Origin of the sequence: Novosphingobium mathurense (genome assembly GCF_900168325.1) — a bacterium.
In the GTDB taxonomy this organism is placed as follows: Bacteria; Pseudomonadota; Alphaproteobacteria; order Sphingomonadales; family Sphingomonadaceae; genus Novosphingobium; species Novosphingobium mathurense.
On record NZ_FVZE01000001.1, the window covers coordinates 905,020 to 1,020,362 of the forward strand.

94 protein-coding genes, 1 tRNA gene and 1 pseudogene (2 of these 96 only partly in view) are annotated in these 115,343 nt (G+C 63.8%); 33 read left to right on the forward strand and 63 right to left on the reverse strand.

Features of this window, described 5'->3' with window-relative positions; genetic code table 11:
• Nucleotides 1–460: the 5' portion of an OmpA family protein gene (locus B5483_RS23420; RefSeq protein WP_245828812.1), read on the reverse strand. 248 nt of this gene lie to the left of the window's left edge; only the first 460 of its 708 coding nucleotides appear in the window; its start codon is at nucleotides 458–460; its stop codon lies beyond the left edge, outside the window.
• Between the two features lie 28 nt (nucleotides 461–488).
• Complete coding sequence (locus B5483_RS04355; RefSeq protein WP_139383901.1) at nucleotides 489–6,044, reverse strand: beta strand repeat-containing protein; 5,556 nt, start codon at nucleotides 6,042–6,044, stop codon at nucleotides 489–491.
• 475 nt (nucleotides 6,045–6,519) lie between these two features.
• Here B5483_RS04355 and B5483_RS04360 point away from each other — a divergent pair, with 475 nt between their 5' ends.
• Nucleotides 6,520–7,704, forward strand: coding sequence for a hypothetical protein (locus B5483_RS04360; protein ID WP_079729875.1), 1,185 nt, complete (start codon nucleotides 6,520–6,522; stop codon nucleotides 7,702–7,704).
• A 351-nt stretch (nucleotides 7,705–8,055) separates the two neighbouring features.
• Here the strand turns inward: B5483_RS04360 and B5483_RS04365 are convergent, their stop codons facing one another.
• From B5483_RS04365 to B5483_RS04405, 9 genes are all read right to left on the reverse strand, one after another.
• Entirely contained in the window at nucleotides 8,056–8,829 is a 774-nt protein-coding gene (locus tag B5483_RS04365; RefSeq protein WP_079729565.1) for a glycosyltransferase family 2 protein, read from the reverse strand.
• A complete protein-coding gene (locus B5483_RS04370; RefSeq protein WP_079729566.1) occupies nucleotides 8,826–10,028 on the reverse strand; it encodes a hypothetical protein in 1,203 nt (400 codons plus the stop codon). The genes B5483_RS04365 and B5483_RS04370 overlap by 4 nt, the downstream gene beginning before the upstream one ends.
• Before the next feature lie 389 nt (nucleotides 10,029–10,417).
• A complete protein-coding gene (locus B5483_RS04375; protein WP_176167964.1) occupies nucleotides 10,418–13,582 on the reverse strand; it encodes an efflux RND transporter permease subunit in 3,165 nt (1,054 codons plus the stop codon).
• 22 nt (nucleotides 13,583–13,604) lie between these two features.
• Nucleotides 13,605–14,864 carry an efflux RND transporter periplasmic adaptor subunit gene (locus B5483_RS04380; RefSeq protein WP_079729568.1) on the reverse strand — a complete coding sequence of 420 codons (1,260 nt, stop codon included), beginning with the start codon at nucleotides 14,862–14,864 and terminating at the stop codon, nucleotides 13,605–13,607.
• The gene (locus B5483_RS04385; protein WP_079729569.1) at nucleotides 14,864–16,144 is read right to left on the reverse strand and encodes a TolC family protein; all 1,281 of its coding nucleotides are present in this window, start codon (nucleotides 16,142–16,144) and stop codon (nucleotides 14,864–14,866) included. The genes B5483_RS04380 and B5483_RS04385 overlap by 1 nt, the downstream gene beginning before the upstream one ends.
• Before the next feature lie 55 nt (nucleotides 16,145–16,199).
• Nucleotides 16,200–16,616, reverse strand: a complete 417-nt coding sequence (locus tag B5483_RS04390) for a hypothetical protein (RefSeq protein WP_245828813.1) — start codon at nucleotides 16,614–16,616, stop codon at nucleotides 16,200–16,202.
• Between the two features lie 87 nt (nucleotides 16,617–16,703).
• Nucleotides 16,704–18,356, reverse strand: coding sequence for an FAD-binding protein (locus B5483_RS04395; RefSeq protein WP_245828814.1), 1,653 nt, complete (start codon nucleotides 18,354–18,356; stop codon nucleotides 16,704–16,706).
• A 179-nt stretch (nucleotides 18,357–18,535) separates the two neighbouring features.
• On the reverse strand, nucleotides 18,536–19,603 hold the full coding sequence (locus B5483_RS04400; RefSeq protein ID WP_139383902.1) for an ATP-binding protein: 1,068 nt from the start codon (nucleotides 19,601–19,603) through the stop codon (nucleotides 18,536–18,538).
• A complete protein-coding gene (locus B5483_RS04405; RefSeq protein ID WP_054946522.1) occupies nucleotides 19,600–20,277 on the reverse strand; it encodes a response regulator in 678 nt (225 codons plus the stop codon). The genes B5483_RS04400 and B5483_RS04405 overlap by 4 nt, the downstream gene beginning before the upstream one ends.
• 181 nt (nucleotides 20,278–20,458) lie before the next feature.
• Here B5483_RS04405 and B5483_RS04410 point away from each other — a divergent pair, with 181 nt between their 5' ends.
• The 4 genes from B5483_RS04410 to B5483_RS04425 all read left to right on the forward strand — a co-directional run bounded on the left by B5483_RS04410 (nucleotide 20,459) and on the right by B5483_RS04425 (nucleotide 27,478).
• A complete protein-coding gene (locus tag B5483_RS04410) occupies nucleotides 20,459–21,532 on the forward strand; it encodes an efflux RND transporter periplasmic adaptor subunit (protein ID WP_139383903.1) in 1,074 nt (357 codons plus the stop codon).
• Nucleotides 21,533–21,541: 9 nt separating this feature from the next.
• Nucleotides 21,542–24,652, forward strand: coding sequence for a multidrug efflux RND transporter permease subunit (locus B5483_RS04415; RefSeq protein WP_079729573.1), 3,111 nt, complete (start codon nucleotides 21,542–21,544; stop codon nucleotides 24,650–24,652).
• 2 nt (nucleotides 24,653–24,654) lie between these two features.
• The gene (locus B5483_RS04420) at nucleotides 24,655–26,091 is read left to right on the forward strand and encodes an efflux transporter outer membrane subunit (RefSeq protein WP_079729574.1); all 1,437 of its coding nucleotides are present in this window, start codon (nucleotides 24,655–24,657) and stop codon (nucleotides 26,089–26,091) included.
• Between the two features lie 118 nt (nucleotides 26,092–26,209).
• Nucleotides 26,210–27,478 carry an MFS transporter gene (locus B5483_RS04425; protein ID WP_217698189.1) on the forward strand — a complete coding sequence of 423 codons (1,269 nt, stop codon included), beginning with the start codon at nucleotides 26,210–26,212 and terminating at the stop codon, nucleotides 27,476–27,478.
• Nucleotides 27,479–27,541: 63 nt separating this feature from the next.
• Here B5483_RS04425 and B5483_RS04430 read toward each other — a convergent pair whose 3' ends face one another.
• From B5483_RS04430 to grxC, 14 genes are all read right to left on the reverse strand, one after another.
• Complete coding sequence (locus tag B5483_RS04430; RefSeq protein ID WP_079729576.1) at nucleotides 27,542–28,618, reverse strand: PLP-dependent cysteine synthase family protein; 1,077 nt, start codon at nucleotides 28,616–28,618, stop codon at nucleotides 27,542–27,544.
• A 48-nt stretch (nucleotides 28,619–28,666) separates the two neighbouring features.
• Nucleotides 28,667–30,718 carry a M3 family metallopeptidase gene (locus B5483_RS04435; RefSeq protein ID WP_079729577.1) on the reverse strand — a complete coding sequence of 684 codons (2,052 nt, stop codon included), beginning with the start codon at nucleotides 30,716–30,718 and terminating at the stop codon, nucleotides 28,667–28,669.
• A gap of 36 nt (nucleotides 30,719–30,754) precedes the next feature.
• On the reverse strand, nucleotides 30,755–31,645 hold the full coding sequence (locus B5483_RS04440) for a hypothetical protein (protein WP_079729578.1): 891 nt from the start codon (nucleotides 31,643–31,645) through the stop codon (nucleotides 30,755–30,757).
• A complete protein-coding gene (gene trxA, locus B5483_RS04445; protein WP_079729579.1) occupies nucleotides 31,645–31,968 on the reverse strand; it encodes a thioredoxin in 324 nt (107 codons plus the stop codon). The genes B5483_RS04440 and trxA overlap by 1 nt, the downstream gene beginning before the upstream one ends.
• Before the next feature lie 41 nt (nucleotides 31,969–32,009).
• Nucleotides 32,010–33,470: a TldD/PmbA family protein gene (locus B5483_RS04450; protein WP_079729580.1), complete on the reverse strand. Its 1,461-nt coding sequence runs from the start codon at nucleotides 33,468–33,470 to the stop codon at nucleotides 32,010–32,012.
• Nucleotides 33,467–34,816: a TldD/PmbA family protein gene (locus B5483_RS04455; RefSeq protein ID WP_079729581.1), complete on the reverse strand. Its 1,350-nt coding sequence runs from the start codon at nucleotides 34,814–34,816 to the stop codon at nucleotides 33,467–33,469. The genes B5483_RS04450 and B5483_RS04455 overlap by 4 nt, the downstream gene beginning before the upstream one ends.
• The gene (locus B5483_RS04460; protein ID WP_245828815.1) at nucleotides 34,813–36,609 is read right to left on the reverse strand and encodes an ABC transporter ATP-binding protein/permease; all 1,797 of its coding nucleotides are present in this window, start codon (nucleotides 36,607–36,609) and stop codon (nucleotides 34,813–34,815) included. Before B5483_RS04460 ends, B5483_RS04455 begins: the two co-directional genes overlap by 4 nt.
• Before the next feature lie 15 nt (nucleotides 36,610–36,624).
• Nucleotides 36,625–38,886 (reverse strand): TonB-dependent siderophore receptor, encoded by a 2,262-nt coding sequence (locus tag B5483_RS04465; RefSeq protein ID WP_176167946.1) that lies wholly within the window; start codon nucleotides 38,884–38,886, stop codon nucleotides 36,625–36,627.
• A 367-nt stretch (nucleotides 38,887–39,253) separates the two neighbouring features.
• A complete protein-coding gene (locus B5483_RS04470) occupies nucleotides 39,254–40,225 on the reverse strand; it encodes a LysR family transcriptional regulator (protein WP_054944425.1) in 972 nt (323 codons plus the stop codon).
• Nucleotides 40,226–40,337: 112 nt separating this feature from the next.
• Nucleotides 40,338–41,324 carry a DUF2891 domain-containing protein gene (locus B5483_RS04475; protein WP_217698190.1) on the reverse strand — a complete coding sequence of 329 codons (987 nt, stop codon included), beginning with the start codon at nucleotides 41,322–41,324 and terminating at the stop codon, nucleotides 40,338–40,340.
• 121 nt (nucleotides 41,325–41,445) lie between these two features.
• Nucleotides 41,446–41,522, reverse strand: a tRNA-Arg gene (locus B5483_RS04480).
• 51 nt (nucleotides 41,523–41,573) lie between these two features.
• The gene (locus B5483_RS04485) at nucleotides 41,574–42,071 is read right to left on the reverse strand and encodes a DUF1178 family protein (protein WP_079729877.1); all 498 of its coding nucleotides are present in this window, start codon (nucleotides 42,069–42,071) and stop codon (nucleotides 41,574–41,576) included.
• Between the two features lie 8 nt (nucleotides 42,072–42,079).
• The gene (locus tag B5483_RS04490) at nucleotides 42,080–42,895 is read right to left on the reverse strand and encodes a carbon-nitrogen hydrolase family protein (RefSeq protein ID WP_079729584.1); all 816 of its coding nucleotides are present in this window, start codon (nucleotides 42,893–42,895) and stop codon (nucleotides 42,080–42,082) included.
• An 18-nt stretch (nucleotides 42,896–42,913) separates the two neighbouring features.
• Complete coding sequence (gene grxC, locus B5483_RS04495; RefSeq protein ID WP_054948119.1) at nucleotides 42,914–43,177, reverse strand: glutaredoxin 3; 264 nt, start codon at nucleotides 43,175–43,177, stop codon at nucleotides 42,914–42,916.
• Between the two features lie 164 nt (nucleotides 43,178–43,341).
• On the opposite strand from grxC, the gene B5483_RS04500 reads away from it, so the two are divergent.
• The 3 genes from B5483_RS04500 to B5483_RS04510 all read left to right on the forward strand — a co-directional run bounded on the left by B5483_RS04500 (nucleotide 43,342) and on the right by B5483_RS04510 (nucleotide 46,368).
• Nucleotides 43,342–43,812 carry an Hsp20 family protein gene (locus B5483_RS04500; RefSeq protein WP_054948118.1) on the forward strand — a complete coding sequence of 157 codons (471 nt, stop codon included), beginning with the start codon at nucleotides 43,342–43,344 and terminating at the stop codon, nucleotides 43,810–43,812.
• A gap of 263 nt (nucleotides 43,813–44,075) precedes the next feature.
• A complete protein-coding gene (locus tag B5483_RS04505) occupies nucleotides 44,076–45,956 on the forward strand; it encodes a methyl-accepting chemotaxis protein (RefSeq protein ID WP_079729585.1) in 1,881 nt (626 codons plus the stop codon).
• Nucleotides 45,957–46,026: 70 nt separating this feature from the next.
• The gene (locus B5483_RS04510) at nucleotides 46,027–46,368 is read left to right on the forward strand and encodes an energy transducer TonB (RefSeq protein WP_054948116.1); all 342 of its coding nucleotides are present in this window, start codon (nucleotides 46,027–46,029) and stop codon (nucleotides 46,366–46,368) included.
• 100 nt (nucleotides 46,369–46,468) lie between these two features.
• Here the strand turns inward: B5483_RS04510 and B5483_RS04515 are convergent, their stop codons facing one another.
• The 3 genes from B5483_RS04515 to tpiA all read right to left on the reverse strand — a co-directional run bounded on the left by B5483_RS04515 (nucleotide 46,469) and on the right by tpiA (nucleotide 49,530).
• Nucleotides 46,469–48,097, reverse strand: coding sequence for a CTP synthase (locus tag B5483_RS04515; RefSeq protein ID WP_054948115.1), 1,629 nt, complete (start codon nucleotides 48,095–48,097; stop codon nucleotides 46,469–46,471).
• Nucleotides 48,098–48,227: 130 nt separating this feature from the next.
• Complete coding sequence (secG, locus tag B5483_RS04520) at nucleotides 48,228–48,632, reverse strand: preprotein translocase subunit SecG (RefSeq protein ID WP_054948114.1); 405 nt, start codon at nucleotides 48,630–48,632, stop codon at nucleotides 48,228–48,230.
• 139 nt (nucleotides 48,633–48,771) lie between these two features.
• A complete protein-coding gene (gene tpiA / locus B5483_RS04525; RefSeq protein WP_054948113.1) occupies nucleotides 48,772–49,530 on the reverse strand; it encodes a triose-phosphate isomerase in 759 nt (252 codons plus the stop codon).
• 267 nt (nucleotides 49,531–49,797) lie between these two features.
• Between tpiA and B5483_RS04530 the strand changes: the two genes are divergently transcribed.
• The 9 genes from B5483_RS04530 to lexA all read left to right on the forward strand — a co-directional run bounded on the left by B5483_RS04530 (nucleotide 49,798) and on the right by lexA (nucleotide 59,136).
• The gene (locus B5483_RS04530) at nucleotides 49,798–51,747 is read left to right on the forward strand and encodes a SurA N-terminal domain-containing protein (RefSeq protein ID WP_079729586.1); all 1,950 of its coding nucleotides are present in this window, start codon (nucleotides 49,798–49,800) and stop codon (nucleotides 51,745–51,747) included.
• A gap of 18 nt (nucleotides 51,748–51,765) precedes the next feature.
• On the forward strand, nucleotides 51,766–53,277 hold the full coding sequence (locus B5483_RS04535; protein WP_079729587.1) for an anthranilate synthase component I family protein: 1,512 nt from the start codon (nucleotides 51,766–51,768) through the stop codon (nucleotides 53,275–53,277).
• Nucleotides 53,274–54,059 (forward strand): phosphodiester glycosidase family protein, encoded by a 786-nt coding sequence (locus B5483_RS04540; RefSeq protein ID WP_054948110.1) that lies wholly within the window; start codon nucleotides 53,274–53,276, stop codon nucleotides 54,057–54,059. The genes B5483_RS04535 and B5483_RS04540 overlap by 4 nt, the downstream gene beginning before the upstream one ends.
• A complete protein-coding gene (locus B5483_RS04545; RefSeq protein ID WP_054948109.1) occupies nucleotides 54,056–54,640 on the forward strand; it encodes an anthranilate synthase component II in 585 nt (194 codons plus the stop codon). The genes B5483_RS04540 and B5483_RS04545 overlap by 4 nt, the downstream gene beginning before the upstream one ends.
• Nucleotides 54,637–55,626, forward strand: a complete 990-nt coding sequence (trpD, locus tag B5483_RS04550) for an anthranilate phosphoribosyltransferase (RefSeq protein WP_054948108.1) — start codon at nucleotides 54,637–54,639, stop codon at nucleotides 55,624–55,626. The genes B5483_RS04545 and trpD overlap by 4 nt, the downstream gene beginning before the upstream one ends.
• Nucleotides 55,627–55,674: 48 nt before the next feature.
• Nucleotides 55,675–56,463, forward strand: coding sequence for an indole-3-glycerol phosphate synthase TrpC (trpC, locus tag B5483_RS04555; protein ID WP_079729588.1), 789 nt, complete (start codon nucleotides 55,675–55,677; stop codon nucleotides 56,461–56,463).
• 187 nt (nucleotides 56,464–56,650) lie between these two features.
• Entirely contained in the window at nucleotides 56,651–57,133 is a 483-nt protein-coding gene (gene moaC, locus B5483_RS04560; protein WP_079729589.1) for a cyclic pyranopterin monophosphate synthase MoaC, read from the forward strand.
• The gene (locus B5483_RS04565; RefSeq protein ID WP_079729590.1) at nucleotides 57,133–58,356 is read left to right on the forward strand and encodes a molybdopterin molybdotransferase MoeA; all 1,224 of its coding nucleotides are present in this window, start codon (nucleotides 57,133–57,135) and stop codon (nucleotides 58,354–58,356) included. The genes moaC and B5483_RS04565 overlap by 1 nt, the downstream gene beginning before the upstream one ends.
• Nucleotides 58,357–58,440: 84 nt before the next feature.
• A complete protein-coding gene (gene lexA / locus B5483_RS04570; protein ID WP_054948104.1) occupies nucleotides 58,441–59,136 on the forward strand; it encodes a transcriptional repressor LexA in 696 nt (231 codons plus the stop codon).
• Between the two features lie 57 nt (nucleotides 59,137–59,193).
• On the opposite strand, the gene B5483_RS04575 is transcribed toward lexA, so the two are convergent.
• Nucleotides 59,194–61,383, reverse strand: coding sequence for a ComEC/Rec2 family competence protein (locus B5483_RS04575; RefSeq protein WP_079729878.1), 2,190 nt, complete (start codon nucleotides 61,381–61,383; stop codon nucleotides 59,194–59,196).
• Nucleotides 61,384–61,412: 29 nt separating this feature from the next.
• On the opposite strand from B5483_RS04575, the gene gltX reads away from it, so the two are divergent.
• The 3 genes from gltX to B5483_RS04590 all read left to right on the forward strand — a co-directional run bounded on the left by gltX (nucleotide 61,413) and on the right by B5483_RS04590 (nucleotide 64,549).
• A complete protein-coding gene (gene gltX, locus B5483_RS04580) occupies nucleotides 61,413–62,867 on the forward strand; it encodes a glutamate--tRNA ligase (RefSeq protein WP_079729591.1) in 1,455 nt (484 codons plus the stop codon).
• 13 nt (nucleotides 62,868–62,880) lie between these two features.
• On the forward strand, nucleotides 62,881–64,164 hold the full coding sequence (locus B5483_RS04585) for a citrate synthase (protein WP_054948102.1): 1,284 nt from the start codon (nucleotides 62,881–62,883) through the stop codon (nucleotides 64,162–64,164).
• Nucleotides 64,165–64,339: 175 nt separating this feature from the next.
• The gene (locus tag B5483_RS04590; RefSeq protein ID WP_054948101.1) at nucleotides 64,340–64,549 is read left to right on the forward strand and encodes a hypothetical protein; all 210 of its coding nucleotides are present in this window, start codon (nucleotides 64,340–64,342) and stop codon (nucleotides 64,547–64,549) included.
• Nucleotides 64,550–64,555: 6 nt separating this feature from the next.
• On the opposite strand, the gene B5483_RS04595 is transcribed toward B5483_RS04590, so the two are convergent.
• From B5483_RS04595 to B5483_RS04610, 4 genes are all read right to left on the reverse strand, one after another.
• Complete coding sequence (locus tag B5483_RS04595) at nucleotides 64,556–65,944, reverse strand: sensor histidine kinase (protein WP_079729592.1); 1,389 nt, start codon at nucleotides 65,942–65,944, stop codon at nucleotides 64,556–64,558.
• Nucleotides 65,944–66,906, reverse strand: coding sequence for a hypothetical protein (locus B5483_RS04600; RefSeq protein ID WP_079729593.1), 963 nt, complete (start codon nucleotides 66,904–66,906; stop codon nucleotides 65,944–65,946). The genes B5483_RS04595 and B5483_RS04600 overlap by 1 nt, the downstream gene beginning before the upstream one ends.
• Nucleotides 66,907–66,941: 35 nt before the next feature.
• A complete protein-coding gene (locus B5483_RS04605) occupies nucleotides 66,942–68,123 on the reverse strand; it encodes a hypothetical protein (protein WP_176167947.1) in 1,182 nt (393 codons plus the stop codon).
• An 89-nt stretch (nucleotides 68,124–68,212) separates the two neighbouring features.
• On the reverse strand, nucleotides 68,213–68,515 hold the full coding sequence (locus tag B5483_RS04610; protein WP_054948097.1) for a hypothetical protein: 303 nt from the start codon (nucleotides 68,513–68,515) through the stop codon (nucleotides 68,213–68,215).
• A 69-nt stretch (nucleotides 68,516–68,584) separates the two neighbouring features.
• Here B5483_RS04610 and B5483_RS04615 point away from each other — a divergent pair, with 69 nt between their 5' ends.
• Nucleotides 68,585–71,239: a coiled-coil domain-containing protein gene (locus B5483_RS04615; RefSeq protein ID WP_079729595.1), complete on the forward strand. Its 2,655-nt coding sequence runs from the start codon at nucleotides 68,585–68,587 to the stop codon at nucleotides 71,237–71,239.
• A gap of 60 nt (nucleotides 71,240–71,299) precedes the next feature.
• On the opposite strand, the gene B5483_RS04620 is transcribed toward B5483_RS04615, so the two are convergent.
• From B5483_RS04620 to ndhC, 20 genes and pseudogenes are all read right to left on the reverse strand, one after another.
• A complete protein-coding gene (locus B5483_RS04620; protein WP_054948095.1) occupies nucleotides 71,300–71,590 on the reverse strand; it encodes a DUF1467 family protein in 291 nt (96 codons plus the stop codon).
• A gap of 13 nt (nucleotides 71,591–71,603) precedes the next feature.
• Nucleotides 71,604–73,229 (reverse strand): ribonuclease J, encoded by a 1,626-nt coding sequence (locus tag B5483_RS04625; RefSeq protein WP_079729596.1) that lies wholly within the window; start codon nucleotides 73,227–73,229, stop codon nucleotides 71,604–71,606.
• The gene (locus B5483_RS04630) at nucleotides 73,226–74,005 is read right to left on the reverse strand and encodes a type III pantothenate kinase (protein ID WP_054948093.1); all 780 of its coding nucleotides are present in this window, start codon (nucleotides 74,003–74,005) and stop codon (nucleotides 73,226–73,228) included. Before B5483_RS04630 ends, B5483_RS04625 begins: the two co-directional genes overlap by 4 nt.
• Before the next feature lie 15 nt (nucleotides 74,006–74,020).
• Nucleotides 74,021–74,743 carry a biotin--[acetyl-CoA-carboxylase] ligase gene (locus tag B5483_RS04635; protein WP_079729597.1) on the reverse strand — a complete coding sequence of 241 codons (723 nt, stop codon included), beginning with the start codon at nucleotides 74,741–74,743 and terminating at the stop codon, nucleotides 74,021–74,023.
• Nucleotides 74,740–76,203, reverse strand: a complete 1,464-nt coding sequence (gene nuoN / locus B5483_RS04640) for an NADH-quinone oxidoreductase subunit NuoN (protein ID WP_079729598.1) — start codon at nucleotides 76,201–76,203, stop codon at nucleotides 74,740–74,742. Before nuoN ends, B5483_RS04635 begins: the two co-directional genes overlap by 4 nt.
• Nucleotides 76,203–77,738, reverse strand: a complete 1,536-nt coding sequence (locus B5483_RS04645) for an NADH-quinone oxidoreductase subunit M (RefSeq protein WP_079729879.1) — start codon at nucleotides 77,736–77,738, stop codon at nucleotides 76,203–76,205. The genes nuoN and B5483_RS04645 overlap by 1 nt, the downstream gene beginning before the upstream one ends.
• A 4-nt stretch (nucleotides 77,739–77,742) precedes the next feature.
• Complete coding sequence (gene nuoL, locus B5483_RS04650) at nucleotides 77,743–79,770, reverse strand: NADH-quinone oxidoreductase subunit L (protein WP_079729599.1); 2,028 nt, start codon at nucleotides 79,768–79,770, stop codon at nucleotides 77,743–77,745.
• A 4-nt stretch (nucleotides 79,771–79,774) separates the two neighbouring features.
• The gene (gene nuoK, locus B5483_RS04655; protein ID WP_007015108.1) at nucleotides 79,775–80,080 is read right to left on the reverse strand and encodes an NADH-quinone oxidoreductase subunit NuoK; all 306 of its coding nucleotides are present in this window, start codon (nucleotides 80,078–80,080) and stop codon (nucleotides 79,775–79,777) included.
• Nucleotides 80,077–80,694: an NADH-quinone oxidoreductase subunit J gene (locus B5483_RS04660; RefSeq protein WP_054948089.1), complete on the reverse strand. Its 618-nt coding sequence runs from the start codon at nucleotides 80,692–80,694 to the stop codon at nucleotides 80,077–80,079. Before B5483_RS04660 ends, nuoK begins: the two co-directional genes overlap by 4 nt.
• A gap of 15 nt (nucleotides 80,695–80,709) precedes the next feature.
• Nucleotides 80,710–81,195 carry an NADH-quinone oxidoreductase subunit NuoI gene (nuoI, locus tag B5483_RS04665; RefSeq protein WP_007015106.1) on the reverse strand — a complete coding sequence of 162 codons (486 nt, stop codon included), beginning with the start codon at nucleotides 81,193–81,195 and terminating at the stop codon, nucleotides 80,710–80,712.
• The gene (nuoH, locus tag B5483_RS04670) at nucleotides 81,192–82,238 is read right to left on the reverse strand and encodes an NADH-quinone oxidoreductase subunit NuoH (protein ID WP_054948088.1); all 1,047 of its coding nucleotides are present in this window, start codon (nucleotides 82,236–82,238) and stop codon (nucleotides 81,192–81,194) included. The genes nuoI and nuoH overlap by 4 nt, the downstream gene beginning before the upstream one ends.
• The gene (gene nuoG, locus B5483_RS04675) at nucleotides 82,235–84,253 is read right to left on the reverse strand and encodes an NADH-quinone oxidoreductase subunit NuoG (protein WP_079729600.1); all 2,019 of its coding nucleotides are present in this window, start codon (nucleotides 84,251–84,253) and stop codon (nucleotides 82,235–82,237) included. Before nuoG ends, nuoH begins: the two co-directional genes overlap by 4 nt.
• A complete protein-coding gene (gene nuoF / locus B5483_RS04680) occupies nucleotides 84,253–85,554 on the reverse strand; it encodes an NADH-quinone oxidoreductase subunit NuoF (protein ID WP_079729601.1) in 1,302 nt (433 codons plus the stop codon). Before nuoF ends, nuoG begins: the two co-directional genes overlap by 1 nt.
• A 38-nt stretch (nucleotides 85,555–85,592) precedes the next feature.
• Nucleotides 85,593–86,261, reverse strand: coding sequence for a complex I 24 kDa subunit family protein (locus tag B5483_RS04685; protein WP_054948085.1), 669 nt, complete (start codon nucleotides 86,259–86,261; stop codon nucleotides 85,593–85,595).
• Nucleotides 86,254–86,454 (reverse strand): hypothetical protein, encoded by a 201-nt coding sequence (locus tag B5483_RS04690; RefSeq protein ID WP_054948084.1) that lies wholly within the window; start codon nucleotides 86,452–86,454, stop codon nucleotides 86,254–86,256. The genes B5483_RS04685 and B5483_RS04690 overlap by 8 nt, the downstream gene beginning before the upstream one ends.
• Nucleotides 86,451–86,801, reverse strand: coding sequence for a nuclear transport factor 2 family protein (locus tag B5483_RS04695; RefSeq protein WP_054948083.1), 351 nt, complete (start codon nucleotides 86,799–86,801; stop codon nucleotides 86,451–86,453). Before B5483_RS04695 ends, B5483_RS04690 begins: the two co-directional genes overlap by 4 nt.
• Nucleotides 86,798–88,009 carry an NADH-quinone oxidoreductase subunit D gene (locus B5483_RS04700; protein WP_054948082.1) on the reverse strand — a complete coding sequence of 404 codons (1,212 nt, stop codon included), beginning with the start codon at nucleotides 88,007–88,009 and terminating at the stop codon, nucleotides 86,798–86,800. The genes B5483_RS04695 and B5483_RS04700 overlap by 4 nt, the downstream gene beginning before the upstream one ends.
• Nucleotides 88,010–88,023: 14 nt before the next feature.
• Nucleotides 88,024–88,635, reverse strand: a pseudogene (locus B5483_RS04705) (NADH-quinone oxidoreductase subunit C); the annotation flags it as partial.
• 8 nt (nucleotides 88,636–88,643) lie between these two features.
• Nucleotides 88,644–89,201, reverse strand: coding sequence for a NuoB/complex I 20 kDa subunit family protein (locus B5483_RS04710; RefSeq protein ID WP_054948080.1), 558 nt, complete (start codon nucleotides 89,199–89,201; stop codon nucleotides 88,644–88,646).
• Nucleotides 89,198–89,572, reverse strand: coding sequence for an NADH-quinone oxidoreductase subunit A (gene ndhC, locus B5483_RS04715; protein WP_007015095.1), 375 nt, complete (start codon nucleotides 89,570–89,572; stop codon nucleotides 89,198–89,200). Before ndhC ends, B5483_RS04710 begins: the two co-directional genes overlap by 4 nt.
• A gap of 594 nt (nucleotides 89,573–90,166) precedes the next feature.
• On the opposite strand from ndhC, the gene B5483_RS04720 reads away from it, so the two are divergent.
• The gene (locus tag B5483_RS04720; RefSeq protein ID WP_079729880.1) at nucleotides 90,167–91,360 is read left to right on the forward strand and encodes an acetyl-CoA C-acyltransferase; all 1,194 of its coding nucleotides are present in this window, start codon (nucleotides 90,167–90,169) and stop codon (nucleotides 91,358–91,360) included.
• A 72-nt stretch (nucleotides 91,361–91,432) separates the two neighbouring features.
• Here B5483_RS04720 and B5483_RS04725 read toward each other — a convergent pair whose 3' ends face one another.
• A complete protein-coding gene (locus B5483_RS04725) occupies nucleotides 91,433–91,906 on the reverse strand; it encodes an SH3 domain-containing protein (RefSeq protein WP_079729603.1) in 474 nt (157 codons plus the stop codon).
• Between the two features lie 81 nt (nucleotides 91,907–91,987).
• Between B5483_RS04725 and B5483_RS04730 the strand changes: the two genes are divergently transcribed.
• The 3 genes from B5483_RS04730 to B5483_RS04740 all read left to right on the forward strand — a co-directional run bounded on the left by B5483_RS04730 (nucleotide 91,988) and on the right by B5483_RS04740 (nucleotide 94,979).
• Nucleotides 91,988–93,007: a 2-hydroxyacid dehydrogenase gene (locus B5483_RS04730; RefSeq protein WP_079729604.1), complete on the forward strand. Its 1,020-nt coding sequence runs from the start codon at nucleotides 91,988–91,990 to the stop codon at nucleotides 93,005–93,007.
• 157 nt (nucleotides 93,008–93,164) lie between these two features.
• Nucleotides 93,165–94,469: an ammonium transporter gene (locus tag B5483_RS04735; protein ID WP_079729605.1), complete on the forward strand. Its 1,305-nt coding sequence runs from the start codon at nucleotides 93,165–93,167 to the stop codon at nucleotides 94,467–94,469.
• Between the two features lie 18 nt (nucleotides 94,470–94,487).
• Nucleotides 94,488–94,979 (forward strand): DUF805 domain-containing protein, encoded by a 492-nt coding sequence (locus B5483_RS04740; RefSeq protein WP_079729606.1) that lies wholly within the window; start codon nucleotides 94,488–94,490, stop codon nucleotides 94,977–94,979.
• Nucleotides 94,980–95,044: 65 nt separating this feature from the next.
• On the opposite strand, the gene B5483_RS04745 is transcribed toward B5483_RS04740, so the two are convergent.
• From B5483_RS04745 to B5483_RS04760, 4 genes are all read right to left on the reverse strand, one after another.
• On the reverse strand, nucleotides 95,045–96,451 hold the full coding sequence (locus B5483_RS04745) for an NAD(P)H-dependent flavin oxidoreductase (protein ID WP_054948075.1): 1,407 nt from the start codon (nucleotides 96,449–96,451) through the stop codon (nucleotides 95,045–95,047).
• A 31-nt stretch (nucleotides 96,452–96,482) separates the two neighbouring features.
• Nucleotides 96,483–97,226: a class I SAM-dependent methyltransferase gene (locus B5483_RS04750; protein WP_054948074.1), complete on the reverse strand. Its 744-nt coding sequence runs from the start codon at nucleotides 97,224–97,226 to the stop codon at nucleotides 96,483–96,485.
• Between the two features lie 61 nt (nucleotides 97,227–97,287).
• On the reverse strand, nucleotides 97,288–98,415 hold the full coding sequence (gene prfB / locus B5483_RS04755; protein WP_054948073.1) for a peptide chain release factor 2: 1,128 nt from the start codon (nucleotides 98,413–98,415) through the stop codon (nucleotides 97,288–97,290).
• Nucleotides 98,416–98,579: 164 nt separating this feature from the next.
• A complete protein-coding gene (locus B5483_RS04760) occupies nucleotides 98,580–99,128 on the reverse strand; it encodes a peroxiredoxin (RefSeq protein ID WP_079729607.1) in 549 nt (182 codons plus the stop codon).
• A 306-nt stretch (nucleotides 99,129–99,434) separates the two neighbouring features.
• On the opposite strand from B5483_RS04760, the gene B5483_RS04765 reads away from it, so the two are divergent.
• Entirely contained in the window at nucleotides 99,435–100,310 is an 876-nt protein-coding gene (locus B5483_RS04765) for an SDR family NAD(P)-dependent oxidoreductase (RefSeq protein ID WP_079729608.1), read from the forward strand.
• Between the two features lie 89 nt (nucleotides 100,311–100,399).
• Complete coding sequence (locus B5483_RS04770; RefSeq protein ID WP_054948070.1) at nucleotides 100,400–101,275, forward strand: HpcH/HpaI aldolase/citrate lyase family protein; 876 nt, start codon at nucleotides 100,400–100,402, stop codon at nucleotides 101,273–101,275.
• A gap of 12 nt (nucleotides 101,276–101,287) precedes the next feature.
• Here the strand turns inward: B5483_RS04770 and B5483_RS04775 are convergent, their stop codons facing one another.
• Complete coding sequence (locus tag B5483_RS04775; protein ID WP_079729609.1) at nucleotides 101,288–102,667, reverse strand: M28 family peptidase; 1,380 nt, start codon at nucleotides 102,665–102,667, stop codon at nucleotides 101,288–101,290.
• Between the two features lie 261 nt (nucleotides 102,668–102,928).
• On the opposite strand from B5483_RS04775, the gene ettA reads away from it, so the two are divergent.
• The 4 genes from ettA to B5483_RS04795 all read left to right on the forward strand — a co-directional run bounded on the left by ettA (nucleotide 102,929) and on the right by B5483_RS04795 (nucleotide 108,485).
• The gene (gene ettA, locus B5483_RS04780; RefSeq protein ID WP_054948068.1) at nucleotides 102,929–104,608 is read left to right on the forward strand and encodes an energy-dependent translational throttle protein EttA; all 1,680 of its coding nucleotides are present in this window, start codon (nucleotides 102,929–102,931) and stop codon (nucleotides 104,606–104,608) included.
• Nucleotides 104,609–104,860: 252 nt separating this feature from the next.
• Entirely contained in the window at nucleotides 104,861–105,799 is a 939-nt protein-coding gene (locus B5483_RS04785) for an RcnB family protein (protein WP_079729610.1), read from the forward strand.
• 155 nt (nucleotides 105,800–105,954) lie between these two features.
• The gene (locus B5483_RS04790; RefSeq protein WP_054948128.1) at nucleotides 105,955–106,620 is read left to right on the forward strand and encodes a 2OG-Fe(II) oxygenase; all 666 of its coding nucleotides are present in this window, start codon (nucleotides 105,955–105,957) and stop codon (nucleotides 106,618–106,620) included.
• Nucleotides 106,617–108,485 (forward strand): DUF885 domain-containing protein, encoded by a 1,869-nt coding sequence (locus B5483_RS04795; RefSeq protein ID WP_079729611.1) that lies wholly within the window; start codon nucleotides 106,617–106,619, stop codon nucleotides 108,483–108,485. The genes B5483_RS04790 and B5483_RS04795 overlap by 4 nt, the downstream gene beginning before the upstream one ends.
• 71 nt (nucleotides 108,486–108,556) lie before the next feature.
• Here the strand turns inward: B5483_RS04795 and B5483_RS04800 are convergent, their stop codons facing one another.
• Both B5483_RS04800 and B5483_RS04805 read right to left on the reverse strand, forming a co-directional pair.
• Nucleotides 108,557–109,090: a DUF1003 domain-containing protein gene (locus B5483_RS04800; protein ID WP_054948065.1), complete on the reverse strand. Its 534-nt coding sequence runs from the start codon at nucleotides 109,088–109,090 to the stop codon at nucleotides 108,557–108,559.
• Nucleotides 109,087–110,688, reverse strand: coding sequence for a lysine--tRNA ligase (locus B5483_RS04805; protein WP_054948127.1), 1,602 nt, complete (start codon nucleotides 110,686–110,688; stop codon nucleotides 109,087–109,089). The genes B5483_RS04800 and B5483_RS04805 overlap by 4 nt, the downstream gene beginning before the upstream one ends.
• Nucleotides 110,689–110,797: 109 nt before the next feature.
• On the opposite strand from B5483_RS04805, the gene B5483_RS04810 reads away from it, so the two are divergent.
• Nucleotides 110,798–111,685, forward strand: coding sequence for a mechanosensitive ion channel family protein (locus B5483_RS04810; RefSeq protein ID WP_054948064.1), 888 nt, complete (start codon nucleotides 110,798–110,800; stop codon nucleotides 111,683–111,685).
• A 117-nt stretch (nucleotides 111,686–111,802) separates the two neighbouring features.
• Here the strand turns inward: B5483_RS04810 and B5483_RS04815 are convergent, their stop codons facing one another.
• Together B5483_RS04815 and B5483_RS04820 are read right to left on the reverse strand one after the other, a co-directional pair.
• On the reverse strand, nucleotides 111,803–112,090 hold the full coding sequence (locus B5483_RS04815) for a DUF2218 domain-containing protein (protein ID WP_079729612.1): 288 nt from the start codon (nucleotides 112,088–112,090) through the stop codon (nucleotides 111,803–111,805).
• Nucleotides 112,087–112,803: a PadR family transcriptional regulator gene (locus B5483_RS04820; RefSeq protein WP_342743635.1), complete on the reverse strand. Its 717-nt coding sequence runs from the start codon at nucleotides 112,801–112,803 to the stop codon at nucleotides 112,087–112,089. The genes B5483_RS04815 and B5483_RS04820 overlap by 4 nt, the downstream gene beginning before the upstream one ends.
• Nucleotides 112,804–112,949: 146 nt before the next feature.
• Between B5483_RS04820 and B5483_RS04830 the strand changes: the two genes are divergently transcribed.
• On the forward strand, nucleotides 112,950–115,343 hold the 5' portion of the coding sequence (locus B5483_RS04830; protein WP_079729614.1) for an ATP-dependent DNA helicase. It continues 321 nt past the right edge of the window; 2,394 of the gene's 2,715 nt are visible here — the first part of the coding sequence; its start codon is at nucleotides 112,950–112,952; the stop codon falls past the right edge of the window.

Below are 115,343 nucleotides of genomic sequence, written 5' to 3' on the forward strand. Positions count from 1 at the left end.
CAGTGGAATCGAGGATCGTCGCCGCGTCTGGCGAGATCAGGCTGCTGTCCCAATCGAAGAACACGATGTAAGGACCGGGCAGACACGGAGCCGAGGCAACCGGCGGCGGAGCAACGGTCTCCTGCGACACCATCTGCGGCTGCGTCATGCGGCGATAGGCATCGTCGCACTTGCCGATGCTGACGGGGTCCTTGGTCCCGCTCTTCAGGAAGCCCAGGGCAATGCCGCATTGCGCCTTTGCCTGCGACGCCCACATGAATGCCGGCGTATCGGCCGCGACGACGTTCGCGTCCCCGGTCTGCGCCAGAGCAGCGTCGTAGCGCGTTCGGATCTCGTTCCTGAGCTCCCCTTTGCCAAGCGACATCAGGTCCGATTGCTGGTCCTGTGCCCATGCCGCCACCGGGACCAGACATCCAGCCAGCGCGAATGCCGTCAGAGGCCCCTTCCAATTGCCCGTCATTTTCATCCCCTCGATATCCCGGGTCGCGTCAGGCGACCGTCGTCGAATGTGCTTCCATGGCTGCGGCCATCGCAGCCATCTCAAATCCACCGGCCAGACCCGCAGCGTGCAGACCCTCAAGGCCGCCCCCGGCGAGCATGGTGCCAAGCGCGTGATCCAGAGCTTCAGCCCCCATCGCCTCGCCACCGGCGGGAGCGCCATGCGCGCCCAAGTGCCCGGCGAAGTGATCGATCAGCGAGTCCACAGCATGGTGCCCGGCGCTTTCAGCAATCGCTTCCTGCACGGCAGGTAGATCCACGGGGCCGTGTTCGCCCCCATGCCCGTTGCCCTGCCCGTTGCCCTGCCCGTTGCCTTGCCCATCCGAGCCTGCGGCCTGCTTGCCCTGTGCGGCCAGCAACAGCGCCTGCATCAAGCCGGAGTCGCCGCCGCCGAACAGGGTCGGTGCCGGGCTCGCCTGTGCATGCCCCTGCTCGCCCCCGCCAAGAGGCTGCGTCGCAACGTCCTGATGCTGGACCGCCTCGCCAAGACCGTGTCCCGCGCCCTGCTCTGCCGCATGCTGCGCCGGATGGCTTGCCGGTTCGCTGTCCTGGTGCACTTGCCGATCGTCATGCAGGAATGACACCGGCGGCGTCGCCGAGGCATGTTCCGGCACCGCAACCGTCACTTCGGGCAGATGCGTTTCGAAGGTCTGCATCGCCGCGGCAATAGCCTCGATCGCGATCGGGGATAGCGGCATCGCATGGGCTGCGCCCGACATCATGAAGCCTGCCGCAGCCGCCGTGATCGCCGCCATTTCCGCCGTGCGCGCCGTGGTCTGGCTGTCCACGCTCGCCGTGGCGAACGAGACGTCGGCCAGTGCGTAAGCTGCACCCTTCATGGTGTACTCACCGGTCGCATGAACGATGGCATCGCCGTTGGCTTCCAAAGATCCCGGACCCTCTGCGGTCAGGTCGATCGCGGTGATCCCCATCTGCGCGAGCGTCTTGAACTCGCCCGCATCGACGACACCGTTGCTGTTCGCATCCTGCCAGACGCCGAACTCGCCGTAGGCTGCATCGGTCGCGGTCAGCTTGCCGTCGCCATTGCTGTCATAAGCGAGTCGCAGGCCCTCAAGGTCGGTCTCCGCTCCCGCTGCATCGTCGGTGAAGACGATATCGAGGCCGTGACCGGTATCGTGTGCCAGCAGGCCGTCATCGGCGCCGACCCAGGCGGTCTGCACAAGACCGCTGCCATAGTCATGCGTGACACCGGCATCGAGCCCGAGGAATTCGACGCCGTCGCCATCGAGGTCGAGCGCCACCGGAGGCGTCGTCGTCACCGCCGTGATCGAGAGGTTCGACTGCGCCGAGACGTCGCCGTCGCCGTCCACCACTTCGACCGGAATGGTGAAGTTGACCGGGTCGTTCGTCAGCGTGCTCGCGCCGAAGTCGCCGATCTGGAAGGTGTCGCCACCGGCCCAGGTATATTCAACGCTGTTGAAACCGTCACCGGTGAAGACCGCGATCTGCGTGCCGGAGAGGCTGGCGCCCGAAGCACCCGCGACACCGCCGACATTGACCGAACCATCTGCCAGAAGCGTCACCGTGAAGGTATGGCCATTGACGATATAGTTTGTCGCCGTCGAGGTCGGGATGATGATCGGATTGCCGCTCGCATCTTCATAAGCGACACCCTGATATGCAATCGAGACACCCGTTATGGTGTCCTTCACGCCATCCCCGACAACGGTATTACCGTCGGGGTCATCGAATGCAGTGATGTTGACGGTCGATCCACTGCTCGACTTGAACAGGGCAACCGCGCCATTGACGGTATAGTGACCGTCGAACACGTGGTCGCGGTTCACCGCCGTATCATAGTCACCCTGACCGTCAGCCGGATCCCCGCGCAGATCGGTCACGAAATCGACACGGAAAGTCTCACCGGATCCAACTGAAGCACCTCCGCCGACACCACCGGTATTGGCCGTCGAGTTGATCGTGCCGTCATTGGTGTGATTGATCGACGGGGTCAGCAACAGGTCCTGACTGTGGTTGTCGATCGGCGCCCCTACCGTCTCACCCACGGGGATGAAGCCCGACCAGCTGTTGTTGCCGCCAACGAAATTGTACCCGCCCGCATTGAAGTCGATGTTCTGGATCGAGTCGATCGTCCCGTCCATGTCGACCGTGTACGTGGCGCTCGACGGGTCCAGCGTGACGGTAAAGATCTTGTCCGCACCGGCATAGGCTTCAAGGACCGTATCGCTGACCAGCGTGTAGGTGATCGTCACGAAGTTGTGGGTCAGCCCGCTGTCCGCTCCGTCCAGCGACGGCGCGAAGCGCACAGTGCCCGCTCCATCGGCCCCGTAGTTGTCTATCACCGACATGTCGGCGTCGAGGTCCGCGGGTGCCGAGACCGGCGCCGCGCCGTTGGTCACCTGGATCGCCTCGGGCACAACGGCATAGGGCGTATCGTCGACGACATCGATCGAGATCGTGCCCGTCGTCGTGTTCCCGTTGGCATCGCTGGCGGTGTACGTGAAGCTTTCCGCGCCGAGCGCCGTCGTCACGCCATCGTTGGCTGATGGCGTCGTCGTAACCGGCGAAGTCAACGTGTAGGTAAAGGCACCGGTGCTATTGTTTAGTACGAGCGTGCCGTAAGTGCCCACCACCGTCGTCAGGTTGCCGTTAACCGTACCGCCGGCGATCGAATAGCCACTCGCCCCTGTCACGGAGACGGCGCCGCTCGCAGTTTCGCCCGTATCCGAGGGCATCGAACCGGTAATCGAACCCGCCGCAACGTCCGCACCCGTCTGGGTGGTATCGAGCGCTTTTTCGTAAACCGTGACGCTCTCATCGTCGCCGACCAGCGAAACATCGGTAAGGCTGATCGTCAGCGTCGTGGTCGAGGTGTCGCCGTCGCCATCGGTGATGGTGTAGACGAAGCTGTCGGTCGCCCCCGCAGGCGGTACCGCATTGGCGCTCGACTGGTAGGTATAGCTGCCGTCCGCATTGAGGATCAGCGTGCCGTAGGTGCCCGCAATGCCGGCTCCGCCAAGGTTGCCGCTGACCGGCGAAGTCGTGTCGGTGCCGGTGGCCACGCCGGTGACCGCCCCGCCCGGGGCCGCGCCGTCGGCGCCAAGTACATCGACGAGGCCCGAAGTGGTGCCGGTGCCGGTGAGCACGTTGCCGTCGGTCGACGCGCCTTCGACGACGCTGTCGGTATCGGCACGGGCGGTGGGCACATCGTCGATGACATCGATGGTGATCGTGCTGGTGGTCGTGTTCCCGTTGGCGTCGGTCACCTGGTAGGTGAAGCTCTCGACGTTGTTCTCGGTGGTCACGCCATTGTCGAGCGTCGCCCCGTCGACCGGGGTCGCCAGCGTATAGCTCCAGGTGCCGTTGGGCGCGATCGAGATCGTCCCGTGGCTGCCGGTGGCCGAACCGACCAGCGCGTAAGTATAGCCGCCCGCGCCGCCCGAGGCGTTGTCGGTCAGCGTGCCCGAGACCGTCTCGGCCGTCGAGGACGGGTTCGAACCGATGCCCAGCGCCGCTTCGTCGACCGAAGCGTCCTCGTTGGTCGCGGCAAGCCCGCTGTCGGTGAGGCTGATCGTCAGCGTCGTGGTCGAGGTGTCGCCGTCGCCATCGGTGATGGTGTAGACGAAGCTGTCGGTCGCCCCCGCAGGCGGTACCGCATTGGCGCTCGACTGGTAGGTATAGCTGCCGTCCGCATTGAGGATCAGCGTGCCGTAGGTGCCCGCAATGCCGGCTCCGCCAAGGTTGCCGCTGACCGGCGAAGTCGTGTCGGTGCCGGTGGCCACGCCGGTTATAGTCGCGCCATCTGCACCGGGTACGTCGTTCGTCAGGACTCCGAGCGACGGGACCGTCAGGCTGCCGCCTTCGGTGACCGAACCGGTGTCGGCATGGGCCGTCGGCACATCGTCGACGATATTGATGTCGAGATTGTCGGTCGCGGAATCGCCGTCCGCATCGTTGACCGTGATTTCGAAGGAAACGGTCGTCCCGTCCGTGTTCGAAGTGTTGTCGTTGAGCGTGTAGGTGTAAGTGACGCTGCCGTCACCGGTGACCGGATCGTAGGTCAAGTCATTGACGGTCAGCGTGCCCGTCGCGTCGCTCGAAACAACCTGCGGGAAAGAGCCGGGATCCACGACAGTCCCGCCAATCGAGACGCTGGTCAGGCCATCGTCGGAATGGAACGTGATCGTTCCCGTCGTCGATTCCGGTCCGCTGATGAACTGCGAACCGGGGTCCTCGCCATCGCGCGTGTCGGTCGACGGGGGCAGCTGGTTCTCGTTGACCTGGGTTCCGTCACCAATCTCGGGCACCGAAATGATCATCGGCGGGCTGTCCGCGATACTGATGGTCAGCGTCGCAGTCGAAACATCGCCATCACCGTCCGTCACCTGGTAGGTAAAGACATCGGTAACGCCGCCGCCGGTCCCCGGAGTGCGCGCGTAGCTGTAGGAACCGTCGGCAAGGAGCGTGAGCGTGCCGTACTCGCCGGTCACTACCGATCCGGTGCCCGAAAACGTACCGGAAGTGCCCGCATGCACGCCGGTAACAGTGCCGCCATCGGCTCCGAGAGTGTCTGCCCCGGCCGTACCGCTGGTGGTGCCCTCGCCGCTCAGGACATTGCCGGTCTGCGCGGTGAAGTCGGCGGCCGGAACGCTATCCGTATCCGCACGCGCAATCGGAGCGTCGTCGACGATGTTGACTGTCAGCGTGGCCGTAGCCGCATCGCCATCGGGATCGGTGACCACGACCGTGAAGACGTCCGACGTGTTGTCGCCGCTGGTATTGTCGTAGAGTTCGTAGGTGTAGGCGATCCGGTCGCCATTGAGCGCGCCCAGCGTCAGGCGGCCATAGGCACCCTCGATCTGCTGGCCGGCTTCACCCGTGAGCACTTCACCGTTGATCGCGATGGAAGCGATGCCGTCTTCGGAAGTGACGAAGATCGTGCCGGTCGTGACGTCCGAACCGCTACCGAAAGCCGAACCCGGCGTTTCCTGGTTGCCGTTGAGACGATCGCCCGAAAGCCCGGATTCAGAGACTGTGTCGACAGCTGAATCGGACGCCGGACCGCCGTCCTGGATCAGGATGTCGGGAACCTTGTTCACCGGCTGGGGCAGGATTTCCTCCTGCTGGGGCTGCGGGAACGACAGTTCGGTATAGGGAAGCAGATCACCCAGGCCATAGGCGGCCTGGATCGGACCTGTAGGGTCGGCGAAATTGCCGCCCGAACTCTGTACTCCTCCGGCGGCAGGCTGCGGCTCGTTGCCGGTCAGCAGTGCCGCAAGGTTGAGAGGCGGCACCGCGACATCGCCGATGACGATCTGCGGGACGTAGACTGCGCCGTCGGGAATGACGAAGACCTGGCCGTCAGGAAGCGTGAGAATAAGGTCGCGCCCCTGCACCGACAGTTCATCGAGCGTGGCGCCTTCCGGCAGAACGACGAGGTTGTTGGCATCGGGAAGCAAGACTTGCGTATGACCCGCAGACGCGGCTGCCGAGACATTGCCACCTGCCAGGTTGGCATCCGCCGGAGACCTGTTGTCCGAACCGTGACCGTCCTGAAAATCCATAACCACTTCCCTGTCGCTTGCTGCCCGCGGCAAAGCGCCGCGATGCAGACGGGTTCGAAATGGTCAGCCGGCGGATTCCGGACGCAACGCGACTGTACACCGCTTGACCATTGCGCCCTTTTCAACCGGCGCCTGCCTCTCTCGGCGCTCAGTGAGAGCGACTCGGAGCAGACTTAACCGGCTGAAATCACAGCAACACGTGGCACCCTCAGAGACAAGCTCGTTAACTAACCTTAACGTGAGCCTGTCCCGGTGTTGCACACATTTCGGGGTAATCCTTTTCTCGACAGCGGCCGGATGAATTTTCTTACGTTATTGTTTTAACGCAGTTTTCCTGAAGCCATGGGAGGGCAATTCAACCCGAAAGCCTGAACGGACGACCATTCCGGATGATAAGGTTTGTCAACAGCCTGATTTACAGCGATAGTTGCGCGTTCGATATTTGGCGCTTGCGATCGAACGAACGGGGGCCGTCATGAACATCGCGATGGGAATGGACTTTGCAAAAAGCCATCTGGGCACTTCGGACACGCGCGTCCTTGCCCTCGCCCTGGCCACCGGCATGGCCGGCTTTACGGTCACCTATCCGGCAGTGACGGTATCCAACGGGACGGTCGGCGACTGGATGGGCAAGCTTGAAGTCAAACCCCTGCGCCTCACCTCACCGACTTTCGGCCAGGCCCCGACCATCACGACGACATTTCAGGATTCCGCCGAAGCCTTGACGCAGGCGGCAAAGGCCGGCGCAATTGGCCTCACCAGCGTGCTGGCGCCGACGAGCGCATCATACGCAGCGACAGGCGCGCGCAGTCAGCAGTCGGAAGCTCTCTCACCAGCCGTTGTCAGCCCCAACCCAGCCTCTCGACAACTCTCACCGACAAGACAGGCACCTCAGGTTCTGGCTGCGACAGGGACATCGATCCAGGCACGTCTGCCCGAACCCGGCTATGCCAAGCCGCAGGCTGAAAATGTCGAGCGCCACGGACCGCTCGATGCGGTGCGCATCGCGATGCCACCGTCTGCGGCACATCTTGTGGCCACCGCCCCCCTCCACCCCGACGCAACTCTGAAAGTCGTCGCCCCCCCAATCCCGCAAACCGCCGTGCCGGTCCCCACCCCGACAGAACAATCGCTCGCGTCCGGTGCGAAGCCGGATATCGGACCGGCTCCCAGCACGGGACCGCTCTCGGGCACTGACGGACTGGGGCTGTTCTCGCAATCAGAGGAAGTGCGCGACTTCGACCTTGCAAAGCTTACGCCGGCCCGTCGCCCTATCAGGAAATCCGGCATGGCGACGATCCAGGCACAAAGCACTGGCAGCGCTGAGCTCACCCGGTCTCGTCCGGAATACGCGACAAAGGTCGCGAAAGTGCCCGATCGCATCGTCGGCGATCATATCCTGCACGTCGCGAGCCTGAGCCTCGAAGGAATGCCTGCGGGGAGCCTGACGGTCCGGATCGGCATGACAGGGGACTTATCGGTAAAGCTCGCCGACCTGCTTGCACCGGTGAAGGACCAGATGGCGCCCGAAACCTTCGACAGGCTAGCCAGTTCCGCCGCCGCCGCCGACTACGTCAGCTTCGCCGACCTGCGCGCAGCGGGGTTCGACATCCATTATGACGCCGGAGGAGACCGGTTGATGGTGTCTGCACAGTTCTAGCGCCGCAACCTGGACTTCACTGGCCCCTCGCGAGACACGATCGCGAGGTCATTCCACGCCTTGCCAGATTGCCTGCAACAAGAGCGTCAATTCCTTCCATATTCTTGAAACAAGACAACGCACAATCACCCCCGTTGATTGACCGATGAGAATTCCGAGGAACGTTCGATCGCAAGAACGTCAAGACGAGGCCTGCCCCGCGATCTGCATGAGATCAGGCGGACTCCCCCTTTTTCCGCGATCGGATTGACCGCGGAGCTGAACTCCGAATTGCTGTGTGGTTAGTCCTCTAGGTTGCGCCCAAGTGGCGTGCCGAAAGTTTGGCGAGGACAACGTGGCAAGTGGCGGAAATCACCACGTCTTCTCCCGCAAGGCCGTGCCGTGACACTTACGGGACCTGAGACGTTCGGCGAGAAAACGGTAGAAGTACCAGTCCATGCCTGCTGACGGCATGTAGCGGTACAGAAGCCGCTCGAACCGCGTCCAACTGACCGATTCCCGCGAGGTTCTGCGTTCAGACGGGAAGCACACGTGATCGGGATGATAGACCGAGTGACCGAACCGACCGACCCGGTGGACGATTTCATGGTCTTCGAGAACATAGGGCCACAGGTCGGTATCGAAGCCGCCCGCTTCGCGAAGACAGTCGGTTCGGAAGGCCTGAGCATAACCACCGGCGTGGCACTTTGCGGCAAAACGACGGCTCTTGCGCATGACGAACTCGACCCGCTTGCGCGAGACAGGATCTGACAGGGGTCTGTAGATATCTATCGCCATGACCGCGGCTGCCGCCGGATCAGTAGCAAAGAGAGAGACGATCCGGTCTATATAGTCTGGCGGATAGAATGTATCGGCATCGCAAATTGCGACCAAGGGCGTCTCGACTCGCGCCAGACCGAATTGCATCGCATTGATCTTGCCGGGAATGCTGCACCTGACGATCTGCAAACGGTCGCCCAGAATCTCTCCGGCTTGAGCTGCTTCGGCAGCGCCTTCGTCGGTCGAACCATTGTCGACCAGCAGCAATCGAAACGCATGGTTGCCTTGCGCGGCAAGGCTTTGAACGGTCCGTCCGACCCATCCCTGTTCGTTGAAGAATGGGAGAATAACAGTGACATTGCTCATGCGTGCGAAACCGCCATTAACGTCGTCTCCCGCCACGCCCTCGCGTGATCATTGGCCAATCTGGATATGACCTCGGCAGCCCGCTCTGACGAGGGGACTTCATTCAGGTCGAAAGTTTCGGCGAACATCTCTTCCTGGATATTCCGATAGCGGGTTTCATGCAGTTCATCCGCGCGCGCCAGAGCTTCCGGCAACTGCGCCGGGCTATCGATAACCTCACCCGCGCACCAATGCCTGAAATCGGGTTTGCCGACCCAATCGTATCCATGACAGTTCAGGAAGATGCATGGACGTGGCTTGAGAAGAAATTCGTAGATCTGACTGCTGGCATCCCCGAGGTAGATATCCGCAGCCTGCGTATATGTCATGTCGGCCGAGCGGCGGCTTCCCAGATCAATCTTGATATTGTCCCCGCGCAGGAATTTCTGCGGAATATCGCCGGCGCGGTCGACCCGGAAGCGATCCACCGTCACGACGAACTTGCGCTGAAACAGCATCACGTGCGGGGCAAAAATCAGGCCGTGCCTAGGCGCATCGAGGAAATACTCAAGCACCTGGCGTCCATGGCGGTACCAAGATGACAAATGCGGTGATGGATGCGGATTGTACAGAACCGTCCGTTCAGCCTTCGGCAGGATGCGAAGCGGCTCGCTGCCTCGCACCAGGTCGAACTTGGGATACCCCACGATACTGACCGCTTCGGGCGACACGCCAGCCTCGGCGATCAACCGGTCGCGCACCTTCGGCCCTGAGCAGAGAACATGATCGAAGCCCGCGCTTGCCTTGTTGAAGCCAATAGCGCGATCGCCCGCACCGTGGCGGGTGTGGATGATCTTGAGATCGTGAAGTCCGTAGCGCTCCTTCAGGAGCAGCGACGTCTTCTCCGTTACGACGAGAAAATCGAGACTGCGAAAGAATTCAAGATTGTCACGATAAATCAGCAACTTTTCCATGGGAACGAGCTTGCTGAGCATCGAGTTCAGACGCTGCGTTGCCTGCGATGGCCGCAGTTCCACATGCTCTATGCGGGAACCGATCAGGTCACCGCCCAAACTCTTCACTTGCTCGGACAGGAGCGCATTACTGGTCGCAACTATGATTTCGCCGTCGAACCCGCCCTTTGCCAATGCCATTGCTATGGGGAGACTGTGTGCGACCTGATGAACTTGATCATGATTGAACAGGAACGCTACGCGCACTCAAGCAACTTTCGAATAGAGACCTGTAAAAACAGCCAAGGCTGCCAATCCAGGGGCGGAATTTCGGCGCCAAATAGTTTCCAGACCGATTCACTGACAAGTGACAAATCTGCAACTTTCGCATCATCGAACGGGCACGCGCCATCGGGCCAGATTGCCAGATCCAGCTTTCAGCACATGGCCTTGCACAGCCAAGGCCGATGATGCAGCACATGGACTGGCAAGGTTTTGTTTCATCTGAAAGTCACTTCACCGGATTCAACCTAGTCCAGATGCATCGAGTCTTCCGAGCACCACTGCGCATCTGTCGACAACAGCTCAAACGATCCTCCAAGGCGTGGGACGCGAAGCCTGCAATTGCGCACACACAGGCTTCGCGTCCCTGCAACTCACACCTGCACCGCCCCTGTCTCCTCTCGCACCGCTTCCGGTTCCGCCTCGCGTCGGTGGACAATCCGGTAGAGTGCGGGAAGCACCAGCAAGGTCAGCAGGGTCGAGGAAACGATGCCTCCGATCACCACTGTCGCCAGCGGGCGTTGGACTTCCGCTCCGGCTCCGACGTTGAGCGCCATCGGCACGAAGCCGAGACTGGCGACCAGTGCGGTCATCAGCACAGGGCGCAGGCGGGTGAGCGCGCCCTGGCGGATGGCCTCATCCAGCGGTTGGCCGGCCTCCCGCAGTTGACGGATGAAGCTCAGCATGACGACGCCGTTGAGCACGGCAACGCCCGATAGGGCGATGAAGCCGACACCGGCCGAGATCGACAGCGGCAATCCGCGAAGCAACAGCGCTGCCACGCCTCCGGTCAGGGCCAGCGGCACACCGGAGAAGACGATGCCGGCGTCCCTGGCGGACCGGAACAGGGCGAAGAGCAAGGCGAAGATCAGCAGCAGGGCCGCCGGTACGACAAGTCGCAGCCGCTCTGCCGCCGAGATGAGCTGCTCGAACGTGCCGCCATAGCTCACCCAGTAACCGGCCGGAACCTCGACTTCGGCATCGACCTTCTCGCGCAATTCATCGATGAACGAACCGAGATCGCGACCGCGCACGTTCGTGGTGACGACGACGCGGCGCTTGCCGTCCTCGCGGCTGACCTGATTGGGACCGATCACGACGTCGACCCGGGCCACGTCGCTGAGCGGCACGAAACCGCGTGGCTCGCCACCCTCGCCCGGCAGTGGGATCCTCAGGCGGCCGATCTCGTCGGCCTTGCCGCGGATGTCTTCGGGCAGGCGTACGATCAGCGGAAAACGCCGATCGCCCTCGAAGATCGCCCCGGCCTCGGCGCCGCCGATGGAGATGGCCACGACCTCCTGCACATCGCCGACATTGAGGCCGAGACGGGCCAGCGCCGCCCGGTCGGGGGTGACCTGCAGCACCGGCAGGCCGGTCACCTGCTCCACGCTGACGTCGCGCGCGCCGTCGATTCCCTCGACCACGCCCTCGATCGTCTTGCCGATCTCGTGAAGAGTGTCGAGATCGTCGCCGAAAACCTTGATCGCGACATCGGCGCGCACGCCGGACAGCAGTTCGTTGAAGCGCATCTGGATGGGCTGGGTGAACTCGTAATTGTTGCCCGGCACGCTCATCGCCGCCTCGCGCATCTCGCGCACCAGTTGCTCACGCGGCTTTCGTGGATCGGGCCAGTCGGACCGGTCCTTGAGCATCACGAAAGTATCAGCGACCGAAGGAGGCATGGGATCCGTCGCGATGTCGGCGGTGCCGATCTTGGCGACGATGCGATCCACTTCGGGGAACTGCTTCAACCGGGCCTCGAGCGCTGTCTGCATGTGCACGGCTTGCGTGAGACTGGTCCCCGGAATGCGCAGCGCATGCAGTGCGATGTCGCCCTCGTCGAGGTTTGGGATGAACTCGGTTCCCATCCGGGTTGCCGAAAGGCCCGCGATGGCGACCAGGACGACAGCCCCTGCGACGAAGGCCTTGCGCAAACGCAGGGCCGCATCGAGCGCGGGTTCGTAGATCCGGCGGGCCCGGATCATGAGACGGCTTTCCTTCTCCTCCACCTTGCCGGTAACGAACAGGGCCACCGCAGCCGGCACGAAAGTCAGCGAGAGGACGAGTGCGAAGCTCAGGGCCATGACGACGGTGATCGCCATGGGATGGAACATCTTCCCTTCCACACCGGTCAGCGCGAAAATCGGCACGTAGACGAGCGCGATGATCAACACGCCGAACAGCGATGGCCGGATGACCTCCGAAGTGGCCGAAGCCGCCAGTGCAAAGCGTTCGGCGCGGTCGAGCAGGCGGCCACGTTCGTGCTGCGCCTCACCGAAACGCCTCAGGCAGTTCTCGACGATGATGACGGCGCCATCGACGATCAGGCCGAAGTCTAGCGCCCCAAGGCTCATGAGGTTGCCCGAGACGCCTGCGCGCAACATGCCGGTGATGGTCATGAGCATGGTGACAGGGATCACCGCCGCAGTGATGAGCGCGGCGCGGATGTTACCGAGCAAGAGGAACAGGATGACGATGACGAGCAAGGCCCCCTCGACGAGGTTCTTCTCGACTGTCGCCACCGCTCGCTCGACGAGGTCGGTGCGGTCATAGATCGCCACCGCCCTGACGCCCGGCGGCAGCGCCTTTGCCGCTTCTTCAAGCCGCTGCGCCGCGGCCTGGGCGACGATCCGGCTGTTCTCGCCGGCCAGCATGTGGACGGTACCGAGCACAACCTCGCGGCCGTTTTCGGTCGCAGCGCCCGTGCGCAGTTGCTCCCCCATGACGACGTCGGCAACGTCGGCAATGCGGATCGGCACGCCGCCGCGATTGGTGACGATGATCGAACGCAGGTCGTCGAGGTTGGACGCCTGCCCCGGCACGCGCATGAGGTATTGCTCGCCGTAACGCTCGATATAGCCCGCGCCGACATTGGCATTGTTGCGTTCGAGCGCCCTCACGACATCGCCGAGAGCCAGGCCATAGGCCGAGAGCCGATCCGGCAGCGGGGTGACGTGGTATTGCCGCTCGAACCCGCCGATGCTGTTTACTTCCGTGACGCCGGGCGTGTTGCGAAGTTGCGGGCGGATCACCCAGTCCTGCAATGTGCGCAGGTCTTCGGACGTATAGCCGCTGCCGTCGGGCTTGCGCGCGCCTGGCTCGGCCTCCAACGTGTACATGAAGATCTCGCCAAGCCCCGTAGCGATCGGTCCCATTTCGGGCGCGACGCCTTCGGGCAACTGGTCGCGCGCGGTTTGCAGCCGCTCGTTCACCAACTGGCGGGCGAAATAGATGTCGGTTCCGTCCGCGAAGACCGCCGTCACCTGGCTCAGGCCGTAGCGGGATATCGAACGGGTATATTGCAGCCCGGGCAGTCCGGCGATCGCCGTCTCGACCGGAAAGGTGACGCGCTGTTCCGCTTCGAGCGGAGAAAAGCCTTTCGCCTCGCTGTTGATCTGGACCTGTACGTTGGTGATGTCGGGCGTCGCATCGATGGGCAGGTGCTGGAAGGCCCAGATGCCGATAGCACAGAACATCGCGACGAGGCTCAGGACCGTCCAGCGAAAGCGGATGGACGCGGCGATGATGCTCTCGAGCACCTGCTGCTTGTTGGCGGATGCCTCAGTGGTCATGGCTGGCCCCCGACTTCTCGACATCCGCCCGGATCAGGAAAGCCCCGTCGGTGACGTATTCCGTGCCCGGCTTGAGTCCGCCGAGAACCTCGGTCCATTCCGGAGTGCGTCGCCCGATCTGAAGCATCCGGACTTCGTAGGTATTGCCAACCTTGGCATAGACCACTTCGAAATCGCGGAAGCGCTGGATCGCCTTGGTCTCTACCGCCAGCGGCACCTCGGCAGAGGCGACGGTGAACGTCCCGTTCACGCCCATTCCCGGCCTGAACACGTTGGCCGCGGCGGGCGGCAGGTGAACATGCGCCAGAACTGTCTGGCTGGCGAGGTCCGCGGTCGGCAGGATCGCCTCGACCTCAGCCGTCATTTGTATGTCGCCCGAAAGGCTGCGCACGCTGACGGGCTGGCCGACGCGCACCCGCTCGGCATCGCGCGGGTAGACGAAGAACTCAGCATGGAGCTTCGTGGGATCGGCAATGACGAAAAGGGCGCGATCGCCGGTCACGTCGCCGACATTGGCGTTCTTCTCGACGATGATCCCGCCGATCGGCGCAGGGATCGCGTATGTCTGCAGCGAATGGCTCGATTCGACCCGCGCCAGCGTCTGGCCCTTGCGAACCGCCTGCCCCAGCTGGCCGCTCAGCCACATGATCTGCCCCGGCAATCGCGCGCGGACATCGGCCTGGCCTTCGGGCGTGATTTCCACCCGGCCGGACAACTCGACCAATTCGGCAATCTGCGCCGGGCCGGCCTTCTTGGTTTCCACTCCGCCCTGACGGGCTGCCTCAGCCGAAATTGTCGTACGCCCTTCATAGGAAGCGTAGGACCAGGCATGCGTGCGTCCGCCCTCCACAGCCCGCACCTTCACATCGAAGCTGTGCGGCTCACGGACCGCGCCCTTGCCGCGCAGATAATCTTCGCGCGGCGCGAAGGCGAAGCGATCGACCTCACCGCCAAGGCGGGTGAGTTCGACGGCGAGCTGCACCTCGCCGGGCGGCAGCGGTTCGTCGTCGCGATAGGCGTAAACGTGGAACTCGGGCTCCGTGCCATCTTCGTGGATCGTCACCTCGAGCGCGAAATCGCCATCGCGCAGCATCCGGCCACGATGGGGGCCGCGTTCGTATTCGTCTGCGCCGGCTGCGTGGGCTTCACCCTCGGCTTCGGCATGGTCGGAATGGGTGGCGTCGTTGCCACAAGCGGCAAGCAGGGACAGGGCGAGCAGCGAGCTCGCGCAGAAAAGCGACCGGATCATCAGCGGATCTCCGTGCTGGAAACGAGGGACGCGTGGCGACCGGTCAGTCGGTCGAGCCGCGCGCCTGCGAGATGGAACTGGCGCAGCAGGTCGACACGGCGGGACCGGCCGTCGATCAGGGCCTGCTGGGCCTGGTTGATTTCAAGGAAAGTGAAGGCCGTCCCCCCCCTCGCGAAACCGTCGCGCACCAGCGCGAGCGCCTTCTGCGCCGAGGGCAGGACTTCGCGTTCGATGCGGGCGATTTCACTCGCCAGCGCCGCGCGCTGCGCCACGAGGCGATCCACCTCGCGGCCGACCTGCAGGCGCGCGACCGCGATCTCGGCCTCGGCAGCCCGGCTCTCGGCAGCGGCGCGCGCGACATTGCCGCGATTGGCCGACCGGTTGCCCAGCGGGATCGAGCCTCCGACCATGAGGGCCACATTGTTGCCCTGCCCGAAGTGACGAATGCCGATCCGGGCCGTCGCATTGCCGGCATCGCCTGTTTCGGCCAGGCGAACCTGTGTATCGGCCGCCTGCCGCTCGGCCGACAACAGCGCCAGGTCGGGACTTTCATCAGCCGAAGGCGCGGTTTCCTGAACCGAGAAGAAGGGCTCTGTCTCGAGTGCGAAGTCCTCGCCTCCGTCCCACCAGCCGGACAGGTTTGCGCGAGAGAGGCGCGCCTGCCTGCGAGCCTGATCGAGCGCGATCCTCGCCTCGATAACCGCCGTCTTCGCGCGTTCGGCGGCGAACAGGGGATCGAGCGCGCGGGCCACCCGGCGGTCGACCTGTGCCCGTGTCTGCTCGGCAACCTGCAGGCGCTGCTGCGCTATGGCGATGCCCGCCTCGGCGGCCAGCGCATCGACCCAGGCGGCCTGCACTTGTGCCAGCATGTCGAGCATGCGCAGCGCGTTGCGTTCGCCGGCGACACCGAGTTCGGCGCGCGCGGAATTCAGGCGGGCCTCCCGCTTGCCACCGCGCTCCCAGGTACGCTCGTACCATGCGGTGGTCTGCTGCTGTTCGAGCGGACCGTAAGTGCCCGTACCGGCGAAATCCTCGACCTCGACGCCGACGGTATCGCGCGGACGCACCCCGGCTATCGCAACCGCGGCATCGGCCGCTTCGAGCCTTGCTGCGTTCACCTGCAAGGCGGGATTGGTCGTGGCGACCCGGGACAGCGCTTCGGACAGGGTAAGTCCCTGCGCAGAAGCGGCCTGGGCCGAAAGGACAAGCGGAATGACGGCGCACGGGGGCGCCAGACGTATCAGGCGCACGGCAAGGCGCGCGGAAGGGTACGAAAACATGACATGAAGCCTCGCGGACGGGCGTGGGACAACCCGCGCCCGATCGGCGCGGGATTCAGGCGTTCATGGCAAGAAGGCGGGGAGGCCGCTCGAGACCGGTAAGCTCCGATCCCGGCTTTGCGCAATCCGGACCGATCGCGTGCAGGTTGGCATCGACCGTGGCCATCCGGTGGGCATGGCTGGCGTCGGTCGGGATTGCCGAATTCGTATCGCCGGAATGGTGATGGTGCCCCTGCAGTGCCCCGCCCGCTTCGTCCTCGTCCTCCTGGTCGGGAAAATGATCGTCCAGATGATCGAGCTGTGCGGTCAGGCTGCTGAGCAGCACGCTTTCGTGCTCATCCGCCTGCCCCGGCGCGTGCTGCATCTCGACAACCATGTTCGACCACGCCATCGCGCTCGCAAACAGGAGTGCGAGCGAAAGGACGAACATCATGCAGATGCGGTCCACCTTGAGGTGACGCATAAAGGCCATCAGGGCGTATCGATAGCGAAACCCGACGGTGTGCTCAAGGGCGCGGCGCATTGAAGTCCCTCAAATCGGGGCGCAGTGCCTGCCGGCTCAGCGGTTCGGGATGTGCGTTCCCAGGTGTCGTCCGGCGATGTAGCCGAAGGTCATGCCCGGCCCGAGCGTGCCTCCCGCGCCGCCATAGGCTTCGCCAAGGACCGCCGCCATCGCGTTGCCCGCCGCGTAGAGGCCGGGGATCGGGTTGTCGTCCCAGTCCAGCACCTGGGCATCGGCATTGGTCCGCGGACCGCCGGCGGTTCCCAGCGCGCCCGCTTCCATCTTCACGGCGTAATAGGGAGCCCGATCGATCACGCCCAGGGTGCGATGGGGCGGATCGAAGGCGGCATCGCCCCACATGTAGAAATTGTCGTAGGTGTTGTCGCCGCGGTTGAAATCGTCGTCATGGCCCTTGCGCACCATGTCGTTGAAACGCGCCACCGTGGCGACTAGGCCTTCGGCATCGATCCCGGCCTCGTGCGCCAGTTCCTCAAGCGTATCGGCCTGGATCATGAAAGAAGGCACCGGACCGCCCGGCGGCGTGTTGAAGGTGTGGTACCTGTCGCGGTAGCGCTGGTCGATGATCAACCAGTACGGCAGGTTGGCGTAGCTGTGCGTCCCGGCATCGAAAGCGTGCAGCGTCTTGCCCAGCGCATTGTAGTTCGCCGCCTCATTCACGAAGCGCTTGCCCGCGCGGTTGACGAGGATCGCACCGGGCCGCGCGCGCTCGTCCGAACCCAGCAGGAAATTGGGCTTGGCATTGCGGTGCTGCGGCTTGAACTCCAGAACGCTCTGCATCCAGAAGGCGTGTTGCATGTTGCCCAGTTGCGCTCCGGCGTCGATGGCCATGAGCAGACCGTCGCCCTCGTTTTCCGGCACGCTGACCGGCCCGGTGAGCGGACCGCGCAGGAAAGTCTGGACCAGCTTCTCGTTCCATTCGAAGCCTCCGGTGGCAATCACCACGCCGCGCCGGGCCCGCACGCGATAGTCCTTGCCATCCCCATCTTCAGCAACGACGCCTATCACCCGGTCGCCGGCCTTGATCAGCCTGCGCGCCCGCTTTTCGAACTCCACCGGAATCCCGCGATCCAGCACGGCCTTGAACAACGAGCCGGCCAGGGCCTGGCCCAGTCCCCGATAATCCTTTGCCTCTCGCTCTGCGAGTGTCGCTTCATCGAGGGCGCCGGTTATCGCCTCCATCAGGCTGCCGCGGACCGGATAGGCCATCTTGGTAGGGTTCACCCGGCTCGCCCACTTGCCGAGCCTTTCGAATGCGAAAGCCTCATTGTCGAGCGACCGCCCTCCGTCCGGCTTCGCGCCCGGCATATAGGACTGATAATCGGGAAAGTCGGTAAAGGCATGGAACCGGACAGGCGTCCTGTCCGCGAAGTAGCGGATCATTTCCGGTCCCGTTTCCATGAACGCCATCAGGGTCTCTGGATCGAGTTGCCCCGGTGCGAGGGAATCGAGGTAGGCCACTACGTCCTCGTCGTTTTCCTCGATACCGGCTTCCAGCTGGTGATGGTTTCCCGGAATCCAGAGCATGCCTCCGGACATGGCAGTGGTACCGCCCACCATCCCGGTCTTCTCAAGGATCACCACGTCCTTCGCCCCGAAATCGAAAGCGGAAATTGCGGCCGTCATCGCCGCTCCGCCCGACCCGAGAACCACGACGTCCGCTTCCCGGTCCCACTCGAACTGATCCGTCACAATCCATCTCCCGATTTACCCGGTGCCGTGACCGTTTCCGGTCCCGACAAGGGCGAGCGCTCGTTTTGCAACGACGGTTGTAAATCAGGCCATGAAAGGGCAACCACTCCGAATTGTCATAGGTGGCTGGCGTTCGGTGAACGGGACAGGTCGGCAACCGTGATCGCCGCGCCGAAAGGCTACGCGACGTTTGCGGACTGCGACTTCGGCAGCGATATACGGAACATCGAGTGGGACGATGTCCGCAAGTACGTCGCATCGCCGCCGTGTGCCCGCGCAATACCCCGGACAACGGCCAGGCCAAGACCCGAACCTTCGGAGATGCGCTCACCACGCGCGAATTGCGTAAAGGCATCCTCCCGGAAGCCCTCCGCAAGGCCCGGCCCTTCGTCGGCAACGGTAATCACGGCTGTCTGATCGGAGAATTCGACAACGATCCGCAAGGTGCATGGATCGGCATGACGGCGAGCGTTGTCGACCAGCGCAATTATCGCTTGCCGGATGCGTGCTGGGTCCACCCGCACGATCGCAGGTTGCAGGACCAGTTCCAGGCCGAACCCTGCAGGCGTCAGCATCGAAGTGAGGATCGGGCGCATGTCGTTCACCTCGGCAGCGAGATCAACGTCCGAAAACATCAACTCAAGCCGCCCGCTATCGGCCAGACTTACGCTGCGCAGATCCTCCACCAACCGGGCCAGACCGTCGACCTGCTTCATGAGATCGTCGACAAGCTTTTCATCCAAGACGAAGACGCCGTCCTTCACGCCCTGAAGACGTCCTCGCAGGATGGTAAGCGGTGTCCGCAACTCATGCGCGATCTGGGCGTTCCAGACTTTCACGTCATCGGACATGCGCTGCAGACGGCTGGCCATGGCATTGAAGTCGGCGATCAGCAGTGCCGTTTCGCCATGCGCCTCGCCGACCGATTCCACCCGTGTGGTGAGATTGCCCTCCGCGATGCGACGTGCGGCTTCGCCCACGGCCCCAAGCGGGCGAACGATCCGCCGGGCAAGCCGGATGGCGATCGCCAACGCAAGCAGGACCCCCATCAAACAGGCCGCAAGCGTAATGCCGACATCGAGCCCGAAAGTGTCGCTGGCGCTCGGCGGCGGGGGCGCTACGATCCGCCAGCGCTCCAACACCGCATATACCACGTAGAAGGCCAACGTGATGACGGCGACCGCCGCCAGAGCGAGCGCCGCCATCGAAAGCGCCAACTGCCGGGCAAGGCTGATCCGGCCTCTCATCCGCGCGACCACAAGCGATAACCGACGCCGCGCACCCCTTCCGGCATTTCAGGCACGCCCGCCTGATCGAGCTTGCGACGAAGTTTGCTGACATGGCTGTCGACCGTGCGATCGAGCGCATCCGATCCGGGCATGCAGGCATCCAGCAACTCGCCGCGGCTGAACACCCGCGTCGGCGTTCGGGCCATGTGGGTCAGCAGGCGAAATTCTGTAAGCGTCAAGGCGACCTCGCCCCGTTCGGTCCTGACCAGGTGCGCGTTGGTGTCGATCTCGACCGGGCCTACGCGGAGCACACCGTTCGCGCCATAATCGCCCGAGCGCCGGAGTACCGCCTTGACCCGCGCCACAACTTCAACCGGATTGAAAGGCTTGACGACATAATCGTCCGCACCGATCCGCAATGCCTGAAGCTTGTCGATATCCTGATCGAGCGCAGTGATGACAACGACCGGCGTGTTGCCCCGCCGCCTGACTTCGGACAGCACGCCCCACCCATCGACCAAGGGCATCGAGATGTCGAGCAGCAGGATGTCGGGCTTCAGGGCCAGATGAATGTCCAGCGCTGTCCGACCGTCGCTGGCCTGCACGGTGCGGAAACCTTCGCGCTCGAGATAGGCGCGAATGATCTCGGCAATGTCCTTGTCATCTTCGGCAATGAGCGCGAGCGGATTCATTCGGGGTCTCCGATAGGCATGGACCCGACTTATCAGCGAAATTCGGCGCTTTGCCAGCCTTACTCCACACAGTCTCCATAAAACCTCGACACAGGCGCAACCGAACGCGCAGATAGGCGAAGGCATGATACGTCGATCTATTGCTCGAAGCACGCGATATGCGCTGCCGGTCGTATGCGCCATGTCTGCACTCTTGGCCGGCTGTTCCACCGAGGCACCCTCGAAAACCGCAACTGCCGTCGAAGTTTTGACCGTGCGCGTCGAACCGAGCGCAGTGACGGCGGTGGACGAACTGCCGGGCCGCGTCGTGGCATACCGCACCGCCGAGATCCGCCCGCAGGTCGGCGGCATTATCCAGCGCCGCTTGTTCGAGCAGGGAGCGGCCGTCAGCGCCGGTCAGGTGCTGTTCCAGATCAGCCCTGCGCCGTTCCGGGCCGATGCCGACACCGCCAAGGCGACCGTCGCGAAAGCGGCTGCCACCTACGCCCGCGCGCGCGGACAGGCCGATCGGCTGAAGCCGCTGGTCGAAGCCGATGCCATCAGCCGCCAGAGCTATGACGATGCCGTCGCCGCGCGCGACCAGGCCGCCGCCGAAGTGGCAGAAGCCCGCGCAACCTTGCGCCGCCGGCAGATCGACCTCGGCTTTTCGCGGGTGACCGCCCCGATCTCCGGTCGCATCGGTGCTACCAATGTGACCGAGGGCGCGCTGGTTGCAGCTGCCGATGCAAACCCGCTGGCAACCATCCAGCAGATCGACCGCGTTTATATCGATGTCCGGCAACCTGCCGAACAGTACGCCGCGCTTCGCGAAAAGGGCGCAGCGGGGCCGGTCGACATCCTTACGTCGTCCGGAAGCCTCCACCCCGTGAAAGGGCGCATCCTGTTTTCAGGCATCGCGGTCGATCCGACCACCGGCGACGCGCTGGTCCGCGTCGAGGTAGCGAACCCCGGCGAGCGGCTTTTGCCGGGCATGTTCGTGCGCGCCCGCTTGCCCCGCGCTGTAATACCCGCGGCTTTGACCGTACCGCAGCAGGCCGTGACGCGTGCAGACGATGGCGCTGCGCAGATCAGCGTGGTCGATTCGCAGGACCGGGTCCATGTCCGCCGGGTCCAGCTCGGCCCGCTGAGCGATGGCCGCTACGTCATCCAGTCGGGGCTGCGCAAAGGTGAAATCGTGATCGTTGAAGGCCAGGATCGGGTGCAATCCGGCACCCCGGTCAGGCAGCGCTCATGGGTTGGCCGCAAGGCGGGCTGACGAAAAACCATGCCTCAGTTCTTCATCAACCGCCCGGTCTTCGCCTGGGTCATCGCCATCGCCATCGTCCTGATGGGCGCCATCGCCATCCCGCAGATGCCGGTAGCGCGCTTCCCCAGCGTCGCCCCCCCCACTGTCAGCATCTACGCCACATATCCCGGAGCCACGCCACAAACGCTGAACGACAGTGTCATTTCGCTGGTTGAGCGTGAGCTGTCGAGCGTGAAGAACCTTCTGTATTTCGAAAGCTCGGCAGACACATCTGGATCGGCCTCGATCACTGCGACCTTTCGTCCGGGCACCAATCCGGAGATGGCCCAGGTGGACGTCCAGAACCGGCTCAAGGCCATCGAAGCGCGCCTGCCGCAGGTCGTGCGCCAGACCGGTGTCACCGTGGAAGCCGCGTCCTCGGGCTTTCTCATGTTCGTCAGCCTGGTGTCCGATGAGCGTTATGACGAGTTGGAACTCACCGACTACATGACGCGCAACATCGTCGACGAACTGAAGCGCGTGCCCGGAGTGGGCCGCGTCCAGAGTTTCTCCTCCGAGCGGGCGATGCGCATCTGGCTCGATCCCATAAAGCTTGCCGGATACGGCCTGACTACCAGCGACGTGACCTCGGCCATCGCCGAACAGAATGTCCAGATCGCCCCCGGCACGCTCGGCACGGAGCCGACGACGCAGGGACAGCGCGTGCTCGTGCCGCTGACCGCCGACGGCCAGCTGAAGACCATCGAAGATTTCGCACAGGTCATCCTGAAGGCGAATACGGACGGGTCCAGCGTCACGCTGGACAAGGTGGCCCGGATCGAACTGGGGCAGCAGATTTACGGCAATTCCACGCGCGAAAACGGCAAGCCCGTCGCCTCGGTCGGCCTTCAGCTTTCCCCGGGCGCCAATGCCGTGGCCACTTCGCAGGCGGTCCGCGCCCGCATGACCGAACTGGCCAAATCGATGCCGCAGGACATGCGCTGGTCGGTCCCGTTCGACACTGCTCCGTTCGTGCGCATCTCCATCGAAAAGGTGGTGCACACGCTGATCGAAGCGATGATCCTCGTGTTCCTCGTGATGTACCTGTTTCTCCAGCAGGCTCGCTATACGCTCATACCCGCGATCGTTGCGCCGATCGCGCTGCTGGGCACGATCGCGGTCATGCTGATGTCGGGCTTTTCGATCAACGTGCTGACGATGTTCGGGATGGTGCTGGCGATCGGCATCATCGTCGACGATGCGATCGTCGTCGTCGAGAACGTCGAGCGGCTGATGCACGAGAAGCGCCTTTCCCCCCGCGATGCCACGAGCATGGCCATGAAGGAAATCACGCCGGCGGTCATCGGTATCACCCTGGTCCTGTCGGCCGTCTTCATTCCGATGGCGCTGGCCTCGGGGTCGGTCGGCACGATCTATCGACAGTTCACCATGGCCATGGCGGTATCGATCCTGTTTTCGGCCTTCCTCGCACTGACGCTGACCCCTGCCCTGTGCGCAACCCTGCTCAAGCCGATTTCGGACGAACCGCGCAAGAACCGGTTCTTCACCTGGTTCGATGAGCGGTTCGACCGCGCCACCCAAGGCTATCAGGAATGGGTCCGCAAGCTCCTGAAGCGGACCGGACGCATGATGGCGGTGTTCGCGGCCATCGTCGGACTGTTGGGCATTGCTTTCATCAACCTGCCCTCCTCATTCATGCCGGACGAGGATCAGGGGTATTTCATGACCAGCTTCCAGCTTCCGGCGGATGCGACCGCAAGCCGCACGCTGGATGCCGTCAAGGTTTTCGAGGAGCATGCGACGAAACGGCCGGGCATCGAGAGGACCCAGTCGATCATGGGCTTTGGCTTTTCCGGCTCGGGGCCGAATGCCGCAATGGTCTTCACCATGTTGAAGGACTGGGGCGAGCGCGGCGGAACCGATGTCAGCAAGGAGATCGAGGCGGCCAATGCGGCGACCGATGCCTCCGTTCATGAAGGTCAGGTAATGAGCATGATGCCGCCCACGATCGAAGAGCTTGGCACGTCCTCCGGCTTTTCACTGCGACTGGAGGACCGTGCGGGCAAGGGACGCGAAGCGCTGTTCGCCGCGCGCGACATGCTGATCTCGCAGGCCGCCCGCAGCGACAAGGTGACCGATGTCCGTGCCGACGGGCTGCCTTCAGGTACTAGCGTACGACTGGATATCGATCGGGCGAAAGCTCGGGCGCTCGGCGTATCCTACACCGCGATCTCCGACGTTATCAGCACCGCGCTGGGCAGCAATTACGTCAACGACTTCTCCAACCGGGGCCGCTTGCAGCAGGTGATCGTGCAGGTCGATGCAAACTACCGCATGAATCTGGACGACGTGATGCAGCTGCGCGTCCGCAACATCAGCGGCGGAACCGTGCCGCTGGCCGAACTGGTCACTCCGGTCTGGAGCAACGGGCCGCTCCAACTCTCGCGCTATAACGGCTATCCGGCGGTCAGCATTTCCGGCTCGGCAGCATCTGGAGTCTCCAGCGGCACTGCGATGGTGGAGATGGAACGACTCGCTGCACAACTGCCCCCGGGCTTCGGGATCGAATGGACCGGCCAATCGCTGCAGGAACGCGAGGCCGGGGCGCAGGCGCCGATGCTGCTGGCCCTGTCGATGCTGGTCGTGTTCCTCGTGCTGGCTGCCCTTTACGAAAGCTGGTCGATCCCGGTGGCGGTGATGCTGGTGGTGCCACTGGGCCTGATCGGCGCGGTGATGGCAGTGATGGTGCGCGGCCTGTCCAATGACATCTTCTTCAATGTCGGCCTCATCACCATCATCGGCCTCAGCGCCAAGAACGCGATCCTGATCGTCGAGTTCGCCAAACAGTATCGCGAGGCGGGCAGTTCCCTGATCGAGGCGACCATAACTGCGGCCCGCATTCGCCTGCGCCCGATCGTCATGACCAGTCTGGCCTTCACGCTGGGAGTCGTGCCGCTGATGCTGGCAGGCGGTGCCAGCGCCGAGACGCAGCACGCGATCGGGACCGGGGTGTTCGGCGGGATGATCACCGGAACCGTGCTGGCGCTGATATTCGTGCCGGTCTTCTTCGTGGTGGTGGCAAGCCTGGCCGAGCGCTGGACAGCGCGACGGACGACGAAGGAGGCATGACCATGGGAATTTCGATGCGCCCCCTGACACTTATCCTGTTACTGGCGACCGGCGCCTGTTCGATGACACCGAAGCTGAACCTGCCGCCCGCACCGGTCGCAGACAGCTACCCCGGAGCAGACACTGCAGCGACGGCCGAGGCGCTGCCCGCATGGCGCGGCATGTTCGGCGATCCGCGCCTGCAGCGGCTTATCGCCCTGTCGCTCGACGCCAATCGCGATCTGAGGATCGCCGCGCTCAATGCCGAGGCCGCGCGAGCGCAACGGACCGTCCAGCGCGCCCAGTCTCTCCCCTCGATCAACGCCGAGGGCGGCTATTCCCGGCAGCGGCAGCCCGCCGGCGCAACGGGCGCGGCTGTCGGCGGCACCTCGGGCAACGGTGCGACCGGTATCGAGTTCGGGCAGTTCACGGCCCAGGCAGCACTGACAAGTTTCGAGATCGACCTTTTCGGCCGTTTGCGTGCCTTGAACGAGGCAGCGTTCCACCGCTGGCTATCCTCGGTAGAGGCCAGGCATGCCGTGCGTCTCAACGTCATCGGGACGGTCGTCGACGCCTATCTGAACGAGCGACTGGCCGAGGAACAACTCTCCCTCACCCGCTCGACTTTGGCGGACTGGGAAACATCCCTCGACATCTCGCGAAGGTTGAAGGCGGCCGGACAGGCCAGTGGGGTCGATCTGGCGCAGGCCGAAGGCCTGGTGCGCCAGGCACAGGCCGATCTGGCCCAGCGCGAGCGGGAACTGGCACAGGCGAGCAACGCTCTGACTCTGGCGGTCGGAGCGCCGCTGCCCGGCGATCTGCCGCCGCCCATATCACTGATGGATCAGCCGATCCGCACCGAGCTGAACGCGGGCACGCCGTCGGACCTGTTGATCCACCGGCCCGACATTGCACAGGCAGAGCAGGAGTTGCGCGCCGCCAACGCCGATGTCGGCGCGGCCCGCGCAGCATTCTTTCCTCGCATATCCCTGACGGCTGCCTTCGGTTTTGCCAGCCGCGCTTTCGAGGGACTGTTCCAGGGGGCAAATCGCTCGTGGTCCTATTCGCCTGCGATCAGCGTGCCGGTGTTTCGCGGCGGCGAGCTGCGTGGCAATCTCGACATTGCGAAGTTGCGCACCTCCACCGCCGTCGCAACCTACGAAAAGACGATTCAGACCGCCTTTCGCGAGGTCGCAGACGGCCTGGCGGCGCGCGCGACGTATGCCACGCAGCTGACCGAACTGCGCGCTGTCGTAACCCAGGCGCAACGCCGCGCTTCGCTGGCGCAGCTTTCCTATAGTGCCGGGATGTCGAGCCGTCTGGAACTGCTCGATGCCCAACGCGCTACTTATGCCGCGCAACAGGCAGCACTTGTCGTTCGGCGCGACGAACTGGCCAGCGCTGCCGCCCTGTATCGTGCGCTGGGCGGCGACACCGGGCAAAATACCGACACGCCGTGAGTGCATCCGGCTCCATGCTGCATGGCGATGATATCGCCATTCCCGACCGGGAATTCGTGTATCGCCAAGTTCGCGACCAAGGACGCTGGACGAACGCTCCTGCGCCAATCTTGTGACATTGAACGACACCATGCAGGCATCTTCACCGCAAGCCGTCAGCGGCGGATATTCCTCCGGCAGCGCTGATCCCGGCCCGGGCTGGCGTTGGCGCTACTGGTCGATTTTCGGCGGACAGGCGCTGTCGCTGATCGGTTCAGCGATGACGCAGTTCGTTCTCATCTGGTGGATTACCGACACCACTGGCGATCTTGGCGCGCTGGCAACGGCCGGGCTGGTCGCGCTGTTGCCGCAGGCATTGCTGGGCCCGATCGGCGGGACTTTCGCCGATCGCTACAGCCGACGGATGCTGATGATCGTTGCCGATACGGTCAGCGCCGTTTGCATCCTCGTGCTGATCGCCCTGTTCGCGAGCGGGCAGATCGCCTTGTGGCATGTCTATGCCGCGATGTTTGTCCGCAGCGCGGCAGCCGCGTTCCAGATGCCCGCCTCGTCGGCGAGCACGGCGATGCTCGTGCCCGCCGGCTTCCTGCCCCGCGCGGCAGGACTCAACCAGACCATGATCGGAATCGTGACCATTGCTGCCGCGCCGTTCGGTGCACTTGCGATCAGCGTCATGCCCGTTGGCATGGCGCTGTGGATCGATGTCGCGACCGCCCTTATCGGTATCGCGCCGCTCCTCCTGTTTGCCATTCCGCAGCACCGGACACCCTGGAATCCTTCAACCAGCCTGTGGTCAGAATTCCGCGAAGGCATTCGCATCGTGTGGCAGAGCCCCGGATTGCTTCGCATCTATGCTTTGCTGACCGCCGTGGTTCTTGTCGTCATGCCGACTTTCACCCTCCTGCCGCTTCTCGTGAAGGAACACTTCGGAGGTGGCCCCGTCCAGGTGGCCGTCCTGGAAAGCCTGGGCGGAGCGGGAATGATCCTGGGCGGCCTCATCGTGGCGGCAATCGTACCCAAAAGGATCGTAAGGTGGATCCTGTGGGGCTTCGCCCTGTCCTGCGCGACGCTGGCTCTGACTGCGCTGATGCCACCGGCGCTATTCTGGCTGGCGACCATATTCTGGGCGCTGAGCGGTACGACCTTCATCCTTGGCGATGCGCCATTTACCGCATTGATCCAGTCGACAGTACCCAACCGGTTTCAGGGTCGGGTTCTCTCGCTGCTCAACACCCTGATGGGACTGGCTGCGCCCGTCGGCCTGCTTGCCGCCGCACCGCTTGGTGAAGCGATAGGTGTTCGCTGGCTGTTCGTGCTTCTGGGCGGACTTGGCACGTTGATATGCCTTCTGGCCTTCCAGTCCCCCACGTTGCGCAAGGCCGATTGAACTGCCGAGCGCCCGGCCGGACTGGGCGGAACGATCGGCAGCCACCTGTCCCGGTCGATTGCCTCAAGCCGAGATCATTTGAGCGATGGCGTTTTCGTGCGCCTGCCAGTCGACGCCACATGCCGACAGCCAGGCATCGTCGTAATAGGTACACCCGTAACGTTCACCGCCATCGCACAGGATCGTGACGATCGAACCTTGCTCGCCTTGAGCGGACATCTCTTCGATCAATTGCGCACAAGCCACGAGGTTCGTTCCGGTCGACCCTCCTACTCTGCGGCCCAGACGGCGGGACAACGCACGCATCGCGCCGATACTTTGTGCGTCCTCGACCGCGATCATGCGATCGATCACCGAAGGGATGAAGCTGGGCTCGACGCGTGGGCGACCGATCCCTTCGATGCGACTGGCATGACCTTCCGGCAGGGAAACCGCATTGCGATCCACAAAGTGGCGGTGAAATATCGAATGGACCGGATCGGCGACGCAAAGCCGGGTCGCATGGCGCTGATAGCCGATATAGCGGCCGATCGTCGCGGAAGTCCCGCCCGTGCCCGCACCGCATACAACCCACATCGGCACCGGATATTCCTCGGCCGACATCTGCGCGAATATGCTTTCCGCGATATTGTTGTTGCCCCGCCAGTCGGTGGCGCGCTCGGCATAGGTGAACTGGTCGAGATAATGCCCGCCCGTCTCGCTGGCGAGGCGATGCGCGACATCGTAGACCGTTCGCGGGTCGTCGACGGCATGGATCTCGCCGCCGTGGAAGCGGATCGCGTCGAGCTTCGGCGCAGCGGTGGTCGCCGGCACCACGGCGATGAAGCGCAGCCCCAGCATCCGCGCGAAATAGGCTTCGCTGACGGCAGTCGATCCCGAGGATGCCTCGATCACGCACGTGTCCGGGCCGATCCAGGCATTGCACAGCGCATAGAGGAAGAGCGAGCGGGCCAACCGGTGCTTGAGGCTGCCGGTCGGATGGCTGCTCTCGTCCTTCAGATACAGCTTGATATCCGGGTGGCGGGGCAGATCGATCCTAATGAGATGCGTGTCGGCCGAACGATTGTAGTCCGCCTCGATCCTGCGAATGGCCTCTGCGCGCCAGGCGCGTGCGGCTGCATCGCTTTTATCAGCAGTCATCGAAAATCAGCTCCATTGGATATTCGCCTCCACTCAATGCGCCATCCCTCACGATGGTGCATGCACCGGATCCTGCGTCAGTCCGCGCCGGACCAGCATGGCCTGCGGATCGGGATCCCGTTCCCGAAATGCCCGGAAACTCACGGCAGCAGGCCGACTGGCCCCGCGCGAGAGGATTTCCTCCCGGAATTTCTCGGCAGTCGGCCGATCGATCAGGCCGGCTTCGGCAAATCGCTGGAAACCGTCGGCCGCAAGCACTTCGGCCCATAAGTAGCTGTAGTAGCCAGCAGCGTAGCCACCCGCGAAAATATGCGAGAAGGCATGTGGAAAGCGGTGCCAGCCCGGCGGATGTATCACCGCAACCTCGTCACGCACCGCCTCGATCACCTCCATCGGATCGGTGCCCAACGTACCCAGATGCAGCAAGAGATCGAACAGCGCGAATTCCACCTGTCGCACGATGAACATGCCCGAAAGGAACTGGCGCGCTGCCAGCAGCCTGTCGAACAGGGGATCGGGCAGCGAAGCACCCGTCCGGTAGTGCCCGGACATGCCGCGAAGGACCTGCCGATCCCAGGCGAAATCCTCCATCAACTGACTGGGCAATTCGATCGCGTCCCACTCGAAGCCGTTGGTGCCTGCGATGTCGGGACGGTCGACCCGGGTGAACAGGTGATGCAGGCAATGCCCCGTCTCGTGCAGGAATGTCACAACCTCCCGGTGGCTTAGCAGCGATGGATTGCCTTCGGCCCTGGGCGCGAAATTGCAGACGAGATAGGCGACCGGGACACGCCGCACATCGCCATCGTTCAGCCGCGGTCGCGCCTGCGCCATCCAGGCGCCGCTCCGCTTTCCGGGGCGGGAATGGAGATCGAGATAAACTCCGGCGAACACTTCGCCATCTTCGTCGGTCACATCGTAATAGCAGGCATCGGGATGATAGACGGCAAGGTCCCGTCGCTCGACCATGCGGATCCCGAACAGTCGGTCGAGCAGGTCCTGCCAGCCGGTAATGACATTTTCGACCGGGAAATAGGCGCGCACTTCCTGTTCGTCGACGGCATACCGCGATTTGCGGAGCCGCTCCGATACGAAGGCGACGTCCCACGGCTGCAGATCGCCGATTCCGAGGTGTTCGGCAGCATAGGCCGCAAGGGCAGCGAACTCCCGCTCTGCCGCGGGTTTCGCACGGCGCCCCAGATCGCGCAGGAAAGCCAGAACGTCCCCTGCCCCGGAAGCCATCTTCGTGGCCAGCGACCATGCAACCGGATCGGCAAAGCCCAGCAGAGCAGCCGCTTCGCGACGCAAAGCCAGGATGCCGGCGATCCGTTCGGAGTTGTCGAACTGACCGGCATGGGGGCCCCGGTCCGATGCCCGCGTTCCGGAAGCCGTATACACGCGCTCACGAAGGGCCCGGTCCTCGGCAAAGGACAGGATCGCATTCACGCTCGGCATCTGCAGCGTCACGACCCACCCTGCCTGGCCCCGCGCCCTGGCAGTCTCGGCGAACATCGCCTTGTCGGAGTCGGAGAGTCCGGCGAGCAGCGATTCATCCATGACATGCTCGAACCAGGCATCCGTCGCGTCGAGAACGGCATTGCCGAACGCCGTGGTCAGGCTGGACAGTTCCACTGAGATCGCGCCGAAACGTTCGCGCTTCTCGGGATCGAGGGCCACACCGGAAAGCCGGAAATCGCGGATCATATGTTCCACTGCGGTGCGATCGGCATCGGGCAATCCGGCGAATTCGCTCGTCCTCGAAAGCCCGACGAGTACCTCGTAGAGGGCCCCGTTCTGCATCATCTGCAGATGGTTCCGGACCAGCCGGGCCTGCCCGGCAGCAAAGGCGGCGCGAAGTTCGGGGCTGTCCGCCACGCCATGAAGATGCGAGACGACCGACCAGACACCCGCAATCGCGGTGCCTGCCCGCTCCAACGGCATCCACGCTTCGGCAAAGGTGACCGGCTCGTTCTCAACCAGGCTGCGCACGACCGCCTGATGGTCAGCGATCACCTGATCCAGCGCGGTCTCGATCTGATCGGGCCTGATTTCGGCGAAGCGCGGCAGGTCCAGCGTCTTCAGCAACGGGTTCATCGTCATCCAATCCGGGTTGGGGCGTTTCGCCTGCGGACCTTGTCAGTCCGCGTTCTCGCGGGGCAGAACGGCTTTGGGTGCCTGTTCGATAAGCTCGATGATCTTCCACCCGACAGTCCGGTAGTGGTCCCCGAGCTTCCCGAAATGTTCGAGCCGTTTCCGGAAGCCGCGCGCCAGTTCCGGGTCGTCGTGATCGAGCAGCGCCAGCACCCGGTCCAGACCTTCCAGTTCGGCCATGCGCCCATCGGCCTCCGCCTGCTCCCGGATCTTGAAGACGCGGCTTTCCTGCGCCTGCGTCCAACCGATGGTATCCATCATCTGCTGGATCTCCAGACGGCCACAGGCGCCGAGCGTATCGTGCAGCACGCTGCGCATCGTCGCGGGCCAGGCCGCGGCTTCGACGATCAGACTGGCCAGGTGCGGCAGCGCGTCATCGACAATAGCGTCGCTCGCGGCGACGGCGGCCATGCGTATCGCCTTCCATTCCTTGCGGTCGGGGACCTCGCCGCCGATCACGCGCTGGTGCAGCGCCAGCACTTCGCGCCTGCATCTTTCCACTTCGCCATATCGGCCCGTCAGAGCGACGACATCCGGACTCGCGAGGAGCGAGACCAGCACCTGCGGCACGATCCGGGAGAGATCGACCCCGACAGGGGTGCGCTCCAGCAGGGCGCCAACGAATTCCTCGGCATCCGGCAGGACCTTGAATGCGTTGACGATCATTTCCAACGCGGTCGCGAATGCGATGGGGTAACCGTACCGTTCGGCAAAGGCCTGCTTGTCGTCGGCTTCGACAAGCGCGCCGATGATATTGGCCTTGCCGTCCGCCCATGCGGGGAAGAACACAAAGGTCCCTGCCGCGATGTGGCTGCGCAGCCGGGCGAGTGCCTGCGCCTTGACCGCAGGATCGCCCAGAAATGCGACGTCGGCCATTACTGCCCCCCCACATTGGCTTCGACGAAGGCGTCCAGACGGCTACGGGAAATCGTGCCGACAGTGCGGGCCTTCTCTTCGCCATCCCTGACAACCATGAGCAGCGGAATCCCGCGCACGCCGAACCGCGCCGCCAGCGCCGGATTGGCCTCGATATCGACCTTCACGACTTCCATTTCTTCGGCGTATTCCTCGGCCAGCTCGTCCAGCGTCGGAGCCAGCGCCTTGCATGGCGCGCACCAGGGCGCCCAGAAATCGACGAGTACAGGCTTGTCGTTCTTCATGACGATGTCGTCGAAATCCTGCTCAGTAGCGTTACGCATGATCGCTGTTCCTTTTGGAAAAAATGAAGATGTGGAGGCCATCAACCGGCCTGTCCGCCGACCATCATACGGTCGATGCGGAGGGTCGGCTGGCCGACACTGACGCTGAGCGTCTGTCCCTGCTTGCCGCAGGTCGCCATGCCGGTGTCGAAAGCGAGGTCGTTGCCAACCATGGAGATATGACGGAGCGCCTCATTGCCAACGCCGATCAGGGTCGCCCCGCGCACAGGTGCGACGAGCTTGCCCTTTTCAACGAGCCAAGCCTCGATCGTCGTGAAGTTGAAGCGCCCGGTGACGATGTCGACCTGCCCGCCATCGAATTCGGTCGCGTAGATACCGCGATCGATCGAGGCAATGATATCGGCCGGATCGTCCTGCCCGTTTGCCAGAAACGTATTGGTCATGCGCGGCATCGGCAGATGCGCATAGGACTGGCGACGGCCATTTCCGGTCGAGCGGGCATTCATCAGACCGGCATTGACACGATCGTGCATCAAACCGGTCAGGACGCCATCCTCCACAAGGACCGTGCGATCCGGCGTGGTGCCCTCGTCATCCACACCGAGCGAACCGAGCCGTCCGGCGATCCCGCCATCGTCGATCACGGTGACGCCGGACGCTGCAATCCTTTCCCCGACTTTACCGTCGAAGGCGGAGAGATGCTTGCGATGATGGTCGCTTTCCAGTCCGTGCCCGACCGCTTCATGAAAGAGCACACCGGGATAGCCCGGCCCCAGAACCACCGGCATTTCGCCAACCGGCGCCGGGATTGCGTCGAGGTTGTTGATGGCCATGCGCACAGCGGTTGCGACCATGGTTTCAACCGAGACGGCATCGAAGCCGCGCTGACCCGCGCGTCTCCCCAGACCGGCCTGTCCGCGTGCGCGGTGCCCTTCCGCTTCGGCGACGACCATGACAGACAGGATCGTCATCGGTCGCACATCGCCGGCCATTTGTCCGTCGGCATTGGCGATCAGGACCGTCGTATCCTGCGCGCGAACGTTGGCGTCGATGCGCACGATCCGTGGGTCATGCTCACGCGCGAGTTGATCGATCCGCTCCAGCATGGCGATCCACGCGGTCGCATCCTCGACCGCAACAGCGTCGATGACGGGATAGAGGTCATGGCGTCCCCCGGCAGGAGTCAATGCGATCCCCTGCGGCTGGCGCGCGGTGTCGCCATCTCGCGCCAAGGACCGCACCGCACGAACCGTATCCTGTAGCGCACCCTCACGCATGTCGGCCGAATGGGCAAAGCTGACATGGCCGCCATGCGCTGCCCGCGCACCGACACCCTGCCGCATGGCAAAGCCACCGTTGGTGACGCGGCCACCCTCCAGCCTCCAGCTGCGCAAGCTCGTTGTCTCGAAGAACAGGTCGGCCAGATCCGCACCGCCCCCTGCCAGATGGCCCAGAGCCCGGCCGATGGCCGCCTCGTCCAGCCCCGCCGGGCCGAGCAACCGCGCGCGCGCGCGGTCGATCGCAATGTCGCCGCCGTTCATGCCGTGCCTCCCACCTGCATGTCATCGATCAGGATGGACCCGGTGCGGATCGCCCCCTGTCGTTCCACATCGAGGCCCACCGCGCGAATGCCGGTCAGCATCGCGGGCATATTGCTGGCCAGCGTCACATCGGTAACGGCATGGACCACACGGCCATCCTCGACCCACAGCCCCTTGATCGCCTGGGTCCAGTTGCCGCTGGCGGGATCGGTCTTGCCGCCCTGGAACTCGGTCACGACCAGACCTGTGCCCAGCATCTCCAGCATTGCCTGCCAGTCACCGCTTGCAGCCGAACTGGTCAGGCGCAGATTGTAGAAGCCATCGGCATTGCCGGTCGATGGCATACCCAGCTTGCGCCCGGAAAAAGTCGACAGGAACAGCCCTTCGACAGCGCCCTGGCGCAGGATCGCGCGCGACGACCCGGCGATCCCCTCACTGTCGAAGCCGCCGCTGGCCAGTCCGAGCGGTTCGAACGGATCTTCGCTGAGATCGAGATGCGAGGCCGAAACGCAGCGGCCGACCGGATCGGGAAGGAAGCTCATCCGGCGATACTGGGCATGACCGGTCAAGGCGCCGGCCAGCTCGCCGACCAGCTTTGCGGCCGTGAAGGGATCGAACAGTACCGGGCATCGCCGACTGCCGATCGTACGCGCACCGAGCGCCTGGCGCGCGCGATCAGCCGCCCGCCCAACAAGGACGTCAGGTGGAATCAGCGCATCCACGCGCCGTTCCTGCGATTGGCAGAAGGCTGAAGTGCTGCCCCCTTCATCATGCGCGAGCATGACCGACCAGCGCGCATCGTTGGAGCGCTGCACACTCCGGCAAAAGCCATCGCTGGTGGCCAGAGCCCAAAGCCCTTCGGTGGCCACCGCAACACACTCCCCTGCCCGCAGCCGATTGTCACAAGCCGCAATTTCATTCGCCGCCCGGTCCAGGACCTGCGCCGCGTCCAGCAGCATGTCGGGGCTGCGCGGACTGTCGGCATAAAGTTCAGGTGCGGGCCCGGTATGGGCCAGCCGGTCCGACGCCGGCAGGTCGGCATCGACATCGGGCTGGACATGTTGCGCGATCAGCATCGCCTCTTCGACCACGCGCTCGATCGCAGCCCTGTCGAACCCTGCCGTCGATGCCGAACCCTGCCGGCTATCGTGGAATACCGTGATGCCCAGTCCCTGACTGCCGCTGCGCTCGGCCGTTTCGACCTCGCCATTACGCACCGCGATCTTGGCAATGCCTTCATGATGGACAGACGCGCGCGCCTTGGCGCCGCGCCGGGCCGCAAGGTCAACCGCCAGTGACGCAGCATCGCGCAAGTCCGCCTCGCTCTGGGTCAGCAATTCACTCATGCCTTCTTCTCGATCTTCGATTTGATGGCGCGGCGATCCTGCATCAGCAGACGATGCGTGTGATAGGCAGCCAGCTTCTCGTTATGGACGACGCTGACGATGGTGCTCCCGGGCATCGCCGCCCGCACCGTCTCGTAGAAATGCGCGGCATTGTCCGCATCGAGCGCGCTCGTCGCTTCGTCCAGCACAAGCAGCGTCGGGCGTTGCAGCAGGATACGGGCCAGCGCCACGCGCTGCTGTTCACCGGGCGACAGTTCATCCTGCCACACGCGCAACTCGTGCATTTCCGCGACATGGGTGCCCAGCCGAACCTTCTCCAGCAACGCTGCGACCGTGGCATCGTCATGTTCCTCGGCACGGTCGGGAAAACAGACCGCGTCCTTCAGGGACCCGAGGGGCAAGTAGAGGCGCTGCGGCACCAACATGGCGGTACCGTGCCGCGTCATCGCGACCGAACCGGCACCATCGGGCCACAAGCCGGCAATGGCCCGCAGCAGCGTGGTCTTTCCCGCTCCGGAAGATCCCTCGATGACCCAGCGCTCTCCGTCACGGACCTTCCACTCCTCCAGCGAGAGCAGCGGCTGACCGTTCGGGCGACGCAATTCGAGGTTCTCGACATCGATCGCAATGCCTTCGCCCGCTTCTCCGGGGCGGAAAGCAATGCCGCGCGGCCTCTCATGGTCGATCGAATCGTCAAGCGCCTTGAGGCGGTTGATATTCGCAATCTGCTGGGCAAGGCCCGGATACACCTGGACAAAGTAGGACAAGGACGAACTGAACTGCGTAAAGGCATCGCGCGATGCCATGACCTGGCCGAAGCTGATCTGACCGGCGAAAAACTTGGGCACCGTCAGGAACAGCGGGATAACTCCCATGACCCGCTCGTAAATGCTGCTGCCCGCGCTCAGACCGATGTTCGCCCACATGAGCCGGTACCAGTTCCGCCGGATGTTGGCGAAGGACCCCTTGAGCCCTGCCCGCTCCATGTCCTGGGTCCGGGAAAAGGCGATCTGTTCCCCGTTTCTTCGGACATGGATGAGATTGGTGCGGAAATCGGCCTCGTAATGCTGCTCACGCATCCGGCGGCGGATAAATGGCTTGCCGATCCAGGTGATGACGACCGACCCGAAGAGCACATAGAAGATCGCAAACCAGATCAGATCACCGCCCGGAAGCGAGACCCGATAGCCAGCGACGGGTATCACCAATGGTCCCGACGTCTGGAGAAGAATGTAGCCGAAGCTGACGGCACTGATCAGGCTTCCGACAAGGCCGACCGCAATACCGACCAGGGAATTGCCCTGCGTAACGAGCGTGAAGTTCTTGATGTCCTCGGCGATACGCTGATCGGGATTGTCGATTAAGCGGAGGCGCTCGATCTCATAGAAACGGTCCCGAGCGAACCAGCGATCCATGTACCAGTTGGTAAGCCAGTTCCGCCACCGGATCGATAACGTCCAGGACACCAGATTGTTCGCCAGAACGACACCGACCTGCAGCGCCGCAATCATCAGGAACGTCATGATCAGCGTAACGAACAGGCTGGATTGCCGCTGTTCGATCGAGTCGAAGAACTCGCGCTGCCAGTGGTTCGACAGGATGAAGGTATAGACCCCGCCGAACGAAATCGCACAGTAGGCGATCAGCAGGGCCCACGCCACCTTCCAATCCTCAGACACGAAGTATCGCGTCGTCAGCCGCCATGCATGTGCGAAGCGCTCGCGGGCGGGTTGGTTCGGCTGGAGGCCCGCTTCGCGGCGGGCCTCCTCGACATCGGCAGACGGCGGCATCATGACTGGCGCAACCTATCAGAACAGGCGCTTGGTGACAGTCAGGCGCACGTTACGCGGTTCGTCGACCGGGACGTAGGTGAACGCAGACGTCGTGTTGTAGTTGCGCCGATCGAAGATGTTGCGGATGCCCAGGTTGATGTCGAATCCAGCCACCGTCAGGAAGCCGTTGACGTCGATCTGGCGGGCCGCGGGAACCTGATACCGGCCCAGAACATCGGCGTAGGAACTGGATCGCCCGTAAAGACCCACGGACATGCCACCGCTAACCGCGTCGGAAATACGGGTCCGATAGTTGGAATAGATGCTGTAGGTATCCCGTGGCTGGCGCGCGACGGTAGTTTGCGAGGCCGACTTGGTCAGCAACGAATACTTGGTCCGGGTGTAGGAGCCGAGCACCGTCCAACCGGGCAACAGCTGGCCTGAGATGTTGAGGTCAATACCGCGGCCGCGCTGTCCCGGACCGGACGTCAAGCCACCCAGGGTCGGGTTGAAGACGATGGTGTTGTCCTGCTGGATATCGAAGTAGGACGCGTTGATCGTCGCCCGCTCGCCGAACAGGTCAAGCTTGAGACCGGCTTCCTTGTTGGTCGTCCTGATGTTGGGCAGGATCACACCGCCGACGCCAGTCGTGAAGACCGCCTGCTCACCGCGGGAATACGTGGCAAAGAACGAAAGTTGCTTCGTCGCGTCGAAGACGATCCCGGTGTTGGGCGTCACGCCGCTCTTGTTGTTGGTGACCGGCGGTGGCGCGCCGGGGAACAACAGCGTAGTCGTGGATTCGAACCAGTTCTTGCGCAGGCCGCCCAGCAGCTTGACCTTCCAGAATTCCAGCAAAGCCTGGCCATAAACGCCCTCCTGTTTGCCCGCGGCGCGCAGCAGCGGAGCACCCAGGGGCGGGAAAGGCTGCACGGGAAGAGTCGTATTTTCGCCGAGCGGCGGATTGGGAATGCGGGTAAAGGTCGTGCCGCTGCGCTGCACGGTGTCTCCCCGGCTGTAGTTGTATCCCACGTTCAAGCGCAGCTTCAGAAAGTCGCTGACATTAGTCTTGATGCGCACGAAGCCGTCGATGGCATCGGAGCTTCCCTTCTGCTGCGAACCGCTGATGTCCACGACCAGATCGCCCTGACGGCTGTAGCCGACCTGAGGGACTGCCAGCCTCAGCGTGGTGTTGTCGTGCATCCCGCGAACGACCACGTCGATCCCCGGCACAAGCTCGCGTGTCGCATCGAAATAGAAGCGGTTGGTCTGCACGCGGATAGTCGCATCCGGCGAGTAGATCGGAACCGACGGGTCCCGCTCGATGAGCTGGAATGTCTTGTTGTCGAAGAGCGTATAGGCGGTGATCCCGGTGATCGCCTTCGACAGGCTGGCACCGATCACGATATCGGTACGGCTGTCCTTGAAGCGCAGCGACGGCGCGTAGAGGTAGTCCTCGTTGCCGGTATAGCCGCCGTAGTTGTGGTCCATCGTCTGTGCGCTGGCGATGATGCGGCCCGAGAGCTTCTTGTCGGCGGTGATCGCACTGTTGGCGTCAATCACGCCGCGCACCAGACCGAAGGAGCCCGTCTCGGCCGTGACGGCCAGCCGCGTCTCCGCGCTCGGCTTCTTGGTCACCACGTTGACGTTGCCGCCCAGATTGTCAAAACCGGACAGCAGCGCATCGGGGCCCTTCAATACCTCGACGCGCTCGATATTGGCGACAGGCTGGTTCGCACCGGATTGCACGCCATATTGCGATCCGCCTGACAGGCCGTTGACAAGACCGGAGGCATTGAACCCGCGAACGCTGTAGCTGGCGCCGGTGTTGGGATTGTTCACCTGCACCGAGACACCGCCTGCGTTGCGCAGGATGTCCGAGACGTCGAGCGCCTGCTGCTGCTCGATCAGCTTGGAGGAAATCACCTGCGTGTTGCGCGGCTGATCCCGCAGCCCCAGGCCGTTACGATCGGAGGTGGATGCCTGCCGGACAAGAATGCTGGTCTCAGCCTCGTCCCGCCTTGCGAATACGACGATACCGCCGATGATGTCGAAGCCACCGTTCGGGGATTGGCTGATCACAAGATTCGTACCGGCGATCGCTTCCTGAAGGGCCTGCCGCGCGGACGTGGCCCCGCGAACCGGCCGGGAGGTCAGCTGCTTGATCGCATCGGGATCGAAGCTGACCTCTGCGCCCGATTGAGCGCCGATTTGCTCAAGCGCCGTGGCCATCGGCATGGCAGGAACGTTGATATCGACGTTTCGCTCGGTCTGTGCGGAAACGGGAGACGGTGCGGTCACGCCGAGGACGGCGATGACACCAAGGCTTGCGGCCCCCAGAAAACAATGTGCGTTGGCAGTTAGTTTCAACATACAACCCCCAGTACTCAAGGTCGCGCACCTTCCCCAACGCGCAACCGAAGCCGCACGCCCGAACGAACGAAACCCTGAAGTCAAAACGGATACGCCTTGTGGCGCGAAGATGCGGTTGCTTTCCAAAAAGCCATCACAACCGCAGCCGTTCTCCTGCTGACGGGCTTCCATGTCTTGGCGCAGGATGCGCCCGCAGGATTTTCCCGTCGGACCGGAAGTTATGCGGCACATTCATGACACGCAAATTCGAACTGTTCATGGAAACCATGAGCGAAATCGATGCCGATGACCAAGCCTATGGAATGGTCTGAACAAGCGAGCGATCCGCCTGTTCCTTGATCCGCTTGACGAACCAGGCCAGCATCGGATCGCGCCGGCGATGGCTTGCCCACTGCGCAACGAACATGGTCTGCTTCGTCGGGAACGGAGCGCCGATCACCCTTAGCGGCATGATCGAGGCATAGAACTGAAACAGCCAGACGCTACCCGTCGCCACCAGATCGCTACCGATCACGATGGCCGGGAGTGTTGCCTGCGATGTCGTTCGCACCCCTATCTGGCGGGCTTTCAACAACCGGTTGCCCCGTTCATCGACGGCAAGCAGGGAAGTCGCCTCGCCGCGCGTCACGACATGGCGCGCGGCCAGATATTGCTCTTCGCTGATCTCGTAGCCGCTGCCCAACTCAGGGTGCCCGTCCCAGACCATGCACGATGCATGGTCGTTCAGGATCGCCAGCGTCTCCAGCCGATCTATGGCCGCCTCTTCCGGCAGCAACAGGAGATCGGCTCCCTCGTCCAGCGAACGCTCGGGGTCCGCCATATCGACGGGAACCATACTGACCGCCAAGCCGGGGGCATCGGTGGACAGCCCCCGCAGAACAGGCCCCATCAGCATCTGCTCGATCGCCTCCGGAGCTGCGACGGTGATCGTCTGCCTGGCCGCCAGGGGATCGAAATCGAGCGCGTAATTGAACGTGCCCTCAACCTCCCGCATCACCCGCCGGACCTCGGTACGCAGCGCCATGCCCAGCGGCGTCAGATGCTGTTCCCCTCCCGAATGCGCAACCAGGTCATCGCCGAAATGATCGCGCAGCCGACGCAGCGCATGACTCATCGCCGATTGGCTCAGCAACACCCGGCGTCCGGCTTCGGTCAAGGTCGGGGCGTGCAGGATCGCATCGAGCGGATAGAGCAGATTGAGGTTGAGGCGATGCATCGGCCGTTCGCCGGCATTGTTCTTCGTCTCCATCGATCGCTCGGAGCTCATCAAGTCACGCCCTTCCGTAATCGCCAAGTCAGCCAGCCACCGCAGAACCGCCCATCCCGATGCCGATGCCGATGCCGTTGGCTACGGTAAGGAAGCAAGCGAAGATGACAACCTAATCCAGACCCGTCAGCGCGAGCATGGCGAAGCTCGCCAGCCAATGCTCTCCCATATAGTCGCCGGCGACCTCGTCCAGAGCGACGGCAAGGTGCTCACGGGCACTGGCTTCGAGCACATCCCGCACATGACCGCCGGTGGTCCTGGCGAGTTCCCGCATGGCCCAGGCACGCGTGAGATTGAGCCCGTCCAGGTGGGCGATCCTGCCATCGCTGCGATCGCTCACGCGGGCGGGCGTCAGCAGTGTCTCCGGCGTGCCGGATGCCAGCACCGGCAGAAACCCGGAGAACCAGGACGCAAATGCATCGGGTGGCAGCAGTCGCTGCATCGCCAACGCTTCCATCAGGGTCGGCGACAGGAAATCTTCACCGCCGGGTTCCCAAGCCTGCGCCGCCCGATCAGCCCCAAACCACTGGTTTGCGCGTTCCGCCATCAAAGTCTGCATTCGCCCATCGCCGCAGACCCGCGCATAGCGGTCGGCAAGTATCAACGCGAAGGCGGTGTTGGCATGGGTTCCGGCACGGACCGGGTAGCTCAGCATTGGCAGATGAACGCGCCACAATTGTGCGAATGCGTCGCAAAGCGGGCGAAGCGTCGTCGCGTGCGGACTGCCAGCAATCTCCAGTTCGCTCTGCAGCATCATCAGCCAGGCCCAGCCATAGGGTCGCTCGAACGTGCGCGCCCCCGGACGATCAAGATAGGCGCGCTCGCGCTCGACCTTGTCGGCCGTGAAGGCGTTCGCGAACAGCGCAGCGATTGCCGCCACCTCTTCGATATCCGGGTATAGACGCTGGATGCGGGCAAGAAGCCAGTAGCCGTGGACACAGCTGTGCCAATCGAAACTGCCGAAAAAGATCGGATGGATCTCACGTGGAAGGTATGCGTCGGTATCGCCGGCCATGATATGGTCCGGCTTGTGCGGATATTCCCTCGTGACATGACCGAGTGCAATGCGGGCGAAGGTTGCGGCGCGTGCAGGCGTCATCGAAATCCTCTCAAGCGCGTAAAGCAGGGGGAAGCGGGCAATCGAATCCCGAGCCTTTGCGGCGGTAATACTGCGAGCGACTTGCGCTACAAAAAACCCGCGGAAAACCGCGGGTCTTAAATGGTGCGCCCGACAGGATTCGAACCTGTGGCCCCCAGATTAGGAATCTGGTGCTCTATCCTGCTGAGCTACGGGCGCACTCGGGGCCGGGTCCTAGCTTGGGTTTTTCGGGTTGGCAATCTGTTGCGGTCAGTTTGCCTGTTCCGGCGGCGTCACCGGGAATGGCAGGGGCATCACGGCGATACCCTCTTCCAGCAGTTCCTGCGCTTCGGACGCGCTGGTCTGGCCGTGGATCGCTTCGGCTTCGCGCTCTCCATAATGCATCGCGCGCGCGTCTTCGGCGAAATTCTTGCCGACATAGCGCGAGGACTTCAGGGCCTCGACCTGCATCTGCGCAAGCTTGCGGATCACTTCGACGGCTTCCGCCGGAATCGGCGCGCTGGCCACCGGGGCTGTGGGCACTTCCGCGGGCCTGGAGGGCTGCTGCGGGCGGGACGGTGCTTCGACCATCTGGTTGCCCTTGCGCGAAAGACGCGGGGCCTGGATGGCCTTGCCGACTTCGGCAGATCCGCAGTGAGGACAGGACACCAGGCCCCTCTCCTGCTGACGCGCGAAATCCTCCGAAGACTTGAACCAGCCCTCGAACCGATGCTGCCCGGCACGGCATTCAAGATCATAGACGATCATGGTCAATTCTATTTGGCTATTGTCCGCCGATTGGCAAGACTCGGTAATTGCGCCCGAATTTCCGCGATACGGGCAGGATCGATTTCGGCAAAGCCCAGACCGGCCTTTTCACCGCCCATGTCGAGGATGATCTCTCCCCATGGATCGATTGCCAGCGAGTGGCCGTAGGTCTCGCGTCCGTCCTCATGCCTGCCGACCTGGGCTGCGGACAGGACATAGGCGCTTGCCTCCACCGCGCGGGCGCGCTGCAGAAGATGCCAGTGCGCCTTCCCGGTCGGGACGGTGAAGGCCGCCGGAATGGCGATCACGTCGCAGCGAGCCCGGCCGAGCGCCTCGAAAAGCGCGGGGAAGCGCACGTCGTAGCAGATCGACAGGCCCAGCCTGCCCAGCGGCGTTTCCACCGTCACGACTTCGTCGCCCGCAGCATAGGCATTGGATTCGCGCCAGGATTCGCCCGTTGCCAGATCGACGTCGAACATGTGGATCTTGTCGTAGCGGGCGCGGATCTCGCCGCTCTCGTCGATCACGAAGGCCCGGTTGGCCCAGCGCCCGTCCTCACGCACGATGGCGAGAGAGCCGAGATGGACCCAGATCCCCTCGCGCGCGGCGGCTTCGCGAACCGCTGCAAGCACGCGATCCTCGGCCTCGCTGCGGATGACCTGGGAAGCGCGCGGACGCTGGCGGTCGAGCAGGCCCGACATCTCCGGCGTGAACAGCATCGCCGCCCCGCCCTGCTTCGCTTGCGAAACGGCGGATACGATCGCCTCGGCATTGGCCGCGGGATCGATGCCGGTGGTCATCTGGAACAGGGCAGCGCGGGTCATGGTCTTGCTAGCGTGCTGTCAGAGCCCGAGGATCGGATCGAGCTTGCCCTGGCGATCGAGGGCATTGATGTCGTCGAACCCGCCATAGGGCGTGCCGGCGACGAGGACCTGCGGCACGGTGCGGGCACCGGGAACGCGCTCCACCATCTCGTCGCGTTTGGGGCCGCCCATGGTGATATCGTATTCCTCATAGGAAACGCCCTTGCCGTCGAGCAGCGACTTGGCCGCAACGCAATAGGGACAGCCCCACTTGGTGTAGATCTCGACCTTGGGTTTGCTCATGGACAATTGCTCCTCGAAACTGTGCTGGCGGTCACTTGAAAGTGGGCGCCGGTATCATATCTAATGGGACGAGTCATGGCCCACGGTGGGGATGGCTCGAAGCCAGGGCGCCGGATTTCACGGGCCCGAACAATACGAAGATTGCTCATTGGAGGATTTTTGTCATGAACCGTATCGACTTTTCGCCCTATCGCCGCAGCATGGTTGGTTTCGATCGCCTTTTCGACATGATCGAGAACCAGAACCGTCCGAACGCCGGCGACAAGTATCCCCCGTTCAACATCGAACGCCGCGGCCAGGATGCCTATCGCATCACGCTTGCCGTTGCCGGCTTCAAGCCTGCCGACATCGATATTACCGCCCAGGCCAACCTCCTGACCGTCAAGGGCCACAAGCCCGATGACGGCGTCGAGGGCGAATATCTGCACGTCGGCATCGCACAGCGCGGGTTTGAGCGCCGCTTCGAGCTTGCCGACTATGTCCGCGTAGACAGCGCCGACCTTGCGGACGGCCTGCTGGTGATCGACCTCGTGCGCGAAGTGCCCGAGGCGATGAAGCCCAAGAAGATCGCGATTGGCGGCAACACGCTCACGGTTGTCGACAATGCATCCGACGAAGGCACCGAAGCGGCCTGATCACTGCCGTTCGAGGAACAGATGTCTGGGGGCGGCCTGGGATACCGGGCCGCCCTTTTTGCGTCGATAAAGCCCAGTTAGTGCAGCCGACTGCAATAGTGGCAACCTCGACTTAACTACGGCACGAAGTAACATTGCAAGATTGTTTAAGCGCTTTGAAACAAAGGGATAAGGGCACGCACACGAGGTCATCTTAAAGCGCATCAAAGACTTATCCTCTAGATGGTCTCCCCAGTGGAAAACGTGGGGGGACCTTCAGAGCAATGAATCGATTGCGGATAAGTCACCGTCTCCTGCTCGCCTTCGGCTTGCTGCTGGCGATCATGGGCACAATGGGAGCCTTCGCGCTCAAGCAGATCGGCGAGGTCAATGCCCTCACCGAAGAACTGAACGGCAATTCCCTGCCTGCCTCACAGGCTTTGGGCGACCTGCATGCTTATGTCTCGCAGTATCGCATCCATCAGGCAGACACCGTCAAGGCCGCCGGCACGGCCGCATGGGACCGGCAGGTCAAGGTCCTGCGCAACTCCGGCGCGGTGATCGACGAGGTCCTGGCGGACTATGCAAAGCACGTGAAGCGTCCCGAAACGCTGCAGGCCCTCAAGGGCGTACGCGAAAGCTGGCAGTCCTATGTCCAGCAGAACGAGGCGATGCTGAACCTGGCGCAAAGCGACAAGGCAGGTGCCCTCGACATGTTCGACGGTGAAGGGCTCGACAGCTTCTATGCGATCGAAGACCAGCTGCTGAACCTGATCGAACTGAACAGCTCGACCGCAAAGGCCGCAGCCGAGGAAGGCCAGGCGATCTATGCCAATGCCCGCCACGTCATGTTTGTGGCCGCGATCGCCGGCGTCCTCTCGGCCATCGCCCTCATGCTCTACCTCATGCGATCCATCGCTCGACCGGTAAAGCAGCTTTCCGAATCGGTGCGCAGCCTGATCGATGGCGACATCGACGTCGTGATCCCGGGCAGCAAGCGCGGCGACGAACTGGGCAGCCTTGCCCGCGCGCTGGAGAACTTCCAGCAGCTCGTCGCAACCGATCAGCAGCGCGCGCACGAAGAGCAGGAACGCGCCCGCGAGTTGCAGCACACGATCGATGCCATCGGCAACGGCCTTGCCGAGCTGGCAAAGGGCAATCTGGTCCACCGGGTTCCCGAAGCACGCGGCTCGCTGGCGCAGCTTCATGAGCATTTCAACGTCGCCGTCTCGCGACTGGGCGATACGATGGGCCGCATTATCGACGGGTGCCAGTCCATCAGGATCGGCACGAACGAGATCGCGACGGCCACCTCGGACCTTGCCGAACGCACCGAGAAGCAGGCAAGTTCGCTCGCCGATACCTCGCGCACGCTCAACGAGTTCACCAGCGTTGTGCATGTCACGGCGGAGAATGCACGCCAGACCAGTTCGCGCCTCGGCGTCGCCCGAGAGACTGCCGACCGCGTGGAAGGCATTGCGCACCAGGCCGTGGACGCCATGCGCAGCATCGAGACGACCTCTCGCCAGATGTCCGAAATCATCGGCACGATCGACGGGATCGCCTTCCAGACCAACCTGCTTGCGCTCAATGCCGGGGTCGAGGCGGCGCGTGCCGGCGAGGCCGGCAAGGGCTTTGCCGTGGTCGCCACCGAAGTGCGCGCCCTTGCCCAGCGCTCCGCGGATGCCGCCAAGGACATCCGGACCCTGATCGACCGCAGCAGCCGTCAGGTCGGCGACGGCGTTGCCCTCGTGGAGAGCAGCGGCGAGGCCCTGCGCCAGATCGTCGGCGAAGTGGTCACCGTCTCCAACCTCGTCGACGAGATCGCCGGGGCCGCCGAAAAGCAGGCCGATGGCATATCGGAAATCTCGACGATGGTCGCAGGCATGGACAGCTTCACCCAGCAGAACGCCGCGATGGTCGAGGAAAGCTCTGCGGGCAGCCGCAACCTGTCAGAAGAAACGCAGCTGCTGATGGCGCAGATGGCCGCCTTCCGGATCAAGGAAAGCCGGAGCGTCAATGACAATGCCGGCAACGCTTCCAGGAACGGCAATGACTTGAGCCATCAACCCGTCGCCGCTGCGCCTGCACGGCCCGTTCCCGCCGCTGCACCGGCCTTCGTCGGCAACGCCGCGCTCGACATGGATGACTGGTCGGACTTCTGAAATTCGAAACCTGAAGAAACGGATGGCCTGCCGGTGGGGCTCGTCATCCCGATAACAATGGAGTGAGTGCATGAAGAATATCGTTCTCAAAGCCGCTGCGGTCGCTTCGGTTCTTGCCATGACGGCGGTTCCCGCCCTGGCCGACGACTGGCTCAACACGGTAAAGCGCACCGTCGCTTCCAAGCAGACCTATCCGCGCACGGCGCAGATGCGCGGCGAGGAAGGCACGGCCAAGGTCAAGGTCTACGTCTCGGCATCGGGCAAGGTTGAGCGCACCGAACTGGTGGCGACTTCGGGCTCGAACACGCTCGACCGTGAGGCCGAAGCCGTCTTCGCGCGCATGGGCAACCTCCCCGCGCCGCCGGCCGGCACCAGCTCGGTCGTGCTCCCGCTGACCTGGAAGCTGCTCTGATCCGGTCGACTCGATTTCGAGAAGGCACATCGCCACAAACGAGAAGGACCGGCCTTTCGGCCGGTCCTTTTTCATTGTCCGATGATTGTCGCAGGTCCGATCAGACGAGGCGTGCCTGCTGCAGCGCCGCCGCGATGAATCCCTTGAACAGCGGATGCGGATCGAACGGCTTGGACTTGAGTTCGGGGTGGAACTGCACGCCCACGAACCACGGGTGGTCCGGACGCTCGACGATTTCCGGCAGCAGACCGTCGGGCGACATGCCCGAGAAGATCAGACCGTCGCCTTCCAGCGCCTCGCGGTACGAGCCGTTGACTTCATAGCGGTGACGGTGGCGTTCGCTGATCGTGGTCGAACCGTAGATCGAGGCCACGTGGCTGTTGGGCGAAAGCTCCGCCTGATAGGCGCCAAGGCGCATGGTACCGCCCAGATCGCCGCCCGCAGCGCGCTTCTCGAGGCCGTCCTTGCCCATCCATTCGGTGATGATGCCCACCACCGGCTCGGTCGTCGGGCCGAACTCGGTCGAGCTCGCCGCGGCAATGCCGGCCGAACGCGCGCCCTCGATGCAGGCCATCTGCATGCCAAGGCAAATCCCGAAGAACGGCACGCCGCGCTCACGCGCGAACCGCACCGAGGCGATCTTGCCCTCGGTACCGCGTTCACCGAAGCCGCCCGGCACGAGAATGCCGTGCATCGGCTCAAGCTCGGCCGCGATCTCGGCATCGTCCTTCTCGAACAGCTCGGCATCGATCCACTTGATGTTGACCTTGACCCGGTTGGCCATCCCGCCATGGACGAGCGCTTCATTGAGCGACTTGTAGGCATCGGGCAGGCCGACGTACTTGCCGACGACACCGATGGTCACTTCGCCTTCGGGATGCTGATAGCGGTCGGTCACTTCATCCCAGCGCGCCATGTCGGGCGCGGGCGAGGTCAGGCCGAAATGGTGCAGGACTTCGGCGTCGAGCCCTTCCTGGTGGTACTGCAGCGGCACCGCGTAGATGTTCGGCGCATCGAGCGCCGGGATGACGGCTTCCCGGCGCACGTTGCAGAACAGCGCAATCTTGCGGCGCTCGCTCTCCGGCAGCTCACGATCGCAGCGGCACAGCAGGATGTCGGGCTGGATGCCAAGGCCGGTGAGTTCGCGCACCGAGTGCTGCGTCGGCTTGGTCTTCAGCTCACCGGCTGCAGCGATGTAGGGCACCAGCGTCACGTGCACGAAGCAGGTCTGCTCGCGGCCCATTTCGTTGCGCAGCTGGCGCATGGCCTCGACGAACGGCAGGCCTTCGATGTCGCCGACGGTGCCGCCGATTTCGCACAGGACGAAATCGAGATCGTCGGTATCGGACATCGCGAAGTTCTTGATCGCGTCGGTGACGTGCGGAATGACCTGGACGGTAGCGCCGAGATAGTCGCCGCGGCGCTCCTTGGCGATGATGTCCTGATAGATGCGGCCCGAGGTGATGTTGTCGCTCTGGCGGGCCGAAACGCCGGTGAAGCGTTCGTAGTGGCCAAGGTCGAGGTCGGTCTCGGCCCCGTCGTCGGTCACATAGACCTCACCGTGCTGATACGGGCTCATCGTGCCCGGATCGACGTTCAGATAAGGGTCGAACTTGCGGATGCGGACGCGGAAACCGCGTGCCTGCAGGAGAGCCGCGAGGCTCGCTGCCATGAGCCCCTTGCCGAGCGAGGAAACCACGCCGCCGGTGATAAAAATGTGCCGCGCCATGGGAGTCGGGCCTTAAATTGCATGGAGGCCCATAGGCAAGCGCCCAGAGCCTGAATCCACAGGTCAATACTACATGAAATGCCGCCTGCCACTGCCAGACGGCATTTCGGTTACGGGAAATGCCTCGGAATTACTGCTTGGCAGCACCCGAAAGCGGATCTTCGGCCGGCGTCTGCTGCACCGCGCCATCGCTCTGGGCCGGAGCCGCAGCGGGATTCGCCGCGCCAGCGAGCGGGTCGGCCGGCTGGGCCGGAGCCGTCGGCGCAGCTGCGCCGCGTTCAAGCGAGGTGTCGATATCGCGCCCGGTCGTCACATCGACGGCCAGCGCTGCCAGGATGATGCTGAGAACCACGAAGAGAGCGGCAAGGACCGAAGTCGCGCGGGTCAGGAAATTGGCCGCACCGCGCGCGGACATCAGGCCCGAGGGGCTGCCGCCACCGACACCCAGACCGCCGCCTTCCGACTTCTGCATCAGGATCACACCGACAAGCGCCGCTGCAATGAGCGCCTGGAGGACGGTCAGGAAAAGGAACATCTCAGTCTCAGCCTTCTGGGGAGCATCAAGCCCGCATCACACGTCGCGCAGATAGGCGCAACGCCTTCGCGGCGCAACCCGTCAACGGGTTTTCGCAAGGCCCGGCCATCAACGCCCGGGCCCTGCAGCACTTTTTCGATCAGTCCGCGTCCAGCGAAGCGGCTGCCCCGACGATCGCAAGGAAGCTCTCGGCCGACAGGCTTGCCCCGCCGACGAGCGCGCCGCCCACTTCGGGCACGGCCAGCAATTCGGCGGCATTGTCGGCCTTCACCGAACCGCCGTAAAGGATGCGCACGTCCGCACCGCCCTCGCCGTAAAGCGCGACGAGCTTTGCGCGGATCGCCCTGTGCATCGCTGCAACGTCCTCGACCGAGGGAACCCGGCCGGTTCCGATGGCCCAGACCGGTTCATAGGCGATCGACAGCTTTTCCGGTGCGCCGTCGACGCGCGGGCACGAACCTTCGAGCTGCGCGCCGACGACCGCTTCGGCCTCGCCGGCATCGCGCTGGGATTCGGTTTCCCCCACGCACAGGATCACGCTGAGGCCCGCACCGAGCGCGGCATCTGCCTTGGCCTTGACGTCACCGTCGCTTTCGCCGTGGAGCGTGCGGCGCTCCGAGTGGCCGACGATGGTGAAGTCCGCGCCTGCGTCCTTGAGCATCTGCGCCGAGATGTCGCCGGTGAAGGCTCCGCTCTCTTCGGCGTGGCAGTCCTGCCCGCCCACGCCGATAATGACCGCTGCATCGCGCGTGCGATAGATCAGCGTCGCCGGCGGCGCGACCGCGACCTGCACCTTGGGAAAGCGTGCCGCCGCCCGGTCGATCGCGCGCGCCTCGTTGAGCATCGCGCGCGTGCCGTTCATTTTCCAGTTACCGACGATGTAAGGCAGTCCAGCCATTTCCAACCCTTGATTTCATCAAGTGCGAAGCGCCGCCTTCGGTCCAGCCAAAGAATCGCCGCTCCGCTTGCGCCGCGCAGCTAGGACAGGCGGACCACCATTGTCAAAACACATGCAGCCTTCGTTCAGGTAAAACTTTCCTGTGTGTCGCCGAAGCAATCGCATGCGAGTCGGCATTGCAGTAACGCGCAAGCCCCCCTAAAGCCTGCGGCCGTTTCCTGCGAAACCTTCGTTTTCGCTCAAGTCATCGCTGATCGGCACGGATCCATGCTCACTTTCTTCCGTTCAATGCTCAAGTCCAAGGTCGGTGCGGCTATCGCGCTGATCATGCTCGTCGTTATCGCGCTCGCCTTCGCCAGCGGCGATATTGCGGGCCTCAGTTCCTCTGCCGGCCTCGGCGGCGGGACGAAGGTCGCCTCCGTGGGCAAGGAAGGTATCGACGCGCCCCAGCTGACGCAGTCGGCCCGTGCCGCGCTGGAGCGCGTGAAGCGCAATCAGCCCACCGCGACCATGAAACTGATGGTGGCGGAAGGCGGGGTCGAGCAGGTCCTCGACGATCTGATCGACCGCACCGCGCTCTTCGTGTTCGGCAAGAAGCACGGCGTCGTTGCCGGCGATCGCCTGATCGACAGTGAAATCGCGCAGATCCCCGGCTTCATGGGCGTTGACGGCAAGTTCAGCCAGGACACCTTCCGCCAGGCGCTCGCGCAGCAGGGCCTGACCGAGAAGGTCCTGCGCGAAGATATCGCCCAGGGTCTCGTATCGCAGCAGCTGCTGGTTCCGGCCCAGTACGGCGCGGTGATGTCGAAGGATGCCGCCAGGCGCTATGCTTCGCTGCTGGGCGAGAGCCGCACCGGAACGATCGCGGCCTTCCCCTCCGCGGCCTTCGTGCCCGAAAAGGACCCGACCGACATCGAGATCCAGGCCTTCTACAAGGACCACATCAACGAATTCATCCGTCCCGAGCGCCGCGTGATCCGTTACGCGACCTTCGGGGAGGACGCGATCAAGGCTCCTGCCGCGCCGACCGACAAGGAAATCGCCGCGCGCTATGACGCCAACAAGGCGCAGTACGCCGCGCAGGACAAGCGCCGCATCACCCAGCTGATCGTGCCGACCGAGGCCGCCGCCAAGGCGATCGTCGCCGAAGTAAACGGCGGCAAGTCGCTCGAAACCGCCGCCAGGGAAAAGGGTCTGTCGACCGCCAAGCTCGAATTCTTCAGCAAGACCGAACTGGGCGAACAGTTCTCAACGGCCGTCGCCGATGCCGTCTTCGCTGCCGATATCGGCAAGCTCGCCGCGCCGCAGAAGAGCGCGCTGGGCTGGCACGTCATCCGCGTCGAGGAAAAGCAGGAAAAGCCTGCCCGCACCCTTGCCGAAGTGAAGGACGACCTCGCCAAGAAGATCGAGCAGGAAAAGCGCCGCGCGGCCTTCACCGACGAGCTTGCCAGCCTCGAGGACAAGTTCGCCGACGGCGCCAACCTGACCGAAGTCGCCAAGTCGCTCGGCATCGAGGTGCAGACCACCGCGCCGATCACGGCTGACGGCCAGGTCTATCTCAAGCCCGGCGAAAAGGCGCCTGACGTCATCGCCCCGGTGATCAAGACCGCCTTCTCGATGGAGGAAGAGCAGCCGCAGGTCGCCGAAGTCGAACGCGGCAAGACCTTCATGATCTACGACGTCAGCGAGATCGACACGTCCGCCCCGGCTCCGCTCAAGGATATCAAGGAAGACGTGAAGGTCGCGTGGTCGATGGACAAGGGCTCGCAGGCCGCCAAGGCCGCCGCGCTCAAGGTCCAGGCCGAGATCAGGAAGGGCACCGCGCTCGAAAAGGCCGTCGCTGCGGTAGGCAAGCGCCTGCCTCCGATCCAGCCCGTCACGATGTCGCGTCCGACGCTGACCGCCGCGATCCAGAGCGGCCGCCAGGTTCCGCCGCCGATCTCGCTCATGTTCCACATGGCCGAGAACACCGTGAAGGTGCAGTCGGCGCCACAGGAACGCGGTTGGTTCGTGGTGGCTCTCAAGAAGATCGACCCGGCGAAGATCGACTCCGACGAACTGCTGGCCAACACCCAGAAGGAACTCGGCCAACAGCTCGGCCAAGCCTATGCCGACGCGCTGGGCAAGGCGATCCGCAAGGACGTGGGCGTGACCAAGAATGCCGCGGCGATCAAGGCCGTGCGCGACGAACTCGCCGGTAACGGCGCGGCCCAGTAAGCGCAGGCAGGACAGGCGATGCAGCGCGAAGCGGACAGAGACGCGGTCAGGCAGGAACTGGAGCAAGGGCGCCCCGCCCTGCTCTGGCGCAAGCTCGTCGCCGATACCGAGACCCCGGTCGCGGCAGCCCTGCGGCTGTTCGAGGACGGTCGCGGCGATTTCCTGCTGGAATCGGTGGAAGGCGGCGAAGTGCGCGGGCGCTACAGCCTGATCGGCCTCGACCCCGACCTCGTGTTCCGTGCCAGCGGCGCCAGCTGCGAGATCAACCGCAAGTGGCAGTCCGACAGGGACGCCTTCGCGCCCCTGCCCGGCGACAGCCTGTCCGAGCTGCGCAGCCTCGTCGAAGCCTGCCGCATCGACGTACCCGGCGAATTGCCCAAGGCGCTTGCCTGCCTCGTCGGCTATTTCGGTTACGAGACCATCGGCCTCGTCGAGAAGCTGCCGCGCGCGCCGCAAAGCAGCCTCGACGTGCCCGACATGCTCTTCGTGCGGCCTTCGCTGATCCTTGTGTTCGACCGACTCGGCGACGAACTGTTCTGCGTTGCGCCGGTCTGGCCCGATGCCGGTGTGCCCGGCCGCGTGGTCGAAGCCGCGGCCGAACGCATCGACGAGGCGCTGCGCCGCCTTTCGGTCCCGGCAACGCTCGCCCCGGCGCAGCCCGACCTGGCGATACCCGAGCCCAGGCCGGTCATGGCGGCCGACGACTACAAGGCTATGGTGCTCAAGGCCAAGGAGTACATCCAGGCAGGCGACATCTTCCAGGTGGTGCTGGCCCAGCGCTTCACCTGCGAATTCCCGCTGCCGCCGCTCGCGCTCTACCGCGCGCTGCGCCGGGTAAACCCTTCGCCCTTCCTCTATTTCCTCGACCTGCCCGGCTTCGCGCTCGTCGGATCGAGCCCGGAAATCCTCGTGCGCGTCCGTGACGGCGAAGTCACGATCCGCCCGATTGCCGGCACCCGCCCGCGCGGCAAGACACCGGCCGAGGACAAGGCTAACGAGACGAGCCTGCTCGCCGATCCCAAGGAACGCGCCGAGCACCTCATGCTGCTCGACCTGGGCCGTAACGACGTCGGCCGGGTGGCGGCCGCGGGCACCGTCGAAGTGACCGACAGCTACACGATCGAGCGCTACAGCCACGTCATGCACATCGTTTCGAACGTGGTCGGCCAGCTCGACACCGCCAAGCACGATGCCATCGACGCGGTCTTCGCAGGCTTCCCGGCGGGCACCGTTTCGGGTGCGCCCAAGGTCCATGCCTGCGAGATCATCGCCGAGCTCGAACCCGAGACGCGCGGCGCCTATGCCGGGGGCGTCGGCTATTTCGCGCCCGACGGTTCGGTCGATTCCTGCATCGTCCTGCGCACCGGCCTGCTCAAGGACGGCGTGCTCCACGTCCAGGCGGGTGCAGGCATCGTCGCCGACAGCGACCCGGCCTACGAACAGCGCGAATGCGAAGCCAAGTCCGGCGCCCTTTTCGCCGCCGCGCGCGAAGCGGTCCGCGTCGCAGGAGAGCCGGGCTTCGGGCAGTGACCCGCACGGCGCCTGCCCTGCTGCCGGCGCTGCTGCTCGCCGCCTGTTCCTCGGGCGATGCGAAGCAGGAAGCCGCGGCGCCACCGCCGCCGCCGTGCGAGGCCGCTAGCTTCGAGGGCACCTCGCTCACCCATTGCACCGCAGAGCCGGGCCGCCACGCCATCCACATGGTCATGGGCCCCAAGGGTGGCGAGCCTTACCGCAGCCTCTCCCAGCTCGCCGTCGACCGGCCTGAAATGAGCCACGAAGTCGCCTTCGCGATGAACGGTGGCATGTTCGACGAGAAGGGGCAGCCGATCGGCTACTACGTCGAGGACGGGGAACGCCTGCACACGCTCAACCGCAACGAGGGCTACGGCAACTTCCACCTCCTGCCCAACGGCGTGTTCTACGGCGATACCGATGGCCACTGGGCCGTGCGCACCAGCGAAGACTTTGCGCAGAACGTCGAGCACCGGCCGCAGTTCGGCACCCAGTCGGGGCCAATGCTCGTCATTGCCGGAAAGCTGCATCCGCGGATCGCGCCTGACGGCCAGTCGCTCAAGCTGCGCAATGGCGTGGGGGTCGACCGCGAGGGGCGCGCACACTTCGTCATTTCCGACGAACCGATCTCCTTCGGCAAGCTCGCGCGCTATTTCCGCGACGCGCTGGACTGCCCCAATGCGCTGTTCCTCGACGGCAGCGTCTCTTCCCTGTGGGACCCGCACATGGGCCGCGTCGACGGCGGCCCTCCGCTCGGCCCCTTGATCGTCGTCGAGAAAAGGGCAAAGGGCAAATCATGATCCTCGTCATCGACAACTACGACAGCTTCACCTGGAACCTCGTCCATTACCTGATGGAACTGGGGGCAGAGGTCGAAGTCGTGCGCAACGATGCGCTCTCGGCTGGGCAGGCGATTTCCAGCGGCGCGCAGGGCTTCCTCATCTCGCCGGGGCCATGCACCCCGAACGAGGCGGGCATCAGCCTCGACCTCGTGGGCGCGGCTGCCGATGCCGGAAAGCCGCTGCTCGGCGTGTGCCTGGGCCATCAGTCGATCGGCCAGTACTTCGGCGGCAAGGTCGTGCGCGGCGGGCTGATGCACGGCAAGACCTCGCCGGTCACGCATGACGATACCGGCGTGTTCGCGGGGCTGCCCTCGCCGTTCACCGCCACGCGCTATCATTCGCTCATCGTCGAGGACATTCCGGAGACACTGCTGGTCAACGCCCGCTCGGACGACGGCCACGTCATGGGCTTCCGCCACGCGAGCCTGCCGATCCACGGGGTGCAGTTCCACCCGGAAAGCATCGCGACCGAACACGGTCACGACATGCTGGCGAACTTCCTGCGCCTGTGCGGCATCGAGACCAAGGCCGTCGCATGACGCTGCCCGATCCCAGCCATCCGATCGGGGAAGCCGAGGCGGAAGCTGCCTTCGCCGCGATCCTCGACGGCGAAGTGCCCGAGGGACGGATCGCCGAATTCCTCATCGCGCTCTCCGACCGGGGCGAGAATGCCAGCGAGATCGCCGGCGCTGCCCGCGCCCTGCGCGCGCGCATGATCCCGGTCGAAGCCCCCGTCAATGCCATCGACGTGTGCGGTACCGGCGGTGACGGTCACCACACCCTCAATGTCTCGACCGCCGTCTCGCTGGTCGTCGCGGCCTGCGGCGTGCCGGTCGCCAAGCACGGCAACCGCGCCGCCAGTTCCAAGGCAGGTGCGGCCGACACGCTCGAGGCCCTCGGCCTCAATCTCGACCGCGCCGTGGAAACCGCCGAGGCGACGCTCGCGGACCTCGGCATCTGCTTCCTGTTCGCCGCGCGCCACCATCCGGCGCTGGGTCGCCTGATGCCGCTGCGCAAGTCGCTGGGCCGCCGCACGATCTTCAACCTGATGGGCCCGCTCGCCAATCCGGCTCAGGTCCGCCGCCAGCTGGTCGGCATTGCCCGGCCCGCTTACGTGCCGATCTATGCAGACGCGATCCGTCGCCTGGGCACCGAGCATTCGCTCGTCGTCTCGGGCGACGAGGGCCTCGACGAACTCAGCCTCGCTGGCGGCAACGAGGTCGCCGAAGTGACCGGCAGCGAACTGGCCATGCGCCGTGTCTCGCCCGCGGACGCGGGTCTGCCCGCCGCTCCTGTCGATGCCATTCGCGGCGGCGATCCCGAGTATAACGCCCAGGCGCTGCGTCGCCTGCTCATGGGCGAACCCGGCGCCTATCGCGACGCGGTGCTGTTCAACGCCGCCGGCGCACTTATCGTCGCAGGTGAAGCGAAGACCTGGCAGGAAGGCGTCGAGGAAGCCGCAGAGGCGATCGACAAGGGCCTCGCCAATGCCCTGCTCAATTGCTGGATCGACGCGCTCAAGTAACGCCGCTTCCCGCCCTTACCGAAACGCATCAGGCACAAAAGGCCCGCCATGTCCGACAAGCTTACCGAGATCTGCGATACCAAGCGCGAGGAAGTCGCTGCCCGCAAGGCGCTGGCCTCGCTGTCCGAGCTCGATGCCAAGGCGGCAGGCCAGAGCGCGCCCCGCGGGTTCGAAGCAGCGCTGCGCCGAAAGGCCGGGGACGGGTTCGCCCTCATTGCGGAAATCAAGAAGGCCAGCCCGTCGAAGGGCCTGATCCGTCCGGACTTCCACCCGGCCGACCATGCCCTTGCCTATGAAAAAGGCGGCGCGGCCTGTCTCTCGATCCTGACCGATGCGCCCTATTTCCAGGGCCACGAGGACTATCTTGTCGCGGCCCGTGCCGCGGTTTCGCTGCCGGTCATCCGCAAGGACTTCATGGTCGACCCCTGGCAGGTCGCCGAAGCCCGCGCAATCGGCGCCGACGCCATCCTCATCATCGCCGCCGCGCTGGACGACACGCTGATGGCCGAGATCGAGTCTGCCGCGCTCGAACGCGGCATGGACTGCCTCGTCGAGGTACACGATGAAGCGGAAATGGAGCGCGCGGCCCGGCTCAAGTCGCGCCTGATCGGCGTCAACAACCGCGACCTCAAGCGTTTCGTCACCGACATCGCCACGACCGAGCGGCTTGCCCCGCTTGCTCCGGAAGGCACCCTGCTCGTCAGCGAAAGCGGCATCAACAGCCACGCCGACCTCCTGCGCCTCTCGCAATGCGGCGCGCGCACGTTCCTCGTCGGCGAGAGCCTGATGCGGCAGGACGATGTCGAGGCGGCGACGCGCACCCTGCTCGAAGGGTAAACGCGGAAGCGACGGTTTTCGTGCGGTCCAGACCTGTCCTACATCGGGGAAATCTGCCATCGAGGGGACATGATCGCCAATGCGTCCAGTCCCGAAACCCTGTTTGTCCGGAGATGAAAGGGCGGCTCCGCTTATACTTCCGGACTGTGTAAACCGTGTAAACCTCGTCAGGATTTCAAGGTCTGAGATGAACAAGAGCCTCACCCACATCGATTCGGACGGCACCGCACGCATGGTGGACGTAGGGGCGAAAGCCGAGACCCAGCGGCTCGCCATCGCCTCGGGCCGGATCACGATGTCGGCCGAGGCGCTCGAGGCGATCCGCGCCGGCAATGCGCCCAAGGGCGATGTCCTGGGCACGGCGCGCATTGCCGGGATCATGGCGGGCAAGCGCACCGGGGATCTGATCCCGATGTGCCACCCCCTCGCCATCGATGCGATCAATGTCGATTTCAGCTTCGAGGACGAGGCTGTCAGAGCCACGGCCACCGCCTCGCTCACGGGCAAAACCGGCGTGGAAATGGAAGCCATTACAGCGGTTTCCGTCGCACTTGTGACGATCTACGACATGGCCAAGGCGCTCGACAAGGGCATGGTCATCGGCGACATCCGCCTGATCGAGAAACGCGGCGGCAAGTCCGGCCCCTGGCGCGCGCAGGACCGTCACTGATGGCCGGTCCCGCGCCGATCCCGCTCGAAGACGCACAGGCGCGCCTGCTCTCGCTGGCGCAAGTCCTGCCGGTCGAGCGCGTCGATGTCGAAAGCGCATTGGGCCGGTTTCTTGCCGAACCGCTGCTGGCGCGGCGAACCCAGCCCGCCGCCCATCTCTCGGCCATGGACGGTTACGCCCTCACCAAGGACGACCTCTCCGGGCCGTGGCAGGTGATCGGAGAGAGCGCGGCAGGCCACCCCTTCACCGGCACGCTGCAAAAGGGCGAGGCCGTGCGCATCTCGACAGGTGCGATCATGCCTGCCGACGCAGCCGTGGTTGTCCTGCAGGAGGACCTGAAGCGTGAAGGCGATCGGATCACGCTGACCGGGGATCTGCCTGAACCGCCGCACAGGCACATCCGCCCCTGCGGCATGGACTTCACCGCCGGCCATCAGGTGCTAGCCGAGGGCGTCCGAATCGGCCCAGCCCACATCGCGCTCGCCCTCTCGGCCGGGCATCGCCACATGCCCGTCCGCCGGATGCCTAAAGTCGCGGTGATCGACAGCGGCGACGAACTGGCTGCCGATCCCGAAACCTGCCCCACTCACCAGATCCCGGCCAGCAACGGTGCCATGCTCGTCTCGCTGGTCAGCCCGCTGCCGGTCGACGCCCGCCGGATCGGCCCGGTTCCCGACACGCTCGAGGCGCTGATCGGCGCTTTCGACGAAGCGGCGGATTGCGACGTGATCGTCACAAGCGGCGGTGCATCGGTGGGCGATCACGATCTCGTGCGACCGGCACTCGAACGCTGGGGGGCCCGGCTCGATTTCTGGCGGGTCGCCATCAAGCCGGGCAAGCCGATCCTCGTTGCCAAGCGCGAACGCAGCGATGGCGGCACCCAGATCGTCATCGGCCTGCCGGGCAATCCGGTATCGAGCATGGTCACGGCCTATCACTTCGTTCTGCCCCTGCTGCGCGCGATGCTCGGCGCCGCCCGTCCGCTACCCATGCCTATCTCGACCGTTCTGGATGCTCCGCTGAGGGCCATCGGCCACCGCCGCGAATTCCTGCGCGGCTACTGGAACGGCAAAAGCGTGATGCCGATGACGCTTCAGGACAGCGGCGCGCTCAGCTCTCTTGCGGCCAGCAACGTGCTGATCGATCGTCCTGCCCATGCCCCCGCCGCCGCGGCTGGTGAAGCGGTCCGCGTGTTCCTGCTCGAAAATGGCGGTATTGCTTGACGTTCCAGAATCTGTTGCTTAATTGTTCTCTCATTGTTCACAGGCAGAACATCGCTCGGGGACGCAGAGAAAGAGGCAACGCAGATGTTGACGCGCAAGCAGCATGAATTGCTCAAGTTCATTCAGGTCCGGCTGGAAGAAAGCGGCATCTCGCCCAGCTTCGAGGAAATGAAGGAAGCGCTCGACCTCAAGTCGAAATCGGGCGTGCATCGCCTCATTTCCGCACTTGAGGAACGCGGCTTCATCCGTCGCCTGCCCAATCGCGCCCGCGCACTGGAAATCCTGCGCCAGCCCGAAGACGTCACCAGCAAGCCCGCGGCCAAGGCCGCCGTTCCTGCCGGGCAGGATGCGCTTGCCGCGCTCAAGCAGCCCGAACGCACGCCCGAACCGGCGAATGACGTCATCGAAATTCCGCTGCACGGCCGCATTGCCGCCGGCGTCCCGATCGAAGCCCTGGAAGGCCAGTCGATGCTTCCGGTTCCCGCAGCCCTGCTCGGCTCGGGCGAACACTACGCGCTTGAGGTTTCGGGCGATTCGATGGTCGAAGCCGGCATTCTCGACGGCGACTTTGCCCTGATCCGTCGCACCAACACCGCGCGCGACGGTGAAATCGTCGTTGCCCTGGTTCGCGGCGAGGAAGCGACGCTCAAATACCTGCAGCGCGATGGCGCCATGGTCCGCCTCGTTCCCGCCAATGCCGCCTACGAACCGCAGGTTTACGGCCCTGACGAGATCGAGGTTCAGGGCAAGCTCGCCGGGCTGCTGCGCCGCTATCATTGAGCTTTGCCGAGGAGAGGCGCGTCGCTGATACGACCGCCTCTCCTTGAATTGACGGGATCAGGGCGCTCGCGGCGTCCACCAGCCATGATGGCCCTGCCCTTCGGCGACAGTCTCGACCGATTTTTGTCGCAGCCGGATAGCAAGGCCACCGGTTCTCTGCAGCATGTTGCGGTCCGCCTTCAACCAGCGCGGAGAGCAGCTTCGGGGCAGCCAGCGGTCGGCAATGACGATGTCGGCCTTGTCGCAAGCCGCTGCCAACGCCCGCTCTGGGACCTGGTCCCGGCCTCTGGCGATCAGCAGGTCCCAGGAGCGGCCCTGTCTTCCAATGCGAACCGAACAGAATTCGCGATTGCATCGTGCGCCCGGCCATGATGCCAAGGGCGTCAGTTCGCCCTCGACACCGGCAAATTCACGCAGATTGTCGCGGACATAGTCGCTGCCGGTATCGCGCAGGGTCACGAGCCTCTCACCATTATCGACCACAAGCCCGACATGACGGCCATCGCCGGTCACGAGAATATCGGGCGGCTCGAGCAGGATGAGCCAGACTATGCCGAGACAGGCGGGCACGAGCCCCAGCAGCCGAACCCGCCCACTCCACAGCCCGAGCCACAGACCACCCGAAACGAACAGGAGGAAGCCGCCCGTACCCATCGCCGGCAGAACCGAAACCGCCCCGGGCAGTGCGCTGATCTTGTGCGCCAACCCCAGCAAAAGGTCGATAAACTGCCCTGCCAGCCACCAGAACGGTCCGCCCAGTCCCACAAGATCGAACAGTAGCGCCAGGGCAATGCAAGGCATGACAGCGAAAGTCGTGAGCGGGATCGCAAGTACATTGGCAAGCGCGCCGTAAGCACCGGCACGATGAAAATGGTAGAAGCCGATCGGCATCAGGACGATTTCGATCACGAAACCCGTCACGAACAGCATCACCGTTTGCCGCATGAGCCGCGAAAGCCACGATTCCTCTCGCGGGGCCAGAAACCGGCGCACCGGCCCGCAAGTTGCCAACGCCACGATGGCAAGAACGGCTGCAAAGCTCATCTGGAAGCTGGGCCCCGTCAGCGATTCGGGCCAAAGCAGCAGGACCGCAAACCCGGCAACTGCCAGCAGCCGCAGCGATAGCGCTTCTCGTCCCAGCGCCAGTGCAATGAGGACAAGCATCGCCCCAATGCACGAACGGACCGTCGGCACCTGCGATCCGGTCAGGAGGGTATAGGCAATCCCGGCCAGAGCTCCGCACAGCGCGGCCACCACCGGAAGCCGGAAACGCAAGGCCAGTGCAGGAGAAAGCGCGAGCAATCTCAGGACGAGGAAATAGGCTGCCCCGATCACTGCACTGACGTGCAGGCCGCTGATAGCCAGCAGATGCGCAAGGCCCGCATCGCGCATCGCCTGCGCGTCCTCCTCGACGATGCCGCCGCGGTCGCCGCTCGCCAATGCCGCGGCGATCCCGCCTTGCGAGCCGCTCAGCCTCTCACGGACGTGCTGGGAAAGCACGCTGCGGGCAGCCTCAAGGGTCTCGCCCTCACCGCCTGACGTAACGATCTCGACTTTGCCGCTCACCTTCCCGCTTGCAGAAAGGCCGGAGAACCAAGCGGCGCGCGCGAAATTATAACCGCCGGGGAACATCGGCGGCGCAGGTGGCATCAACCGCGCCTCAAAGCGAATCACTGCTCCGGGCGACACGGATTCAACGCCAAGGCCGTCGGCAACGTTGAGCCGAACCTTGATGGGACGCCCCGAACCAGGCTCCCGGGTCGCGACGAGCCATCTGACCCGCCGTTCGGCAGGCTGTTCATCCACCCCTAGCACTTTGCCCAGGAAGACGCCTGAAACCGGACGATCGATCGCTTCGTGTCCCACCAGCGCCGATTTCGTCCAGACGGTCAGGCAACCCGCGAAAAACATGAGGAAAACTGCGCAGAGTGCCACTCTCAGGTGAGGAAAACGCGCGCGATCCGGCCAGACCCATGCCGCAAGAGCCGCAATGGCAGCGCAAACGGCGCCAAACGCAGCCCAATGGAGCGGTCCGGGAAGGCCGAACCACGCCGCGATTCCCGCTCCGAATGCGACCACCAGCCAGGGCCCGCGATCGAAGCCGGCACGCGAAAGAAATCGCTCAAGCGCCGCCAAAACCCTCGACAAGTCGCTCTTGCTGTTCCATGGCCGATGCTGCAATGCAGCGCCCCCGGCGAGGCCGTGGCATGCGTTATTTTCATTACTGGCTGTGGCTTGGCTGGCCATGGCGAACATTGGACAGGAAGGGATTTACAATGGCAAGCGGCAGTGCATCGAGCGGATCGAACGGCCAGTCTGCCGTCGTTACGCGCTTTGCCCCCTCGCCCACGGGTTACCTTCACATCGGCGGTGCCCGTACGGCGCTGTTCAACTGGCTCTTCGCCCGCCAGCACGGCGGCAAGTACCTGCTGCGCATCGAAGACACCGACCGCGCCCGTTCGACCGAACCGGCCATCGACGCAATCTTCGACGGCCTGACGTGGCTCGGCCTCGAAGGTGACGAAGAACCTGTGTTCCAGTTCGCGCGCTCGCAGCGCCACGCCGAAGTGGCCGCGCAGTTGCTCGAATCCGGTCACGCCTATCGCTGCTATCTCACGACCGAGGAACTCGCCGAACGCCGCCAGAAGGCACAGGAAGAGCGTCGCCCGTTCCGCATCGACAGCGAATGGCGCGATGCCGATCCTTCGAGCTGGCCGAGCGACCGCCCCTATGTCGTGCGCATCAAGGCCCCGCGCGACGGCGAGACCGTGATCGACGACCTCGTGCAGGGACAGGTGACTGTCCAGAACGTCGAGATCGACGATTTCGTCATCCTGCGCTCCGACGGCACGCCGACCTATATGCTGGCTGTCGTCGTCGACGACAACGACATGGGCGTCACCCACGTCATCCGCGGCGACGATCACCTCAACAACGCGTTCCGACAGCTCGTCATCGTCAACGCGATGGGCTGGACGGTGCCTACTTACGGTCACGTCCCGCTGATCCACGGCCCGGACGGCGCCAAGCTGTCGAAGCGCCACGGTGCCTTGGGCGTCGATGCCTATCGCGACGAGCTGGGCGTGCTGCCCGAAGCGCTGTTCAATTACCTCCTGCGCCTCGGCTGGGGCCATGGCGATGAGGAGATCATCGCCCGCGAGCAGGCAGTCGAATGGTTCGACATTGCCCATGTCGGCAAGTCGCCTGCCCGGTTCGACCTCGCCAAGTTGCAGAATCTCAACGGACATTATCTGCGCGAGGCGGATGACGCCCGCCTCGCGGCACTCGTCCTTCCGCTTGTCGCGGCCAATGGCTTCGCAAACCCAGATCCCGTCCTGCTCGAAAAGGCCATGCCGGTCCTCAAGGTGCGAGCAAAGGACGTCAACGAACTTGCAGAAGGCGCCGCCTTCCTGTTTGCCACCCGTCCACTCGCGATGAGCGAGAAGGCGCAAGCTCTTCTGACCGACGAGGCGCGGGGGCGCCTGGCTGTCATTCATGAGCGTCTGTCGGGGGAATCCGACTGGACTTTGGAGGCATTGGAAGCCAACCTGAAAGCAATGGCCGAGGAACTCGAATTGGGCCTCGGCAAGCTCGCGCAACCCTTGCGGGCAGCCCTGACGGGTCAGACGACCTCGCCGGGAATTTTCGACGTATTGGTTCTGCTCGGCAGGAACGAAAGCCTCGCGCGCATCGCCGCACAGGCCGACGTCCCGGCCGGGTCACAGGTATAAGGAGTAAGAACTGGTGGGTGATCAGGCTAAACTGTCCGCAGGTGGTGCGGATTACGAATATCCTGTCCTGAAAGGTAGCGTCGGCCCGGATGTCGTCGATATCCGCAAGCTCTACGGCCAGACCGGGCTGTTCACGTTCGACCCGGGCTTCACTTCGACCGCGAGCTGCGAAAGTGCCCTGACCTACATCGACGGCGATGAGGGCGTTTTGCTCCACCGCGGTTATCCGATCGGTCAGCTGGCGGAAAATTCGTCGTTCATGGAAGTCAGCTACCTGCTGCTCAATGGCGAACTGCCGAGCAAGGACGAGCTCGAGAAGTTCGAGTTCACCATCAGCCGTCACACCATGCTGCACGAGCAGCTCGCCACCTTCTATCGCGGCTTCCGCCGTGACGCACACCCGATGGCGATCATGTGCGGCGTCGTCGGCGCGCTTTCGGCATTCTACCACGATTCGACCGACATCTCGGATCCCGAGCACCGCAAGATCAGCTCGCACCGCCTGATCGCGAAGATGCCGACGATCGCTGCGATGGCCTACAAGTACTCGATCGGTCAGCCCTTCCTCTACCCGGACAACAACCTGTCCTACACCGGTAACTTCCTGCGCATGACCTTTGGCGTGCCCGCGGAAGAGTATGAAGTGATCCCGGCCGTCGAAAAGGCCATGGACCGCATCTTCATCCTCCATGCCGATCACGAGCAGAACGCTTCGACCTCGACCGTGCGTCTCGCCGGTTCGTCGGGCGCGAACCCGTTTGCGTGCATCGCGGCCGGCATTGCCTGCCTCTGGGGCCCGGCACACGGCGGCGCGAACGAAGCTGCGCTGAACATGCTCAAGGAAATCGGTACGCCGGACAAGATCCCGCACTACATCGAGCGTGCGAAGGACAAGAACGATCCGTTCCGCCTGATGGGCTTCGGTCACCGCGTCTACAAGAACTACGACCCGCGCGCGACTGTCATGCAGTCCACCGTTCGGGAAGTCTTCGACGCCCTCAAGGTCAACGACCCGCTGTTCGAGACCGCCCTGCGTCTCGAGGAAATCGCCCTCAACGATCCGTACTTCGTCGAGAAGAAGCTCTTCCCGAACGTCGACTTCTACTCGGGCATCATCCTTTCGGCGATCGGCTTCCCGACCACCATGTTCACTGTGCTCTTCGCCCTCGCCCGCACCGTGGGCTGGGTCGCGCAGTGGAACGAAATGATCTCGGATCCCGGCCAGAAGATCGGCCGTCCGCGCCAGCTCTACACCGGCCCGACGCAGCGCGACTACGTGCCGCTGTCGCAGCGCTGATAGCCGGCAAGCCGGACTGGACCGCTCTTCGGGGTCGGTCCTGAGGAGAAACCCCTGCGAAAGCGGGGGTTTTTTCTTGTCCCGGGCCAAACCCCGCGTGACGGAACTTGCCAAGCGGCCTTAATCTGGCCACCTCGATATCCTAAGCCGATAAAGAACAGGGCGAGGTATTTGCATGCTATTTGTCAGGATCGTCGCACTTATCCTGGGACTGCTGGCCATCGCCATGGGCCTGCTCTGGGTCGGTCAGGGAACGGGCGTGGTTATGTGGCCTGCCGAAAGCTTCATGCTGGCCGACCGCACATGGGCCATTCGCGGCGCCATTCTTGCCGCCGTCGGCTGCATCGTCGTGTGGCTGGCGCGCCGCGGCAACGGCAAGTCCTGAACGGGTTCAGGCTTCCCGGTCGGCCGGCACGTCGAGAATGAAGCGCGCGCCCTGTCCCGGTGAGCTCTCGACCGACAGTTCGCCGCCCATCGCCCTGGCCAGACTTCGCGAGATATAAAGGCCAAGCCCCGATCCGCCATCGCCGCTGCGCCCCAGACGCTCGAACTTTTCGAACACGCGGGCCTGCTGCTCTTCCGAGAGCCCGGGTCCCTGATCGGCGACGATGACGCGGGCCATCGATCCAAGCGATTCCAGCCTCAGCCAGATGCGCGACTTTTCCCGTGAATAGCGGATCGCATTGCCGATCAGGTTCAGCAGGATCTGCAGCACTCGGCGGAATTCGGCGACTGCGGGAAGGCTTTCGGCCACTTGCGGCGCATCGATGACGATGCCCTTTTCACGCGCGCGGACATTGAGAATCCCGGCAGCCTGGCGTGCAACTTCCGACAGGTCGATATGATCGGGCGCCGTCGAGAAGTTCTCGGACTCCACGACCTCGAGGTCAGCCAGGTCCTCGAGCAGGTCTAGCAGCAGTTTGCCGGCACTGGCGATTTCACCCGCATAGTCGGCATAAGCGTCGGGGATCGGTCCGGCGAGCCGCGTGCGGATCGTCTCTGCATTGGCGATGATGCGCGAAATCGGTTGGCGCAGGACCGGAGAAAGATCCTGTCCGACGAGACTGCGCCGCAAGGCCGGCTCGATCGGGTTCGCGCCCATGACATCACCTGCCTGCGGTTCGTCAGAGATCAGCAGGAGTTCGAAACCGGATGGATCGAAGCCGGGCCGGATATGCGGGATCAGTGTGATCCGCCAGGGTCGGTCCGAGCCTTCGACGCTGACCCGGGTCCCGTCGAGAAGGCGCCAGTGCAGCGGCTGCTTGTGCGTCACGTTCTCGGGCGGCAGGAAATCGGTCCAGAGCCGACCGATCCCGTCTTCCATCCGCGCAGCCACTTGCGCGAGATCGGGACTGTCCGTCACCGCCGTCAGCAAGCGCTGCGAGCCATCGAGCTGCGCAGTCAGTTCGGCAAGGTGGCGGTCGGTCATCATCCGCCGGCGTTCGGCAAAGCTGATCTCTTCCGAAGGCAGCGGCGAAGATTGCCAGTTGCGCACCACGATGTCGCAGCCCGGCGTGCCTCCGATTTCGTCCTCGCGCGGTTCGACCTCGACCCAGGCGGTAATCGTGTCGCTTCCGTCATTCGCTGAAATCGCGCGGGCAAGACGAAAGCGATAGCGGCGCGCCTTACGTACGAGTTCCAGCAGTTCGGGCACGGCGATGGTGCCGGGAAGCTCGCCACCGCAACGCAATTGCAGTCCGGCAAGCGGCTCTTCGGCCGTCAACAGCCTGTCCTCGGGATCGCTGACCGCCCGGGCGAGAATGGTTCCGCCTGCCTGCATCAGCCTGCAATGCGCCCTGTCGAGAGGATGACGGATGCCTTGTCCGCGCCAAGCCGGTCAAAACCTTGCGGCAGGGTAATGTCAGGATGCAAGGCAAGAAACTGCTGCTCTACACCGGTGGATGACAAGCCGGCGGTGCGCAGCGCCAGCGCCAGTCGCGCCAGTTGCGCCTCATGGGTCGACAGGACCACTACATCGCGGCTCTGCCGGGAACCGATCGCCAGTGCCGAGAGGAACAGCGCCACGCCCGAATTGGCAACCGAGAGCGAGGCCTCGACTTCGCCGGCCATGGTCAACACAAGCTGGGTTGCGAGCCCGAGCCGGCTCACACCTTCGTTGTATTTCCGGCGCAAGGCCGCTTCGGCAAAAGCCGCGTGCTCGATCATCTCGGGATCGTCACCGATGCGCGCGCTCAAGGTCACGAGCGCTTCATGGAACAGATCGGCCGGCAGTTCGAACAGCGAGAGCTTCATGCGCCGCTGCGACTGGCACCAGCGGGCCTGCGCGGCAAGGAACTTCATCGCAAGATCCTGCATCGCACCTTCGCGGGCCGACACGAAGCTCTGCAAAAGCGGCGATACTACCGGATCGAGCGCGAGGCGCGTTTGCAGACGCTCGGTCAGCTGCCATTCCAGCGCCAGGGCGTGAAGATGCGACAGGAGCGCCTGATTTTTGAGAAAGGCCCGCGTGAGCAGGGAAACCTCGTCGGCCGGATGAACGGCGCGATCGGGCTGGCCTGCGCTCTGCGCCAGCGCATCGAGCAAGGCATTGGCAAGATCGGCCAGCATCCCGCGCACGCGCGCAAGGATCTCGTCACTGAAGACGGAGCTGTCCTCCGCGGTGATTAGGTGCCGCAGAATCGGAAGAACACTTCCCGCCATTGCATCGCCGCGAGCAAGCTCGTCGCGAAGCACGGCTTCGACGTTGTCCCGGTCAGCCGAATGAACAGCTTGATCGATCATCGGCTCGTATTACGCCATCCTTGGTTAAAGCCGGGTTAGTCCTTGCGCCGCAGAGGCAGGACCAGCCCCGCAAGTACGAGACCGATCGAAATCACCTCGACCACGATCTGAACATGCCCGAAGAGCGCGGCAAGGGCCAGTATAACGCCAAGCAGAACCCGGTCGCGGAACCAGGATGCGGTAGAGCCGGTGAGATTGTTGGGTATCAGCGCGACCAGCAGGACCAGCATGATCGGCGGAAACGCCCAGGAGATCGGCGATTCCCCGGCGATACGCGGGATAGCGGCAAGGCTGAGCAGGCCGATCTCGATATCGACCAGCCAGCCCAGTGCATCGGCACGCGGGATGATCGGCGTCATCTGCCCCCGGGCCCGACGCTCGGCCTGTCGCAGGAGGCGGCTGCTTTCGACCAGTAGCGCGGCGATGGCACCGAAGATCAGGGCTATCCAGACAAGCCCGAACCAGCCCAGGACGGCTGAAAGACCCAGGGCTCCCAAGGCGCCAAGGCTGAGCATGTTCGAGGCGTTGCCGGCCTGCAGCAGCGATGTGCCGAACGTCAGTACGGCAAGGCGAGCCGCCGAAGCCCCGGGGGAAAGCTGGCGTCCGTCGCTGACCTGCTCGGCTAGCCATTCGGCTTCCACCGCGACGGCCTCGCCCTCGTTGCGGACCAGACGCCAGTTGGCGCCGATACGCACACCCGAAGGCACTTCGCGCATGGCAATGCCAGACTGGAGCGCTATCCGGGTCAGGGCAGAAATCATGTCGCAGTCCGGCGGCAGTTCCTGCAGCCGCTCCATCAGCTCACCGGGAACCCGCATGACCCCTGCCGCCGCGCGGTTGAGATCGATGCGTTCGAACCCGGCCGCCAGCGCATTCTCGACCGGCATGACCAGCACCACCGGCGCGCGGCTCTCGAACAGGTGGGTCACGCTGCCCGGATCGACGAAAAGCCCCTCGGTGACCACGAGCACTTCGTCGCTGGCCGTGATGAGCCCGCCAAGCTGGCGCACGTTCGTCGCGATGTAGAATTGCAGTCCGGCATCTTCCGCCGCGTGCTGGAGCGCCAGGAGTTCAGGCGAAGTGCCCCGCGCCATGCAGATCACGCGCTGGCAATCGAGCGCAAGGGCCAGACCAAGCTGGTGCTCTGCCACGCTCACACCCGCCACCCGCAGAAATCCACGAGGAAGCGCATGTCCCGCTCCCGCGGGTTCAGTCATGGCAAGCAAAGCGATGCGCAGTTTTCAATCTCCAGCGAAGCGCGCCCATTTAGGCACAGGCTTGGCCGGTGCCAAGCATCGCCGGCCGATCAATCGGCGGAAAACTCCGCGAGAAATGCCTTCAGGCGCCTGACGACCGTCGGTTCACCCGGAGCCGCGTCCAGGGCTTCCTCCGACAGATCGAGCAAAGCACGTGAATGGAAGCTGGCTGCAAGGCCCTTGAGCCGCATGGCCGCAAGGTTCCAGTTGCCATCACAGCGTGCGCGTTCAAGCAGATCGACCTGGCGCGCCACGCTTTCGACGAAACTGGCACGCAGTTCCTCGAAAAGCACGGCGTCCCCGCCTGCCGCAGCAGCCAATGTCGCTTCGAGGGCGCCTGATTCGTAAGCCATTTCCCCAAGATAATAGGCAATGTATTAAACCGGGGTTTATCGCTGCCCGGCTCGTGGTATTCTATCGAAATGGCTGGAGAAAACAGGATCATTGCCTTCGGCGCCGGAGGCAACGAGGCAAACGCGGACAAGCCAGAGGCTACCGCGCCCGAGGTCACACCCGCAGATGCGGTTGCCGAGCAGCCCCGTCAGGCGGACGAGCACTGGGACGAAGCCTGGGTCGGCGATCACGAAGAAGCGGACGAATCGCGCTCCAACGCGTGGATTGCCCCGCTCCTCGCCGGTCTGGCGACGGCAGGCTGGACGGCGCTGTTCCTTTTCGCCCGCCTTCCCCAATTCCAGCCCGGCGTCGCCCTGGAGGCTGTACCCACCCTGGTCAGCGAATGGGCCGTCCCGGTCCTGCTGATCGGACTGTGCTGGCTCCTCGTGCTTCGCCACAGCGCACGAGAAGGAAAGCGCTTCGGCGACGTGGCACAGTCCCTGTCGCGCGAATCCGCACGGCTCGAAGAGCGCCTGACCACCGTCAATCGCGAACTCAGCCTTGCCCGCGAATTCCTTGCCTCGCAGTCGCGCGACCTGGAAAGCCTCGGGCGCATCGCCGCCGAGCGCATCTCGGAGAACGCCGGACGTCTCGAGGAACTGATCCGCGACAACGGGAACCGCGTCGATTCCATCAGCACGGTCAGTCATGCCGCGCTGGAAAACATGGAAAAGCTGCGCAGCCAGCTGCCCGTCATCGCCAGCTCGGCCAAGGACGTCACCAACAACATCGGCAATGCGGGCCGCGCCGCGCATGTCCAGCTTGAGGACATGATCACCGGCTTCAACCGCCTGAACGAATTCGGCACCGCGAGCGAACGCCAGGTCGAAGCCCTGCGCAGCGCCGTCGAGACCACGTTGGGTGAGTTCGCCACACAGTGCGAAAAGCTCGAAGACCTCACCGAGAAGCGCTTCACGGCGCTTACCGAAAAGAGCGAGGAATTCCGCACCGAGCTCGACAAGCACGAGATAGAGGCCCTTGCAGCCGTGCGCACCCGTGCCGCCGCGCTCAGCGAGGAGATCGCCAGCACCCGCAACCAGCTCGACACCCACGAGGCAGAAAGCCTCACCTCGCTGCGTGCACGCCTCAAGGCCCTGCGCGATGAAAGCGACGTCGTCTCGCGCGCCCTGCGCAATGCCGAGACCAAGGCCGTGGAGCGGCTCCAATCGTCGCTGGCCGAACTGCAGACCGAACAGGCGGGTGTCAGCGATGCCATCGCGCAATCCCAGCGCAAGGCGATCGAAAGCCTTACCGAACGGCTTGCCGGCATCGAGAACGAGGCCATGCGCCTCGACCAGAAGTTTGCCGAGCGCTCTGCCCGGCTTGCCGGCGAAGCGGCCGAACGTCTCGAACGCCAGCAACAGCAGGAACACGCCGCAATCGCGCGCCTGCGCGAAACACTGGGCGAACTGGACAGCGGCATTGCCGAACGCCTCGAGAACCATCGCATCCAGAGCGAGAACCTGCGCGAAACGGCAGCCGCGATCACCGCACAGCTCTCCGCGTTCGAAACCCGCCTGCGGGCCATTTCGGAAGACAGCGCCCAAGGCGAGGAAGTCCTGAGCGCAAGCCTGACCGCGCTGACCGAAAGGCTGACCTCGGCCCGCGCGACCCTTGCGGCAACGGACAATGACGTCGAGAAGCTCACCGACGACAGCATCCGGCTGCTGGAACTGATCCAGGCGAGCGCCAAGCAGGCCCACAATGCCCTGCCCGAAGCCCTCTCGATCACCGAGGACCGCCTCGACCGCGTCAATCAGGGCATCGGCGCCCTGCTCGACAGCCTCAAGCGAGCCGGGGACGGCAGCGAAGGTCTTGCGAACGAAATCGATGGTACCGGCAGGACGCTTCAGGACCTCATGGCTTCGCTTGCCACGGCCCACGCCGACATCAACCGGCAGGGCAGCGACCACGCCGCACTGCTGCGCGACCTGCGCAGCGCTCTCGACGATATCGAGCAGGCAAGCGACAAGGCATCGGACAAGGCCGGAACCGAACTGCGCGCGTCCATCGAAGCTCTCAACGCGACGATTGCCGAGAGCATCGAAGCGATCGAAAGCAAGAGCGCGGCGAAAGTCGCCAGCGTCGCCGAGAAGCTCGGCAAGGAAGGCGCCATGGCGATCGACAAGGCGATGCGCTCACGCGTGGCCGAAGTCTCGGGCCAGCTCGATCAGGCCGTCGCCCATGCTTCGGGCGCTACCCGGGAGGCCGCAATCCAGCTGCGCGACCAGCTCGGCAAGATCGACGAACTGGTCGGCAACCTCGAGAACCGCGTCGCCCACGCCCGCAGCCGCGCCGAAGAACAGGTCGACAACGACTTTTCACGGCGTGTTGCGCTCATCACGGAATCGCTCAACTCGAACTCGATCGACATCGCCAACGCCCTGTCATCCGATGTCTCGGACACGGCCTGGGCCGCATACCTGCGCGGCGACCGCGGTATCTTCACACGCCGCGCGGTGCGCCTGCTCGAAGCCGGGGAAGCCAAGGCGATCCAGCAGATCTTCGAGCGCGACGATTCCTTCCGCGAGCACGTCAGCCGCTACATCCACGACTTCGAGGCGATCCTGCGCCAGATCCTCTCGACCCGCGACGGCAATGCGCTCGGCGTGACCCTGCTCTCATCGGACATGGGCAAACTCTACGTGGCGCTGGCACAGGCCATCGAACGCCTGCGCAACTGACACGTAGGCCAATCGGCAAGGCGAGCTCCCCAATCAGGGAGCAGCCCTGCCGAGACACCATCAGTAGCCGAGATCCTTGACCGGCGGATCGCCGAAGAAGTTGAGGTCCTCGACCTCGATCCAGCCATATACGTAGTTGAGGTAGAACAGCCCCATCAGCACAGCGGCCAGCACCGTTGCGCGCAGCGCGATGCGGCCGGGCCGGAAATTGATCGGCGCGCTGTCGGCATGGCCGGTCTCGACCTTGTGACCGTCGACCTCATCCGGCGTACGCAAGCCGATCGGCATGACGAGGAAAGCGCTGAGGACCCACAGCAAGCTGTAGATCGCGGCTATCGATGTCCATTGCATGGGCGCGCTCCGATCAACTCTCGAGAAGCAGGACCTGGACCTGCGGCCGCTTGCCCGACCAGCGGGTGGCCGCACGCCGCGCGGCAAGGCGCGCCGCCTCTACCCGATCGGCATGGTCCGCCTTTTTCGCCTTGGCGAGCGCATTGGCAACGTCGCCGCGCGCCTCTTCGATGAAGGCCTGATAGTCCTCGTCCAGAGGCAGGCCCATGGCGGCCACCTCGACGTTCCCCTTGCGGTCCGCTGCGACCGAGACGACGCCGTTGAAGGCGATGCGCCGGCGCATCACGATGGCCTCGCCGTCAGCCGGCGCGATGATATCGCCGTCGAGCACGAGCCGGCCCGAGCGAACTTCGCCAAACTTGCCCGGCGCCCCCGGCGCCAGTCGCACAAGATCGCCGTTCTTCTGGAACACGGCCTTGGGAATACCGCAGGAAAGGCCGAGTTTCGCCTGCTCACGCATATGACGGATCTCCCCGTGCACGGGCACGAGGATTTCCGGCCTGATCCAGCCATAGAGCGCTTCGAGTTCCGGTCGCCCGGGATGCCCAGAAACGTGGATATGGCTCTGACGGTCGGTGACAATGACGATCCCATCATCGGCAAGGCGGTTCTGGATCTTGCCGATGGCGATTTCGTTGCCCGGGATCTGGCGGCTGGAGAAAAGGACGACATCGCCCTTCTCCAGCTTGATCGGGTGATTGCCTTCGGAAATTCGCGCGAGTGCCGCGCGCGGTTCCCCCTGTCCGCCGGTCGCGACGATCAGCACGTCGCTGCGCGGCAGATCCATCGCCGCTTCCGGATCGACGATCTCGGGCAGATCCTTGAGGTAGCCGCAGGCCTGGCCCGTCTGGATGATGCGGTCGAGCGAGCGTCCCGCCACACACAACTTGCGGTTGGTGCGTCGCGCCACTTCGCCCAGCGTCTGCAGCCGCGCCACATTGGATGCGAAGGTCGTCACCAGAACCCGGCGGCCGTTGTGACGCTTCACTTCCTCAAGCAGGCCGTCGAAGACATCGCCTTCCGAGCCCGAAGCCTTCGGATTGAACACGTTGGTGGAATCGCAGACCAGTGCCAGGACGCCATCGTCGCCGATCCTGGTCAGTTCCTCGGCGGTTGCCGGAGTACCGATCTGCGGCGCATCGTCGAGCTTCCAGTCGCCGGTATGGAAGATCCGGCCGAACGGCGTATCGATCAACAGGGCATTGCCTTCCGCGATCGAGTGCGCGAGCGGGACGTAACGGATACCGAAAGGCCCGATCTCGAAACGCTCAAGGTCTTCCACCACGATCAGTTCGACATCGTCGAGGATACCGGCCTCATCCAGCTTCGCGGCCACGAGCTTCGCCGTGAAGGGCGTGGCGTAGATCGGCACACCCAGTTCCTCGGCGAAATAGGGAACGGCACCGATGTGGTCTTCATGCGCATGGGTCAGGACGATGCCCAGCAGGTTCTCACGCTCGTTCTCGATGAACTCGAGATCGGCGAAGACGAGATCGATTCCCGGGTACTCATTCATGCCGAAGGTCATGCCGAGATCGACCATCAGCCACTTGCCCTGGCAACCGTAGAGATTGACGTTCATGCCAATCTCGCCCGAGCCACCGAGCGCGCAAAACAACAATTCGTTACCGGGAATCACTTAGAAGCTGCCCTTTCGGCAAGTATGGCAAGGCCGTCGAGCGTAAGATCGGCATCCACGGCATCGAAAATCTCGGTCGCCTCGTCGAACAGCACCGCAAGGCCGCCCGTCGCGATGACCTTGGCGGGCCGGCCGATCTCGGCGCGCATCCGCGCGATCAGGCCCTCCATCATGGCAACATAGCCCCAGAAAACGCCGATCAGCATCTGGTCCTCGGTGTTGCGGCCGATGACGCTGGTGGTCTTGGGGATCTCGATGGCAATGCGCGGCAACTTGGCGGTATTGCCAACCAGGGCATCGAGCGAGAGATTGATGCCCGGGGCGATGATGCCGCCCTTGTAGGCGCCCTTGAAGTCGACGATGTCGAAGGTCGTGGCCGTACCGAAATCGACGACGATCAGGTCTCCACCGTGCTTGGCATGGGCCGCGATCGCATTGACTGCACGATCCGCCCCGAGCGAGCGCGGCTCATCGACATCGATGTCGATGGCGTAATCGGCCTTGCCATGTCCGGCGATCAGCGGCTCGACATCGAAGTAATGCCGGCTGAGGATCTCGAGATTGTGGAGCGCGCGCGGAACCACGGTCGAGATGATGATCGTATCGACCTGCTTGCTGTCGATCCCGCGAATGCCGAGCAACTGCATGAGCCAGACGGCATACTCGTCCCCGGTGCGGCGCGGATCGGTGGCAATGCGCCAACGCCCCTTCAACTCGCGTCCGTCGAATAGCGCGAAAACGACATTGGTATTGCCGGCATCAATGGCGAGCAGCATGGGACCTGGTTTTCCTCAATGCGAAGTTGCGGAAAGAAGCACGTCGCCGGCATGGATCGTCCGCAGCGATCCGTCGTTCAGGCTGAGCAGGAGGTTCCCCTCTTCCGTCAGCCCGGCAAACCCACCTTCGATTGCCTCCTCTCCCGGAGGAAGCACCGTGAGCCGGGTTCCCTTGGGATGCGCGGCACTCTGCCAGCGACGCAGCATGGGAGCAAGGCCGGCCGAACGCCAGCGTTCGAGTTCGAGAGCAAAAGCACGCGCCAGCCCGACCGCGAAATCATCGCGGGAAACATCGACGCCATGATCGCAGAGCGCGGCAACGGCACGCCCTTCGACATGCGGTGCAACGCGCAGGTTCACGCCGATGCCGACGATGACTGTGCCGGCGACCATTTCCAGGAGAATGCCCGCGACCTTGCTACCGGACAGCAAGAGATCGTTCGGCCACTTGAGCCACAGGGGCGAAGGATCGGGAAGCAGCGACGCGATCGCTTCATGGACGGAAAGGCCAGCAAGAAGCGCAAGGCTGGCGAACGGCGGATCGCCTTGCCCAGGCCTTACTACCGTCGAACCCATGAAATTGCCGAGCCCGTCATTCCAGGCGCGGCCCAGGCGGCCCTTCCCTGCCGTCTGGCGGTCCGCAACCAGCCACTCGCCTTCCGGGAGGTATTCCCCACCGGACAGGCGAGCAGCCAGATCAGCGTTGGTCGAACCCGTCTGAGTGACGGATCGGATCAAAGCGAGAAGTAAAGCGCTGCAGCGGCGGCGTCAGCGAGACCGCCCAGCCACTTGGTCAGCAGGTAGCCCAGCGGCGAAATGAACACGACCGAGGCGACAAGGATGATCTTGTGCCAAATGTCGTTCTCACCCTTCACCACATCGGCAGGCTCATCGAAATACATGATCTTGACGACCTTGAGGTAGTAGAAGGCGCCAATTACCGATGCTGCGATGCCGATTGCCGCAAGTGCGATCATGTTGGCCTGCACTGCCGACTGGAAGACGACGAACTTGCCCCAGAAGCCGAACAGCGGCGGGATGCCGGCAAGGCTGAACATGATCATCGCCAGGCCGAGCGCCAGCGCCGGGCGCGTGCGCGACAGGCCAGCCAGCATCGGGATGTCCTCGACGAAGTTGCCGTTCTCGTCCTTGAGCATCAGGATCGCGACGAAACCGCCCAGCGACATCGCGACGTAGATCGCAAGGTACACGAGCATCGCCGAGGCGCCCTGCGGCGTTGCGACAGCCAGACCGATCAGCATGAAGCCGACGTTGTTGATCGACGAGTAAGCCATCAGTCGCTTGATGTTCGTCTGGCCGATGGCGCCAAGGGCACCCACGACGATCGAAGCAAGCGAGATGAAGATCACGATCTGCTGCCAGGCCGCGGCCTGATCGCCGAACGCATCGAGCATGACGCGCATGGTCAGGCCAAGCGCAGCCACCTTCGGCGCGGTCGCGAAGAAGGTCGTGACCGGCGTCGGCGCGCCTTCGTAAACGTCGGGAGTCCACATGTGGAACGGCACGGCGCTGATCTTGAAGGCCAACCCTGCGAGCATGAACACGATGCCGAACAGTGCGCCATGCGACAGCCCGGAGGACAGCGCGGAGTTGATGCCCGAGAACGAGGTCGTGCCGGTAAAGCCGTAAGTCAGGCTCATGCCGAACAGGAGGATACCCGAGGCCAGCGAACCCAACACGAAGTACTTGAGGCCCGACTCCGCCGAACGGTCGTCCGTGCGCAGGAACGCGGCGAGAACATAGGCAGCCAGCGAGTTCATCTCGAGACCGATGTACAGCGTCAGCAGGTCACCTGCCGAAACCATGATGCCCATGCCCAGCGCCGCGAAGACGACAAGCACCGGATATTCCGCACGCATCGCGTCGAAGCGATCGAAGAACTTCGGCGCAATCACCAGCGATGCGGCAGCCGAGATGTAAATCAGGATCTTGGCATAGGACGCAAAGGCATCGGCACGGAACTGGCCGAAGAAGGCCGACGTATCCGGCCCCATGGCCCCACCGCAAAGCGCGGGGGCAACGAGGAAGGACGCAGCGGCAAGCGCGGCGACGGCAAGGATCGAGATCAGCCGGCTCGACTTGTCACCGCCCCAGGCGGCAATCAGAAGCAGGACGAGACCTGCAACGCTCAGCGTTTCTTCCGGCGCGATCAGGCGCAGCGACTGTGACCAGTCCATCAGTGTGCCCCCTCATGCGCAGATACTTCTTCGTGCACAGGTTTTTCCTTACCCATGGCGACCTTGGAGTCTCCTTCCGGCTTGGCGGCGGCAAGACGGGCGTCGAGCGCGGCAATGTCGGCGCGCATCGGCGCAATGAAGCTCTCGGGATAGATGCCCATCCACAGCACCGCGATGCCCAGCGGAACCACCATCAACAGCTCACGGACGTCGAGGTCGGCCATGGCCGCGGCATCGGCGTTCTTCTGCTCGCCGAAAGCGACCCGGCGATAGAGGTAGAGCATGTAGGCGGCGCCCAGGATGATGCCGGTGGCGCAGATCAGCGTGGCCCACGTCGACACCTGGTAGATACCCGCGAGGCTCAGGAACTCGCCGACGAAACCGCTGGTGCCCGGAAGGCCGACGGAAGCCATCGTAAAGAGCATGAAGAACAGCGCGTAACGCGGCATGTTGATCGAAAGCCCGCCGTAACGGTCTATTTCGCGGGTGTGCAGGCGATCGTAGATGATGCCAACGCACAGGAACAATGCACCCGAAACAAGACCGTGGCTGAGCATGATCAGCATCGAGCCTTCGAGGCCCTGCACGTTGAAGGCGAACAGGCCGATCGTCACGATCGCCATGTGCGCGACCGACGAATAGGCAATCAGCTTCTTCATGTCGTGCTGCACGAGCGCGATCAGCGAAGTCAGGACGACGGCCGCCATCGACAGGCCCCAGATCAGAGGACCGAAGTAGGCCGAGGCTTCAGGGAACATCGGCAACGAAAAGCGGATGAAACCGTAGCCGCCCATCTTCAGCAGCACGCCTGCCAGGATGACCGAACCGGCGGTCGGTGCCTGCACGTGTGCGTCCGGAAGCCAGGTGTGCACCGGCCACATCGGCATCTTCACCGCGAAGCTGGCGAAGAAGGCGAGCCACAGCCAGGTCTGGACATGCGGATCGAAGTCATAGGCCATCAGCGTCGGGATGTCTGTGGTACCGGCGGTGTTCGCCATCCACAGCATCGCGATCAGCATCAGCACCGAACCGAGCAGCGTGTAGAGGAAGAACTTGTACGAAGCGTAGATACGGTCCGCACCGCCCCACACGCCGATGATCAGGTACATCGGGATGAGGCCGGCCTCGAAGAAGATGTAGAACAGGAACAGGTCCTGCGCCGCGAAAACGCCGATCATGAGCGTTTCCATCAGCAGGAACGCGGCCATGTACTCACCGACGCGCTTGTCGATCGACTTCCAGCTCGCGCCGATACAGATCGGCATGAGGAAGACCGACAGCATGATCAGCAACAGGGCGATGCCGTCGATACCGAGCGCGTAGGAGAAGCCGGAGAACAGCTCCACCCGTTCGGTGAACTGCCACTGCGCACCACCAATGTCGAAGTTCGCCCATAGCACGACGCCCAGTGCAAAATCGAGCAGCGTGGCCGCCAGCGCGAGGTTCCGCGCCGGCTTGGCTTCGAGGAAGAGGCATGCCAGTGCCGCCGCGAGCGGCACAAGCAGCATCAGGCTGAGGATCGGAAAACCACTCATCATCTTATCCCGCGATCACCCAGCTGATGGCGCCGACTAGGCCCAGCAGCATGACTAGTGCGTAACTGTAGAGATAGCCCGACTGGACTTTCTGTGCGTATGTCGAACCCTTGGCGACGACCCAGGCCGCGCCGTTGGGACCGAAGCGGTCGATCAGACCGACGTCGCCCTGCTTCCAGAACACGCGGCCGAGCCAGAACGCCGGAACCACGAACAGGTAGTGGTAGAGCTCGTCGAACATCCACTTGCGGTACACGAAGGTGTAAACCGGGCCGAGCTGCTCGGCGACGGCGGCCGGGAACCGGGTGTTGCGGATGTAGCCGTACCAGGCGGTGACCAGACCGATGACCATTACGATGAACGGGCTCCATTTGATGAGCTCGGGGATCGAGTGCATCGCGTGGATCAGGTGCTCGTGGAACACCAGCGCGCCCTTCCAGAATTCGCCGGTACCTTCGCTGACGAACTCGTGCTGGAACACATAACCTGCCGCGACCGCACCGAATGCGAGAATCAGGAGCGGGATCAGCATGACCAGCGGGCTTTCATGCGGATGATAGCCGGCGGTGCCTTCGGGATTGTGGACATGGTTGTCATGGCCGGCTTCCTCGGAAGGATCCTCATGGTGATGGTGCACGGCGTGCTGGATGTGCTCCGAACCGGCCCAGCGAGGCTTGCCGAAGAAAGTCAGGAAAACCAGGCGCCAGGAATAGAAGCTCGTCATCAAGGCGGCGAAAATGCCCATCCAGAAGGCGAAGCTGCCCGAGGCGCTGCCTGCGGCATAGGCGGCCTCGAGGATCGCGTCCTTCGAGTGGAAGCCCGCGAAGCCGACGCCGAACATGCCCACACCGGTGATGGCGAGCGTACCGGCCGTCATCGTCCAGAAGGTGATCGGGATGTGCTTACGCAGGTTACCATAGAAGCGCATGTCCTGCTCATGGTGCATCGCGTGGATGACCGAACCGGCACCGAGGAACAGCAGCGCCTTGAAGAAAGCGTGCGTGAACAGGTGGAACATGGCTGCGCCATAAGCGCCCACGCCGGCGGCAAAGAACATGTAGCCGAGCTGCGAACAGGTCGAATACGCGATAACGCGCTTGATGTCCCACTGGGTGCAGCCGATCGTCGCGGCGAAGAAGCAGGTCGCGCCGCCGATCACGGTGATGAAGGCCATCGCCGTCGGGCTCGTTTCGAACATCGGCGAGAGACGGCAGACCATGAAGACGCCGGCGGTGACCATGGTCGCCGCGTGGATCAGCGCCGAAACCGGGGTCGGGCCTTCCATCGCGTCCGGAAGCCAGGTGTGCAGGCCAAGCTGGGCCGACTTGCCCATCGCGCCGATGAACAGCAGCAGACACAGGACGGTCATGGTATCGAAACGATGGCCGAGGAAGCCGATCGTCGAACCGGCCATGCCCGGGGCTGCCTGAAGAATTTCGTGGATCGAGACGGTGCCGAAGACCAGGAACGTGCCGAAGATGCCGAGCATGAAGCCAAGGTCGCCAACGCGGTTGACCACGAAGGCCTTGATCGCGGCAGCGCAGGCCGACGGCTTGCGGAACCAGAAGCCGATCAGCAGGTACGAAGCCAGACCGACGCCTTCCCACCCGAAGAACATCTGCACCAGATTGTCCGCCGTCACCAGCATGAGCATGGCAAAGGTGAACAGCGAGAGGTAGGCGAAGAAGCGCGGCTGATCCGGCTCCTCATCCATGTAACCCCACGAGTAGAGGTGCACGAGAGCCGAAACAGACGTGACCACGACGAGCATGACCGCGGTCAGCGTGTCGACGCGCAGGGCCCAGTCGAAGGCCATCGGGCCCGACTTTACCCAGGTCAGCACCGGAACGACAGTCGCTTCGGCGCTGCCGGTCAGGAAGCTGATGAAGATCGGCCAGGACAGCGCACAGGCAATGAACAGCGCGCCGGTGGTGACCACCTTCGCCGGAACATTGCCGAGCTGCTTGTTGCCAAGCCCGGCGATGATCGCTGCCAGGAGCGGCAGGAAGACGATGAGCAGGATCGACTGCAAGGCCTTATCCCTTCATCCGGTTGACGTCGTCGACGGCGATGCTGCCGCGGCCACGGAAATAGATCACGAGGATAGCAAGCCCCACTGCGGCCTCGCCCGCCGCCACGGTCAGAACGAACATGGCGAAGATCTGACCTGTCAGGTCTCCCAGGAAGGAGCTGAAGGCGACGAGGTTGATGTTCACCGCAAGCAGGATCAGTTCGATCGCCATCAGGATGACAATGATGTTCTTGCGGTTCAGGAAGATGCCGAGAACGCCGAGCACGAAGAGGATCGAGCTCACCACGACATAGTGTTCGATACCGATCACAGCTGGACCCCCTTGCCCACTTCGGGCTTGACGTTGACGGTCGCCTCATCGGGGCGGCGCATGATCTGCTTGGAGATCTTCTGGCCCCGGGTGTCCGAACGCTGGCGATGGGTCAGCACGATGGCGCCGATCATCGCGACAAGCAGGATGATGCCCGCAGCTTCGAACAGGAAGAGGTAGCGGCTGTAGAGGAGACCACCGATGGCCTCGATGTTGCTGGCGCCGGCAGGAGTCGCCGCTGCGCCGTCGGGCGTACCCAGATCCATTGCCCCGGCGCGGTAGGCGCCGATGCCCAGGACCATCTCGGCCAGCAGAACGATCGCGACAAGCAGGCCCAGCGGGAAGTTCTTGACGAACCCGGCACGCAGTTCGGCGAAGTCGATGTCGAGCATCATGACGACGAACAGGAAGAGCACCGCGACCGCGCCGACATAGACGATGACGAGCAGCATGGCGATGAACTCGGCCCCGGTCAGCACCATCAGGCCGGCAGCGTTGAAGAACGCCAGGATCAGCCAGAGGACCGAGTGGACCGGGTTGCGGGCAGTGATCGTCGTCACCGCGGACGCGATGGTGATCACGGCGAAGAGGTAGAAGGCAAATACGTGAATCATGACCTCGGCGCGCCCCTAGCGATACGGCGCATCGGCTTCAAGGTTCGCGGCAATAGCCCGCTCCCACTTGTCCCCGTTCGCCAACAGCTTAGCCTTGTCGTAGAGCAGTTCTTCGCGCGTTTCGGTCGCGTATTCGAAGTTCGGCCCCTCGACGATTGCATCGACCGGGCAGGCTTCCTGGCAGAAGCCGCAGTAGATGCACTTCGTCATGTCGATGTCGTAGCGCGTGGTACGGCGCGAACCGTCGGCACGCGGAGCGGCCTCGATCGTGATCGCTTGCGCCGGGCAGATCGCCTCGCACAGCTTGCACGCGATGCAGCGTTCCTCGCCGTTGGGATAACGGCGCAGGGCGTGCTCACCACGAAAGCGGGGCGAAAGCGGGTTCTTCTCGAAGGGGTAGTTGATCGTCGCCTTGGGCTTGAAGAAGTACTTCAAAGTGAGCCAGTGCGCCTTCACGAACTCCCAGAGCGTGAAGCTCTTGATGAGGTGTCCGACGGTCATGCGAAGTGTCCGGTAGCCATGAGGTAGCCGCTGACGATTACGACGAACAGCAGCGATACGGGCAGGAAGACCTTCCAGCCCAGACGCATCAGCTGGTCGTAGCGGTACCGCGGGACGGTCGCCTTCACCCAGCTGAACACGAAGAAGAAGAACAGTACCTTGAGCAGGAACCAGATGAAGCCCGGAACGAGGTACAGGATCGGAATGTCGAGCGGCGGGAGCCAGCCCCCGAAGAACAGCGTCGCGTTGAGCGCGCACATCAGCAGCACATTGGCGTATTCGCCCAGCCAGTAGGCCGCGAAAGCCATCGACGAGTATTCGGTCTGGTAACCGGCGACGAGCTCGGATTCCGCTTCGGTAAGGTCGAAGGGCGCGCGCTGCGTCTCGGCCATGCCCGAAATGAGGAACATCACCCACATCGGGAACAGCAACGGGTTGAACGCGAAGCCGTTGAAGATGCCGAGTACGTGGCCTTCCTGCGCCTTGACGATGTCGTTGAGGTTGAACGTGCCGGCCCAAAGGACAACGCAGATCAGGATGAAGCCGATCGACACTTCATAGGAGATCATCTGTGCCGAGGCGCGCATCGCCGAGAAGAACGGGTACTTCGAGTTCGAGGCCCAGCCCGCCATGATCGTGCCGTATACGCCCAGCGAACTGATCGCGAGAACATAGAGCAGGCCGACGTTGATATCCGAGAGGATCGCGCCCGAATTGAACGGGATCACCGCCCAGGCCATCAGCGCCACCGTGAAGGTCACCACCGGCGCGATGAGGAAGATGCCCTTGTTCGCAGCCGAGGGAATGATGGTTTCCTGCAGGAAGACCTTGAGGCCGTCCGCGAAGGACTGAAGCAGGCCGAACGGGCCGACCACGTTGGGGCCGCGGCGCAGTGCCATGGCCGCCCAGATTTTGCGGTCGGCGTAGATGATCATGGCCACGCCGAGCAGCAGCGGCAACGCGATCAGCAGGATGCCGCAGATCGTCGAGACGAACCAGGCCCAGTCGTGGGACATGCCAAGGGATTGAAAGAAAGCGGTCATTCCGCAGCCTCCGCAATCTCCTCGCCGTGCAGCAGTTCAGCCGAACAGCGCTGCATCGTCGCACTGGCGCGGGCGATGGGGTTGGTCATGTAGAAGTCCTTGACCGGATAGGCGATCACGCCGGTGGCAGAACCGCCACCAGCAGGCAGGTCGCTCCCGTAGTCGGCCAGACCTTCGATGCCAAGGGCCGGAACCTCGGAAATCATCGCTGCGCGCAATTCCTCGAAGCTGTCGAAGCCGACCGACACGTTGAAAGCGTCGGCCAGGGCCCGCAAGATCGACCAGTCCTCGCGCGCATCGCCAGGCGCGAAGACGGCCTTGTCGGCCATCTGCACGCGCCCTTCGGTGTTCACGTAGGTACCGGCCTTTTCGGTGTAGGCCGCTGCCGGCAGGATGACATCGGCCGCATGCGCGCCCTTGTCACCGTGATGGCCGATGTAGACGATCATCGAATCGGCGAACCTGGTGTAGTCCACTTCGTCCGCGCCGAGCGAGATAAGCACCTTCGGCTTGGCTGCCACGATATCGGCGATGCCGCCCTTCTGGGCGTAGCCGAGCATCAGGCCGCCCATGCGGGCTGCCGCCATGTGCAGGACGTTGAAGCCGTTCCACCTGGTGCCGTCTTCGAGATCGCGAACGAGCCTGAACTCGCCGGCCAGCGCCAGGGCCGCTTCGAGGCCGCCGCGGCCCAACCCTGCCCCGCCGACGACGATCGCCGGACGCGCCGCGCCCTTGAGCGCTTCACCGACATGCGCCGGAAGCTTGCCGAGAACCGAAAGGTCGTCGCCGAGGAACTCGCCGCCGAACGTGGTTTCCCACTCCGGTCCGACCAGGAACACCTTGGCGCCGGCCTTCACGGCCTTGCGCAGACGGACGTTAACCAGCGGCGCTTCAGAGCGCACGTTGCTACCGACGATCAGGATCGCGTCGGCAGTCTCGATGCCGCCCAGCGTGGAGTTGAAGTTCACCGCAGCAAGGCTCGAGGTGTCGTAGTCCATCCCGGTCTGGCGACCTTCGAGCAGGTTCGAGCCAAGGGCACCGACCAGCTTCCTGGCCGCGAACATCGTCTCGCAGTCGAGCATGTCGCCGGCAACCGCCGCGATCGAATTGCCCGGGTTGAGCGAAGCGATGGCAGCGAAGGCTTCACCCCAGCTGGCGGGAACCAGCTTGCCGTCGCGACGCAGGAACGGCTTGTCGAGGCGGCGCTTGATCAGGCCATCGACCTGGTAGCGCGCCTTGTCCGAGATCCATTCCTCGTTGACGTCGTCGTTGATGCGCGGGAGCACGCGAAGCACTTCGCGTCCGCGGCTGTCGATGCGGATGTTCGCGCCGATAGCGTCGGAAACGTCGATGCCCAGGGTTTTCTTGAGCTCCCAGGGACGCGCTTCGTAGGCATAGGGGCGCGAGGTCAGCGCGCCGACCGGGCACAGGTCGATCACGTTGGCCGACATCTCGTGCTTGGCAGCATGTTCGAGATAGGTCGTGATCTGCATGTTCTCGCCGCGATAGAGCGCGCCGATCTCGTCCACGCCGGCGATCTCTTCCGAGAAACGCACGCAGCGGGTGCAGTGAATGCAACGCGTCATCGTCGTCTTGATGAGCGGGCCCATGTACTTTTCGGTGACCGCGCGCTTGTTCTCGTCATAGCGCGAGGCGCCGCGGCCATAGGCCACCGACTGGTCCTGCAGATCGCATTCGCCGCCCTGATCGCAGATCGGGCAATCGAGCGGGTGGTTGATGAGGAGGAACTCCATCACCCCTTCCCGCGCCTTCTTGACCATCTCGGAGTCGGTGCGGATTTCCTGGCCTTCAGTGGCCGGAAGCGCGCACGAAGCCTGGGGCTTGGGCGGTCCGGGCTTCACCTCGACGAGGCACATGCGGCAGTTGCCCGCAATCGACAGGCGCTCATGATAGCAGAAGCGCGGGATTTCCTTGCCGGCGAGTTCGCAGGCCTGCAGGACGGTGGCGCCTGCGGGGACCTCGAGTTCTACGCCGTCTACGGTTACCTTGGGCATTACTCAGCAGCCTCCGGCATGTTTTCAGCGATCCGGCGTTCCAGCTCGGGGCGGAAGTGGCGGATCAGGCCCTGGATCGGCCACGCCGCAGCGTCGCCAAGGGCGCAGATGGTGTGACCTTCGACCTGCTTGGTGACCTGCTGCAGCATGTCGATTTCCTCGACGGCAGCGTCACCGGTGCGCAGGCGTTCCATGACACGCCACATCCAGCCCGTACCTTCGCGGCATGGCGTGCACTGGCCGCAGGACTCGTGCTTGTAGAAGTACGAGAGACGCGAAATGGCGCGGACGATGTCGGTGGACTTGTCCATCACGATCACGGCGGCGGTGCCGAGACCCGAACCGACGGCCTTGAGGCCATCGAAGTCCATCGGCGCGTCCCAGATCTGGTCGGCCGGAACCAGCGGAACCGAGGATCCGCCGGGGATCACCGCCAGCAGGTTATCCCTGCCGCCGCGGATCCCGCCGCAGTGCTTCTCGATCAGTTCGCTGAAGGGGATGCTCATTTCCTCTTCGACGACGCACGGCTTGTTCACGTGGCCCGAGATCTGGAAGAGCTTGGTGCCCTTGTTGTTCTCGCGGCCGAAGCTGGAGAACCACGAAGCGCCGCGACGCATGATGGTGGGCGCAACGGCGATGGACTCGACGTTGTTGACCGTGGTCGGGCAGCCGTAGAGGCCTGCTCCCGCCGGGAACGGCGGCTTCAGGCGGGGCTGCCCCTTCTTGCCTTCGAGGCTTTCGATCATCGCGGTTTCTTCGCCGCAGATGTAGGCGCCAGCGCCGCGGTGGACGAAGACGTCGAAGTCGTAGCCCGAACCGGCGGCGTTTTTGCCCAGCAGACCCGCCGCATAAGCTTCATCGCGCGCGGCGAAGAGCGTCTCTGCCTCACGGATGTATTCGCCGCGAATGTAGATGTAAGCGGCACGCGCACCCATCGCGAAACCGGCCACCAGCGCGCCTTCCAGCAGCAGGTGCGGATCGTGACGGATGATCTCGCGGTCCTTGCACGAACCCGGTTCGGATTCGTCCGCGTTGATGACCAGGAAGCTCGGCTTGGGATTGCCGTTGTGGTCGAGCGGCGGCTGCTTGGGCATGAAGGACCACTTCATGCCGGTCGGGAAGCCCGCGCCGCCACGGCCGCGCAGCCCCGAAGCCTTGATCTCCTCAATGATGAGATCTCGGCCCTTGGCGATGATGTCCTTGGTGTTGTCCCAGGCGCCGCGCGCCTGCGCTTCCTTCAGGTTCCACGGCTGATAGCCGTAGACGTTGGTGAAGATGCGATCCTTGTCAGCGAGCATCAGCGAGCGTCCAAGCTAAAGGTTTCGGCGAGAGCCATGACTTACCACTCCCCCCGGTAATCGTGATTTTCGGTGACCATCTGCTTGAGGGTAGTCGGACCACCCGAAGGCTCGACGGTGTGACGGCCCGGCTCCTGCGTACCGGCCTTGGGCGTCTCACCCTTGGCCAGCGCATCAAGCACGGCATCGAGGCGCTCGGGAGTGAGATCCTCGTAGTTGTCGTCGTTGATCTGGACCATCGGCGCGGAGGCGCAGTTGCCCATGCACTCGACCTCGGTGAACGACCACATGCCGTCGGGCGTGGTGTGGCCCTTCTTCATGCCGCGCTTCTTGCAGGCCGCGATGATGTCGTCCGAACCGCGCAGCATGCACGGCGTGGTGCCGCAGACCTGCACGTGGAACCGACCGATCGGTGCGATGTTGTACATCGTGTAGAAAGTAGCGACTTCGACCACGCGGATGATCGGCATGTCGAGCTGGGCCGCGACATATTCCATCACCGGAATCGGCAACCACCCCTGCGTGTTCTCTTCGGCACCGACCTGGCGCTGGGCGAGGTCGAGCAGCGGCATCACGGCCGAACGCTGACGGCCCGCCGGATAGCGCGCGATGATGTCCTTAGCCTTCTCGGCATTCTCCGCGGTCCACGCGAAGTTGCCCCAACGGGCCCGCAGTTCGGGCGTATCGGGTTCGATGTAGCGGTCAGCCATGCTTACCCCTGCGCTTCAGCCACTGGTCCTGGCCGAAAAGAAACATTTCAAATCCGCCGATGGCGGTTACCAGCATCGCCAGCAAAGGCGACGGGGCGGTACCGAGATAGAGCGCGCCGAAGTAGCAGACGGCGAGCACGAGGCCCGTCACTGCCGCCCAGACGCGGGTCAGTTCAAGCGTGTTGAATTTCACCGGATAAACTCCACCCGCGAGCACTTGTCGCCTTCGAAGCTGTAGACGGCCAGCACGTCGAACGGCTCGACCAGTTCCGAACCGTCGGTTGCCGGGCCGCGGGTGACATGCTCGCGAAGGACGACGTAATTGTCTGTCTCTTCACGCGAGACGATCTCGGCCTTGTTCTGGGGCCACTTGGCGAAAGCCGCCTTGAGGCCCGAACGCGTACCTTCCTTGCCCTCACGAACCACGGCACCGCGATAGTTCGCTTCGCTGGCTTCGTCGGTCATGTAGGTCACATAGAGATCGGCGTCCTGCGCGTTGTAGGCGGCGATCATGGCCTCGGCGATTGCGAGCTTGCTCAACGGTCGCACTCCCCGAACACGACGTCGATGGCGCCAAGGATGGCGGTCGCGTCAGGCAGCATGTGGCCCTTGGACATGAAGTCCATCGCCTGCAGGTGCGAAAAGGCAGTCGGGCGGATCTTGCACCGGTACGGCTTGTTGGAGCCGTCCGAGACGAGATAGACGCCGAATTCGCCCTTCGGGCTCTCGGTGGCGACGTAGACTTCGCCGGCCGGAACGTGGAAGCCCTCGGTGTAGAGCTTGAAGTGATGGATCAGCGATTCCATCGAGCTCTTCATCTCGCCGCGCTTGGGCGGACCGACCTTGCGGTCGGCGGTCATGATCGGGCCTTCGGGCATTTCGGCTAGGCACTGCTTCATGATGCGCGCGGACTGGCGCACTTCCTCGACGCGAACCATGAAACGGTCATAGCAGTCCGAGTTGGTGCCGACCGGGATCTCGAAGTCCATGCGGTCGTAAACGTCGTAGGGCTGGCTCTTGCGGATATCCCAGGGGATGCCCGCCGCGCGGATCATCGGCCCCGAGAAGCCCCAGGCCAGCGCGTCCTCACGGCTCACCAGCGCGATGTCGACATTGCGCTGCTTGAAGATGCGGTTGTCGACGACGAGGCTCATCGCGTCCTCGAACAGCGTCGGCAGACGCGTGTCGAGCCAGTCGGCGATGTCGGTCAGCAGCTTGAGCGGCACGTCCTGGTGGACGCCGCCGGGGCGGAACCAGGCCGAGTGCATGCGCGCGCCCGATGCGCGTTCGAAGAAGTTGAGGCAGTCCTCGCGGATTTCGAACAGCCACAGGTTCGGGGTCATGGCGCCGACGTCCATGACGTGGCTGCCCATGTTGAGCATGTGGTTACAGATGCGGGTCAGCTCGGCGAACAGAACGCGAAGGTACTGGGCGCGCAGCGGAACCTCGAGGTTCAGCAGCTTCTCGATCGCCAGGACGTAGCTGTGCTCCATGCCGAGCGGCGAGCAGTAGTCGAGCCGGTCGAAGTAAGGCAGCGCCTGAAGGTAGGTCTTGTTCTCGATCAGCTTCTCGGTGCCGCGGTGCAGCAGGCCGACGTGCGGGTCAATGCGCTCGATGACTTCGCCGTCGAGCTCCATGACCATGCGCAGAACGCCGTGGGCCGCCGGGTGCTGCGGACCGAAGTTGATCGTGTAGTTGGTGATGATCTCGTCGCCGGTCGTCGGCGACTGCTCGAGCTGCATGCTCATGCCTTGTCCCCTTCCGCCTTTTCATCGCCAGGCAGCACGTATTCCGCGCCTTCCCAGGGGCTCATGAAGTCGAACGAGCGGAAATCCTGGGCCAGCTTGACAGGTTCGTAGACAACGCGCTTGTCCTCTTCCGAGTAGCGCAGTTCCTGATAGCCGGTAAGCGGGAAGTCCTTGCGGAACGGATGCCCCTCGAAGCCGTAGTCGGTGAGGATGCGGCGCAGGTCCGGATTGCCGGCGAAGATCACGCCGTACATGTCGAACACCTCGCGCTCGAGCCAGCCCGCATTGGGCCAGATCGTCGTCACGGTCGGAACGGGCGTGTTCTCGGCGGCGTTGACCTTCACCATCAGGCGATGGTTCTTCGTTACCGAAAGCAGCATGTAGACGACTTCGAAACGCTCGGCGCGCGACGGGTAGTCGACGCCGGCCATTTCCATGAGCTGCTGATACTCATGATTGTCACGCAGCAGGCGCAGCGCGTTCTCGACCTGGTCGCGGGCCACGGTGAGGACGACTTCGCCGTGCTCTTCCCTGGCAGAGACCAACATCGATCCGAGCGCGGCCGAGAGCGCGTCGATGACGCCTTCGTTGGACGCAAACTTGGGGGCGGAATGCAGTACGGGCATGGTTGCCATTACCTCTCGAGCGTACCGGCGCGGCGGATCTTGCGCTGCAGCTGCATGACGCCATAGAGCAGCGCCTCTGCGGTCGGCGGGCAGCCGGGGACATAGATGTCCACGGGCACGATGCGGTCGCAGCCGCGCACGACGCTATAGCTGTAGTGGTAGTAGCCACCGCCATTGGCGCACGAGCCCATCGAGATGACGTACTTGGGGTCCGACATCTGGTCATAGACCTTGCGCAGCGCCGGGGCCATCTTGTTGCACAGTGTGCCGGCCACGATCATCACGTCCGACTGACGCGGGGAAGCGCGCGGCGCGGCGCCGAAGCGCTCCATGTCGTAACGGGGCATGTTCACGTGGATCATCTCGACCGCGCAGCAGGCGAGGCCGAAAGTCATCCACCACAGCGAGCCGGTACGGGCCCACTGGAACAGTTCTTCCGTCGAGGTGACGAGGAAGCCCTTGTCGGATACTTCCTGGTTGAGGTCTTTGAAAAACGCCTGGTCGGGCGGCGTAACTGCGCCACCCTGACCGAGGGGCTGTCCGGTGCTGTCCACGAGAGTGCTCATTCCCAGTCCAGAGCTCCCTTCTTCCATGCATAGGCGAGGCCGATGGCCAGTTCGCCGAGGAACACCATCATCGTCAGCCAACCGGCCCAGCCCGTGACGTCGAGCGACACGGCCCAGGGAAACAGGAACGCTGCTTCAAGGTCGAAGATGATGAAGAGAATCGCCACCAGGTAGAAGCGCACGTCGAACTGGCTGCGCGGGTCTTCGAACGCGGGGAAACCGCATTCATACTCGCTGAGCTTGTCCGAGTTCGGATTGTGCGTCCCGGTCAGACGGGCAACCGCCATGGGCAGGAACACGATAATCCCGGAGAGCGCCAACGCGATCACCAGGAAAATCAGAATCGGCAAATATTGCGACAGATCAGTCAATGGTCATGGCCTCGTACCGGTGAGGGCTGCCGGAGCTTGCCTGAGCGGCGTCCGGTCGTTGCGCGCGCTCTTAGGCCAGCCCTCCGGCCATCGCAAGGGAGGCAATTCGATAATTCCGGCCTTCTTCATCGCGATGCAGCAAGTTTAATGCCTCGCCATGGCCCCATCGCGCGCCCCGTCAGGCAGAGACAGACGACGCTATCCCCCCCGGATCACCGGCAAAGGCCCTGAATTGCGCGGGATTGTCGGACCCCCTTGGCGCGCCCGATCAGACTGCGGCCCATCCGAACCGCGCTCTCCTGATGTGTTACAGTCCGGAAATCACCGGGAAACGAAGCATGGACGCCAGAACCTTTGGCACCCGGCAATCGCGGCGGCACCCCCCAGCGCCAGCGACTCGGCCAGGCACGGGGCGACTCCATGGAGTCCGGCGAGGACAATTTTCCGTCACGGGATTATCATCGTTTCCCGCCATACGCGTCAGGCACAATGCCCATGCGGCGAGCGGTTGTTCTTTTGGACAGTCCGATTGCTTTTGGTGCAATGCAGCATTAAATCACTGTCAACTGTTCTTCCATGCAGAAAGGCAAAGCCATGGCTCAGATCTCGGCTAACGACCCCATCGTCATCCTCTCCTATGCACGCACGCCCATGGGCGGCCTGCAGGGCGTGTTCGCTGACGTCTCGGCCACCGATCTTGGCGCCACCGCTGTCAAGGCCGCCGTGGAGCGTTCGGGCGTTGCCGGCGAGGAGATCGAGCGCATCTACATGGGCTGCGTCCTTCCAGCCGGGCTCGGACAGGCCCCTGCCCGCCAGGCCGCGCTCAAGGCCGGCCTGCCCAAGTCGGTCGAGGCCACGACCGTCAACAAGGTATGCGGTTCGGGCATGCAGACGGTAATCATGGGCGCAGAGGCCCTTGCCTCCGGATCGCTCGACCTGATCATTGCCGGCGGCATGGAGTCGATGACCAATGCCCCCTACCTGTCCAAGAAGCATCGCTCGGGCGCGCGTGCCGGCCATGACACGCTCTACGACCACATGTTCCTCGACGGCCTTGAGGATGCCTATGAAGGCGGATCGATGGGCTCCTTCGCGCAAGTGACCGCCGACGAGTATCAACTGACCCGCGAGAACCAGGACGACTTCTCTATCGAGTCGCTGCGCCGCGCGCAGGAAGCGATCACCAATGGCGCGTTCAAGGACGAAGTCGTTCCCGTCACCGTCAAGACCCGCAAGGGCGAAGTCGTCGTCGACACCGACGAGCAGCCGCCCAAGGGCAACCCGGACAAGATCCGCACCCTGCGCGCGGCCTTCGCCAAGGACGGCACCATCACCGCCGCCAGCTCCAGCTCGATTTCCGATGGCGCCGCTGCCGTCGTCATGAGCCGCGCCAGCGTCGCTGCTGCCAAGGGCCTAAAGCCGGTGGCCACCGTCGTTGGCGTAGCCGCCCACGCGCAGGAGCCTGCAAAGTTCACAACCGCTCCGGTCGGCGCGATCACCAAGCTTCTCGACAAGGTGGGCTGGCAGCTTTCCGACGTCGACCTGTTCGAAGTAAACGAAGCCTTTGCCTGTGTCGCAATGTTCGCGATGCATGACCTCGGCATCCCGCACGACAAGATCAACATTCATGGCGGGGCGACCGCACTCGGCCATCCGATCGGCGCCTCTGGAACCCGCATCATCGTGACACTGATCAACGCGCTCAAGGACAAGGGCCTCAAGCGCGGTGTCGCCAGCCTCTGCATCGGCGGCGGCGAAGCGACAGCGGTTGCCGTCGAGCTGGCCTGATCGCCGCCTGCCGGTACTTGATTTGAAGGAAGGGCCCTGCCGGTAGCGGTGGGGCCCTTTTTCATTGAACGGTCAGGGCTCGCCGGTTCCCCATAGACGTTCGCCCGGCACGAAGCCCTTGTGCCCTTCGACATCGAAAGCACACCAGCCCGACTCGCAATTGCCGAGCAGGCCGACGACGCCCGGCTCAACGCGCCACAGGATCGGCGAACCGGGCTTGCCCTCTGCATGCATCTCGATCAGGCCCTCGCCCACCACGATGGCGGACCGCTGTCGCGAAAGGAGCAGGTCGCGCATCCAACCCTTGTCTCCATCGGGATCCTCGATCAGCCGCCAGGGCCCTTCGCGGCGCACGATCTTTACCGGCAAATGCGGGCGCTTGTAGACCCACGCGATCCTGTAGGATTCTCCGGGACCTACCCGCATGTTGGCAAGGTCGGTATCGATGGAGGCCCAGTAGGGCACCTTGTCGTCATCGCCCGCATAGGCAGGCACGGCCATGCTGCACAGGGCAGCCAGAGGGATCAGGAACTTCCAGCGGATCATGCCGCCTACTTACGCCTGCCAGACAATTCCCTTCAAGGTTTCTTGACCCGGACCCTGTGGAAGGCATAGCCGGATACCGACATGACTTTGGTAACCGACTCCGCTTCCGCCCGCGTTTTCGACGGCCCTCCCCGCGTGATTGTCACGCGGCGGCTGCTTCCCGGTGTCGAGGAGCGCATGGCGCAGCTCTTCGACGTGACGCTTAACCGCGAAGACACGCCGCTGTCGCGCGATCAGCTGGCCGCTGCCATGCGCGAGTGCGACGTCCTGGTCCCGGCCGTCACCGACAGGATCGACGCCGAACTCATCGAACAGGCCGGAGACCGCCTTGGCCTTATTGCCAACTTCGGTGCAGGAACCGAGCACATCGATCTTGCCGCGGCGCGCGCGAACAAGATCATCGTGACGAACACCCCCGGTGTCTTCACCGACGATACTGCCGACCTAACGCTTGCGCTGATCATTCTCGTCTCGCGCAAGTTCAGTGAGGGTGCCCGCGTCTTGCGCGAAGGCCGTTGGCAAGGTTGGGGACCTTCGGCCATGCTCGGCCACAGCCTTGGCGGAAAGCGCCTCGGCATCGTTGGCATGGGCCGCATCGGCCAGGCTGTCGCCCACCGCGCCCGCGCCTTCGGCATGGAAATCTACTACCACAACCGCCATCGCCTTCCCTCCGCGCTCGAGAACATGCTCTCGGCGCGCTACGAAGCCGATCTCGACAAGCTGGTGGCAGAATCGGACATTCTCACCCTGCACTGCCCGGCCGCGCCGGGAACCGCGGCATTGCTCGATCGCCGTCGGTTGTCGCTGATGAAACCAGGCGCCTGTGTGGTGAACACCGCGCGCGGCCAGATCATCGATGAGCAAGCACTGATCGAGGCGCTGACCGAGGGACGCATCGGCGGAGCGGGCCTCGACGTCTTCGCCAACGAGCCGAACGTCAATCCGCAACTGCTCTCGGCCCCCGGCGTCGTGGCCCTGCCCCACCTCGGCAGCGCGACGGAGGAAGGACGCGGCGCGGCCGGTGAACGGATCATCGCCAATATCCAGTTCTGGGTCGACGGTCACCGTCCGCCCGATCAGGTGCTTCCCGAGCTTTCCTGAAACTCGCGCTTTCCCGCCACGATCATTGCGCCGTTCATGCCATGGATATGGCAGAACGTGCTGCAAATGCTTGTCTCATGACGAATGAGTGCTCTAAGGCGCGCGGCAGGAGGAGCACAGCGACCTCGCGAAGCGTGGCCTGAAGGGGAATTCACAAATGAAAAAGCAGTGCTTGCTGCCGCTTGCCGGCATGCTCGCAGTCCTGCCGGGCGTTGCCCTGGCACAAGACGGCCGAATCGATGTGAGCAACAGTGGTGACACGGCTTGGCTGCTGGTCTCCTCAGCGCTCGTCCTGATGATGGCCGCACCCGGCCTGTCGCTGTTCTACGGCGGCCTCGTGCGCGCCAAGAACTTCCTGTCGGTGCTGGTCCAGTGCGGTGCGATCGCCGCCATCGCCTCGGTCCTGTGGATCTTGGTCGGCTACACTCTCGCCTTCGGCAACGTCAGCAACGGCTGGCTTGGCGGCGGCAATGCCTGGATGCTCGGCAATCTGGGCAATGTACGCGCCGGAACCGATGTTCCCGAAAGCGCCTACGCCCTGTTCCAGATGACATTTGCAGCGATCACCCCTGCGCTCATGGCCGGTGCCTGGGTGGACCGTGCCCGCTTCGCCTGGGTCATCGCCTTCTGTGCCCTGTGGAGCCTGGTGGTCTATGCCCCGGTAGCGCACTGGATCTGGGGCGGCGGCTGGCTCGCGACGGGCCTTGGCACACTCGACTGGGCCGGCGGCATCGTCATTCACACGACCGCGGGCGTATCGGCGCTTGTAATCGCGATCATGCTGGGCCGCCGCAGCGGCTTTCCCAACACCCTGATGCTGCCGCACAGCCCGTCACTGACGATGGCCGGTGCGGCGCTGCTCTGGGTCGGATGGTTCGGCTTCAACGGTGGTTCGGCCATTGCCGCCAATGATGACGCGGCCGCCGCGATCATCGCCACCCATGCCGCAGCAGCGACGGCTGCCCTCGTCTGGCTGCTGGTCGAGCGCTTCACCGTAGGCAAGCCAACCAGCGTCGGCTTCGCAACCGGTGCCATCGCCGGCCTCGCCACCGTGACGCCTGCGGCAGGGTTCATCTCGCCTGGCGCCGCCATCCTGTTCGGCGCAGCAGGTGCGGTGGTCTGCTACTACGCAATCCAACTGGTGAAGCAGAAGCTCGCCATCGACGACTCGCTCGACGTCTTCGCCGTCCACGGCGTGGGCGGCATGCTCGGCTCGCTGCTCCTCGGCGTATTCATGTCGCAGAGCCTTGGCGGTGTCGGCTACGCCGAAGGCATGACCATGGCCAGCCAGACCACCGCGCAGTTCATCGGTGTAGGCGTGACGATCCTCTGGTCGGTGATCGCCAGCGTCATTCTTGCGGTCATGGCTTCGGTTGTGTTCCCGATGCGCGTCAGCGAAGATGCCGAGCGCGAAGGCCTCGACATCACCAGCCACGGCGAGCGGGCCTGGGAACTCGACTGAGTTCAGAGAAAGGTCAGGATGGCAGCCGGAGATAACAGGCCCTTGCGCCGCCTCGCCATGGAGGCCTGCACACGCAGCCTCGATTTCTCCGGCCGCTCCTCCCGCCGGGAACTGGCGGCATTCCTGATCTGGGCGATGGGCCTCGACCTCGCTCTCAACCTTGCTGCAAGGATAGTGCTGGACGGCGATGCCGAAAGCTGGGCGCGCCTCGCCTTCGATACCCTACTGTTCCTGCCGATCTTCGCCCTGCTCGTCCGGCGTCTGCATGAATTCGGGCGCAGCGGCTGGTGGATGCTGTTCATCCTCATCGCGATGGCCCGCACCTTCGTGCTGAGAGCCCTTGGCATTGCCGGCTATCCCAATGTTCGCGACGGGATCGAGAGCTGGACCGACCCGATCAACTGGGTGCTCGTGCCCGGTTTCCTGATCGTTGCCGTCGCAGCCCTGTTCATGCCCGTAACCCGCTCAGCCAACTGCCAGAACGGAGCGCAGGAGACCCACCGTTTCTAAAACAAAAACGACCGGCGAGGATTGCTCCCCGCCGGTCGTCTGAATTCGGCTAGTGCCTTTGTCGATCAGTCGCCGGTCAGAATCCGGTCCACCAGTTGCTTGACCGTCGGCGTAAATCCGTTCGAGTAGAACGGATCCTGCTTGAACTTGTAGGCGGCATGGCCCGCAAACATCAGGTTCTCTTCGACCGGGCCGCCGTGGGCGATATCCTGCAAGGTCTTCTGGATGCAGAAGCTGCGCGGATCCGCGAGGCGACCGGTAGTGTAGTCGTCGTGGTCCTTCCACGAAGAGAACCCGCAGTGCGACAGGCAGCCCATGCAGTCCGCCTGATCCTGACGGATCTCGTCGCGTTCCTGCGGATTGACGAAGATGATCGTGTCGTCCGGGGTGCGCAGGCCATCGGTGAAGCCCTGGGCCGACCATGCACGGGCCCGCTCTAGGTCCTTGGGGGCTACCCAGAAGTTCTTGCCTTTCACACCGACGTCGAGGCGCACGGTATGCTCGCCGGCTTCGACCTTGGAGTAGGGAATCTGGCGTTCCGAACGCGCTTCAAGATTGCGCAGGAAAGGATTGCGGACGGCCGAGGAATAGAAACCCGTCGGCGAGAAGCGGTGGAGCAGCACATCGCCCGGTTCCAGTTCGCGCAGGGCGTCCTTCCATGCCTGCGGGATCGGGCTTTCATGCGTGAGCAGCGGACGGGTGCCGAACTGGAAGGCGATGGTGCCGAGTTCGGGATTGTCGATCCACTCATTCCAGTCGCGCAAGTACCAAACGCCGCCGGCCATCACGATCGGAACGGAATCGGAAATGCCTTCCTTGCGCATCGTATCGCGCAGCGCCTTGACGCGCGGATAGGGATCTTCCGGCTTGAGCGGGTCTTCCGCATTCGACAGGCCGTTGTGACCGCCGGCGAGCCAGGGGTCTTCATAGACCACCGCCGCCATCAGTTCGGATACCTTGTGATAGGCACGCTTCCACAGCGCGCGGAAGGCGCGGGCGGAACTGACGATCGGCAGGTAGCTGACGTTGAAACGCGCTGCGATCTCGGACAGGCGGTAGGGCATGCCCGCGCCGCAGGTCACGCCGGTAACCATGCCGCGGGTCTTTTCCAGCACGCCTTCGAGAACCTGCTGGGCGCCGCCCATTTCCCACAGGACGTTGATGTTGATCGCGCCCTTGCCGCTGGCGATGTCATAGGCCCGCCGCACCTGCTCAACCGCGCCGTCGATGGCGTAGCGGATCAGTTCTTCGTGGCGTTCCTTGCGCGTAAGGGCATGGTAGATCTGCGGAACGATCTTGCCTTCCGCATCGTAGGAATCGGCATTCACCGCACTGACGGTGCCGATTCCCCCAGCTGCGGCCCATGCGCCGGAGCTGGTGTGGTTCGTGGCTGAAACGCCCTTGCCGCCCTCGATGAGCGGCCAGACTTCACGTCCGCCATAAACAATCGGCTTGAGACCCTTGAAACTCATAAACTCTCTGTCTTTCCCCCTGGCGTAACGCTCAGTCCTTTGACGCCGTCTTATCGCCAGACAATCGGCAAGGTACGATATCTGCAGGCTCAGGCCGTGCACTACCAGCCTCGAACTGCGCATAATAACCCTGCAGTTCCGGCTTACGAACAAATTCGGTCAAACGAAAGCCCAGCGACGCGAATTCACAGAAAAGCAACTCCGGCGGAATTCCGTGCTCGTCCGTCGGACGGTCGACGTCGACCACGATCACCTTGCCTCCCTTGCGCAGGGCAGGCTGCAGGCGCCACAGGAAGGCATAAGGCTCGGTGACCTCGTGATACATGTGGACGAGCATGATGCGATCGAAGCTGTCAGGCGGCAGGCGCGGATCGTCCTCGGTCCCCAGGACTATGGAGACGTTCTCCAGACGCTCGCGCAATACGCGCTGGCCCAGCTGCTCATTGGCATCGCGGTCGATGTCCTCGGCGAGGACCCTCCCCTTCTTGCCGACTCGCTGGGCGAGCCGAACCGTGTAGTACCCCTCGCCCGCGCCGATATCGGCCACGCTCATCCCCTCGCGGATGTCGGCGAGGTTCATCACGACATTCGCTTCGTTGACGCTGTCGCGCTCCACTTCCGAGGAAACGGAGTTTGCGCCGAGCCGCGAAACCGGGCGGTCGGCGACCGGAAACTCGCGCGAAGTCTCGGGCCGGCCGTCATCGGCAGGCTTCTGCTGGCAGGCAGCGAGAGCCAGCGCGAGAACCACGCAGGAAAGACGGCGAGACAAAAACATGCCGCCCCTTAGCGACTTGCCAAAGACTTGGCAAAACCTGTCATGTGGCCCATCGCCCGGGTCAGTCGATATCCTCGACTTCGGCCTTTTCGCCCGTCACGCGCTGCGACAGGGCGGCAGCCATGAACGCGTCGAGCTCACCGTCAAGGACGTCGCCCGGCGAAGTCGAAACGACGCCGGTGCGCAGGTCCTTCACCTGCTGGTAGGGCTGCAGCACGTAGGAACGGATCTGGTGACCCCACCCGATATCGCTCTTCGAAGCGTGCTCGGCGCTGGCTGCTTCCTCGCGCTTGCGCATTTCTTCCTCGAACAGGCGCGCCTTGAGCATGCCCATCGCGATTTCGCGGTTCTTGTGCTGCGAACGGTCGATCTGGCTGGCGACAACGATTCCGGACGGCTGGTGGGTAATGCGCACCGCCGAGTCCGTGGTGTTGACGTGCTGACCGCCCGCACCCGATGCGCGATAGGTGTCGATCTTCAGGTCGGCCGGGTTCACCTCGACCTCGAAGCTGTCATCGATCACCGGATAGACCCAGACCGACGAAAAGCTGGTATGGCGGCGTGCCGAGCTGTCATACGGGCTGATGCGCACAAGACGGTGGACGCCGCTTTCGGTCTTGGCATAGCCGTAGGCGTTCTCGCCCTTGATCAGCAGGGTGCAGCTTTTGATGCCTGCGGCTTCACCGGCGTGGTAGTCGACCAGCTCGACCTTGTAGCCCTTGCGCTCGGCCCAGCGCGTGTACATGCGCTGCAGCATTTCGGCCCAGTCCTGGCTTTCGGTACCGCCGGCACCGGCATGGACTTCGAGGTAGGTGTCGTTGCCGTCGGCCTCGCCGGCCAGCAGCGCCTGCACCTTGTCGGCATCGGCACGTTCGGCAAGCTGGGCGAGCGTGGCCAGCCCTTCGTTGACCGTGTCCTCGTCGCCTTCCATCTCGCCCAGCTCGATGAACTCGACGGCGTCGGCCATCTCGCGGCTGATCTCGTTGACCGTGCCGATCGAAGCTTCCAGCCGGCGACGCTCTTTCATGACCGCCTCGGCTTCCTTGGGCTTGTCCCACAAGGTGGGATCCTCGACGCGGGCGTTCAGCTCGTCGAAGCGGCGCAGCGCGCGATCCCAGTCCAGGAACTTGCGCACAAGCGCGAGCGCCTTTTCGATACGGTCAATGTGGGCCTGCCCTTCGGCACGCATGGCACGAAACTCCAATGAAACTGCGGCGCACCGCTTAGCGAAGTGCAGCCGATTGTAAAGCGGCGCGGCAATCGACCCGAGATGAGCCGGCGACAGGCCGGCGCTACTACCCGCAGATATCGGGATTGTTCAAGGCCCCGCAAGAGGGCGCAAGGCCGCTAGCGTCAGGGGCGCTTCTTTGCCAGCACCTTCACGGCCGCCAGGGTCATCTTCACGTGATCGCGATAGTCGAGATCGGAATGGATGAAGACGACCTTGCCGCTCCGGTCGATGACGTAGCTCACCCGGTCGGCCATACCCTGCGGCTTGCCGTCCCGCGCCAGGGCGACATCGTATTCCTTGATTATCTTCGGCGTGGCGACGGCGACAGCGAACTTGTCACGGCAGGCCTCGGTCGAGAACTTCTTGAGAGTGGGCAGGTCATCGGCCGACATGCCGATGACGGTCGCGCCCAGTTCGGCGAACTCCGGCGTCGCTTCGGCGAAGGCATGGGCTTCCAGGGTGCAACCTTGGGTGAACGCCTTTGGATAGAAGTAAAGCACGACCGGCCCGCGTTTGAGCGCTTGCTTGAGATCGAAATCGACCTCCTTGCCGGCCTTGGCACCCTTGGTGCTGAACTCGGGCGCGGTCGCACCCATCGGCAGGGCGGCCTGCGCTACCGACGATGCTGCGAGGAAACCAATGGCGATCAGGGGGGCTAGAAGGCGTTTCATGCGCGCAGTCTGCGCGCAGCGATGGGGCCTGTCCAGCCCTCGCAAAGCTGCCCCGTAAAGATACGCATTGTGACGCACCCGGGGGGCAAGTATCGACAACAGAGGCCGTTTCACCGTAAACATCTTCCTGAACCTGGCCTGACTCGGCTATGGGTCGGCCGCGATCCTGAGACAGGACGCGACATGGAGAGAGGACGAATGGAGAGGCAACTCGTCACGCGTACCCTGCCCGACAGGACCGCCTGGCCTACCTCCCGCCCGCGTCCGGCAATCGTTTCCTGACATTCGCCACCGAGGGAGAGAAGATTGACCCAGTCCAGTCATCGGCGCGTGATCGTCATTACCGGAGCCAGCTCCGGCATCGGCAAGGCCACGGCGGAAGTCTTCGCCCGCATGGGCTGGCATGTCATCGGCACCGGCCGGACACCTGATCGCTGTGACGCGGCCGAAGAGGAAATCCGCGCCATCGCAACGCCGGAAGCGCGCGTCGACTTCCTGCGCGGCGACTTCACCGAGATGTCCGACGTTCGCCGCATTGCCGAGGAGATCGGACTGCTCACCAATCGCATCCACGTCCTCGTCAACAATGCCGGCGGCGTGCGCGACGGATACTACCGCACCTCGGAAGGTCTCGAGGCGACATTCGCCACCAACCATCTCGCCCCTTTCCTCCTCACCCGTGAACTGCTGCCCCAGCTCGAATATGCGGCGAAGGAATCCCCTGCCGGGACCGTGCGCATCATCGCCGTGGCAGCCGACGGTCATGCGAGTTGCCGGGCGATGAACTGGGACGACCTGATGCTGCTGGAAGATTTTGCGACGATCGATGCCTACAGTCAGGCGAAACTGGCGAGCCTCCTCTTCACCCGCGAACTGGACCGCAGGCTTTCGCCCATGGGCATCGTCGCCCAGGCGGTAAACCCGGGATGCGTCGACTCGAACTTCGCGAGCCACGGCGACGAGCTGATCCAGGACTACATGGCCCGAAGCCCCTGCACGCCGCCCGAACATCCGGCCCGCACGATCATGTGGCTGGCCACGTCCCCGGAAGTCGGCGAACAGGGCGGTCGCTACTTCCACGACCTAGCCGAAATCGAACCTGCACCGCAGGCGCGGGACGACCTGGCGGCCAGCCGGTTGTGGATGGAGAGCGAACGCATCCTCGAAACCATCGGCTGCTGATCTTGCCAAACCCGCATTCGGTCTTCCCGGGCCCTTGACCATTCGGCCCGCTCCGCCGCAAGGAAACGGGCAAGCCACAGGAAGACACGATGACTGCACCGACCGATCGCCCGCGCCGCAGCGCACTGTTCATGCCCGCCTCGAACGCCAAGGCGATTGCCAAGGCCCGCAGCCTCCCCTGCGACGTCGTTATTTTCGACCTCGAGGATGCCGTCGCCCCCGAACTGAAAGCCGAAGCGCGCGCCGCCGCCGTCGCGGCCCTGGAGGAAGGCGGTTTCGGTCACCGCGAGGTTGTCGTGCGCACCAATGGCATCGATAGCGAATGGGGCATGGATGACCTTGCCGCCATGGCCTCGACCAAGGCCGACGCGGTGCTTGTGCCCAAGGTCAATTCGCCGACCGACATTGCCCGCTACGATGAAGCCCTGAAGAACGCGCACAAGGACATGCAGCTATGGGCCATGATCGAGACCTGCGCGAGCGTCGGCAATCTGGATGCCATCGCACAGTGTGCGCATAGCTCGCGCCTGTCGCTGTGGATCATGGGGACAAACGATCTCGCCAAGGAAATGCGCGCGCAGCTTACACCCTGCCGCACGCCGTTCCTGCCGTTCCTGTCGATGGCGGTTGCCGCCGCGCGCGCCCATGGCGTCGCGATCCTCGACGGCGTGTGCAATGAATTCCGCGACCTCGAGGCATTCGAGGCCGAAACGCGTCAGGGGCTGATGTTCGGCTTCGACGGCAAGAGCCTGATCCACCCCGCGCAAGTCGAACCGTGCAACGCGGTATTTTCACCCAGCGAAGCGGACCTGGCCTGGGCGCAGACCGTCATCGACGCCTTCGCCCAGCCGGAAAACGCCGGCAAGGGCGCGATCCGCGTCGATGGCAAGATGACCGAACTGCTGCACCTCGAACAGGCACAGCGGCTCGTCGCCGTTGCCAAGCGGATCGCTGCAGCAGCCTGACGCGCGCGCCGTTTACTCGCCGCCTTCAGCCGCCGGAACGGACTCGATCAGCTCCGGCGCATTGGCGATCACCCTGAGCACCGCCGTCCAGGCATCGACGTTCTGCTGCAGGGCTATCGGATCGACCTTGTCGAGCGTGTCGTCGGGCGTGTGGTGCAGGTCGAAGTAATGCATCCCGTCCTGTCCGAGATCGATCACCGCCAGCTTCTGGTGTGCGATGATCGGCTCGACATCGGCCCCGCCTTCGGTTGGGCCGTCATGCGGCACGATGCCCAACGGCCATAACGCCGCCTTGACCTTGTCCACCAGCGCAGCATTGCCCTCGGCAAAAGTCGTCTTGAGCTGCCAGACCTTGTCGGCGCCGAAGTCGCTTTCCATCGCGACGGCATGCGGCTCGCTGCCATGGACCTTCACGTAGTGATCGCCGCCACCGCCGGAGATGCCCATTTCCTCGTTGCCCGACCACAGTACGCGGATCGTGCGCAGGGTCTTGCCGTCCTTCTGCGCCGCCAGTGCCGCGGCGGTGATGATCCCGCAGCCTGAAGCATCGTCGATCGCGCCGGTGCCCAGATCCCAGGAGTCGAGGTGGCAGGCGAGCAGGATGATGGGCAATGACGGATCGCGCCCCGGCAGTTCCGCCACGACATTGCCCGAAGGCGCATCGGGAAACGGTTTGCCCATCAGCTTCAGGTCGATGCTCATCGGTTTGCCGCGCGAAGCGACGCGGGCAATCAGGTCCGCATCGGGGTTGGAAACGGCGCCAGCCGGGATCGGCTTCACGTCCTTGGCGAAAACGGTGGCGCCGGTATGCGGATTGCGGTGGCTGTCGGTACCGACCGAACGGATGACGATGCCGGAGGCCCCCTTCTGCGAGGCGATGGTGGGCCCCTTGCGACGGACATCGCCGTAGGGCCCGTAACCCGAACCGTCCTGCGTGGGGCGCATGGCGTGGTCGACGAAAGCGATCTTGCCCTTCAGTGAACCTGCCGGAGCCGCCTCGAGCGCAGCCAGCGTCGGGAAATAGACCAGTTCTGCCTTGAGGCCCTGTACCGGGGTCGGCACCGAGAAACCGAGCGCGGTGATCGCCAGCGGCTGCTGGTAGGGAGCAGTCAGACGGGCATGTTCCTCACCGCGCTGCCAGGCGAGAGTCTTGAACTCCTCGATGGAGACATGGCTGAAGCCGAGCGCCTTGAGGCGCGCCTCGGCCCATGCACGGGCGCGCGCTTCGGCATCCGAACCTGCAATGCGCGGACCGATTTCGGTGGTGAGACCTTCGACGATGTCCCACGCCACGCCCGCGCCTTGTGTGGGCGTGGCACTGACCGGAACGGGGCTGAAGGAGGCGAATGCGGTCGCTGCAAGCAGGGCAGCGCAAAAGGTTTTGCGTAGCATGGACAATGCCTAACGCCCTGCCCGGCCATTTCCAATCCCAAGTCGCAATTCTTGACCGGGCCAATGCGCGGCAAGCGGCGAAATCTTGACGGGGGCCGCAGCAATCCCCATTTGCAGCTCAACTTTGCGACGCTCTCGACGCAGGCCCAGCGCCATTCCGGCAAGAACCGACACGTCCACCTGCCAGCAACCTTGCGGCTGGTGGCCCGCCCCTGTAGAGCACGCCGCAAATTCCGACACGCCAGATCCCAGAGGAAACCGATGGCCGCGCAATACGCCTTCGTCATGAAGAGCATGACAAAGACCTTCCCCGGCGCCCAGAAGCCGGTGCTTTCGAATATCAACCTGCAGTTCTACCAGGGTGCCAAGATCGGCATCGTCGGCCCGAACGGTGCAGGTAAGTCGACCCTGATGAAGATCATGGGCGGCATCGATACCGATTTCACCGGCGAAGCATGGCCCGGCGAGAACATCACCGTCGGCTACCTGCCGCAGGAACCGCAGCTCGACACGAGCAAGACCGTGCTCGAAAACGTCAAGGACGGCGCGCGCGAAACGGCCGACAAGATCGACCGCTTCAACGAGATCTCCATGATCATGGGCGATCCGCCGGAAGACTGCGACTTCGACGCGCTCATGGCCGAAATGGGTGAACTGCAGGACCAGATCGATGCCGTGGACGGCTGGACCCTCGACAACCAGCTCGAAGTGGCGATGGAAGCGCTGCGCTGCCCGCCGGGCGACTGGTCGGTGGAAAGCCTCTCGGGTGGTGAAAAGCGCCGTATCGCGCTCACCCGCCTGCTCATCCAGAAGCCCGACATCCTGCTGCTGGACGAACCGACCAACCATCTCGACGCAGAATCCGTCGAATGGCTGGAAAACCATCTAAAGGAATATGCCGGTGCGGTGCTGATGATCACCCACGACCGCTACTTCCTCGACAACGTGGTGGGCTGGATCCTCGAACTCGACCGCGGAAAGTACTTCCCTTACGAGGGCAACTACTCGACCTACCTCGAGAAGAAGGCCAAGCGCCTCGAACAGGAAGACCGCGAGGCGACCGGCCGCCAGAAAGCCCTCAAGGACGAGCTTGAGTGGATCCGCGCTGGCGTCAAGGGTCGTCAGACCAAGTCAAAGGCCCGTATCCGCAAGTTCGAGGAACTGCAGAACGCGCAGGACCAGCGTACCCCGGGCAAGGCCCAGATCGTCATTCAGGTGCCCGAGCGCCTTGGCGGCAAGGTCATCGAAGCCAAGGGCATCTCCAAGGCGTTCGGCGACAAGCTGCTGTTCGAGGACCTCTCGTTCATCCTGCCGCCGGGCGGCATCGTCGGCGTTATCGGCCCCAACGGTGCGGGTAAGTCGACCCTGTTCAAGATGCTGACCGGCCAGGAACAGCCCGACAGCGGCACCATCGAGATCGGCCAGACGGTTCACCTCGGCTACGTCGACCAGAACCGCGACCACCTCGACGGCAAGAACAACGTCTGGGAGGAAATCTCCGACAAGCTCGACTACATGAAGGTCAACGGCCACGACATGTCGACGCGCGCCTATGTCGGCGCCTTCAACTTCAAGGGCCAGGACCAGCAGAAGAACGTCGGCAAGCTCTCGGGCGGTGAACGCAACCGCGTCCACCTCGCCAAGATGCTCAAGCAGGGCGGCAACGTGCTCCTGCTCGACGAACCGACCAACGACCTCGACGTCGAAACCCTCGGTGCCCTTGAAGAAGCCATCGAGAACTTCGCCGGCTGCGCCGTGGTCATCTCGCACGACCGCTTCTTCCTCGACCGTCTCGCGACGCACATCCTCGCCTTCGAGGGTAACAGCCACGTCGAATGGTTCGAAGGTAACTTCGAAGCTTATGAAGAGGACAAGCGCCGCCGCCTCGGCGATGCGGCCGACCGTCCCACGCGTCTTGCCTACAAGAAGCTGACGCGCTGACGACATCGCCTCAACCATGATATGCAGGCCGTCGCTCCGGAACACCGGATCGGCGGCCTGTTCATTTTAAGGAAGCTATACATTAACGAAGAGCTGCAACCCGGTTCACGTTCAGGACAGCGCCGATGGCCTAGAACCAATACAGGATGAGCCGCAATCGCCGTGCGGCAAGTTCGGTTTTGGAGACCGGATATGGCAAGAATGATGAACATTAAGGCGGGTGCACTTTTTTCAGCTGGAGCTTGGGGGGCAATGGCCATCGCCGTTGCCGGTCTCACAGCGCCCAGCGTGGCCGAAGCCGCATCGCGCCCCGATAACAACCGCAGCGAAAGTCGCGGCAACGACAGCCGCGCGGAACAGTTCCGTGCACAGATGCGACAGGGTTCTTCGGCAAACGCCCCCCGGCGGGACACCTCGCAAAGGCAGAGCGCTCGCCCGGACGATCAGCCACGCCGCGACTGGTCGCGCAGCAATGACAACCGTGTCCGTCAGGAAGCGGCGCCCTCCCAGAACCGCAGTTGGTCGGGAAACCGGTCCTCGCGGGACAGCAGCCGCGAATTGCGTACCGAAGAGGATCGCAGAAACGCCTGGCAGGACAAGTTGCGCAACGGCGGCTACGAACGCCGCTCGGAACAGCGGGCAGATCGGCGTGACAACGACCGTGACGACCGCCGCGCGGAAACGCGTCGGGACTGGCGGGATCAATCGCGCAACGACTCCAGCCGCCGCGACAACGACACTTGGCGAAACAACGACAGTCGCTGGCGCGAAAACGAGAGATGGCGGGACAACGACAACCGTTGGCGCAATAACGACAGGTGGCGGGACAACGACAGCCGCTGGCGCGATCACGACCGCCGCGACTATCGCGATGCTCGGCGCTGGAACCGCAACGACTGGCGCCGTGACAAGCGTTATGACTGGCGCGACTATCGGGCGCGCAACCGATCGGTCTACCGCATCGGCCGCTACTATTCGCCGTACAGCAACTACTCGTATCGGCGCATCGGTATCGGCTTCTCGCTGGGCTCGGTGTTTTACAGCTCGCGCTACTGGATCGACGATCCCTGGTACTACAGGCTGCCCGAGGTCTACGGCCCCTATCGCTGGGTCCGCTACTATGACGACGTGCTGCTGGTGGACATCTACTCCGGCGAAGTGGTCGACGTGATCTACGACTTCTTCTGGTAAACCGAAGACAAAAGGCAAATGAAAGGCCCCCGGTTCCTCCACCGGGGGCCTATTTCATGCCCGCAACGAATGGAACGGCGTAATTCCGGCAGGGTTTTACCGAATGGAACGAAGCAATTGATTTGTTGAACATTACCGGTAGTCTGTCGATCGAGATGCCAGCCACGCCTCATCCGGACTGCAGGGCGCTTGCAAGGATCGGTGCTTCGGTCCGGGAGCGCCTTTCCGGCCAGCCTGCGGTCAGGCGACTGCCCATTGAAGCGGTCGAAATCTACACCTCGAACAGTTTTCTCAGCGCGTCCGATTGCGCCCACATTATGGCGCTCATCGACACTTGCGCCTGTCCTTCGCGCCTGCTGGAAGAAGAAGGCTGGGACGATTACCGTACCAGCTATTCGGGGGACATCGACACGCAGGACAGGATCGTGCGCGATCTCGAACTGCGCCTCAGCGACTTCACCGGCATCGCTCCGTCCTGCGGGGAATCGGCGCAGGGCCAGCGCTATGAACGCGGCCAGTACTTCAACGAGCATTGCGACTGGTTCGACACCGAGGCCGGCTACTGGCGGCAGGAACGGCGCTGCGGCGGCCAGCGCAGCTGGACTGCGATGATCTACCTCAACGCGGTGGAGGAAGGCGGCCGGACCGACTTTACCCACATCGGCCTGAGCATCCCGCCCGAACCCGGTTGCCTCCTGCTGTGGAACAACGCATTGCCCGACGGGACCCCCAACCCGCTGACCATGCATGCAGCCCGGCCAGTCATCAGGGGCGTCAAGTACGTCGTCACCAAGTGGTTCCGGGTTCGCAACTGGCAATGAAATTTCGCAACGCGGTTTCGCTTCTGGCGTTGGGCATGTCCTGTGCGCTTGCCCTTCCGGTCGGGCCGGTCACCGCCGATGCCGCCACACGAACATCGCGGCAGGTGTCTGCAGCGGATGCGGAGCGCAATCGGCTGCGCCTGCTTCGCCTCTTTGCCGAGGACGCGCAACGCGAGGACGACCTCGATCCCCTGACCCCGCTCTATGGCGGAGATGGGGCCGGAACCACGGCGGAAGGCGCCCCGTTCGAACGCCTGTACACCGACGCCCTCGACCGTGACATACAGGTCTCCGCCAGCCGCAGCCGAGAGGTCCTGCAAACGATCGACCGTGCCACTCTGCCGCCCGATCTGCAGCTCTCCTACGATACCTTCGCAGCGCTCAAGGACGAGGAACTGGCTTGGCTTCAGCCGGAGCTGCGCCGCCTTACCAAGGTGCGCCCGTTCAACCACTTCGGCGGTCTGCATGTCGAATTCCCGGCCATGATCGCACCGGGCGGCACAAACGACTATGCCGATGAGGCAGACTACCGGCGCGCCATTGCGCTCTACCGTGCCTTTCCCCGGGTGATCGACAATGCCATCGCCCGATTTCGACAGGGCATGGCTTCAGGCGTGGTCGAACCGCGCCTGACGGTCATTAACATGATCGCCCAGATCGACGCCCTGCTGGCCCAACCCTACGAGCAGTCGCCCTTCTCCGCCCCCCTTCGGCAAGCCCCGGAGACGCTCTCGGCCAAGAGCCGCAAGGCGCTCGAACCGGCATTGCGTGGGGCTACACGCGAGGCGATCTGGCCTGCCTATCGGCGCCTGCGGCAATTCCTGCAGGACGACTATCTTCCAACCGCACGCGCTTCTGTCGGGCTGGGCGACATGAAGGGTGGCGCGCAGCTCTATCGCGCCCTCATCCGCCGCGAGACGACGCTTTCGCTCGAGCCGGAAGCGATCCACGAACTCGGTCTCTCCGAAGTCGCCCGCATACAGCGGGAAATGGACGGAGTGCGCGAACAGCTCGGAATTGCCGAAACCCTCCCCGCATTCTTCGATGAGATCCGCGACGATCCTCGCTTTCACCCTACCAACGACAGCCAGCTCACCGACGGTTTCATGCGCATCGGCAAACAGGTCGAGGCCGCCTTGCCACGCTGGTTCGACCGGGTGCCCGAAACGCCCATGCTGATCGAGCCATACCCGGCATATCGCGAGAAATTCGAAGCCGGAGGCAGCTATTCCGAAGGCGCGCCCGACCGCGGCAAGCCCGGCGTCTTCTACTACAACACCTACGACCTGCCGCACCGCTTCCTCAGCGGCATGACGACGCTCTACATGCACGAGGGCGTACCCGGACATCACTTCCAGATCAGTCTCGCGCAAGAGAACCAGAGCCTGCCCGGCTTCCAGCGCTACGGCGGCAACAGCGCCTTTGTCGAGGGCTGGGCCCTTTATGCAGAGACGCTGGGCTACGGCATGGGCTTCTACAAGGACCCGCTGCAGCACTGGGGCACGCTCGACGACGAAATGCTGCGCGCGATGCGACTGGTCGTCGATACCGGGATCCACGCCAAGGGCTGGTCGCGCCAGCAGGCGATCGACTACATGCTGGCCAATTCGGGGATGGGCCGCAGCGACGCGGAAGCCGAAGTCGACCGCTACATCGCGATGCCGGCACAGGCGCTCGCCTACAAGATCGGCGCGCTCACCATCCAGCGTCTGCGCGACAAGGCCCAGGCACAGCTCGGACCGCGATTCGACATCCGCAGCTTCCACGAGGAAGTCCTGGGGTCAGGCGCCCTGCCCCTGCCCATACTGGAAGCCAAGATCGACGGCTGGATCGCCGCAAGCCGCCCCCACCGCGCCGGAAACTAGACAGGTCACGACTTGCGGTTCGATAGGGTCGGGACCGCGAAGCCGATCCCTTCGCCGCCGAATCCGGAGATTCAGTATTCCTCGCCAGCCTCCGAAGCACGGCGCGCCTCGAGAAATTCGATGAGGTGATCGAAGCGCCGGTGGAGTCGCAGGATCTCCAGCTGCGTGCGCAAGTTGACTTCGTAGTCGTGCCGCGCGGCGATGCGATCCTTGTCCGCCTGACGGTTCTGACTCATCATGATCACCGGCGCCTGGATCGCCGCCAGCATCGAGAGGATCAGGTTGAGGAAGATATACGGGTAGCCATCGAAGGGATGCAGCCCGAACGCCTCCAGCACGTGGCTGTTGATCAGCATCCAGCCGAGCAACACCACGGCAAAGCCGATGATGAAGCCCCAGCTGCCGCCGATAGCTGCAACCCGGTCGGCGAGACGGTCGCCGCGACTGGCATGAGTCGCGGCGATCTCGTCGGCATCGGGGCCGATCAGGGTGCCCGCGGCGATGCGCCGAAGGACGTTCTGCTCTTCCTGCCCCAGTTCGCTGAACTTGCGTCCGAGAAGTTCCTCGGCCAGTTGCTCAGGCGTGCGCCGGGGCAGTTGCATCATTGGCTGGAAAGCGCCTCTGCGATCAGCTTGCGCGTCTCGGGAATGCCGTAGAGTGCGATGAAGCTGCCCATGCGCGGGCCCTGACTGGAACCGAGCAGGGTTTCGTAAAGCGCCTTGAACCAGTCACGCAGGTTGCCGAAGCCGTAAGCCTCGTCCTTGCCGATTTCATAGACCATGTTCTGCAGCTCCTCTGCCGAAGTATCCGCCCCCGCCTTGGCCAGCTCGGCATCGAGCGCCTTGAGCGCTTCGGCCTCATTGGCGGCAGGAGCGCGGCGTACCAGCGTCGGGGCGATGAAGTCCCGGTTGGTGGCAAGCGCGGCCCGCACCAGTTCGCCAAGTTCCGGATGCGCCTCGGGGGTCGCTTCGGCGACGTAGTTGCCAAGATACGACCAGACCTGATCTGCCGTCGCATCGGCGCCCAAGACACCCACGAGGTTCAGCAGCAGCGAGAAGGTCACCGGCAAGGTATCGCCCGCGCCCTGTCCGTTGCCGGTTGCGCGCAGCAGGTGCCAGACCGGATTGCCGAGCTGCTTGTCCAGCGCCTGATCGGGCAGGTTGCCGCGGAACTGCCAATACTCGTCGACCGCCTTGGGGATTACGCCGACGTGCAACTGCTTGGCGCTCTTGGGCTCGCGGAACAGGTAGAAGCCCAGGCTTTCCTCGGTGCCGTAGGTCAGCCACTGCTCGATGGTCAGGCCATTGCCCTTGGACTTGGAGATCTTCTCGCCGTTCTCGTCGAGGAACAGTTCGTAAATCAGACCTTCGGGCTTACGGCGCCCGAGGATCTGCGAGATCTTGCCCGACTGGGTAACCGAGTCGGTCAGGTCCTTGCCGCACATCTCGTAGTCGACACCCAGGTCTACCCAGCGCATCGCCCAGTCGACCTTCCACTGCAGCTTGGCATGGCCGCCGAACACGGACTGCTCGACCGTCGTGCCGTCCTCATCCGTGAAGCGGATCATGCCCGTGGCGGGATCGAGGACTTCGACCGGAACCTGCAGCACCACGCCCGTCGTCGGCGAGACCGGCAGGACCGGCGAATAGGTCTTGCGGCGCTCTTCGCGAAGCGTGGGCAGCATGACGCCCATGATGGCGTCGTAGTGCGAGAGCACGTTCGACAGGGCCTTGTCGAAGGCGCCCGAATTGTAACGGTCGCTGGCCGAGACGAATTCGTACTCGAAGCCGAAACGATCGAGAAATTCACGCAGCATCGCGTTGTTGTGATGCGCAAAGCTTTCGAACTTCTCGAACGGATCGGGGATGCGGCTCAGCGGCTTGCCGAGATTGTCCGCCAGCAACTGGGCATTGGGAATGTTGTCCGGGACCTTGCGCAGCCCGTCCATATCGTCCGAAAAGGCGACCAGCCGAGTCGGCGCGCCACCGGTGAGGGTTTCGTAGGCGTGACGCACCAGCGTCGTGCGCAGAACTTCCTGGAACGTGCCGATATGCGGCAGGCCCGAGGGACCGTAGCCGGTTTCGAACAGCATGGGTTCTCCGCCGGGTTTGCCGTCCGGGTAGCGCTTGAGCAGCTTCTGGGCCTCCTGGAAGGGCCAGGCCTTGGACACACGGGCGGCTTCGATCAGGGCATTCTCAGTCATGAGGCGCTCTTCTTCGAAACGCACGCATTTCGCAAGCGCGAAGCTGCATTGGAACCGGGTCGGGACAGGCCCGTTATGTTCAAAAGGGACCGAAAGGGACGGAGATATCGTGAATTACGTCGAAACATTGCGCACTGAACTGGAGGCTATGGGCAAAGGAGTCGTCCAGGCCCTGCCCTCTCTGGTCATCGCGCTTGTCGTTCTGCTGGTCACATGGATCGTTGCCCGCACCGCTGTGCGCATTGCCGATCGCATCACCGGCAGAACCGCAATCCGCAACGATCTCAAGCAGCTGCTCGATACCCTGGTGCGATTGCTGGTGTGGATCATCGGATCGCTGATTGCCCTCACCATCGCCATTCCCAGCTTCACCCCGGCAGGCGCCTTCGCAAGTCTGGGTGTCGGCGCTCTCGCCATCGGCTTTGCATTCCAGGACATTTTCGAAAATTTCCTCGCCGGCGTGCTGATCATGCTGCGCGACAAGATGAACATCGGCGACTCGGTGATCTGCGGAAGCATCAGCGGCAAGGTCGAGAGGATCACCTTGCGCGAAACGCACATCCGCCAGTTCTCGGGCGAGCTGACCGTCGTTCCCAACTCGATGCTGTTCAAGAACCCGGTCGAAATCCTCACCGATCAGCCCCTGCGCCGCAACGAGATCGTCGTCGGTGTCTCCTATGACACCGATCTCGGGCCCGCTCAGGACGTCATCCAGAAGGCGGTCGAGAGTGTCGAGGCAGTCGACAAGGAAAAAGGCGTGGTCGTCTTCGCCCAGACGTTCAATTCCAGCTCGGTGGACTTCCTCGTCCAGTGGTGGAGCGACACCGTTGCCCAGGACCTGCGCCTGACCAAGAGCCAGATCGTCATGGCGGTGAAGACCGCGCTCGACGAGGCGGGCATCGAGATCCCGTTCCCCTACGTCACCAATACCTTCAAGGAACCGCTTCCCCTTGAACGGGCAAAAAACCTCGAGCCGGTCAACGAGAACGCGGCCTGAGGCGAATCCGGTCTGCCGCGCGCGATTCCACACGGCACCCGGACAATGAAAGACCCGTCAGCAAGCCGCGGATGGCCTGCCGCCGGGTCTTTCCGATTCCGGCCATATTGCGCCGGGTTACTGCCAGGACCATTCGTACTGGAGCGGGCCTTCGCGAAAGGCGAAGCGGTCGATGTGGTTCGCCACGACTTCGGTCAGGCGTTCCAGCGTCGCCTTGTCTTCGCCGGTGATCTCAATCGCGATACCTTGATCGTCTCCGGCCATCGTCGTGACCGCGGCCGGGAAATGTACCTTGCCGGTATCGCCATCGACTTCGACCTCGAACTTGTGGCTCCAGTGCTTGCAGATCTGGCGCACGTACTTGCCGCCGTTGGGCGTTGCGACTCTCGCTGCGATCGTGCTCATTTTTCGATCCTTTCGATATTGCGCGTAGCCTCGTCGATGGCTTCCGCCACTCGCAGGATGAACTTACGGTCCGCACCTTCGACCGAAAGACGGTCGAAGACGGCGGTCTTGAGGTTCTGCATGGCGCGGCGAACCGGCGCGGGGTCAACCTTCTCGCGGGCCTCGGCCAGAGCGGCAAGACGCTGGCGCAGGGTCTTTGCCTTGTCGGCATCGGCCTCGGTCTGTCTGCGCCCCTCTTCCGTCGCTTCGTAAGACTTGCGAGCCCCTTCGTCCGAGCCGACCGCGATCCAGCCCGCCTCTTCCATGTAGGTGAGTGCAGGATAGACTACGCCGGGACTGGGCGCATACTCGCCGCCAGAGATTGCCTCAATCTCACGGATCAGATCGTAGCCGTGGCGCGGCGCTTCTGCGATCAGGGCCAGCAACAGTGTCTGCAACTCCGCCTGGTCGAAAATCCGCCGGCGCCGACCGCCGCGCATGCCGCGACCGCCGCCGAAGCCCAGACCGCCGGCCCCACCGCCGCGACCGTGCCTACCGCGGCCTTCGAAAATCTCATCGTCCAATCCGTCACGTCCCGGCCCGAAGGGACCGCGCATGCCGCCCCGCCGTCCACGCATACCGCGGGCGCGCCGTACAAGGGCGATGTCCATGTCATAATCGTCGCGCGCGAAACGCCGTCCGCCGCGCTTGGGGTTACCGTTCATTTGTCTCATCTTATTTCCATCGATCTTCATGATGGCGTCAAGATATATCTTGTAAGGTTTTTTGCAAGGCGCGAATTTGTATCAGGACGTAATTTCCTGCGGGAAGCGGTGCAGAGCCATTTCCAAATCCTGCCCGTCATCCCTAAGACCCGATCATGTCCGCGCTTCCCCTACCCGCACTGCACGCCAGTCACGGCGGCAGTTGGCTGCGCGACGGCAACGCGGGGACGCGGACCGTCTCAAAGGGCGAAGCGATGATGGCCGCGGCCGATACGCCGCTGCTGATCCTGAACGCCCCGCTGCTGGCAACCCGCCTCGGCTATCCCGACCTATCCGGGCTCGACCTGCTCGAACTCTTCGCCTTCGTGCATCCCGCCCGCTTTGTCGTACCCACGCCCAAGGGTCTGGCCCATGCCCTCGACCTGACCGAACCGGACGGCGAACCCGATGTCCCGCGCCTGTTGCAGGAAGCAGCCGGCAAGTTACTGGAGACTTGCGAGAGCCCGGAATGGCCGGAACGCGAAGGCGCTTGGACGGCCCTGCAATCGCTGGTGCGCATGCGCTGGCCATGGGCCACGCTGCTGGGCACGCGCATCGCCAAACCCCAACGCGCCGAGCGCTGGCTCTTTACGCGCCTGCCTGAGTGGGAAGAAACTGCTGACCAGCCCCAGCCCCGGCAGGTCGAACTGAGCGAAGCGGATGTCCTGCAACAGTTGCAGACGCTGACCGGCGCCAAGGCCGAGCAGCGCGAAGGACAGCGCGCCTATGCCGCCCAGTCCGCCGCCGCATTCTCGCCGCGCAAGGCATCGGGGCAGCCCAATGTGCTGCTGGCTCAGGCCGGAACCGGTATCGGCAAGACCCTGGGCTACCTCGCCCCCGCCTCGCTGTGGAGCGCCCAGTCGGGCGGCACCGTCTGGGTATCGACTTATACCAAGGCCCTGCAGCGCCAACTGCGGCAGGAAAGCCGCCGCGCGTGGCCGGAACGTCGGCCCGACGGCAGCCAGCCCGTTGTCGTGCGCAAGGGGCGCGAGAACTACCTGTGCCTGCTGAACCTCGAGGATGCACTGCAGGGCGGCTTTGCCGGACGCGCCGCGATCCTTGCCCAGCTCGTCGCGCGCTGGGCGGCATATACCCGCGACGGCGACATGATCGGCGGCGATCTTCCGGGCTGGCTCGGTACCCTGTTCCGCCAGCGCGGCATCACTGCCCTCACCGACCGGCGCGGCGAATGCGTCTATGCCGGGTGCCCGCACTACCGCAAATGCTTCATCGAGCGGTCATCGCGGGCCAGCGCGCAGGCCGATCTCGTGATAGGCAATCATGCCCTCGTCATGGTCAATGCCGCGCGCGGTCGCGATCACGCCGCCCGCCCCACCCGCATCGTGTTCGACGAGGGTCACCATGTCTTCGACGCCGCGGACTCCACGTTCGCGGCGGCACTTTCGGGCAGCGAGACGATCGAGCTGCGCCGCTGGGTGATCGGACCTGAGAAGGCCTCGCGCGGCCGACGGCGCGGTCTCTCCGCCCGGCTTGCCGACATCGTCAGCTACGACGAGGCCGGCGCCAAGGCCATCGCCGCCGCACGGGCCGCCGCAGAGGCCCTGCCCGGGGACGGCTGGATGCAACGGATCAACGAAGGCGCGCCGTCCGGACCGCTCGAGGACCTGCTCGCATCGGTACGGGCCACCGTCTATGCCCGAGACGAGAGCGGCGGACAGGAAGCCGGGTACGGTCTGGAAACCGAAGCTGCGGGCCTCGACGGCACCTTCATCGAAGTCTCGCAAGCCGCGCGCGAAGCACTTGCCGACTTGCGCCAGCCGCTGATGCGACTCGGCATGCGGCTGGAAGCCCTGCTGGAAGATTCGCCCGACTGGCTGGACGGCCAGGGTCGCGCCCGTATCGAGGGTGCCCGCCACTCGCTGTCCTGGCGCATCGACCTGCTTGCGGCATGGGAAGCCCTGCTCGACCGCCTGGGCGGTCCGGCCGATCCGGAATACGTCGACTGGCTGGCAGTCGACCGTTCGGAAGCGCGTGAGTTCGACATCGGCATTCACCGTCACTGGCTCGATCCGATGAAGCCCTTTGCCAAAGTGGTGCTCGAACCGGCGCACGGCGTCGTCATGACCTCGGCCACGCTGCGCGACGGCGACGACTGGGGCAAGGCGGTGGCCCGGTCCGGCGTCGAACACATCGGCGTGACCCCGCGCCTCTCCGCCCATGCCAGCCCCTTCGACTATGCAAAGCAAGCCGAAGTCCTGATCGTCACCGACGTCCCGCGCGGCGACATTCCGGCCCTTGCGGCGGCCTACGCGCGTTTGATCGAGGCCTCGCACGGCGGGGCACTGGGCCTCTTCACGGCGATCCGGCGCCTGCGCGCCGTGCATGGCCGCATTGCCGACCGACTCGCCCGCACCGGCCTGCCTCTATACGCACAGCACGTCGACCCGATCGACACCGGCACGCTGGTCGATATCTTCCGCGACGATCCGGCAGCCTCGTTGCTGGGTACCGATGCCTTGCGCGACGGTGTCGACGTACCGGGAGACTCG

What these genes read in the sequence shown, in the direction of transcription:
- B5483_RS04355 (WP_139383901.1), bottom strand. Translation starts at nt 6,044, where the DNA reads ATGGATTTTCAGGACGGTCACGGTTCGGACAACAGGTCTCCGGCGGAT.
- B5483_RS04360 (WP_079729875.1), top strand. Translation starts at nt 6,520, where the DNA reads ATGAACATCGCGATGGGAATGGACTTTGCAAAAAGCCATCTGGGCACT.
- B5483_RS04365 (WP_079729565.1), bottom strand. Translation starts at nt 8,829, where the DNA reads ATGAGCAATGTCACTGTTATTCTCCCATTCTTCAACGAACAGGGATGG.
- B5483_RS04380 (WP_079729568.1), bottom strand. Translation starts at nt 14,864, where the DNA reads ATGATCCGGTCGCTTTTCTGCGCGAGCTCGCTGCTCGCCCTGTCCCTG.
- B5483_RS04385 (WP_079729569.1), bottom strand. Translation starts at nt 16,144, where the DNA reads ATGTTTTCGTACCCTTCCGCGCGCCTTGCCGTGCGCCTGATACGTCTG.
- B5483_RS04390 (WP_245828813.1), bottom strand. Translation starts at nt 16,616, where the DNA reads ATGGCCTTTATGCGTCACCTCAAGGTGGACCGCATCTGCATGATGTTC.
- B5483_RS04400 (WP_139383902.1), bottom strand. Translation starts at nt 19,603, where the DNA reads ATGAGAGGCCGGATCAGCCTTGCCCGGCAGTTGGCGCTTTCGATGGCG.
- B5483_RS04405 (WP_054946522.1), bottom strand. Translation starts at nt 20,277, where the DNA reads ATGAATCCGCTCGCGCTCATTGCCGAAGATGACAAGGACATTGCCGAG.
- B5483_RS04410 (WP_139383903.1), top strand. Translation starts at nt 20,459, where the DNA reads ATGTCTGCACTCTTGGCCGGCTGTTCCACCGAGGCACCCTCGAAAACC.
- B5483_RS04415 (WP_079729573.1), top strand. Translation starts at nt 21,542, where the DNA reads ATGCCTCAGTTCTTCATCAACCGCCCGGTCTTCGCCTGGGTCATCGCC.
- B5483_RS04420 (WP_079729574.1), top strand. Translation starts at nt 24,655, where the DNA reads ATGGGAATTTCGATGCGCCCCCTGACACTTATCCTGTTACTGGCGACC.
- B5483_RS04430 (WP_079729576.1), bottom strand. Translation starts at nt 28,618, where the DNA reads ATGACTGCTGATAAAAGCGATGCAGCCGCACGCGCCTGGCGCGCAGAG.
- B5483_RS04435 (WP_079729577.1), bottom strand. Translation starts at nt 30,718, where the DNA reads ATGACGATGAACCCGTTGCTGAAGACGCTGGACCTGCCGCGCTTCGCC.
- B5483_RS04440 (WP_079729578.1), bottom strand. Translation starts at nt 31,645, where the DNA reads ATGGCCGACGTCGCATTTCTGGGCGATCCTGCGGTCAAGGCGCAGGCA.
- trxA (WP_079729579.1), bottom strand. Translation starts at nt 31,968, where the DNA reads ATGCGTAACGCTACTGAGCAGGATTTCGACGACATCGTCATGAAGAAC.
- B5483_RS04450 (WP_079729580.1), bottom strand. Translation starts at nt 33,470, where the DNA reads ATGAACGGCGGCGACATTGCGATCGACCGCGCGCGCGCGCGGTTGCTC.
- B5483_RS04455 (WP_079729581.1), bottom strand. Translation starts at nt 34,816, where the DNA reads ATGAGTGAATTGCTGACCCAGAGCGAGGCGGACTTGCGCGATGCTGCG.
- B5483_RS04460 (WP_245828815.1), bottom strand. Translation starts at nt 36,609, where the DNA reads ATGATGCCGCCGTCTGCCGATGTCGAGGAGGCCCGCCGCGAAGCGGGC.
- B5483_RS04470 (WP_054944425.1), bottom strand. Translation starts at nt 40,225, where the DNA reads ATGAGCTCCGAGCGATCGATGGAGACGAAGAACAATGCCGGCGAACGG.
- B5483_RS04475 (WP_217698190.1), bottom strand. Translation starts at nt 41,324, where the DNA reads ATGACGCCTGCACGCGCCGCAACCTTCGCCCGCATTGCACTCGGTCAT.
- B5483_RS04485 (WP_079729877.1), bottom strand. Translation starts at nt 42,071, where the DNA reads ATGATCGTCTATGATCTTGAATGCCGTGCCGGGCAGCATCGGTTCGAG.
- B5483_RS04490 (WP_079729584.1), bottom strand. Translation starts at nt 42,895, where the DNA reads ATGACCCGCGCTGCCCTGTTCCAGATGACCACCGGCATCGATCCCGCG.
- grxC (WP_054948119.1), bottom strand. Translation starts at nt 43,177, where the DNA reads ATGAGCAAACCCAAGGTCGAGATCTACACCAAGTGGGGCTGTCCCTAT.
- B5483_RS04500 (WP_054948118.1), top strand. Translation starts at nt 43,342, where the DNA reads ATGAACCGTATCGACTTTTCGCCCTATCGCCGCAGCATGGTTGGTTTC.
- B5483_RS04505 (WP_079729585.1), top strand. Translation starts at nt 44,076, where the DNA reads ATGAATCGATTGCGGATAAGTCACCGTCTCCTGCTCGCCTTCGGCTTG.
- B5483_RS04510 (WP_054948116.1), top strand. Translation starts at nt 46,027, where the DNA reads ATGAAGAATATCGTTCTCAAAGCCGCTGCGGTCGCTTCGGTTCTTGCC.
- B5483_RS04515 (WP_054948115.1), bottom strand. Translation starts at nt 48,097, where the DNA reads ATGGCGCGGCACATTTTTATCACCGGCGGCGTGGTTTCCTCGCTCGGC.
- secG (WP_054948114.1), bottom strand. Translation starts at nt 48,632, where the DNA reads ATGTTCCTTTTCCTGACCGTCCTCCAGGCGCTCATTGCAGCGGCGCTT.
- tpiA (WP_054948113.1), bottom strand. Translation starts at nt 49,530, where the DNA reads ATGGCTGGACTGCCTTACATCGTCGGTAACTGGAAAATGAACGGCACG.
- B5483_RS04530 (WP_079729586.1), top strand. Translation starts at nt 49,798, where the DNA reads ATGCTCACTTTCTTCCGTTCAATGCTCAAGTCCAAGGTCGGTGCGGCT.
- B5483_RS04535 (WP_079729587.1), top strand. Translation starts at nt 51,766, where the DNA reads ATGCAGCGCGAAGCGGACAGAGACGCGGTCAGGCAGGAACTGGAGCAA.
- B5483_RS04545 (WP_054948109.1), top strand. Translation starts at nt 54,056, where the DNA reads ATGATCCTCGTCATCGACAACTACGACAGCTTCACCTGGAACCTCGTC.
- trpD (WP_054948108.1), top strand. Translation starts at nt 54,637, where the DNA reads ATGACGCTGCCCGATCCCAGCCATCCGATCGGGGAAGCCGAGGCGGAA.
- trpC (WP_079729588.1), top strand. Translation starts at nt 55,675, where the DNA reads ATGTCCGACAAGCTTACCGAGATCTGCGATACCAAGCGCGAGGAAGTC.
- moaC (WP_079729589.1), top strand. Translation starts at nt 56,651, where the DNA reads ATGAACAAGAGCCTCACCCACATCGATTCGGACGGCACCGCACGCATG.
- B5483_RS04565 (WP_079729590.1), top strand. Translation starts at nt 57,133, where the DNA reads ATGGCCGGTCCCGCGCCGATCCCGCTCGAAGACGCACAGGCGCGCCTG.
- lexA (WP_054948104.1), top strand. Translation starts at nt 58,441, where the DNA reads ATGTTGACGCGCAAGCAGCATGAATTGCTCAAGTTCATTCAGGTCCGG.
- B5483_RS04575 (WP_079729878.1), bottom strand. Translation starts at nt 61,383, where the DNA reads ATGGCCAGCCAAGCCACAGCCAGTAATGAAAATAACGCATGCCACGGC.
- gltX (WP_079729591.1), top strand. Translation starts at nt 61,413, where the DNA reads ATGGCAAGCGGCAGTGCATCGAGCGGATCGAACGGCCAGTCTGCCGTC.
- B5483_RS04590 (WP_054948101.1), top strand. Translation starts at nt 64,340, where the DNA reads ATGCTATTTGTCAGGATCGTCGCACTTATCCTGGGACTGCTGGCCATC.
- B5483_RS04595 (WP_079729592.1), bottom strand. Translation starts at nt 65,944, where the DNA reads ATGCAGGCAGGCGGAACCATTCTCGCCCGGGCGGTCAGCGATCCCGAG.
- B5483_RS04600 (WP_079729593.1), bottom strand. Translation starts at nt 66,906, where the DNA reads ATGATCGATCAAGCTGTTCATTCGGCTGACCGGGACAACGTCGAAGCC.
- B5483_RS04605 (WP_176167947.1), bottom strand. Translation starts at nt 68,123, where the DNA reads ATGACTGAACCCGCGGGAGCGGGACATGCGCTTCCTCGTGGATTTCTG.
- B5483_RS04610 (WP_054948097.1), bottom strand. Translation starts at nt 68,515, where the DNA reads ATGGCTTACGAATCAGGCGCCCTCGAAGCGACATTGGCTGCTGCGGCA.
- B5483_RS04615 (WP_079729595.1), top strand. Translation starts at nt 68,585, where the DNA reads ATGGCTGGAGAAAACAGGATCATTGCCTTCGGCGCCGGAGGCAACGAG.
- B5483_RS04620 (WP_054948095.1), bottom strand. Translation starts at nt 71,590, where the DNA reads ATGCAATGGACATCGATAGCCGCGATCTACAGCTTGCTGTGGGTCCTC.
- B5483_RS04630 (WP_054948093.1), bottom strand. Translation starts at nt 74,005, where the DNA reads ATGCTGCTCGCCATTGATGCCGGCAATACCAATGTCGTTTTCGCGCTA.
- nuoN (WP_079729598.1), bottom strand. Translation starts at nt 76,203, where the DNA reads ATGGACTGGTCACAGTCGCTGCGCCTGATCGCGCCGGAAGAAACGCTG.
- B5483_RS04645 (WP_079729879.1), bottom strand. Translation starts at nt 77,738, where the DNA reads ATGAGTGGTTTTCCGATCCTCAGCCTGATGCTGCTTGTGCCGCTCGCG.
- B5483_RS04660 (WP_054948089.1), bottom strand. Translation starts at nt 80,694, where the DNA reads ATGATTCACGTATTTGCCTTCTACCTCTTCGCCGTGATCACCATCGCG.
- nuoI (WP_007015106.1), bottom strand. Translation starts at nt 81,195, where the DNA reads ATGACCGTCGGACACCTCATCAAGAGCTTCACGCTCTGGGAGTTCGTG.
- nuoH (WP_054948088.1), bottom strand. Translation starts at nt 82,238, where the DNA reads ATGACCGCTTTCTTTCAATCCCTTGGCATGTCCCACGACTGGGCCTGG.
- nuoG (WP_079729600.1), bottom strand. Translation starts at nt 84,253, where the DNA reads ATGCCCAAGGTAACCGTAGACGGCGTAGAACTCGAGGTCCCCGCAGGC.
- B5483_RS04685 (WP_054948085.1), bottom strand. Translation starts at nt 86,261, where the DNA reads ATGGCTGACCGCTACATCGAACCCGATACGCCCGAACTGCGGGCCCGT.
- B5483_RS04700 (WP_054948082.1), bottom strand. Translation starts at nt 88,009, where the DNA reads ATGAGCATGCAGCTCGAGCAGTCGCCGACGACCGGCGACGAGATCATC.
- B5483_RS04710 (WP_054948080.1), bottom strand. Translation starts at nt 89,201, where the DNA reads ATGAGCACTCTCGTGGACAGCACCGGACAGCCCCTCGGTCAGGGTGGC.
- B5483_RS04720 (WP_079729880.1), top strand. Translation starts at nt 90,167, where the DNA reads ATGGCTCAGATCTCGGCTAACGACCCCATCGTCATCCTCTCCTATGCA.
- B5483_RS04725 (WP_079729603.1), bottom strand. Translation starts at nt 91,906, where the DNA reads ATGATCCGCTGGAAGTTCCTGATCCCTCTGGCTGCCCTGTGCAGCATG.
- B5483_RS04730 (WP_079729604.1), top strand. Translation starts at nt 91,988, where the DNA reads ATGACTTTGGTAACCGACTCCGCTTCCGCCCGCGTTTTCGACGGCCCT.
- B5483_RS04735 (WP_079729605.1), top strand. Translation starts at nt 93,165, where the DNA reads ATGAAAAAGCAGTGCTTGCTGCCGCTTGCCGGCATGCTCGCAGTCCTG.
- B5483_RS04740 (WP_079729606.1), top strand. Translation starts at nt 94,488, where the DNA reads ATGGCAGCCGGAGATAACAGGCCCTTGCGCCGCCTCGCCATGGAGGCC.
- B5483_RS04745 (WP_054948075.1), bottom strand. Translation starts at nt 96,451, where the DNA reads ATGAGTTTCAAGGGTCTCAAGCCGATTGTTTATGGCGGACGTGAAGTC.
- B5483_RS04750 (WP_054948074.1), bottom strand. Translation starts at nt 97,226, where the DNA reads ATGTTTTTGTCTCGCCGTCTTTCCTGCGTGGTTCTCGCGCTGGCTCTC.
- prfB (WP_054948073.1), bottom strand. Translation starts at nt 98,415, where the DNA reads ATGCGTGCCGAAGGGCAGGCCCACATTGACCGTATCGAAAAGGCGCTC.
- B5483_RS04760 (WP_079729607.1), bottom strand. Translation starts at nt 99,128, where the DNA reads ATGAAACGCCTTCTAGCCCCCCTGATCGCCATTGGTTTCCTCGCAGCA.
- B5483_RS04770 (WP_054948070.1), top strand. Translation starts at nt 100,400, where the DNA reads ATGACTGCACCGACCGATCGCCCGCGCCGCAGCGCACTGTTCATGCCC.
- B5483_RS04775 (WP_079729609.1), bottom strand. Translation starts at nt 102,667, where the DNA reads ATGCTACGCAAAACCTTTTGCGCTGCCCTGCTTGCAGCGACCGCATTC.
- ettA (WP_054948068.1), top strand. Translation starts at nt 102,929, where the DNA reads ATGGCCGCGCAATACGCCTTCGTCATGAAGAGCATGACAAAGACCTTC.
- B5483_RS04785 (WP_079729610.1), top strand. Translation starts at nt 104,861, where the DNA reads ATGGCCATCGCCGTTGCCGGTCTCACAGCGCCCAGCGTGGCCGAAGCC.
- B5483_RS04790 (WP_054948128.1), top strand. Translation starts at nt 105,955, where the DNA reads ATGCCAGCCACGCCTCATCCGGACTGCAGGGCGCTTGCAAGGATCGGT.
- B5483_RS04795 (WP_079729611.1), top strand. Translation starts at nt 106,617, where the DNA reads ATGAAATTTCGCAACGCGGTTTCGCTTCTGGCGTTGGGCATGTCCTGT.
- B5483_RS04800 (WP_054948065.1), bottom strand. Translation starts at nt 109,090, where the DNA reads ATGATGCAACTGCCCCGGCGCACGCCTGAGCAACTGGCCGAGGAACTT.
- B5483_RS04805 (WP_054948127.1), bottom strand. Translation starts at nt 110,688, where the DNA reads ATGACTGAGAATGCCCTGATCGAAGCCGCCCGTGTGTCCAAGGCCTGG.
- B5483_RS04815 (WP_079729612.1), bottom strand. Translation starts at nt 112,090, where the DNA reads ATGAGCACGATCGCAGCGAGAGTCGCAACGCCCAACGGCGGCAAGTAC.
- B5483_RS04820 (WP_342743635.1), bottom strand. Translation starts at nt 112,803, where the DNA reads ATGAGACAAATGAACGGTAACCCCAAGCGCGGCGGACGGCGTTTCGCG.